This window comes from Mucilaginibacter sp. KACC 22773 (genome assembly GCF_028736215.1).
Taxonomy (GTDB): Bacteria; Bacteroidota; Bacteroidia; order Sphingobacteriales; family Sphingobacteriaceae; genus Mucilaginibacter.
Genome location: NZ_CP117883.1, coordinates 7,092,018 through 7,207,360, shown reverse-complemented (window position 1 = coordinate 7,207,360; position 115,343 = coordinate 7,092,018). Strand labels below are relative to the sequence as shown.

General features: G+C 43.3%; 75 protein-coding genes, 1 tRNA gene and 1 pseudogene (1 of these 77 only partly in view). 31 read left to right on the top strand and 46 right to left on the bottom strand.

What is annotated here, in order from left to right; all coding sequences use genetic code 11:
• Positions 1 to 114: 114 nt before the first annotated feature.
• The 4 genes from PQ469_RS29840 to PQ469_RS29825 all read left to right on the top strand — a co-directional run bounded on the left by PQ469_RS29840 (position 115) and on the right by PQ469_RS29825 (position 6,393).
• Complete coding sequence (locus PQ469_RS29840; RefSeq protein ID WP_274210919.1) at positions 115 to 3,279, top strand: efflux RND transporter permease subunit; 3,165 nt, start codon at positions 115 to 117, stop codon at positions 3,277 to 3,279.
• Complete coding sequence (locus PQ469_RS29835) at positions 3,279 to 4,739, top strand: TolC family protein (protein WP_274210918.1); 1,461 nt, start codon at positions 3,279 to 3,281, stop codon at positions 4,737 to 4,739. The genes PQ469_RS29840 and PQ469_RS29835 overlap by 1 nt, the downstream gene beginning before the upstream one ends.
• Positions 4,740 to 5,093: 354 nt before the next feature.
• Positions 5,094 to 5,405, top strand: a complete 312-nt coding sequence (locus PQ469_RS29830) for an IS110 family transposase (protein ID WP_274210917.1) — start codon at positions 5,094 to 5,096, stop codon at positions 5,403 to 5,405.
• Positions 5,371 to 6,393, top strand: a complete 1,023-nt coding sequence (locus tag PQ469_RS29825; protein ID WP_274210916.1) for a transposase — start codon at positions 5,371 to 5,373, stop codon at positions 6,391 to 6,393. Before PQ469_RS29830 ends, PQ469_RS29825 begins: the two co-directional genes overlap by 35 nt.
• Before the next feature lie 285 nt (positions 6,394 to 6,678).
• Here the strand turns inward: PQ469_RS29825 and PQ469_RS29820 are convergent, their stop codons facing one another.
• A complete protein-coding gene (locus tag PQ469_RS29820) occupies positions 6,679 to 7,662 on the bottom strand; it encodes a pyruvate dehydrogenase complex E1 component subunit beta (RefSeq protein WP_274210915.1) in 984 nt (327 codons plus the stop codon).
• A 141-nt stretch (positions 7,663 to 7,803) separates the two neighbouring features.
• Here PQ469_RS29820 and PQ469_RS29815 point away from each other — a divergent pair, with 141 nt between their 5' ends.
• Positions 7,804 to 9,693, top strand: a complete 1,890-nt coding sequence (locus tag PQ469_RS29815; RefSeq protein WP_274210914.1) for a DUF4153 domain-containing protein — start codon at positions 7,804 to 7,806, stop codon at positions 9,691 to 9,693.
• 12 nt (positions 9,694 to 9,705) lie between these two features.
• Here PQ469_RS29815 and PQ469_RS29810 read toward each other — a convergent pair whose 3' ends face one another.
• Together PQ469_RS29810 and PQ469_RS29805 are read right to left on the bottom strand one after the other, a co-directional pair.
• The gene (locus PQ469_RS29810) at positions 9,706 to 10,260 is read right to left on the bottom strand and encodes a hypothetical protein (RefSeq protein WP_274210913.1); all 555 of its coding nucleotides are present in this window, start codon (positions 10,258 to 10,260) and stop codon (positions 9,706 to 9,708) included.
• A 92-nt stretch (positions 10,261 to 10,352) separates the two neighbouring features.
• Complete coding sequence (locus tag PQ469_RS29805; RefSeq protein ID WP_274210912.1) at positions 10,353 to 11,066, bottom strand: hypothetical protein; 714 nt, start codon at positions 11,064 to 11,066, stop codon at positions 10,353 to 10,355.
• 129 nt (positions 11,067 to 11,195) lie between these two features.
• On the opposite strand from PQ469_RS29805, the gene PQ469_RS29800 reads away from it, so the two are divergent.
• The 3 genes from PQ469_RS29800 (at position 11,196) to PQ469_RS29790 (ending at position 13,394) form a co-directional block, all read left to right on the top strand.
• Positions 11,196 to 12,125 carry an NAD(P)-dependent oxidoreductase gene (locus PQ469_RS29800; protein WP_274210911.1) on the top strand — a complete coding sequence of 310 codons (930 nt, stop codon included), beginning with the start codon at positions 11,196 to 11,198 and terminating at the stop codon, positions 12,123 to 12,125.
• Positions 12,126 to 12,439: 314 nt separating this feature from the next.
• On the top strand, positions 12,440 to 12,913 hold the full coding sequence (gene greA, locus PQ469_RS29795) for a transcription elongation factor GreA (protein WP_090651442.1): 474 nt from the start codon (positions 12,440 to 12,442) through the stop codon (positions 12,911 to 12,913).
• A 91-nt stretch (positions 12,914 to 13,004) separates the two neighbouring features.
• Complete coding sequence (locus PQ469_RS29790; RefSeq protein WP_274210910.1) at positions 13,005 to 13,394, top strand: HIT family protein; 390 nt, start codon at positions 13,005 to 13,007, stop codon at positions 13,392 to 13,394.
• Positions 13,395 to 13,500: 106 nt separating this feature from the next.
• Here the strand turns inward: PQ469_RS29790 and PQ469_RS29785 are convergent, their stop codons facing one another.
• From PQ469_RS29785 to PQ469_RS29760, 6 genes are all read right to left on the bottom strand, one after another.
• Positions 13,501 to 14,328, bottom strand: a complete 828-nt coding sequence (locus tag PQ469_RS29785) for a universal stress protein (protein ID WP_274210908.1) — start codon at positions 14,326 to 14,328, stop codon at positions 13,501 to 13,503.
• Between the two features lie 121 nt (positions 14,329 to 14,449).
• Positions 14,450 to 14,902, bottom strand: coding sequence for a pyridoxamine 5'-phosphate oxidase family protein (locus PQ469_RS29780; RefSeq protein WP_274210907.1), 453 nt, complete (start codon positions 14,900 to 14,902; stop codon positions 14,450 to 14,452).
• 271 nt (positions 14,903 to 15,173) lie between these two features.
• The gene (locus PQ469_RS29775; RefSeq protein ID WP_274210906.1) at positions 15,174 to 16,061 is read right to left on the bottom strand and encodes an NmrA family NAD(P)-binding protein; all 888 of its coding nucleotides are present in this window, start codon (positions 16,059 to 16,061) and stop codon (positions 15,174 to 15,176) included.
• Between the two features lie 24 nt (positions 16,062 to 16,085).
• Positions 16,086 to 17,150, bottom strand: a complete 1,065-nt coding sequence (locus tag PQ469_RS29770) for an alkene reductase (RefSeq protein ID WP_274210904.1) — start codon at positions 17,148 to 17,150, stop codon at positions 16,086 to 16,088.
• 93 nt (positions 17,151 to 17,243) lie between these two features.
• Positions 17,244 to 18,233: a helix-turn-helix domain-containing protein gene (locus tag PQ469_RS29765; protein ID WP_274210903.1), complete on the bottom strand. Its 990-nt coding sequence runs from the start codon at positions 18,231 to 18,233 to the stop codon at positions 17,244 to 17,246.
• Positions 18,234 to 18,671: 438 nt separating this feature from the next.
• A complete protein-coding gene (locus tag PQ469_RS29760) occupies positions 18,672 to 21,881 on the bottom strand; it encodes a glycoside hydrolase family 2 TIM barrel-domain containing protein (protein ID WP_274210902.1) in 3,210 nt (1,069 codons plus the stop codon).
• 297 nt (positions 21,882 to 22,178) lie between these two features.
• Here PQ469_RS29760 and PQ469_RS29755 point away from each other — a divergent pair, with 297 nt between their 5' ends.
• Complete coding sequence (locus PQ469_RS29755; RefSeq protein ID WP_274210901.1) at positions 22,179 to 26,357, top strand: hybrid sensor histidine kinase/response regulator transcription factor; 4,179 nt, start codon at positions 22,179 to 22,181, stop codon at positions 26,355 to 26,357.
• 204 nt (positions 26,358 to 26,561) lie between these two features.
• Here PQ469_RS29755 and PQ469_RS29750 read toward each other — a convergent pair whose 3' ends face one another.
• The 6 genes from PQ469_RS29750 to PQ469_RS29725 form a co-directional block, all read right to left on the bottom strand.
• Entirely contained in the window at positions 26,562 to 27,164 is a 603-nt protein-coding gene (locus PQ469_RS29750) for an RICIN domain-containing protein (RefSeq protein ID WP_274210900.1), read from the bottom strand.
• Between the two features lie 11 nt (positions 27,165 to 27,175).
• Positions 27,176 to 28,162 (bottom strand): glycoside hydrolase family 76 protein, encoded by a 987-nt coding sequence (locus PQ469_RS29745; RefSeq protein ID WP_274210899.1) that lies wholly within the window; start codon positions 28,160 to 28,162, stop codon positions 27,176 to 27,178.
• Between the two features lie 371 nt (positions 28,163 to 28,533).
• Positions 28,534 to 29,511, bottom strand: coding sequence for a discoidin domain-containing protein (locus PQ469_RS29740; protein WP_274210898.1), 978 nt, complete (start codon positions 29,509 to 29,511; stop codon positions 28,534 to 28,536).
• A gap of 29 nt (positions 29,512 to 29,540) precedes the next feature.
• Positions 29,541 to 31,331 carry a RagB/SusD family nutrient uptake outer membrane protein gene (locus tag PQ469_RS29735; RefSeq protein ID WP_274210897.1) on the bottom strand — a complete coding sequence of 597 codons (1,791 nt, stop codon included), beginning with the start codon at positions 31,329 to 31,331 and terminating at the stop codon, positions 29,541 to 29,543.
• A 26-nt stretch (positions 31,332 to 31,357) separates the two neighbouring features.
• Positions 31,358 to 34,672, bottom strand: coding sequence for a TonB-dependent receptor (locus PQ469_RS29730; RefSeq protein ID WP_274210896.1), 3,315 nt, complete (start codon positions 34,670 to 34,672; stop codon positions 31,358 to 31,360).
• Positions 34,673 to 34,882: 210 nt separating this feature from the next.
• Positions 34,883 to 36,025: a FecR family protein gene (locus PQ469_RS29725; RefSeq protein WP_274210895.1), complete on the bottom strand. Its 1,143-nt coding sequence runs from the start codon at positions 36,023 to 36,025 to the stop codon at positions 34,883 to 34,885.
• A gap of 116 nt (positions 36,026 to 36,141) precedes the next feature.
• On the opposite strand from PQ469_RS29725, the gene PQ469_RS29720 reads away from it, so the two are divergent.
• Positions 36,142 to 36,720: a sigma-70 family RNA polymerase sigma factor gene (locus PQ469_RS29720; protein WP_274210894.1), complete on the top strand. Its 579-nt coding sequence runs from the start codon at positions 36,142 to 36,144 to the stop codon at positions 36,718 to 36,720.
• A 175-nt stretch (positions 36,721 to 36,895) separates the two neighbouring features.
• Here PQ469_RS29720 and PQ469_RS29715 read toward each other — a convergent pair whose 3' ends face one another.
• Positions 36,896 to 39,022, bottom strand: coding sequence for a GH92 family glycosyl hydrolase (locus PQ469_RS29715; RefSeq protein ID WP_274210893.1), 2,127 nt, complete (start codon positions 39,020 to 39,022; stop codon positions 36,896 to 36,898).
• A 727-nt stretch (positions 39,023 to 39,749) separates the two neighbouring features.
• On the opposite strand from PQ469_RS29715, the gene PQ469_RS29710 reads away from it, so the two are divergent.
• The 5 genes from PQ469_RS29710 (at position 39,750) to PQ469_RS29690 (ending at position 52,655) form a co-directional block, all read left to right on the top strand.
• Positions 39,750 to 41,591: an RHS repeat domain-containing protein gene (locus tag PQ469_RS29710; protein ID WP_274210892.1), complete on the top strand. Its 1,842-nt coding sequence runs from the start codon at positions 39,750 to 39,752 to the stop codon at positions 41,589 to 41,591.
• A 1,090-nt stretch (positions 41,592 to 42,681) separates the two neighbouring features.
• A complete protein-coding gene (locus tag PQ469_RS29705) occupies positions 42,682 to 43,017 on the top strand; it encodes a helix-turn-helix domain-containing protein (RefSeq protein ID WP_274210891.1) in 336 nt (111 codons plus the stop codon).
• Positions 42,998 to 44,248 (top strand): type II toxin-antitoxin system HipA family toxin, encoded by a 1,251-nt coding sequence (locus tag PQ469_RS29700; RefSeq protein WP_274210890.1) that lies wholly within the window; start codon positions 42,998 to 43,000, stop codon positions 44,246 to 44,248. Before PQ469_RS29705 ends, PQ469_RS29700 begins: the two co-directional genes overlap by 20 nt.
• Positions 44,249 to 44,646: 398 nt before the next feature.
• Positions 44,647 to 51,963 (top strand): IPT/TIG domain-containing protein, encoded by a 7,317-nt coding sequence (locus PQ469_RS29695; protein WP_274210889.1) that lies wholly within the window; start codon positions 44,647 to 44,649, stop codon positions 51,961 to 51,963.
• On the top strand, positions 51,960 to 52,655 hold the full coding sequence (locus tag PQ469_RS29690) for a hypothetical protein (protein WP_274210888.1): 696 nt from the start codon (positions 51,960 to 51,962) through the stop codon (positions 52,653 to 52,655). Before PQ469_RS29695 ends, PQ469_RS29690 begins: the two co-directional genes overlap by 4 nt.
• Positions 52,656 to 52,743: 88 nt before the next feature.
• Here PQ469_RS29690 and PQ469_RS29685 read toward each other — a convergent pair whose 3' ends face one another.
• The 13 genes from PQ469_RS29685 to PQ469_RS29625 all read right to left on the bottom strand — a co-directional run bounded on the left by PQ469_RS29685 (position 52,744) and on the right by PQ469_RS29625 (position 72,153).
• On the bottom strand, positions 52,744 to 53,961 hold the full coding sequence (locus PQ469_RS29685; RefSeq protein ID WP_274210887.1) for a site-specific integrase: 1,218 nt from the start codon (positions 53,959 to 53,961) through the stop codon (positions 52,744 to 52,746).
• 253 nt (positions 53,962 to 54,214) lie between these two features.
• A tRNA-Asp gene (locus PQ469_RS29680) sits at positions 54,215 to 54,288 on the bottom strand.
• A gap of 206 nt (positions 54,289 to 54,494) precedes the next feature.
• Positions 54,495 to 56,879, bottom strand: a complete 2,385-nt coding sequence (locus tag PQ469_RS29675) for a hypothetical protein (protein ID WP_274210886.1) — start codon at positions 56,877 to 56,879, stop codon at positions 54,495 to 54,497.
• 74 nt (positions 56,880 to 56,953) lie between these two features.
• Positions 56,954 to 58,126: a DUF4249 domain-containing protein gene (locus PQ469_RS29670; protein WP_274210885.1), complete on the bottom strand. Its 1,173-nt coding sequence runs from the start codon at positions 58,124 to 58,126 to the stop codon at positions 56,954 to 56,956.
• A gap of 17 nt (positions 58,127 to 58,143) precedes the next feature.
• Positions 58,144 to 59,316, bottom strand: coding sequence for a DUF4249 domain-containing protein (locus PQ469_RS29665; RefSeq protein WP_274210884.1), 1,173 nt, complete (start codon positions 59,314 to 59,316; stop codon positions 58,144 to 58,146).
• Positions 59,316 to 59,645: a hypothetical protein gene (locus PQ469_RS29660; RefSeq protein WP_274210883.1), complete on the bottom strand. Its 330-nt coding sequence runs from the start codon at positions 59,643 to 59,645 to the stop codon at positions 59,316 to 59,318. The genes PQ469_RS29665 and PQ469_RS29660 overlap by 1 nt, the downstream gene beginning before the upstream one ends.
• 41 nt (positions 59,646 to 59,686) lie before the next feature.
• Complete coding sequence (locus PQ469_RS29655; RefSeq protein ID WP_274210882.1) at positions 59,687 to 62,464, bottom strand: TonB-dependent receptor; 2,778 nt, start codon at positions 62,462 to 62,464, stop codon at positions 59,687 to 59,689.
• Between the two features lie 86 nt (positions 62,465 to 62,550).
• Positions 62,551 to 63,297, bottom strand: coding sequence for a hypothetical protein (locus tag PQ469_RS29650; protein ID WP_274210881.1), 747 nt, complete (start codon positions 63,295 to 63,297; stop codon positions 62,551 to 62,553).
• 902 nt (positions 63,298 to 64,199) lie between these two features.
• Positions 64,200 to 67,265, bottom strand: a complete 3,066-nt coding sequence (infB, locus tag PQ469_RS29645; protein WP_274210880.1) for a translation initiation factor IF-2 — start codon at positions 67,263 to 67,265, stop codon at positions 64,200 to 64,202.
• Positions 67,266 to 67,324: 59 nt separating this feature from the next.
• Positions 67,325 to 68,560, bottom strand: coding sequence for a transcription termination factor NusA (gene nusA / locus PQ469_RS29640; RefSeq protein ID WP_090651403.1), 1,236 nt, complete (start codon positions 68,558 to 68,560; stop codon positions 67,325 to 67,327).
• A 3-nt stretch (positions 68,561 to 68,563) separates the two neighbouring features.
• On the bottom strand, positions 68,564 to 69,028 hold the full coding sequence (gene rimP / locus PQ469_RS29635) for a ribosome assembly cofactor RimP (protein WP_274210879.1): 465 nt from the start codon (positions 69,026 to 69,028) through the stop codon (positions 68,564 to 68,566).
• Between the two features lie 126 nt (positions 69,029 to 69,154).
• Complete coding sequence (locus PQ469_RS29630) at positions 69,155 to 69,562, bottom strand: hypothetical protein (RefSeq protein WP_274210878.1); 408 nt, start codon at positions 69,560 to 69,562, stop codon at positions 69,155 to 69,157.
• A gap of 227 nt (positions 69,563 to 69,789) precedes the next feature.
• The gene (locus tag PQ469_RS29625) at positions 69,790 to 72,153 is read right to left on the bottom strand and encodes a prolyl oligopeptidase family serine peptidase (protein WP_274210877.1); all 2,364 of its coding nucleotides are present in this window, start codon (positions 72,151 to 72,153) and stop codon (positions 69,790 to 69,792) included.
• A gap of 87 nt (positions 72,154 to 72,240) precedes the next feature.
• Between PQ469_RS29625 and PQ469_RS29620 the strand changes: the two genes are divergently transcribed.
• Complete coding sequence (locus tag PQ469_RS29620; RefSeq protein ID WP_274210876.1) at positions 72,241 to 72,762, top strand: GNAT family N-acetyltransferase; 522 nt, start codon at positions 72,241 to 72,243, stop codon at positions 72,760 to 72,762.
• Here PQ469_RS29620 and PQ469_RS29615 read toward each other — a convergent pair.
• On the bottom strand, positions 72,759 to 74,096 hold the full coding sequence (locus PQ469_RS29615; RefSeq protein WP_274210875.1) for an FAD-dependent oxidoreductase: 1,338 nt from the start codon (positions 74,094 to 74,096) through the stop codon (positions 72,759 to 72,761). The genes PQ469_RS29620 and PQ469_RS29615 overlap by 4 nt on opposite strands.
• A gap of 89 nt (positions 74,097 to 74,185) precedes the next feature.
• Between PQ469_RS29615 and PQ469_RS29610 the strand changes: the two genes are divergently transcribed.
• Positions 74,186 to 74,716 carry a YfiT family bacillithiol transferase gene (locus PQ469_RS29610; RefSeq protein ID WP_274210874.1) on the top strand — a complete coding sequence of 177 codons (531 nt, stop codon included), beginning with the start codon at positions 74,186 to 74,188 and terminating at the stop codon, positions 74,714 to 74,716.
• A 147-nt stretch (positions 74,717 to 74,863) separates the two neighbouring features.
• Here PQ469_RS29610 and PQ469_RS29605 read toward each other — a convergent pair whose 3' ends face one another.
• The 4 genes from PQ469_RS29605 to PQ469_RS29590 all read right to left on the bottom strand — a co-directional run bounded on the left by PQ469_RS29605 (position 74,864) and on the right by PQ469_RS29590 (position 80,692).
• Positions 74,864 to 78,595 carry an ATP-binding protein gene (locus PQ469_RS29605; protein WP_274210873.1) on the bottom strand — a complete coding sequence of 1,244 codons (3,732 nt, stop codon included), beginning with the start codon at positions 78,593 to 78,595 and terminating at the stop codon, positions 74,864 to 74,866.
• A gap of 63 nt (positions 78,596 to 78,658) precedes the next feature.
• Entirely contained in the window at positions 78,659 to 79,543 is an 885-nt protein-coding gene (fabD, locus tag PQ469_RS29600) for an ACP S-malonyltransferase (RefSeq protein WP_274210872.1), read from the bottom strand.
• Between the two features lie 84 nt (positions 79,544 to 79,627).
• Positions 79,628 to 80,266: a GTP cyclohydrolase I FolE gene (folE, locus tag PQ469_RS29595; RefSeq protein WP_274210871.1), complete on the bottom strand. Its 639-nt coding sequence runs from the start codon at positions 80,264 to 80,266 to the stop codon at positions 79,628 to 79,630.
• Between the two features lie 9 nt (positions 80,267 to 80,275).
• Positions 80,276 to 80,692: a 6-pyruvoyl trahydropterin synthase family protein gene (locus PQ469_RS29590; RefSeq protein ID WP_090651629.1), complete on the bottom strand. Its 417-nt coding sequence runs from the start codon at positions 80,690 to 80,692 to the stop codon at positions 80,276 to 80,278.
• A gap of 97 nt (positions 80,693 to 80,789) precedes the next feature.
• On the opposite strand from PQ469_RS29590, the gene mqnB reads away from it, so the two are divergent.
• On the top strand, positions 80,790 to 81,410 hold the full coding sequence (gene mqnB / locus PQ469_RS29585) for a futalosine hydrolase (RefSeq protein ID WP_274210870.1): 621 nt from the start codon (positions 80,790 to 80,792) through the stop codon (positions 81,408 to 81,410).
• Between the two features lie 133 nt (positions 81,411 to 81,543).
• Positions 81,544 to 82,404 carry a menaquinone biosynthesis family protein gene (locus PQ469_RS29580; protein WP_274210869.1) on the top strand — a complete coding sequence of 287 codons (861 nt, stop codon included), beginning with the start codon at positions 81,544 to 81,546 and terminating at the stop codon, positions 82,402 to 82,404.
• A 114-nt stretch (positions 82,405 to 82,518) separates the two neighbouring features.
• Here PQ469_RS29580 and hflX read toward each other — a convergent pair whose 3' ends face one another.
• Positions 82,519 to 83,703 (bottom strand): GTPase HflX, encoded by a 1,185-nt coding sequence (gene hflX, locus PQ469_RS29575; RefSeq protein ID WP_090651391.1) that lies wholly within the window; start codon positions 83,701 to 83,703, stop codon positions 82,519 to 82,521.
• A 374-nt stretch (positions 83,704 to 84,077) separates the two neighbouring features.
• Here hflX and PQ469_RS29570 point away from each other — a divergent pair, with 374 nt between their 5' ends.
• The 6 genes from PQ469_RS29570 to PQ469_RS29545 all read left to right on the top strand — a co-directional run bounded on the left by PQ469_RS29570 (position 84,078) and on the right by PQ469_RS29545 (position 91,382).
• Complete coding sequence (locus tag PQ469_RS29570; RefSeq protein ID WP_274210868.1) at positions 84,078 to 86,012, top strand: DUF3857 domain-containing protein; 1,935 nt, start codon at positions 84,078 to 84,080, stop codon at positions 86,010 to 86,012.
• A gap of 7 nt (positions 86,013 to 86,019) precedes the next feature.
• Positions 86,020 to 87,957 carry a DUF3857 domain-containing transglutaminase family protein gene (locus PQ469_RS29565; RefSeq protein WP_274210867.1) on the top strand — a complete coding sequence of 646 codons (1,938 nt, stop codon included), beginning with the start codon at positions 86,020 to 86,022 and terminating at the stop codon, positions 87,955 to 87,957.
• Positions 87,958 to 87,968: 11 nt separating this feature from the next.
• On the top strand, positions 87,969 to 88,607 hold the full coding sequence (aat, locus tag PQ469_RS29560; RefSeq protein WP_274210866.1) for a leucyl/phenylalanyl-tRNA--protein transferase: 639 nt from the start codon (positions 87,969 to 87,971) through the stop codon (positions 88,605 to 88,607).
• A gap of 19 nt (positions 88,608 to 88,626) precedes the next feature.
• On the top strand, positions 88,627 to 89,208 hold the full coding sequence (gene ruvC / locus PQ469_RS29555) for a crossover junction endodeoxyribonuclease RuvC (RefSeq protein WP_274210865.1): 582 nt from the start codon (positions 88,627 to 88,629) through the stop codon (positions 89,206 to 89,208).
• A 256-nt stretch (positions 89,209 to 89,464) separates the two neighbouring features.
• Positions 89,465 to 89,878, top strand: coding sequence for a hypothetical protein (locus tag PQ469_RS29550; RefSeq protein ID WP_090651386.1), 414 nt, complete (start codon positions 89,465 to 89,467; stop codon positions 89,876 to 89,878).
• Positions 89,879 to 90,281: 403 nt separating this feature from the next.
• On the top strand, positions 90,282 to 91,382 hold the full coding sequence (locus PQ469_RS29545; RefSeq protein ID WP_274210864.1) for an SGNH/GDSL hydrolase family protein: 1,101 nt from the start codon (positions 90,282 to 90,284) through the stop codon (positions 91,380 to 91,382).
• 294 nt (positions 91,383 to 91,676) lie between these two features.
• On the opposite strand, the pseudogene PQ469_RS29540 reads toward PQ469_RS29545, so the two are convergent.
• From PQ469_RS29540 to PQ469_RS29525, 4 genes and pseudogenes are all read right to left on the bottom strand, one after another.
• Positions 91,677 to 92,330, bottom strand: a pseudogene (locus PQ469_RS29540) (phosphatidylserine decarboxylase family protein); the annotation flags it as partial.
• A 26-nt stretch (positions 92,331 to 92,356) separates the two neighbouring features.
• Positions 92,357 to 93,163 (bottom strand): phosphatidate cytidylyltransferase, encoded by an 807-nt coding sequence (locus tag PQ469_RS29535; RefSeq protein ID WP_274210863.1) that lies wholly within the window; start codon positions 93,161 to 93,163, stop codon positions 92,357 to 92,359.
• Entirely contained in the window at positions 93,160 to 93,372 is a 213-nt protein-coding gene (locus tag PQ469_RS29530) for a hypothetical protein (protein ID WP_090651382.1), read from the bottom strand. The genes PQ469_RS29535 and PQ469_RS29530 overlap by 4 nt, the downstream gene beginning before the upstream one ends.
• Positions 93,372 to 94,319, bottom strand: coding sequence for a CPBP family intramembrane glutamic endopeptidase (locus PQ469_RS29525; protein ID WP_274210862.1), 948 nt, complete (start codon positions 94,317 to 94,319; stop codon positions 93,372 to 93,374). Before PQ469_RS29525 ends, PQ469_RS29530 begins: the two co-directional genes overlap by 1 nt.
• Before the next feature lie 40 nt (positions 94,320 to 94,359).
• Here PQ469_RS29525 and dusB point away from each other — a divergent pair, with 40 nt between their 5' ends.
• Both dusB and apaG read left to right on the top strand, forming a co-directional pair.
• Positions 94,360 to 95,352: a tRNA dihydrouridine synthase DusB gene (gene dusB / locus PQ469_RS29520; protein WP_274210861.1), complete on the top strand. Its 993-nt coding sequence runs from the start codon at positions 94,360 to 94,362 to the stop codon at positions 95,350 to 95,352.
• Between the two features lie 48 nt (positions 95,353 to 95,400).
• On the top strand, positions 95,401 to 95,787 hold the full coding sequence (gene apaG / locus PQ469_RS29515; protein ID WP_274210860.1) for a Co2+/Mg2+ efflux protein ApaG: 387 nt from the start codon (positions 95,401 to 95,403) through the stop codon (positions 95,785 to 95,787).
• A gap of 142 nt (positions 95,788 to 95,929) precedes the next feature.
• Here the strand turns inward: apaG and PQ469_RS29510 are convergent, their stop codons facing one another.
• Positions 95,930 to 96,229 (bottom strand): hypothetical protein, encoded by a 300-nt coding sequence (locus PQ469_RS29510; RefSeq protein WP_274210859.1) that lies wholly within the window; start codon positions 96,227 to 96,229, stop codon positions 95,930 to 95,932.
• Positions 96,230 to 96,958: 729 nt separating this feature from the next.
• Between PQ469_RS29510 and PQ469_RS29505 the strand changes: the two genes are divergently transcribed.
• Positions 96,959 to 100,456 (top strand): RICIN domain-containing protein, encoded by a 3,498-nt coding sequence (locus PQ469_RS29505; protein ID WP_274210858.1) that lies wholly within the window; start codon positions 96,959 to 96,961, stop codon positions 100,454 to 100,456.
• Positions 100,446 to 101,144, top strand: a complete 699-nt coding sequence (locus tag PQ469_RS29500; protein WP_274210857.1) for a hypothetical protein — start codon at positions 100,446 to 100,448, stop codon at positions 101,142 to 101,144. The genes PQ469_RS29505 and PQ469_RS29500 overlap by 11 nt, the downstream gene beginning before the upstream one ends.
• A gap of 320 nt (positions 101,145 to 101,464) precedes the next feature.
• On the opposite strand, the gene PQ469_RS29495 is transcribed toward PQ469_RS29500, so the two are convergent.
• Together PQ469_RS29495 and ppsA are read right to left on the bottom strand one after the other, a co-directional pair.
• Complete coding sequence (locus PQ469_RS29495; protein WP_274210856.1) at positions 101,465 to 105,289, bottom strand: SIR2 family protein; 3,825 nt, start codon at positions 105,287 to 105,289, stop codon at positions 101,465 to 101,467.
• 756 nt (positions 105,290 to 106,045) lie between these two features.
• Positions 106,046 to 108,700, bottom strand: coding sequence for a phosphoenolpyruvate synthase (gene ppsA / locus PQ469_RS29490; protein WP_274210855.1), 2,655 nt, complete (start codon positions 108,698 to 108,700; stop codon positions 106,046 to 106,048).
• A 436-nt stretch (positions 108,701 to 109,136) separates the two neighbouring features.
• Here ppsA and PQ469_RS29485 point away from each other — a divergent pair, with 436 nt between their 5' ends.
• On the top strand, positions 109,137 to 109,514 hold the full coding sequence (locus PQ469_RS29485) for a DUF6249 domain-containing protein (protein ID WP_274210854.1): 378 nt from the start codon (positions 109,137 to 109,139) through the stop codon (positions 109,512 to 109,514).
• A gap of 73 nt (positions 109,515 to 109,587) precedes the next feature.
• Here PQ469_RS29485 and lnt read toward each other — a convergent pair whose 3' ends face one another.
• Genes lnt through rsmI form a run of 3 tightly spaced genes read right to left on the bottom strand, consistent with a single transcriptional unit; the run spans position 109,588 to position 112,522 of the window.
• On the bottom strand, positions 109,588 to 111,213 hold the full coding sequence (gene lnt / locus PQ469_RS29480; RefSeq protein ID WP_274210853.1) for an apolipoprotein N-acyltransferase: 1,626 nt from the start codon (positions 111,211 to 111,213) through the stop codon (positions 109,588 to 109,590).
• Positions 111,214 to 111,233: 20 nt separating this feature from the next.
• Positions 111,234 to 111,770 (bottom strand): DUF1572 domain-containing protein, encoded by a 537-nt coding sequence (locus tag PQ469_RS29475; protein ID WP_090653343.1) that lies wholly within the window; start codon positions 111,768 to 111,770, stop codon positions 111,234 to 111,236.
• Positions 111,771 to 111,772: 2 nt separating this feature from the next.
• The gene (gene rsmI, locus PQ469_RS29470; RefSeq protein ID WP_090653344.1) at positions 111,773 to 112,522 is read right to left on the bottom strand and encodes a 16S rRNA (cytidine(1402)-2'-O)-methyltransferase; all 750 of its coding nucleotides are present in this window, start codon (positions 112,520 to 112,522) and stop codon (positions 111,773 to 111,775) included.
• Between the two features lie 148 nt (positions 112,523 to 112,670).
• Between rsmI and serS the strand changes: the two genes are divergently transcribed.
• A complete protein-coding gene (serS, locus tag PQ469_RS29465) occupies positions 112,671 to 113,942 on the top strand; it encodes a serine--tRNA ligase (RefSeq protein WP_274210852.1) in 1,272 nt (423 codons plus the stop codon).
• Between the two features lie 78 nt (positions 113,943 to 114,020).
• Here serS and nadB read toward each other — a convergent pair whose 3' ends face one another.
• A protein-coding gene (gene nadB / locus PQ469_RS29460) for an L-aspartate oxidase (RefSeq protein ID WP_274210851.1) crosses the window boundary here: on the bottom strand, positions 114,021 to 115,343 show its 3' portion. Its footprint extends 270 nt past the window's final position; only the last 1,323 of its 1,593 coding nucleotides appear in the window; its start codon lies off the right edge, out of view — the gene reads right to left on this strand; it ends in the stop codon at positions 114,021 to 114,023.

Sequence of the window (115,343 nt, the reverse complement as noted above, 5' to 3'; positions counted from 1 at the left end):
GAAGTTTTATACGCGAAGCTTTAAGCCTGAAACTATGGCCATGGGCTTTTTTGACTCAAAACTTAAGACTTAGAACTCAAGACTTAGTTTATTGTATACAAACCCTCACTCGCTATGTTCGAAACATTTATAAAGCGACCGGTGCTGTCGCTTGTGATATCTTTAATAATTACCCTGCTGGGCGTGCTGGCATTAATTACTTTGCCGGTTACCCAGTTCCCTGATATTGTGCCCCCATCGGTAACCGTTACCGCCAACTATACCGGTGCGAACGCCGAGGTTTGCGCTAAGGCCGTGGCTACACCGCTTGAACGCGCCATTAACGGTGTGCCGGGCATGACTTATATGACCACCGTTTGCAGCAACGACGGGCTTACGGTGATACAGATTTATTTTAACGTTGGGGTCGATCCCGACCAGGCTGCGGTAAACGTACAAGGCCGTGTTGCCACTATTATTGACGAGATGCCCGAAGAGGTGATTAAAGCCGGGGTAACTACCGAAAAAGAGGTGAACAGTATGCTGATGTACCTGAACATCATCAGCGAAGACCCCGGCATGGACGAGAAATTCATCTACAACTTTACCGACATCAACGTACTGCAGGAACTTAAACGTATTGACGGCGTTGGCCGTGCCGAAATTATGGGTGCCAAAGAATACTCTATGCGGGTTTGGTTAAAGCCCGATAGGATGATGGCTTACAAGGTATCTACCGATGATGTAATTGATGCTATCCGCGCGCAAAACGTGGAAGCAGCGCCGGGTAAAACCGGGCAAAGCTCAGATAAATCGCCTCAAATGCTGCAATATGTTTTGCGCTATCCGGGCAAGTTTTTTGAACCCAAGCAATATGAAAACATTGTTATCCGCGCCGAAGAAGGCGGCTCTGTATTAAAACTGAAAGAAATTGCCGATGTTGAATTTGGCTCGCTTACCTACAGCATGGTATCCAATACCGATGGTAAGCCATCAGCATCTATCATGATAAAACAACGCCCTGGCTCAAACGCGCGGGATGTTATCAACAACATTAAAACCCGCATGGCCGAGCTTAAGAAAAGCTCGTTCCCGGCCGGTATGAGTTTTAATGTAAATTATGATGTATCCCGTTTTCTGGATGCTTCTATCCACGAAGTGTTGCGCACTTTGGTAGAGGCTTTTGTACTGGTATTTATTGTAGTGTTCATTTTCCTGCAGGATTTCCGGTCAACATTAATACCTGCTTTGGCTGTACCCGTGGCGCTAATTGGTTCGTTGTTTTTTATGCAGCTGCTGGGCTTTTCCATCAACCTGCTTACACTATTTGCGCTGGTACTGGCTATTGGTATTGTGGTTGATAACGCCATTGTGGTGGTTGAGGCCGTGCACGTAAAAATGACCGAAGAGCACATGAACGCTATGGATGCCACCATACAGGCCATGAAAGAGATCAGCGGGGCTATTGTAGCCATTACGCTGGTTATGTCGGCAGTATTTGTGCCGGTAGCGTTCATGTCGGGGCCGGTTGGGGTATTTTATCGCCAGTTTTCGCTTACGCTGGCCATCTCAATTGTGATATCAGGCGTGAATGCTTTAACACTTACCCCCGCACTTTGCGCCATTATGCTAAAGCATAACCCCGTGCCTAAAAAGAAAAGCCTAACCCAACGCTTTTTTACCGGCTTTAATAAACGCTATGATGGCCTGCAAAACAAGTACTCGGGCTTCATGACCTTCCTGTCGCCACGCAAAGGAATAACTATTGCCTTGCTGATGGGCTTTTTTGTGCTTACCTGGGGCACCAGCGCTATATTACCAACAGGCTTTATCCCTACCGAAGATCAGGGGATGATTTACGTAAACGTAACCACACCAGCCGGCGCAACAGTTGAGCGTACCGAGCAGGTTTTAAAAGAGATAGCAAGTAAAACCAAAAGCATCAAGGCAATTGAGTCGGTATCCACTTTATCGGGGTATAGCTTGGTAAACGAAATTGCGGGTGCATCCTACGGCATGGCCATGATTAATCTGAAACCATGGGATGAGCGCAAGGAATCGTTAGAAGATATTATTGCCACGCTGACAGCAAAAACCAAAAACATAGGCGATGCATCAATCCAGTATTTTCCGCCGCCAACGGTTCCGGGCTTTGGTAACTCCAGCGGTTTCGAGATCAGGGTGCTTGACCGTTCCGGCCAGGGCGATCTGCAAAAAGCCGCCAAAGTAACCAAGGATTTTGTAGATGCGCTAAATGCATCGCCCGAAATTTCGGGCGCGTTTACCAGTTTCGATCCCAACTTTCCGCAGTACATGATCTCTGTGGATCAGCAAACAGCGGCTCAAAAGGGAATTACGGTTGATAAAGCAATGTCCACCCTGCAAACCTTAATGGGTAGCTTTTACGCGTCCAACTTTATCCGCTTCGGGCAAATGTATAAAGTGATGGTGCAGGCCGCGCCCGAGTACCGCGCCCGGCCCGAGGACGTTTTAAACCTGCAGGTTAAAAACGACAAGGGCGAAATGGTGCCTTTTTCAACTTTTATTAAAATGGAAAAAGTTTTCGGCCCCGAGCAGCTTACCCGCTACAACATGTATACATCGGCCATGGTTACCGGCGATGCGGCTAAAGGTTTCAGCAGCGGCGATGCTAATGCCGCTATTGAACGCATAGCCAAACAAAAGCTACCCAAAGGCTATACCTTTGAATGGTCGGGGATGACGAGGGAACAGATCTTATCGGGCAACCAGGCTATTTACATTTTTATCATCTGCTTAATATTTGTTTACCTGTTGCTGGCCGCGCAGTACGAAAGTTTTTTGCTGCCGCTGCCGGTTATCTTATCATTACCTACAGGTATTTTCGGAGCGTTTTTCTTTTTAAAGATATGCGGATTAGAAAACAATATCTACGCCCAGGTAGCCCTGGTAATGCTGATAGGCTTGCTGGGTAAAAACGCCATCCTGATAGTAGAATTTGCCATCCAGCGGCAAAAAGAGGGACTACCGATAGTTAAAGCCGCTATTGAAGGCGCAGTATCCCGCTTACGGCCCATCCTGATGACGTCGCTGGCATTTATTGCCGGCTTAATTCCATTATGTATTGCCGATGGCGCAGGGGCAATGGGCAACCGGTCGATAGGTACTGCGGCGGCAGGAGGAATGCTGATGGGCACCCTCTTCGGTGTAATATTAATACCCGGCCTGTATGTAATATTTGCCGGATTAGCAGCGCGTAAACATAAAACGCCCGAAGAGCCGCTTACCGAAATGCGCCATGAAATGGAAATTGTTAACTAATGAAAAAGCTACCGATGCTAAAAAAAGCAAATTTATATATCCTGAATACCGCGTTTTTATTGATTTTAACGGCAGGCTGCAAAACGTATAAGCCAGTTACAGGTTCAGATGCGGCCGCTAATTTACCCGGAACCTTTGGCAGCAGCAATGATACTACAACCATAGCCGCCTTACCCATCAACCAGTTTTTTACCGATCAAAAACTCATCAGCCTTATTGATACCGCGCTAAAAGCCAGCCCGGATATCCTTACAGCGTTGCAGCGGGTAGAAGCGTCGCGCGCCAACCTCAGGTTTAGCGCGTCGAAATTATTGCCAACAGTTAACATCGCAGCCAATGTCGGGCTGGAAAAATATGGTGATTATACACAGAACGGCGTGGGTAATTACGATACCAATTTTTCGCAAAACATTAACGGCAACCAGCACATCCCCAACCCAACGCCCAATTATTTCCTGGGCTTTCAAAGCTCCTGGGAAGTTGACCTGTGGGGTAAATTAGGTAACCAAAAAAAGGCTGCCTTTGCCCGTTTCCTGGCCAGCCAAAGCGGGTATCGGCTAATTACAACCCAGCTTACGGCACAAATAGCCGGGCTGTATTACCAGTTGCTTGCGCTCGATGCAGAGTTGGCTATCATCAAAAAAAACATAGCACTGCAGGATAACGCGCTGGAAATAGTAAAAATTCAAAAACTGGGCGGCCGGGCTACCGAGCTTGCCGTACAACAATTTGAGGCCCAATTGGCGCGGACCAAAGGCCTGCAATACACAACCCTGCAGCAAATAACCGAAACCGAAAACCAGCTCAATTTTTTATCGGGTAGTTTTAAAGGAAAAATCACAAGGGATACGTCTATCATGAAAATCGCCTTGCCGGTAATTATTGGAGCGGGCGTGCCGTCACAGTTATTACTTAACCGTCCTGATATCCGCGCTGCCGAGCTGGAACTAACGGCCATGAATGCCGATATTAAAACGGCCAGGGCCAGCTTTTTCCCTACACTTACCTTAACGCCATACGCGGGCTATAACAGCTTTAACGCGGGTTTGCTATTTAACCCCGGCTCGTTTACCTATGGGTTGATTGGCGGGCTTACAGCGCCTGTATTCAACCGCAAGGGCATAAAGGCGGAATATGAACGTACCATCGCCGAAGAAAAGATAGCGGTTTATAATTACCAGAAAACTATCCTATCGGGTTTCCAGGAGGTTAATAATAACCTGAGTGGCATCAGCAATTACAAACAGGCCTTTGAATTTAAACAACGGGAGTTGCAAGCGCTCAATAACGCCCTATCGGTAGCCAATGATCTTTACCTGGTTGGCCGCGCCAATTACCTGGAGATTATTACAGCCCAACGCAGTGTACTGGATGCCGAACTGGAACTAACCAACATTAAGCGAAATATATTTCTAAGCTCGGTGAATTTGTACCAGGCGGTAGGTGGAGGGTGGCGGTAGGCTATTTAGCTGTGTAAATTGCGTTGAGGTGAAAAACTACTCTAACCAAGCTGCCCTCATAAAATATCCAATTTTCCTGTCATCCTTCGTACCCACCCATGACATGTTATAAATAACCCCTTTGTCATTCTGAGTGTTAAAATTTCGCGAAATTCTGAAGGTGAAATGACATACTTTTGTTAACGCTGTGCAGTGTGGCCGGTCGAGTTATAGTGCTTCGTGCCTGTGTCTGAGTATGGTTCCGAAGATAGAGTCTGAAGGTATGGTACGATCCTGTTTACAGTGATTTGTCCGATGGGTAGCCTGTTTTTCCTTATACTCCTTCGGGCACAGCTTATTTAAAACAAGCTTGATATGGAAAAAATGCGTACACATGCAGCCGGTATAGATATTGGCTCCCGTCATGTTTTCGTTGGCCTGGAAAGCGGCCCTGTCCGTAGCTTTGAAACCTTTACCGGCGATCTGGTAGCACTTAGTAAATATTTACTGGAGAACCGGGTAACTACAGTGGCGATGGAAGCTACAGGTGTTTACTGGTATGTACTTCATGATATCCTGTCAGATGCAGGGTTAGATGTGTGGCTGGTCGACGGCCGCCAAACCAAACAGTTGCCTGGGAAGAAAGACAGATGTGAAAGACTGCCAGTGGATCCAGCAGTTACATAGTTATGGTTTACTGAACCGTTGCTACGTTTCTGAGGGGCTGCTCAAGGAGCTACGTAGTTACCAGCGATTACGTGAAGACCACCTCCGGAGTGCCTCGATGCATATTCAGCATATGCAAAAGGCCCTGATCGAAATGAATATCCGTTTACCGGAAGTATTAAGTCAGATACATGGGGCCAGTGGAAAAGCCCTTATAACAGCAATCCTTTCCGGTGAAAGAGACCGTTATAAGCTGCTTGCTCTCTGCCACAAAAAAATCAAAGATAAAAAGAGCGAAGAAGTATTAAAGGCTTTGGAGGGCCATTACACGCCACATGGGCTTTTTGCCCTGGAGCAGGCTTATAAGGCATATCTTTTTTATCAAGGCCAGATCTTGGAGTGTGACCGGAAAATAGATAGCACCTTGCAACAGATTAATAAAGACAAACAACTACCGCCCGGTACAAATACCGGAAATAGAAAACCGATCAGGCACAATAAGCCCCAGGTTAAAGACCTTGGCGGGCATTTGCTGAAAATATTTGGTGGCCGGGATGCCACCAGGCTTCCCGGCTTTACAGATTATAACTGGTTACAGTTATATACAGAAATTGGAGCCGATTTAAGCCAGTGGTCGACGGAAAAACGGTTTGCCAATTGGCTTGGGGTATCTCCCGGTCAGAACCGTTCGGGCAAGAAAAACAAAAGTAAAAGCAAAGGAAAACCTACCGCCGGCCAGATATTCAAGGAAATGGCGTGCGGCTTGCTAAACAGCAAATACATTGGATGGGGAGCATTCGCCAGACGGTTAAGAGGAAGAAAAGGTCCGGCGATAGCCATCAAAGCAACTGCCAGAAAATTGGCTATTCAATATTGGCGTTTAATGGTTAAAGGGAGCGATTTTGTAGAAAAAGGCATAGAGGCATATGATAACATGCTTAAAGAGCAGAAGCAAAGGTATTTACAAAAGCTCGCTATCGAATTTAATGTGGACTTAGTACCTATATAATTCGATATGTCATGGGTAACGGAGTGAAGAACAATTTCTTGAACGAAGTGAAAAATTTGTTAACCGACATGCATCGCCGACGGAAAGTTCGCGAATAGATCCTTCACTACGTTCAGGATGACAATCCTCTTATTGAGGACGTTGCCGTTGCTGTCTTTTACGGTTGATTCTTCTATTGTGTATTTGTTTTAAAGCAAAAAAGCCCGATACAAATACCGGGCTTTTTGATATTATTTAAATTTTAAAAGCAACAAGAAAAATTCTGTCAATCCTTAAATCGTGTAATTACTTAGTAACGTACATTACCTCTTTAACGGCTTTAATAACCCTTTCAGGGTTTGGCAGATATTCCTGTATTAAAGTTGGCGCATAAGGCAACGGAACATCGCCACCCATAATACGCAGTATAGGCGCATCAAGGTAATCAAAAGCATCTTTTTGCACTTTAAAGGCAACCTCGGTAGCAATTGAACCCAAAGGCCAGCTTTCTTCAATAATTACCAAACGGTTTGTTTTTTTTACCGAATTGATCACAGTTTCGTAATCGATAGGGCGCACAGTACGTAAATCTATCACTTCGGCGTTGATACCTTCTTTTGCCAATTCGGCAGCGGCAGCAATAACTACTTTCATGATCTTACCGAAACCTACCAAAGTTACATCGGTACCTTCTGTTACCACTTTGGCTTTACCCAATGGGATATAGTACGTTTCTTCAGGAACTTCGCCTTTATCGCCATACATCAATTCCGATTCCATAAAAATAACCGGATCGGGATCCAATATTGCAGATTTTAATAAGCCTTTTGCATCGTAAGGGTTTGATGGAACAACAACCTTTAAACCCGGGCAGTTGGCATACCAGTTTTCGAAGCATTGTGAGTGCTGCGAACTAAGCATACCCGCATTACCGGTTGGGCCACGGAAAACGATTGGTACAGAAAACTGGCCACCGCTCATCGACATGATTTTGGCCGCACCATTGATGATCTGATCGATAGCCACTAACGAAAAGTTAAAGGTCATGAACTCGATGATCGGGCGTAAGCCATTCATAGCCGAACCGATGCCAATACCGGCAAAGCCTAATTCAGAGATGGGCGTATCAATAACGCGTTTAGCACCAAATTCATCCAGCATACCCTGGCTTACTTTGTAGGCACCATTATATTCGGCAACCTCTTCACCCATCAGGTATATATTTCCGTCGTTGCGCATTTCTTCGACCATAGCCTCACGTAGCGCTTCTCTGAATTGTATTTCTCTCATTATATTGTATAAAATGATGTTTTTTGCGACCGCAAATATAATCACTAATGTGTGAAATGCAATTGCTGCCCATGCAGTTTACATTTTTAGTACAGATATTTTACAAATTGTACTTACATTGCCTGTATAAACCCTGCCACAATGAAATTCCCATCCATAAAAACGCTGGCCGAAGGCTTTCTGTCCACCTTGAAGCGCTATCCCTTTGAATTATTTTTTGCCCTTATTGGCACCATAGCAGGCACTATCGAGGTGGAACTTCGCCATTTGAACCGGGTACATGAGGGGTGGCTGATGCGCGGGGTGATGACGGCCAACCTGGGTTTGCTGCTTAGCCTATCGGCAACGCTATTTACAAAAAGCCGGCAGTTTAGCAAACAAAATAAACTCATTATAAAAACCATAGCTGCGCTTTTTGCAGCCTCGCTCATTTTCATCATCGATCCTACCGCCCGCGAAGCTGATTATATCCGGTTTTTCCTGCTATCGCTTTCGTTTCATTTACTGGTTGCCTTTGCGGCATTTACGGGCAAGGGGCAAGTTAATGGGTTTTGGCAGTTTAATAAAACATTGTTTCTTCGTTTTTTAACGAGCGTATTGTATGGTGTGGTTTTGTTTTTAGGGATAGCTGCCGCCATTGCCGCTACTAACTTTTTATTCAACTTTAAGTTTGAGTGGGATACTTATGCCATACTTTGGGTTTGGATAGTGGGCTTGTTTACCACTACCTTTTTCCTGGCTGGCGTACCCGCCGATACGCGTGCGCTTAACGACGATTTGAGCTACCCCAAAGCATTGAAAATATTTACCCAGTTTGTATTGATCCCTCTATCAACCATATATGTGCTTATTTTATTAGCATACGAGATTAAGATCATCACACTTTGGAGCCTGCCAAAAGGCCTGGTATCAAATCTTATTTTAAGCTATGCGGTGTTTGGAGTGCTGTCATTGTTGCTGATATATCCCATTCGTGAACATGATGGCAATAGATGGATCAAAATTTATTCGCGCAGTTTTTATTTTTTGTTGATCCCCTTGTTGGGCCTCCTGTTTGTGGCAGTAGGCGCAAGAGTTTTCATGTATGGCATTACCGAATGGCGCTATTTTTTAATCGCGCTTGCCTGCTGGTTGTTGTTTATTTCCGTTTACTTTTTAGCTTTTAAAAAGCAGAATATAAAGCTTATCCCTATCTCTTTATGTATAGTAACCATTTTATCCGTGTACGGCCCGCAAAGCGCTTTTACGGTTAGTATGTATTCGCAAAAGCGAATTATAATTAAGTTTTTTGAAAAGCACAATGCGTTGAAAAACGGCAAATTCATCGCGGTTGATAGTACAAAGGTGAGCGAAAAAGACGGCAGTAAAGCTGTGGCATCTTTAAATTATTTCATTTATAAATACGATATCACACCCTTACAGCCGTATTTTAATAAAGATCTTACCGCATTGTCCGATTCGTTAGGTAGGTTGAAAAGCCGGGACTGGCGCACTTCGGGCGATTATGGGCGGAGAGAGTTAAGGGAAAGTAAGTATGAGTGGGCCCGACTTTCTCTTGGCCTCCACCATTTTGAAACCTGGTACAACGAGAATGATAACGCTATGACCTATTACTATACATTTAGCAAAAAAGAAAAAATAGTAGTTGTAATGGGCTATGATATAACACTCGTCGCCGATGAGTATGCTGATACCCTGACTAATAATTTCAACGGCATTCAAATTAAGCAAACACAACCGGCGAACGGGTCATTTACGTTAAAACTCAATAGCGAAACTTTTAATTTCAGACCTTTTGATGTTGCCCATAAATTGTTGGCAGATACAGCAACCCTTAATAAATATCACACGCCTACAGAGTCTGAATATTATAAAAATTACGATCTACCGGCTAAAGAGACTTTATTTACTAAAGAAACGACTACGTATAAAGTAGCCTTTCAGATCAACAGTATAAATTTTAATATTACAGGAAAAGAGAAACCAGCCGACATAAAAATATCGGGCACCTATTTAATCAAAATCAAGTAGGTGTCCATAGCATCAATTCACCTGTATTACTATCGGCAGCTCTTGCATTTCTTTAACCGATTTTGCCATCCGCTTAATAAACAAGTAATTGGTTGTACCGCCAATAACAGCGCCAACAACCGGCACCAACCTTTCGGCAGTGCGTACGCCCAGGTTGAGGATTATTTTTTCGGCTACGCTTTCCATCATGGTTTTGCTGAGGGCAATGCCGGTTTCTACTTTGAAAGATATAGCTACCAGTTTCATAAACTCATCGAACCCCATTTGGTAGCTGCCTCTGTTATGGTACATAATGGCCATAGTAACCCTGAATTGCTGGGTTATCAGGTTAAGCACATCAACAGGCATACCTATTACCATGGTTAAAACACCGCCGCTGCCCGATATGGCACCGCTGCCGGCAGCCATAATTGCGCACTGGTTTATAAATTTATCAAGGCCAAGTTTGTCGACGCCTTTTTTTACGTTCAATTGATCGATATGATCAAACACCTGCTTAAACCCATCGTGCGATAATTGTTCGGAATAGTGTTTTATATCGGTGCCTATTTGTTTTAATGATTTCATTTTTAATTGGTTTATTGCAAAAAGAGCAAGCCCTTGTAACATACTAAGCTATTCTCGTGCCAATTAATAAAGCGGGTAAATATGGCAGTAAGCTAACGGCTTTTTGCCACCGCACCCTTGTCATCCAAGGTTTCAATTACGGGTTGGTTTTGTTTGTTAATATATATCCTCAGCTTGGGCTTACCATTGGCATCGCTCAAAAATAAGCCCACATCGCCCCCTGCGTTTTTACCAACAAAAAGCCTTTCTTTGGTTACCCGGCCAGATGCGTTAAGCTTGTCAATTCCTGTTTTATATGCAACAGTATCATTTAATTTGTTCAGTGAATCAATATAAGCCAAAACCTTTGATGAAGGGAAATTATCGTACTTATCCCAAAGTTTCAGGCCATAGCTTCTTTGCAATTGCGGGCCATTGTTTTCCTGGCTATATTGAAGCTGCATAATCTGGTCGTTCTTATACTGATCGATGGAGTAGGTCATACTCGCGCTTTTTTTATCGCCATCATATACCAACCCGCCGCACTCATTGCCATCATCATTAAAAAATATCATGCCGGCGGGGCGGTCGCGTTTGGGCAGTTGTTTGCCCTCAATGGTGCCCGGGTGCTGGCTTTGGCGATTGCTTATGGCCATGCGTATTTTACCATCAGGCTCAACAATGTCAATCCGCTCGGCGGTTATTTGTTTAAAATGGGCTTGATTGCTCATCAGCCGTATAATAAAGCCAAAGCACACAATTATAGTTACCGTAAGTAGGGCCAGGTATAATTTTAATGTTTTTATTTGTTTAGGTAGATTTTCCATCGCTTCAGTAGGTTTAAAATTGCAATGTAAATATATTTAAAGCGTAAAAATGAGTAAAACCGTAAAATGCTACGCATTAATAACCTATGTGTTTGTAAATTCGCCTTTTATAAAAAAATTACTGACGAGTTGAAAAATAACATTCTTATTGTTGATGATGTACATCCCATATTTATGGAGCAGGCCGAAGCCAAGGGTTATACATGCGATTACAGGCCAATCATAAAAACCGAAGAAGCTTTACAAATTATAGGCAATTACGCGGGCCTGGTTATCCGCTCAAAATTCCAGGTAACCAAACAAGTTTTTGATTTGGCCACAAACCTGCAATTTGTGGCCCGCGCCGGCGCCGGTATGGATAATATTGACGAGGCCTACGCCGCCCAAAAAGGCATTAAACTCATCAACGCTCCCGAAGGCAACTCCGATGCTGTTGGCGAACATGCTATTGGCCTGCTGCTATCATTAATGAATAATTTTAACCGGGGTGATGCCGAGATCAGGAATGGCAAATGGGAGCGGGAGGGCAACCGCGGTTACGAACTGAAAGGAAAAACCGTAGGCATCATTGGCTATGGTCATATGGGGCATAGCTTTGCCCGTAAGCTTTCGGGTTTCCAGGTTGATGTAATTGCTTACGATAAGTATAAAACCGGCTTTAGCGACCGCTATGCGCGCGAAGTAAGCATGGAGCAGATAGTAAAGCTAAGCGATGTGCTAAGTATACACGTACCCCTTACATCAGAAACCAATGGGCTGATTGATGACGAATACCTGTTTCACTTTAAAAAGCCGATATTTTTTATCAATACATCGCGGGGAAAAACAGCAAAAGTAAGCAGTGTATTAAAAGCCATTAAAGAAGGTAAAATATTGGGAGCAGGATTGGATGTACTTGAAGTTGAAAAATTCCCTACCCTGGCCGAGCAGGCCTGGTACGACGAATTGCGCCAGAGCGGCAAAGTTATCCTTAGCCCCCACGTAGCCGGCTGGACGTTTGATTCGTACAGGAAGATAAGTGAAGTGATGGCGGAGAAGCTTCCGAATTTGAAAATTTGAGGATTTAAAAATTTGAAGATGATTGAATGAGGCTCGCTCCAAGGCCAGAGAAGTGGTTGATGGCTCATAGATCATGGCCGAACCCGCTTACTTTTTATCCATGAACAATCAACAATGATCCATGAACAGCCGAAGGCAAATAAATTTGCATATTAAAACTTAAATCACTTATCTTCGTTCAATACTAAACAAGACTATGTAGGCATGGCCCATATAGTCTTGTTTGTTTTTATAGTCGTTGCGTCCTTCTTAAAAAAGGGAGGGCGGTTTTTTTTGGACAACCAATAGGATAAATAATAATTAATTTACGTGTTATGGCAGAGGTATCATACTTTACCAAGGATGGTTTAGAAAAACTAAAAGAAGAATTACAAAGGTTAAAAACAACCGGCCGTGCGGATATATCAAAACAAATTGCCGAAGCGCGCGATAAAGGCGATTTATCGGAAAACGCGGAATACGATGCTGCTAAAGAGGCGCAAGGCCTGCATGAGGCCAAAATAGCCCAAATGCAGGAAACCCTGGCCAATGCCCGTTTATTGGATGAATCAAAACTGGATACATCAAAAGTGCTGGCGCTTTCTATCGTTAAAATTAAAAACCTTAAAAACGGTGCAACCATGAGCTATCAGCTGGTGGCCGAAAGTGAAGCTGATATGAAGGCTGGTAAAATATCGGTAGCATCACCCATAGCCAAAGGCCTTTTAGGCAAAAAAGTAGGCGAAAAAATTGAGATCACTGTACCGGCTGGTAAAATTGAATTTGAAATACTGGAAGTGAGTCGTTAGTTATTAGTTGATTAGGTTGGATTAGGTTGATTAAGTTAACCTTACTTAAACTTAATCAACCACTTACTTAATCAACTTAATCAACCTCAAAATGAACATCTTTTCGAAAATTATAGCAGGCGAGATCCCGGCGCACGTTGTTGCCGAGAGCAATGAGTTTTTGGCTTTTTTAGATATCAACCCGCTGGCCGAAGGGCATGTGCTGGTGATCCCGAAAAAAGAAGTTGATTACATTTTCGACCTGGATGACGAAACTTATACCGGTTTGCAAATATTTGCTAAAATTGTGGCTACAGCCATTAAAACAGCTATACCATGTAAAAAAGTAGGGGTGGCTGTTATCGGCCTCGAAGTACCGCACGCACACATCCATCTTATCCCCATGAACAGGGTTGACGACCTTAACTTTTCGAGGCCTAAATTAAGCTTCAGTGCCGAAGAATTGAGTGTTACAAAAGATAAGATCAAAGCAGCGTTTTAAATACTTGCCTGCATTGATTTAAAAAAAATAACGGGGTATTGCTTAAAGCAATACCTTTTTTATTTAATCCTGAAGGCAAAACCATTTGTGATTCCCCTGGCTTTGGTTAATACGGAAATATCAGCAATGGTATTGTAATATGCCCCGGCAGCGCTTCGGTCAAATAATCCCCGATGATCTCTTTAAAATGATAACGGTGGTTAACAAGCACCAGCACATCGTTATGCATTCCGTTAATTATAACATCAAGCGCCTTGTTAATGTCTTTTTCTTTAATGTTGTTAAAAGCAACCGGGAAACTACGTATATGGCTTCCAACCCGTTCGGTAAACAGTTGCTGTCCATAACTTTCCTCGATATCCGGAATTCCCTTGGCCGACAAATGCGCTACAGCTACGCTGGCCTGCATAGGCTCGGCCAGTTGAACAAGGTATTTTACAACGGCAGCGCGGCAATACCGTAAATCGGCCATATAAGTTATATGTTGTATGTTTTTTAATGTCCAGTTTTCGGGCACTATTAGCAACGGACACTGCACTTTATTTAATACGCTTTGGAGGTTTAATAAAGGTTGTCGCGGCCCATTTTGCAACATAGTACCGCTTCCGCTCACTATTAGCCAAATATCATTTTTGATTATCATAGCGGCCAATTGTGTAGCATCAAAATCGGCGATATCCATTGCTGATATTTCGGGATGGTAGTCTGCCGGTTCCTGGTTAAGCGCGTTTAACATTCGAGCTAAACGATCTCCGGCAATCAACGGTTGTTGAATACTGTGCCCGGCCAGCACTTTTGCGGAAACCATTGTATTAACCTCATAGGTATTGGCCACTAAAATATTGGCTTGCACCGCCCGGGCAATAGCGAAAGCCTGTTTTGATGCATGGGCGGCTGATGGAGAACCATCGTTAATTACGGTAATCGTTTTCATAGCGTAGGAGTTATAATTTTCAAGTGTAAATATCACAAACGCTTGTCACGGAAAACATGATTCCGGTCATCCTAAAAATTGCTTGTGATCATCAATCATATAGGCCATATTTAAGCAGGCCTCAGTTACCTTCAAACCGGCCGGTTTTTTTATCAAGATTGATCTTATAAATAATAAGTTCAACTTTGTCGCCCACATCGCTGTCGTTTTCGGTTATCCCATGCGAAGGATGATTAGCAGGATGATTGGCCATGGGCATTATGCGATGTATAATTCCCTGCATCAGGCGAGCCTTTTCGTCCATATCGGTTATTTCTTCAAAATGCCCCCAGGCAACAACGCTTTTCCAACTAAAGATGTTCTGTATGTCGTCAACTTCAAAACACACCTCAGGATTCTTTCGCATCATTTCAATCTTTTTACCATTTGCAGAATGGCTGTATATATACGGTGCGCTGTAAACATAATTTATCGGAACGATATAAGTCGTTCCATCGGCATGACAAGCGATACGGCCGGTAACCTGCTGTTTCAGCAAGCTTTCTATCTGTAAGTCTGTAAGTGCTCCCAACATAATTTTTATTTGTAACTATATGAAGTGATTAACAGCATCAAAACTAAGGTTGGCACCTTGGTTTAAAAATGACCGTTTTGTTATTAAAAAGTGACTCCTGTCACTATCGCTTGCCAAAACCGCAAAAACGCGTCCATTATTACCCCAGCTTCCCTCGCCGCTTTTTAGATCCCTTAGTTGTTTTTCATGTCGGTGGTATTTGGTTATTCCAAAACGTTTTAGAATCAATAAGCGGGACGCCACCTGGTGTGCAATCCCGCTTGCGGAGCTTTCAAGCCTGCTCGTACCGGCTTTTGAATTCTTCGGCAAATTGTTCCTGTTTAATCTTCCCTGTTACTTGTCTTCCTTTTTCAAAAAAGTCCTTCATGACAATACCTGCTTTTACCCCCTGGCCCAGTTCGGTAATAAGCCCGGCTAATTCAGGGGGCAGGCCTCCGGATAACATCCCTTGTTTTAATTGTTCATCCGGGATCTCGGTCCAGGTCAGCTCCGGTTTGCCTATCGCCTTGCCAAACAGGGTTGCGATCTTATTGCCTGTAGAGATATCGCTCACGACATATTTTACCTCAAAACCATTTCCTTTCGTCTGCAACTCGTCGGCTATAGCAGAAGAAAGATCATCAGAATGTGTGAGTGCCAATTCATCGTCACCGCTGTAATTGTTACCAAAGATGCCCCTGTTCTTGATCAGCGGGATGTCTCTGAAAAAGTTAACCAAGAAAAAGCCCGATCTTAGCACGGTTATGTTCACTCCGTTTAATTGACTTAATATCTGCTCTACGCGGTGCACCCCCTTTACCGGGCCTGTTCCTTCAGGCGCGTCAGCGCCAACACTACTTAGCATTACCACGCGCGGTACACTTGCGGCCTTAATCGCTTGCGCATTAGCGTGCCCAGCATCTGCGATATTCCGGATCATATTTATTGCTCCCATTGATGGTGGCATCATGGTATAAACCGCATCTGCCCCATTAAAAGCTTCGGTTAGGAAAGTAACATCGCTGATCGAGCCGATTGCTGCCTTAGCACCTAACTCCTCGATTTCATTTTTGCGATCTTCTTTCGTGCTGATAACGGTTACTTCATGTCCGGCTGCTACCAGCTTTTTCACTAATGGTTTGGCTACATTACCTAATGAGCCTGTTGTTGTAATTTTCATGATTGTGTGTTTTGTGGTAAATAATTAGTCTAATACGGGATAATCGGTGTAACCCTGTTCACCGGGCGTATAAAGGGTATTATAATCCGGCTCATTTAGGGAGGCGTTTTTTTCAATCCTCCTCATGAAGTCGGGGTTGGCCAAAAAGCTTCTGACGAAGGCGACCAGATCTGCCGTGCCGTCCTGTAATTTCGCTTCGGCCGTTTCTGCCGTAAAGCCATTACAATAAATGATGGTATTGTCAAAAGCCCCGCGGATGCTCCGATGGGTTTTTTCGGTGATGCCCGGATTATTGGAAATATGGAGGTAGGCAATGCCTGATCGATTCAGCTCACCCACCAGGTAAACATAAGTTTGATGTACTTCAGCCTCGTCATAAGCCGGCATATCGTTCGATGTTAAAAAGGGCGAAATGCGCAAGCCCACCTTATCGGCACCGATAGATGCCGCAATTTTTTGTACAATTTCCAGTACCAGGCGGCTGCGGTTTTCAATAGATCCGCCGTAGATATCTGTTCGGTTATTGATATGCGGGTTTAAAGATTGTTCCAGCAGGTACCCGTGAGCACCATGCAGTTCTATGCCGTCAAAGCCTGCAGCTATGGCGTTCCCGGCAGCTTTAATATGGTCTGCTACAATGCGGACTATGCCTTCTGCATTAAGTGCTGAAGGGGCCGAATATTCGTGCATCCCCGTCTCGGTGTAAATTTCGCCAGCCGCTTTGACGTCCGACAAACCAACCACCTGATATCCTTCCGGCAGGTTGGAGTTATGGGCAATCCTTCCGGTATGCATCAGTTGCAAAAATATCTTAGAGCCAGCTTCATGTACAGCGTTGGTAACCTGCCTCCAGCCTTCCACCTGGGCGTCTGTAAAAATGCCGGGAATGCGCGGATAACCCAAACCTTCGGGGCTTGGCGAGGTACCTTCGGTAATAATCAGCCCAGCGCCTGAACGCTGTTTGTAATAAGCGGCAATCATCGCATTGGGAACATTATTAATAGCCCGGCTCCTGGTCATGGGAGCCATTACCACATGGTTCTTTAATTGAAGTACGCCTTTGTTGTAAGGCATGAATAACTTTTTCATTTTGCGGTGTTTGTTGTTTACACAGCAAAATTGAACCTATTCAATAGCTAATAATAGCGCAAAAAGACACAAAATCAGTCCAATCCGGCAAAGTTATTTAGCCTGGGCGGAAAATCGTTTAGGCGTGAGGCCGTGGCATTTTTCAAACAAACGGCTGAAATGGCTGAGGTTGGAAAAGCCCAGTTCATAGCCCACTTCGGCAACCGAACGCTTACCTTGCTTTAACAGGAAGGCGGCTTCTTCCATCCGGGCACGCTGGTAATAATTGTAGATGGTATCGCCGAAGGTTTGTTTGAAAAGTTGTTTGAGTTTGGTTTCGCTCATGGCGGCAACTTGTGCCAGTTCGCTAAGAACGGGAGGTACGCTCAAGTCGTAAAGTATCTCGTTCCGGATATGTAATAGTCTTTCTGCGTCCGCACTATTAATGCTGTAATGGGCAGCCGTGCTTTCACGCAAAACCAATTGCCGAAAAAGCAGGTAAATTAATTCCTGCACCTTAATCTGCATATAAAAATGGCTCAGGTCATCCTGCGTATTAACCGCCGCCATATGTTTTAACAGGATCTTCGTTTCCGCAGTCATGCTTTCAAAGTACAGGAAAGAACTACCGCTGGTGGTGATGGTTTTCAGGGTAGCGTTTTGTTTAGTCAACCCTAAAAGCGCTTTCAAGTAAACTGGTTTAATAGCAATAACCACATAATGAACAGAGTGTCCGGCTGGAAAGCGAATGGCCGAACTCAGGTCATTAGAGGTTACCTGAATGGCCGCGTCTTCCCGTTCAGAGAAGCGTACCTGCTGATCGTTGTTAAAGGAGATTTCGAGCGAGTCTTCGTTACTATAAAAAAATATGGTGATCAGTTCGTTCCCCATACCGGATGAGTTACGCTTGATAACAAGGTCCTCCCGGAGAGTATAACGGTGCAAGGTAACCTTAAAGTCTGGTCCGAAAGTTAGTTTGCGAATATAACCCTCCCCTAATTTTTCGGGTATACGTAACAGATTGTTTTCCATTGCGACCCCAAGGTGATGGGCGAAATGCGTCATAAAATCAAAATCAGGTGTGGCAGAGAAACTGAAGATCATTCTGGTTGCATTATGGTTTGCTAAACAACATTGTAGTCAAAAACACGCCGGATACTTCAAAAGTAAAAATTAATAAACTCGCTTCAACCGGGCTTTTCCACATACCAGTTAATGATCTTGTCAATAGCAAGCGCATCAACCGGGTTATTCCATAAATATCTGACTGCGCAATAACAGAAGACGGGATATGTTATTTGCCGAATACCGACTTGCGATATTGTATTCCCCAATAAGCCATCGACGTTATATGTTTTAAACCTTTTTCCTAAAGTCAGCAGGCCCGTTCTCCACCGTAATAGGTTTTTATGTCACATACTTCAACTCACGTTAAGTTAATAGCACTGCGAAGGCCCTTGATAGCACCTGTAGCAAAGCGGGGAGCAAATGATGATATCTGCTCCCCGCTTTTGCGTTACTGTAAACTATTTAATCAGCATCTTATTTTTTACTGAATAACTGAATTTGGTAGCTAAAGCTGGAATCTTTTGCATATACCCTGTACTGTTCCAGCGGACGTGGACCACAGCCATATGAGCCAACGCCCAACGTTTTATGACTTACGCATAGTACTGTGCCTTTGCTTTTTGGCAAATCTATCTTGTACTCCACGTCTGTCATTTCTTCATCACTGTATGGCAGTGCGGTTACCTGGGACAACTCACCGGTTTGTTTAACGGCTATTCCGGTACCTTTAGCAGTGCTCACATTAGCCCACCTTACATCTTCATGGTTGCCACAATCCATCGGTTTTTCATATGGGGTTTGCTGCTGCGTTATGGTACTTAAGTAATGGCCAACATCAAACCCACTCTTCCTGTCGGCATAGTTTTCCATTGGGCCGCGGCCAAAATATTCAAATCGATCCAGGTTTTGTTTCAGGAAAAAACGCACACCCAACCTGGCCAGCACCAATTTAGGGTCGGCATTAAAGCTCACGTTGTTGTCAGCTTTAATTATGCCGATACCATTTATAGTATAGGTTACCTGGTGACGAACAATAAAATCATGTTTACCTGTTCCCGTAAGGTTTACCTTTATTTCAACCTGGCCGGCAGAAAGCCGGGTAACTTTTACCAGGTCAGTTTTCCAGCTGATCTCTTTCAGGCCATATTTAACCCAATCGTCATAAGCCCACATATCGTCCTTACGGTGAGGCGCACGCCACAGGTGCAACATAGGGCCGCCGTTATCCTGTAAAACATTTTCGCCGTCTTTCTCCATCTTCGAAAAAGTGCCTTTTTCCTTATCAAACTCCAGGCTAAAACCATCACCTTTTAACCTGATATTATTACCGGCATCTGATAAAGTTAGTTTACCTGTTGCAGGTTGTGTTTTAACAGCCGGGATACCTATAGGTAGTTCCAATTGCTGTGCCGCAACCTCAAATCCCTTTTTTGCCCACATTTTATCGGTAGTCAGGCTAAACGAAACCCTCAGGAAATATTCTGCTCCGGGTTTAGGTGTAACATTATAGGGAACCTTTACATCAAGCTCTTCACCCGGCTTAATCTCCTTAAGCGCTAAATGGCCCAACGATACAATTGTACCATTTTCAGTTACTTCCCATTTGGCGGTTAAGCCGTTCAGGTTAATAAACTGGTAGCGGTTTTTAATGGTAACCAAACCGTTCTTCAGATCTTTCGGATGAATGCTGATCCACTGGTACGCATGTTTTAACTCGGGATAGTGCGGTTTTAATGATCTATCCGAAAACACAACGCCTTTATGTATAAAATACTGATCATTCGGGTATTCGCCAAAACCTCCTCCAAAAGCAGTAATTGGGTGCTTCGGGTCCCGGTTGTTGTAGATACCCTGATCCTGCCATTCCCAAATAGCGCCCCCTAACAATTGCGGATATTTGTCAAACAAATCGTTATAAATATCAACTGAACCCATAGAATTGAACATAGCATGCGCATACTCGCACAAGTAAAATGGCTTGGTTAAGGTTTGATCATTTGCGTGCTTTTCCAGGTTCTCCACATCGGTATACATTTCGCTGTCCATATCGGCAGGGTTATTTTTACCAATACCAAAACCCTGGTAGTGCGTTGGACGCGTGTCGTCAATGCCTTTGATCACTTTCAGTATCGCCCTGAAATTTGAGCCGCCGCTACCGCATTCGTTACCTAACGACCAGATAATAACCGAAGGATGGTTTTTGAAATTCTCTACATTGGCAACGTTCCTATCAATCAGTGCGGCTTTTATCCTGGGCTCCTCATTAAATTCATCCCATGCACCATGACTTTCCAAATTGGCCTCGGCAACAAGGTAAATTCCGTACTGATCGCACAATTCATACCAACTTGGGTCGTCAGAATAGTGGCAGGTGCGCACGTGGTTACAATTGGCTTGTTTAATGAGCACAATATCCCTTATCATTTGCTCCTCGGTAACCGCATGGCCATCATTCGGCCAGTTTTCATGACGATTTACCCCCTTTAGTTTAATTGGCACTCCGTTAACCAGGAACAAGCGGCCCCTGATTTCAATATTCCTGAAACCGGTACGTGACGACATGGTTTCTACGGTGTTAACGCCGTCATTTATTTTCACAACGGTAGTGTAAAGCTTTGGCGTTTCGGCGGTCCATTTTTGCGGGTTGTTTACATGGAAACTGGCTTCAACCGTTACTTCCTCACCGGGCTTTAAAGCCGGGATAGTTTTTTTGGCGATTGCGCCCGGTACAGCCACGGTACCGTTGTATAAAGCAACGTCCAATAAACGAGCTTTAACCGGCGCAGTTCCGTAGTTTTTTATTTTGGCCGATACCAGTACATCGGCATCTTTATATTGTTTATCAAGATTGGTTTTTACAAAATAATCCCTGATATGTTCCTGCGGACTGCTCCACAGCGTTACATTCCTGAATATACCGCTTAAACGCCACATATCCTGATCTTCAAGGTAACTCCCTGTAGTAAAGCGGTAAACTTCAACAGCTAAAGTATTTTTCCCTGGTTTAACGTATTTAGTCAGATCAAATTCGGCGGCGTTACGGCTGTTTACACTATAGCCCACTTTTTTGCCGTTTACCCAAATAAAGAAACCGGCATCAACGCCATCGAAGGTTATAAAAATACGGCGGCCGTTCCATTCAGCGGGCACAGTAAAATCACGGCGGTAGCTGCCTACCGGGTTCCTTTCTTTGTAGGCAGTATATTTTACAGGCGGAGTGCTCATCACTCTAGGAAAATCTTTTTGGAAGATATAGGTATAGTTGCTGTAGTAAGGTGTACCGTACCCCTCTACCTGCCAGTTTGATGGTACTTTGATGTCTTTCCAGCCGGATACATCGTAGCCTGGTTTATAAAAATCGACAGGACGTTTTTGTGGCCAGTCAACCCAGTTAAATTTCCACAAACCGTTCAGGCTGCGGCTAAAAGAAGATGCATGCCTGTTTGCAGCCAATGCCTCTTTTAATGAACCATAGGGCATAAGCGTGGCATGGCTTGCCTCTTTGTTGATGCCAATATTTTCGGGGTCTTCTATCTCTTTTGGAACTGAGGCAGTATCTGATTTCGAAAGGCCATTATCCGGCTGCTGCTGAAAGCCTGAGCTTATTTTATAACTAAAAACAAACGCAACGATCAATAAAGCCGGGGCAAATTGTTTATTAAATGGAGATTGGTACATGGGCATTTATAATAGTTTAAATAGGTTAAGCTTTGTATATTGATTAAGGGCAAAGAAATATAAATTTCATGCTTCAAAATTGTCATTATATGCATATTTATTGTCACATGATACATTTCAGAGCGGATGCTTTCAATTATCCGGCATATAAAATCATTTTTGCGAATAGAATATTTCTGTACGTAAAAAACTGCTGCAAAGGCCGTAAATTCGGGTGATAACATAAAATCAATTATTATAACAGGCACCCTTTTGCCTGCCGAACAAAATGTACTTTGCATTAGCTGGTAAACTGAGTAATAAATGAATGTAAACAACCTGTTTTGGTTAAATAAGCATACGTGTGTAAAGGCCCTGTTACTTATTTTTTGCTATTGCCTGTTACTGCATAGGGCCTTTGGCCAGGCATACCCTTATAAATTCAATTATCTTACTGTTGATGAAGGCTTGTCACATACCGACGCCAACGATATTTTGCAGGATAAGCGGGGCTATATTTGGATTGCCACTCATTTCGGGCTCGACAGGTTTGACGGCTACACGGTTAAAAAGTTTTACAATGTCAACGAGCCCCTTAATAACTCCTTCAAAAACCGCATCAAGTGCCTATATGCCGAAGACAATGGCAATATATGGCTCGGCACCGAAGGGGGTATACAATGCTTTGACCCCAAAACAGAAAAGTACCTTGATTTCAGCGAGGCAAACAAGCAATACATCCCCACTTTTGATAAGATGTTTAAACCGGCCGGCAACCGGATATACGGCTTTATGGGCGATCGGATAAAACTGTATCAGATCAAAGACAATATTCTTACGGAGCAAAAGCTGAATTTGCCATCTGGGGTAGTATTTTCAGATATAACATGTGATAAAAACGGCCTTTTTTACCTAACCAGTAATAAAGGCCTTTGGACACTTGATAAAAACAATCATTTTAAAAATCTGCCAATAACAGCCCTGCCAGATCAGCAACTCCATTGTATTTATTTTGATAACCGGAACCATATTTTGTTAGGATCGGGCAATAAACTATTCCTGATAGGTATCGATGCAAAAAATTCCGCGCAGGTTAAAAGTTTAACTTTTGTTAAACAATACACTACGGTAAACAAAGACCAGATTTGGAATATTGCAGAAGCAGGCACTTCTGATTACTGGCTGAATACCGGCGCTGACCTGATCAGACTTGATGTTAACCTAAACCTGTTACAGGTAGTGAATAATAAAGGCCCGCAGCGAGGCTTAAACTCCAACTCGCTTAACAAAATATTTATCGACCGGAGCGAATGTTTGTGGATCTGTACTTTCGGCGGCGGCTTAAACTACTGCGATCTTCACGAAAAACTATTCTATACACTGCAACATAACGCCGAGGCTAAAAATTCACTGGCGGACAATCATATCCGGTCTGTACTGGCCGACGGCGACAGGCTGTGGATAGGCACTACATCCCACGGCCTCAACCTTTATAATTTAAAAACGCAAACATTTACTTATTACAATACTCACAACTCGCCCGTAAAATTAAAGAACGATGCGATAACAGCGCTGACGCTTGATAACGATCATAATTTATGGATAGGCAGCGCACGTGGCATCCAGGTTTTAAAGCACAATGGCACAACGCTTTGGCAACCCCGCTCCTCTGATAAATTCCCGGATTATGTGATAGATACCTTTACCAAAGATTATTATGGAAACATTTGGTTTGGTAACCACCGGGATAGGTGTGGGGTGGTGTGGAAAGATGAAAAAAACTATTACCATGTAAAATACTATGGTGTTGGCTTTTTTATTTTTGCTGATACCAATAAACCTCAATTACTTATATCCAGCACACAGGGCTTAAAACGCCTGCTGGTTGATAAACAAGGAAATATAACCCAAAGCTTTGGGTACAGGGCATCAGCAAAACCAAACTCATTAAGCTCAGATTATACTTACCCCATAGTTAAACAAGACGACAGCAACTATTGGATAGGCACCATCGGCGGTGGGCTCGATAAACTCACTATAAATACAGGCACCAACACATTTTCCATTAAAACCTATGCCGGTGACTATGGTATTTTTAATGATGTAGAAAGCATGGAAATTGACAATGCCGGAAACTTATGGATGGGCGGCAACGGGCTTGAGTGCTTTAACCCTACAACCGGCAAACTGATTAGGTATGATAAAAATGACGGATTGCAGGGCAACAGCTTTAAGGTAGGATCATCATATAAAGGTACCGACGGCAGGTTGTATTTCGGGGGTATAAACGGCCTCAATTATTTCTATCCAGACCAAATTAAACCTAACAGCATTGCCGCAAAACCTGTATTAACCGACATTTTAATTAATAATAAGAAACCAGACTTTGGAAAACCCGGTATATCACAGGATTTCATTCCCCAGGCTATCGGTTATTGCGATAAACTAACACTTAATTACCTGCAAAATAATTTCCAGATCTTTTTTTCGTCCATGCATTTTGCCAATCCTTTAAAATGCAGATATCGCTATAAATTAATCGGTTATGATAAAGACTGGAAATACACTGATGGAAAAACGCCCTCAGCCGCCTACAGCAACCTTGATTATAGCAGTTATCGCCTTATAGTTGAGGCCACCAATAATGACGGCATATGGAGCAAAAACCGGGTTGAAACAGATATCGCCATAACCCCACCCTGGTGGAAATCGGGCTTTGCAAATGTGATTTATATTTTGTTGATACTATCAGCCCTTGCCGGTATTTACATATACCAGGCCCGCTGGTACCGCCTTAAAAGGGAAATTGAAATTAACGCCATAAATGAAAAAAAACGGGAAGAAATGCACAAACAACGCGAAGAACTTTACCAGCAGCAACTAATGTTCTTCACCAATGTATCGCATGAGTTTCGTACGCCTTTAACCCTGATACTTGGGCCGCTTGAAAGTTTGATGGGCCAGAACAAAAACCCGGCATTGGATTATTCATATCAACTCATGTTCAGGAATGCTAAACGGCTTATCAACCTCATTAGCGAGCTCATGAACTTTAAGAAAGTGTCTGACAGCGTTATAAAGCTACAGGTGCAGCCGCTGATTGTGAACCAGTTTTGTAAGGATATGGCCTGGGAATTTCAGAATTTGTCGGTTAGCAAAAGCATCCGCTTTGAAATGACCGATCATACCGAAAACCAGGTATTACCCGTAACAGGCTATTTTGACGTACAGATATTAGAAAAAATCCTCTTCAACCTTTTAAATAACTCGTTTAAGTATACGAATAGCGGCGGCAAGGTATCGTTCGATATTTTTTTTGATATGGATAAATTCAAACCGGCTTTTAATACCGGCTTTGAGCTGTTGAATAAAGATCACCGGGCAAAAAAATACATCTATTTTCGTGTAGCCGATACCGGAATAGGTATCTCCGGTGAATCTATCACCCGCATTTTTGATCGTTATTACCGTATAAGCAAAAGTCATTTGGGCTCGGGCGTGGGTTTAGCGATGGTTAAAAGCCTTACTCAATTACATAAGGGAGATATTTACGTTTATAGCGAACGTTACAGGGGCACCGAAATCATTATTGGCATACCCTGGGGCGGTGAAAACTATAATGAGGCCGAAAAATCAGTTTCCAGCACCGAGGTGGAAACCCGACTTGAAGCGATAGATAACGCCATGGCGCTACCTTTACCCGAACAGGAAAATAATGATGAACGTTCTGTTTCAAAAATGAGAAAACGCATTTTATTAGTTGAAGATAACCAGGAACTGCGAACCTTTTTAAAAATGGCCTTTGAAAACTACTACGAAGTTTATGAAGCAGGGGATGGTAACTCGGCTGTTGAAATAGCAACCGAAAAGGTGCCGGATATGATCATCAGCGATGTAATGATGCCCGGCATGAATGGCATTGAACTTTGTAAACTTGTGAAAGAGAAGTTTGAAACAAGCCACATTCCTTTTATAATCCTATCGGCTAAGGATGCTTTAGATGCTAAAATTGAAGGCATGGAATCGGGTGCCGATTTTTATTTTGCCAAACCACTCAGTGTTGATCTTTTGTTGCTAACCGTTAATAATATTTTTGATCAAAGTGAAAAACTGAAACAACGTTACGTCAAGGACTATCTTTCGGAAGCAACAGAGCTTGTACATTTGGAAAAAGACAAGGAATTTTTTCAGAAGCTTATCGCATTGATAGAAAATAACATACAGGACCCCAACCTTGACGTCGACTTTTTATGCAAGCATTTATATTTAAGCCGAACCAAACTATATCAAAAAATCAAAAGCATTTCCGATCAATCAGTAGGTGATTTTATTCGCACTATACGGTTAAAGAAAGCCGTGCAGATTATGACACACGAAGATATTACCATGAACGAGGTAGCCGATAGGATAGGCTTGCAAAGTAATTCGAATTTTTCGAGGGCATTTAAAAAAGAATACGGTAAATCGCCAATGCAATTTATGCAATCATTAAAAAAAAGCTAAGCTGGTTTGTGGCCTGTTGCATTTACCTTATAAATTTTATTTATTGGCTAAAATAAACTAGATAATTGAAGCAAAACCAAAGGCTTTAGCCAAAATGCCGGTTGAGCATTGAGACCAAAGCCTGGAGTTATTATTTTATCATTGCTACAACGCCAACGGCAGCTACCCCCCGTCTTTTTAAAAGTAGCGTACCCGCAATAGATACTATTGCAGCTTCCAGCGCTGGGCAGCCCCACCATTCCAGCCCCACTGTACCAGTTTGTAGCCGTTTACCGATGAACTTGAATTATCAAGCACACCACTGCTTGCCTGGTTCCATATTTTGTAAGAGCCGTCAGATTGCTTATCAACCCACCAACGCTGATTGGTATTTCGGCTTGATGGATATTGAATAAGCTGCAAGCCGTTGGTAGTAGCTCCTCCCGGTACATCCAGGGCCATCCAGCTGTATTGGCTGATGATATTCCATGAACTATCTTCGTTTTGGGTAAAATTCCATTTTTGGCTAAGCCCGTTATTTAAGCCCCACAGCACAATACCCGTTCCGCTGCCACTCTGGCTGGCGTTATCAACAGCTATGCCATTTTGATTACTTACAATAAAATGTGTACCGGCAATATCGTCGGGTATTGTGGCCGGCGTATATTGTAGCCATGCTACTGCACTGGCAAACTTGCTTGTTGCCAAACTATTATCAACCGGCGTTTGCTGATCCCAACCGTTCCAGGTGATATTATAATCGGTACGGCGGTGGCTCCAGATGGAGGTGGCATTTTGTAGCATCCAGGCATGGTAAGTGCTCCACATGCGGTTATCTCTCACAAAGTGCCCCACCCCCGGGCAAATTCGTCGCCCCAGGTATTGAGGTAACTGGCGCTGTTGGTAATAATACCGTTGGTGGTCATGTTATTTTTAACATAATCAATAGTGCGTTTGGCATCGTTGTAATAATTTATGTTGCCGGTAATCTGATAAAGTAAATTGGCATAGTCAACAAATGTACCCTGGTTATAAACCGCCAAACCCTGGTTAACAACGTTATCACGATCTATACCTGTATATACCTGGCCTGTGGCTGAATTATATATGTGGTGCCATACCCAATCATAAATCTGTATAGCTTTATCCAGATATGCCTGCTCGTGAGTACTCTGATAAATATAACAAGCTACTTTCCCCAAACTGTTATTTGAAAGCGCCTCTTTACTTATCGACTCGCCGGCAGGTGTCATATCGGGTTGCTGCTCCCAAATGCCGCCTCCGTTATATTGTGTGTCCCAGCCACGGTTGTAGGCCATATTAAAACCATACTTGGCCTGGGTAAGAAAATTAGCGGTACCGGTAATTTGGTAGCCGCGTATCAGCGCAAGCGAAAACCAACCTATATCATCGTTCCAGCCGTCCCAGGTCCAGGGTGGAGGTGTATTTTGCAGCCAGGTGCTACACAGGTTATTTACTAATGTTTTATGTGCGGTGCTACCGGTACGTTCATAAGCGTCCTCGGCAACCAAAATATCTAACGATGCTACCCAGGTGCCATCAGCGGCGCCATCATTAATTGATTTTTTGTAATAAGTTTGTCCACCTGAGTTTACTAAAAATGCGCTGTTAAACGCATTAAAAGCTGCATCGGCATTGCCTGAGTTAGCCGAACTAAAATGAACCTCATGCTTTGAATCTGCTGTTGCTTGTTTTGCCTGCGGGGCTTCTGTTTTTTTACAGGCCGGGAACATGAGCATTACGCCCGCAGTAAGCGGGATTAGGCTCCGCATGACATTGCGGTTGTTTAAATGATCTTTCTTCATAAGATTGTTTTTATAGATTGTTTAAAATTGGATTGGTTATAATAGGGCATATGGGTTAAGGTATTTGGATATGGTGGCCTGGGCAGCTGTCTCGCCTATATTGCCTGCTTTATAGGGGGGGGTAATACTATTGTTTTTCTTAATTGCAGAAATCATTGCGATGAAAAATAATGGCAACAGCACAGCGCTACCTGGGTTTCCCAGGTAAAAAACATGTTTTTGATGTGGCGTTGTGCCTAAATTAAATTTCTGTTAACAAGCGCCACCCCTGGCATTTTTTGTTGTGGGCAGAAATGGGCTTTGTTACTAAACTTAAAACGGTAAACCCTATAGGTGGGCTATTTATTTTCCACCTATAGGGTTTCATTTTTTTAAAAGGCATTTAACTCCGCTATCTGGGTGTAAGATGCATTATAGGAAGAATTAACCGACACTTTAAAGTAACGGGCGTTTTTGAATCCGTTAGGCAAAAATTGCTTTTGCAGGTCCTTATTATTCAACAGATTAAATGTACCTGCGTCAACCCAGGCAACATTATCCAGGCTTACCTGTATATTAACCTCGTTGGGCTTACCGCCGCCATCGCCCTGCCTGCCTACAAATGACAGGCCGTGCAGCGTTTTAACCTCCTTCATATCAATAACTAAAAAATGGGGCGGCCCGGGCGATCCTCCCGACCACTGCGTGTGCCAAAAAGTGCCTGTATTGCCATCGAGCGCAAAAATTGCCCGGCCATTATTAGGTCCTTCGCCATTAGCCTCCTGCGAAGAAAAGCCAATGATGGCCCAGTTGGCGCGGTCATAATTGGGGTAATCGTTAAAATCGGGCTGGGCTTTCAGGATGTAATAGGTAGTACGCAGGGCCTCATTTACTTTTACAGTGGTATTGGTAATACTTACAGGTAAAATATAAGTTTTTAACGCATCCATTGCTCCCGCCCCACTGGTTTTTACGCTGATAGTTAGAGGAGTAGTTGTAACCATACCTTTAGGGATAATGGCAGATGTTGCAGATAGGGTGTAGCTATCGGCGGGTAACAGCGGGTAGTGTGTATTATTAACCATGTTAAAAGTATCTGCTTTGGTTTGTATTACCGCAAAACCAACGGGGATATCGCTGCCCGGGAAATCCTGCCCTCCAAAACCGGCGCCATAAATAAGCGCCTGGGCCGTATCTGTTATTTTAAAGATTTTAACTACCGGGCCATTTACCGCTTCGGGCATATATACACGGCTATAGCTTGCTACCGGCTGACTTGGCAATACTACATTATCCTTACAGCTCATTAAAAACATGCATTGTACAATACATGCCAGGCCAATGAATTTTAATATTTTTTTAGTTGTCATAACTTTTGTATTAAAAAATTAATGCGTTATTACCATCCGGGGTTTTGAACAATAAGCTTTGATCGGTCCATATCATATTGGCTTATCGGGAACCAATACGAAGCCGGTGCCCTGAAAAGATGCTTGCTGACAACTGTACGTTTATAAAAGTCGTCGCCATCTTTGTTCATGTTCATACCATGCATATCGCCCATAACCTGCGATGCTATTTTCCAACGGCGGATATCAAACCAGCGCAATGCTTCAAAGGCCAGTTCAACACGGCGCTCCTGCCAGATGCGGGCGCGCATATCTGCCTGGCTTGGAGGCAAAGGCAAGGATGCTGTGCCATATTGCGGCACCCCTGCTCTTTCCCTAATCAGGTTTAGGTATTTAACAATATCAGGGCTGCCGGGGCTAACTTCATTTAATGCCTCGGCATAGTTAAGGTAAACCTCGCCAAGCCTAAAGAGCGCCAGCGGACGCGCCTGTTGGGCGCCGTTACCACCAGAACCCGAATTGGTTTGGGTGCCTACATTTTTGCGTACCAGGTACCCCGTTTTTGTAAAATCAGTTGGGTGACCGTTTTTGCTATTTGGCCCGCTCACAAAAAAGCTGATTGGCGAGGCCGATTGCATATTACCACCTTGAAAAACGCTGTTATTATAGGTTACCGAAGCATAAAAACGGGGTTCGCGGTTTACATACATATTATAAATTTGTACGCCGTTAACCGTAGTATAGCCTGTTTCTGAATACAACGACGATTCCTGGATAGTTTTGCCATCGCTCATAAAATAGGCATCTACCTGCTCCTGCGTTACACCTATACCATCCCAGCCTCCGGCTTGCCTTGGCATGCAATGCGTATCCCAATTGGGCAGGCTATTGGCTTTCCGGTTAAATATTTGCTCCGAGTTCCACTGTTGTAAAAACACACCCTGGTATGATTTTACAGGGTTACCGCTAGGATCTTTATATAACTGATATAATCCCAGATCAATTACCGCTTTAGCGGCATCAGCCGCCTTTTTCCATTTTTGCACATCATAGCTTTGGTTAATAAATGGCTTGCCATCCGCAGTTTTAAATGAGGCATAATCTGTATTGCCGTTGTATAAGGGGCTGGCAGCGTATAATAACAGCCTTGCTTTTACGGCCAATGCCATACCAACCGTAGCACGCCCATATTGAACATCGCTTGCCTGCCCGTTATTTGAAGGTACAAGTGGCAGCACCGAAGCCGCTTTATCCAATTCGCTGCTTACATAATTTACACAATCATCATATGTACTACGGGGTAGCTGCATATCTGCGGCGCTGGCATCGGCAGGGATTTCCTTTTCGCCCACCAATACTACCGGGCCATACTGGCGCATCAACAGAAAGTAGTAATAGGCACGTAAAAATCTCGCTTCGGCTTTATACTGATCAATCAGTTGCTGTCCGTTCAGGGCCAGGATCTCGGCATTACCATCAATATGGTTAAGGAAATATGTAGCCGCCCTAATACCGCTGTAATAATAACCCCACCTGTCAAATATGGCGTTACTGGCGCCAATGTTACCAATATTAAGATCGTAAATAATATATTTTGACCATGTTACGTCAATTTCATCGGCATTGCCCATCCAGGGGTTTTGTGTCCACTGTTCTGATTGATCGTCTACATAGCTGTATATATTAGCCAGGTACTGCTCTGATGGTCCCTTTTTTTGAAACACTTGCTCGATGGTAACACGATCATTGGGCACCTGATCAAGATATTTTTTACAGCCACTGCTAAAAAGCAATACAACCGTTAACATTACAGCACTGTATTTTATGATAGTATTTTTCATAATTAATTATAATTGAATGATCACGATTATTTAAATGTGCATTTAATGCCCAGGTTATATGTTTTCAGTAAAGGATACTGTGCCCCTCTGCCGTCACCCAACTCTACATCCCAAAGCTTAAATCCACTTACAGTGAGCAAATTGTAGCCTATAAAATATAGGCTTAGGTTTGACATGCCCGTATGGCGCAGCCATTGTGAGCGGGCAAAATCGTAGCTTAACTGTAAGGTTTGCAGGCGCATAAAGGCGCCATTTTTTACCCACCAGGTACTATTTGCATAGTTCATATTATCGTTACCATAAGTAAGGCGTGGATAAAAAGGCCGCGGGTTAGTGCTGCCAGGTGTCCATCGGTCGGTGATTTGGGTAAGCAGGTTACCACGTTCGCCGCCCTGGCTAAACGGCTGCAGGCCGTCGCCATTTAGCGAAACATCTACATTACTGATACCTTTAAACCAGCCGGCAATAGCAAAGCCTTTATAACTAATGGTTGGCCCAAAGCCATAAACAATTTCAGGAATGCTGCCGTAACCTATCGGGCCCTGATCAAAATTATCTATCTTACCATCGCCGTTAAGGTCTTTATATTTAATATCACCTGCTTTGTTTGTTCCGGTTTGATAAGGGCTATTGGCTACGTCGGCATCGCTTTGAAAAAGACCAAGGTCGGTATATCCAAAACGCTGGCCCAGTTTACGACCTATCCGCTGCTGCCAGGGGTATGGCCAGGGTGCGTTGGCATCATTTATTACCTTTGCCCTGTTCCATGTAAAATTGCCCCGGAAACCTAATTGCCAGTCGGTATTTATCCGCTTATTAATGTCGAGCGTGGCGTCGATACCTCGATTATGTACTTCGCCAAGATTGGCATAAGGCAAAGTTCTGATACCGGTATAGGTTGGCACATCGCCGCGCTGGCGAAAAATACCTGTGCGGTTTTCCTGGAAAACATCGGCAGTTAAAGAAACGGCATTATCCAATATTTTAAGTTCAATGCCAAAATTTTGTTTTTTTGCCTTTTCCCAGGTAACACTTACTGCGTAATCGCCAATGTCAAGCCCGCTGATGTTTTGGTCTGTACCATTTTGACCGTAGGAGTAACCACCGTTACCGCCTCCTACTGTCGAGATGTAGGCAAAGCGTCGGCCGCCAATGTTACTATTACCCACCACACCATATGAATACCTGAGTTTCAAAAACTGAAAGGTACCGGCCAGCGGCTTAAAAAAAGACTCCTCTGATATTACCCAACCAAGGCCAAATGAAGGAAAAAATCCAAACCTGTGGTCGGGCGCAAAAGTTTCAGAACCATTGTAGCCAAAATTTGCTTCGGCCAGGTACTTATTATTGTAAGCGTAGGTTACACGCCCTGCAAGCCCCATATAACGATATGGTATCGAACTGATAAAATCGTTTGCAAAGGCATCCTCTTTATCCGATTGATTGTATAGTATCAGCCCCGAAACGGCATGTTTGCCAAATGTGTTGGTGTAATTAATTGCAGCCTCTGTATAAAACTGGCGCGTACCACCATTGCTTCTGGAATAACCAAGAAAACTTGTGCCGACAGATGTTTTATCGAGTAATAGCTTTCCATTGGCATCACGCCCGGTAGCCAGGTAGCCATCAACGGTTTTTGTACGGCTAATGATGTGCGTGTTGTAATTATCAAAAGAATACATAGCCGTAGCCGAAAGGCCCTTAAGGATAGTGCCTAAATCCTGGGTTACCCTGATATTGCTCCACAACTGGCTCCTGAATTCGTTTACATACCCACTTTGAGTAAGCAGGTTATAAGGGTTGAGCACATCGCCGGTTCGGATTTGCGAATGCAAACCGTTTGAATATACCGGTGGAATTACTATTGGCGGCATAATATAGGCCGAACTCCAGATGGCGTCAACAGAACTTCCGGGGTAATTACCATTGCTTATCCATCCCGAAGCGCCAAAATCTACTTTGGTTGATTTAGTTACATTCAATGTAAGGTTTGATGTAAAGTTATACCTGTCAAACTTAATGGCCGAGTTATAGTTGGCCAGTTGATCTGTTTTGTACAAGCCGTTTTCGTTGTAATAACCAACAGACAGATAATACTGCGCGTTTTCGGATCCTCCGTTGGCATTAACCCTGGCCCGACGGTTTTGGCCCGTTTTGTTAAACAAAATTTTAAACCAATCCACATTGGGATAAAGGTCGGGTTCGGTACCGTCGGCTGTCTTCTGGATACGATCGGCAGAATATTTAGGCAGGGCATCACCGGGGTTACTGCTTTTGTAAGCTTCGTTGGCCATTTGCATATAGGTAACGCCATCGGCAAACGAAGGTATTTTTGTAAATTCGGTAATTCCCTGGTCATATTGGGCATTTATGGTTGGTTTGCCTACTTTACCTTTTTTGGTTTGGATAAGGATAACACCGTTTGCGCCACGTACGCCGTATACAGCCGTTGCCGATGCATCCTTAAGGATGCTGAAACTGCCAATGTCTTCAGGATCTACGTTAGACAGTTCCCGCTCAACACCATCAACCAACACCAGGGGGCTGCTGCTTGTGAATGTAGATATGCCCCTGATGTAGATTTCGGCATTATCATATCCTGGCTGGCCGCTACGCTGCACGCCTATAACCCCGGCAACACGGCCGGCAATCAAATCGGATAGATTAGCAACAGGCTGCTTCAATTCTTCGGCCTTTATGGTGCTTATTGCACCAATCAGGCTTACTTTTTTTTGCTGTCCGTACCCTACCACTACTACATCGTTAAGGCCGGTTGACGTTTCTTTAAGGGTTACATTAATTTGTTTGGCATTATTAACAGGAACCTCCTGCGTGGCGTAACCTATAAATGTAAAAACAAGTGTGCCGCTTCCATCAGGCAGCCTAATAGTATAGGTACCATCTCCACGGGTTGAGGTAACCGTTGTACCGTCTTTCAGCTTTACAGTTACGCCTGGCAGCGCTAAACCTTTTTCATCAACAACCTTGCCGGTAACAGTTATGGGTAACACTTGGCTGCCGGCGCCCTGAGCGGGCATTTCGCCACTTGCTTTTCTTTTAACTACAATCATATTTTGAACAATCTCATAGCTTAAAGCCTGCTGCGAAAAGCATTGATCAAGCACTTTTATAAGCGGCTGATTTACGACAATTAAGCTAACAGGCCTGGCCTCTTTAAGCATCTGATTGTCGTACACAAACTCCACCCCGCTTTGGCGGTGCAGTTGTTTAAACACAGCCAGCAGAGAAGCATCCTTCACTTTCAGACTTATGTTTTGCGAATAGGTAGCGGCGCTTACCTGAAGCAATGCCGTTACCAATAAAACAAAGGAGAGTTTCATTATCAGCAAAAATTTTAATAGGATACGGGAATCCCTTTTGCACGGGAATGCAATCGAAAATTTATACATTTGGTTAAGGTTAGTAATTAATTGGTTGTAAGAAATAATCAGTTATTGATCCTTAATGCCGAAAGGTGTTTTGACCGGGAGTACTTCCACCTACTCCTGGTCTCTTTTTTTTAAGGATCGTTATGAAGCTTTATGTAATGGTTAATCCATAACGACTACCCTCCTTCCTTCCATTTTGAAATGAACAGATCCGGTTGCCTCAAGTGCCTTTAGCACCGCATCAATATTTTTATAGCGCGAAATAGTACCGCCAAAGTTGTTTTGGCTTGTTTTATTCTTAAAAACCACATCTACGTTGTACCAGCGGCCTATTTTCATCATAATGCTTTGAATGTTTTCATTGTCAAATACAAAAAAACCATCTTTCCAGGCTACTATATCGTCGGTATTAACCTGCATCACCTCAAAACCGCGGCTATGATAATTGTATACCCCTTGCTGGCCGGGGACCAGGTTTTGGCTTCCGGCAGATGAATGCAACTTAACCCTGCCCTGTAACAAAGTTGTTTTTACATCGACATCCTCCGGATAACCCGTCACGTTAAAATGAGTACCTAAAACCTGTACATCCATGCCGTTAACCGATACCTTAAATGGCATCGCCTTGTTTTTTTCAACTTCAAAATAAGCTTCGCCAACGAGCGTAACCCGGCGTTCTTTACCGGCAAATGCCACGGGATATTTTAAAGATGAGGCCGAATTTAGCCACACTTTTGTACCATCAGACAGCACCGTTTGAAATACCCCTCCGCGAGGTATGGTGAGTGAATTGCTATCGGTATTTTTATGTATTTTTTCGCTATTATTTGCATAATACGTTAAAACGCTGTCGTTTATTTTTTTTATAATAACTCCCGACACTCCCGCTATCTGGCCATTTTTGGCATCATGCAGCACAATAGACTTTCCATTGGCAAGAGTAAGATAAGCCTGGTTTTTACCCGGCCGAATGATGATAGCAATTTGATTTGGTGCTTTATCTTTTGTTAAATAATGAAATGAAAAAACACCGGTAATTATGGCAAAAAACACGGATGCGGCATACCATATCCAAGGTTGAAATATCAGCTTCTTTGTTGTCTGGTGATAGTCAATATCTGTGCTGGCTTTGATTTTTGACATAATCATTTCCTTTATCCGCCGCTCATCGCCAAGGGCGTTTTCCCATTCATTGTCCATGAGTTTTATTTCAGAATAGTAGCTTTCCAATTGCCTGATTTCTTCTTCAGAGCATTGGCCGGAAAGGAACTTTTTGTACAGTGAAATGAAATCCTGCTTCGACATTTTTTGGTTTATATAACTATAGTACGTTATTCGGCAAAAAACTCACACACATTATTTTTTTATTTTTTATTGTAGGTTTTTTAACATTTTATTCTTATTTTTAAGATGCCAATATAATGCTAAATACTTCAGAAACAGATATTAATCTATGGGATTCCGTACGAAAGGACGATAAGTTGGCATTCAATATATTATTTGATCGTTACTGGATAAGCTTGTATAAAACAGCTCATTATTATCTGGAAGACCAAGAAGCTTGTGCCGAGGCTGTTAACGATGTTTTTGTAAGCATCTGGAACCGCAGAAAAGAACTTGAGATTATTTCATTCTTTAATTTTATGCAAACTTCGGTGCGTTTTCAGATCTATAAACGCCGCAAAGCGGTAAAGCTTGAAATAGTTTTTAAAGATAATCTGACCACTGATAATTTCAGCCATACCAACGACGGCGAAATGAGGATCAGGCAAAAAGAAATTGACAACGAGCTAAGTTTGTACCTTGATAAACTTCCTAAAAGATGCCAGGAAATTTTCGAGTTAAGCAGATTTGAACACTTATCAAACCAGGAGATAGCCGGCCGGCTCAACATTTCCAAGCGTTCGGTAGAAAATCAATTGGCACTGGCATTGAAACATTTAAGGATGTGTTTTAAACATACCGTCCTTCTTTTGTTTATTATCAGAAACTTATTTTAAAACACTATAACTTTAAATAATATAAAAAAAAACCAATTGCTTTCACATACTTTTCAGATGTAAAAATGTAAGTCACACAGTTGCTCTAAAAATACTATGCATTGTCAAAATTCAATAAACCACCGTTTTAAATAAGAAACATTTTATTAATGATAATTTCGATTATCAAATGCCGTCAGCGGGTGGTTATTACTAGTTGGCCGCCTTGTTTCAGCTCATTGTCGGTTATAAAATAATCTTCAATTTTATGATCTGCGTAATTAAGGCTGCCGATTTTTTTACCTGTATTCTTTTTCAAAATGGTAAACATTTTATTGTTATCCAGTTTAAGTTCTACTTTATCAAAAAGAGGAACAGAGACGATATATTTGGGATCGGCAGGTGAAAACGGATAAAAACCCATAGCATTAAACACATACCAGGACGACATTTCACCCGCGTCATCCATACCGGCATAGGCTAATTTCTGTTTCCCCATATCATAAAAATGGTTCATGATGCTATCCAGCAATACCTGCGATTTTTCCTGTTTACCAACAAAATAGTACAGGAACGGGTAACTATGATCGGGCTGGTTACCCTGGCAATATTGCCCAATGAAACCCGAAATGTTGTAAACCTCATACCCTTTCCATGGAAGGGAAAACAACGAATCCAGCTTTTTTTCGAAGGCATTATTGTTCTTATATAATCCGATAAGTCCTTTTACATCGTGCGGGGCAAAAAAAGACGATTGCCATGCATTGGCTTCGCGGTACATGTATTCATAATATGGGTAATAAGGATCAAAGTTTTTAACCCATTCACCATTGGCCAGCCTACCCCTCATGAACCCTGTTGAGGCATCAAATACGTTTTTGTAATTGCCTGTGCGTTTCATTAACATGCGGAAACTACCTGTATCTTTCAATTCTTTTGCCAGCAAAGCGACGGCGTAATCATCATAAGCGTATTCAAGTGTTTTAGTGACCGCAGCTTTGGTTACAGTTTCGGTAACCGGCCGGGGTACATCAAGTTCGGCTATATAGCCCTTGATGTTGTATTCATCAACATACTTCCTGGTACCTTCAACAGTGGCATTTTTTAACATCATGGTGTACGCTGTTTTCACATCAAAACCTCTTATGCCCCTTAGGTACGAACCCGTTATAAACACAGATGCATGGTCGCCATGAAAAAATGTTGGCATAAAGCCGCTTTTTGCCCCTTTATCGATCAGTGATTGAATAACATCGGCCGTTACTTTGGGCGAGAGCAGGCCTAACAAGATAAGTTTGTTGCGATAATCGTCCCATAACGAGGGTTCTGTGTAGTAATTGAAGCCCTTGTTTACTACGTTGCCGCCTTGATCGGTAAAATCGCCATTAATATCGCTGCGTAAGGCCGGCCATAAAAATGAGCGGTATAAACACGAATAAAACAGCCCCTTTTGACGTTCGGTACCGCCTGTAACCGTAATTTTTGAGAGTAGCTTATTCCAGGTTTCAGCGGCATCCGCCCTTACCTGGTCAAAGCTTTTGCCCGGCATTTCCTTCTCCAGGTTCTCCTTTGCATTTTTCAAGCTTACAAACGAAAACCCGATCCGGATTTCAAGCGGTTTATTTTCGTTAAAAAAATTTACAACGGGCACTATTTTAGCATCTTTTCTTAACGAGTCGATCTTTTTAATCTTATGATTAGTAACAGCGTAGAAGTACATCTTTTCGCCGCATTGCTGGAAACCTGTAAACGCATTGCTACCATCCTGACTTATACTCCAGCTCCGTACCCTTTCATTGGCCATGGCCAGGTCGGCAATTAACTTTTTGCTTTCACCATGTTTAAAAGTATATTTATGGAATGCACAACGCAGGGTTGAGGTTAATTCGGCATTAATGCCATAACGCTTTAAATAAACCTGGTAATAACCGGGATGGGCCGATTCATTTTTATGATCATAGGCCGATTTATAATCGTCGGCTGCTATAACACCTGTAGCCGGCAGCAAAGGTATGTTACATAAATTCCAGTGACCTTTGCTGGTATGGGCAAACCCATATATCACCGTATCCTCATATTGATAGCCTGAGCCACTGTGAAACTGCGTAACCGGAGTTAACTGCACCATGGCATTGGGAAGCGATGACCCGGGAAACACCTCGGCCCCCCAAACGCGATGTGTAGGTGTAAAACCTGCATCCTTAGCATCCCACAAAGTAGCAGTACCCAACAACGGGTTTACATATTTAACAGGCGACTGCTGTGCATGGGTAACACATACCGAACACAAAGTTAAAATGATAAAAAGGATATGTTTCCTCATAGTTTATTACAGGCGTTATTTTCTGGCAGGTTAAAAATGTTCTAATCAATTTCTTTTGTTAAACGGGTAACGCCAGCTATATATGATAAAAACATATCATAGCTGGCCGGGTTTAAATACCGCTATGTGCTTTAAAATTTTTTGCCCAATATGCTGGCAGCCATATATTAGTTATGTTATTTGTCTGCTGTGTGATACAAATGAACCCATAATAGTTTCCAAAACAGTTGCAAAATCATACATTTTTATTGACATCGTGTACATTTATATCCAAACGGCGGATGCTGATAAAACTTCTGGCAGATTAGTGCTTATAAAAATGATATTTAAGTTTGTAAATTCAAACATCTGGCTGTTGCAAATGAGAAAAGTATCCTGACGTTTACATTTATAGATATACAACTTACCGGCATAAATGCCGCGCTTGGTACCCTACAAGGCTGTAAATAATTGATTTTATTTGATATGCTTTTTTGTGAGAAACCGCTTAAAAAGGGCTTAAATGCAGAAAAGAGGCCGTATCATAATTCAAATGATGCGGCTTTTTTATTTTACGGCAAATAAATTGATTTCAAGTAGTTTTTTACTGTTGATTTCGAACTAACGAACATTATTGATTGAGAACGAAAGAAAAGAAGCTCTTTAGGCTGCTTTTTTTCTTAGATTTCCAGGGAATGATTGGCAGCCTTATAATGCGGGGATAACGAATTCGGGCCATACTGTAAAAATGGCATATTTAGTCAACAACGTGAACACATTCAGCGGGGCGGATACGGCCGTAAGTACGCTTGCGGCGCTGTATCGTGCAACCATCAATGCCGATCAGAGTCGTACGCTCACCAGGGCCACAGGAACGGCAGCCAATTACCTGGCCGGACAACTGTATGTCACGGTAATCAGGGACGAAAATTGGAAAAGCGGTCGCGGCGGCACTACCGAGGAGTATAAAGATAACGAAGGACATGTGGTGCTGAAAAGAACATTTAATTATATCCCGGCACAAACCTCGCCGGTACTGCCGGCATCACTGCAAATGCTATCCACGTATTATGTATACGATAACCTGGGCAACCTGGCCTTTGTATTACCTCCCGGGGCAAGCCCGGATGCGGCAGGCCTGCCATCGGCAGCTGCGCTAAGTAATTTTTGTTACCAGTACCAGTATGACAGCCGTAACCGCCTGGTTCAAAAGAAGCTTCCCGGGAAAGACTGGGAGTATATGATATATAACAGCCTTGACAAGGTGGTTGCCACCCAGGATGGCAACCAGCGGCTAAATAACCAATGGATATTTACCAAGTATGATGCACTTGGCCGGGTGATGGTAACCGGCACATGGGTTACAGCCATAACCCGGCCGGCACTGCAACTACAGGTCACTCAGTTCACAGGCCCCTTATGGGAGACCCGAGCCACCGGGGGATACCCCTCCAATGTAAGCTGGCCGACGAATCCCTCAGGGACGTTGACGGTTAGTTATTATGATGATTATACCTTTGGCGATTTTGCTTCTTTCCCCACAGCATGGGATAGCAGGTCGGTATCAAGCACGCAAACCAAAGGGCTGCTTACCTGTGCCAAAACCTGGGTACTGGGCAGCACGGCAGTATTATACAAGGTATTTTATTATGATGACCTGGGCCGGCAGACTACGGCGTATGCCCAGCATTATCTTTACGGTACAACAGGAGCGGCATCATTAGGGAACTATGATAAGATATTCACCACTTATAACTTCGACAACCAGGCATCGGCTAATTACCGCTACCACTTCGTAGCTGGGGCGCAGGCATTAAGGGTAGATAACGCTTATTTTTACGACCACATGGGCCGCAAGCGGCAAACGTACACAGCCATCAATAATGCGGCCAGTGTGTTGCAAAGCCAGCTGGATTATAACGAGATCGGTCAGCTGATGATAAAACACCTGCATAGCGAGAATGGCGGCGCGTTTCTGCAATCGGCAACTTATAGTTATAATGAACGGGGATGGCTGCTGGGCTCCACCACGAATGGCAACCTCTTTAATATGAACCTGTACTATAACAAGCCGACAGATCTGAGTATTTACAGACCATCTTACAATGGTAATATCAGCGAGTTTGTTTACAGCAAAACATCGGCGGCAAACGTGGCTTTCAAATATAATTATGATCAGCTGAACCGGCTAACAAACGGCACCAGTACAGGAGGCAGTACATTGGGTGAACAAGTAAGCTACGACCTGATGGGCAATATTTCCGCCCTGACGCGCATAGGCCCAAATGCCGCTTCGCTGGTTTATACCTATTATAACAGCAATGGCAGCAACCAGCTGCAAACGGTAACCAACGGCGGTGCCGCCTTCCGTAGTTATGGCACGTATGACCCGAACGGGAATGCGCCCGGAAATGGCGGGATAACTGCACCGAAACAGATTAGCTATAATCTGTTGAACCTGCCGCAGACGGTGACGCAAAGCGGGGCGACGCTAGCCACGTATACCTATGATGCGACCGGCGATAAACTTGCTAACAAAGGGAGCGACGGCTATAAAGAACATTCAAGGTTTCTGAAATTCCGCAGCTAAAGAACTTGTAAGTTTTTGCTAATTAATGAATATGCCCCCCGGTTGTCCGTAATCTACCGCTGTTCGAATGTCTCCGACTTCGAACGGCTATGCTTGTAGTTTGTAACTACAGTTGGGTTAGATAAAAGTAATGTTGTAAAACAGACAGAGCCTGGCCGTGATGCCGGGCTTTGTCATTTAAGGAGCACTTGCAGTTTGTTTTTAGCGACGAAAGCATCCATAGTGGCAAACAGGTGTGAGCGTTCTTCCTGCGGTAGCTTTTCGATCAACTTTAAGCTGTTTAAAGCATCCTGATTTGTGTCCTGATATTCAGTATCTATTACCAGATAATCCAATGGTTCTCTAAAGCATCGGCCACCTTAGCGAATGTCTCAATCTTTCGCTACCGCAAGGTACTGTACTTGTGGCCCGCTGATAGGTAAACGCCATGCTAAGTTATAACCTGTAACTCCCGGATGTTCAATTTACATGTGGGAGTTTGTATTTTTAAACATAAGTGATCAATACGAATTCGTTGCTGTGCATTTCAGGACATATGGACAATGTTCAAGCAACAGATTATCCGCCGCAAGCCTCCCCAGAATAAAATGACCACCGCATGATTTTTAAAACTAAAATTTGTAATCCAGAAGCAAGACGGAAAAAAGACAGCGACCCAACGTGCAATTAGAACAACTAATATAGAAATACCAGTTTGATGGAATTATTAAATATCGCCGCAAATACTTACATTTGAGTTAAGAAATGTAGCAGATGTCAGTTGTTTTTAGATTGATTAAGAGGGCTTTCATTTTTTAAATGTCATTGACAAATAGACAATCAATTTTAGATAAAGCGTCATTCGTGGCGTCTTTTTTTTGAAGGAATATAAAGGGTTGAAAACCAGCTAATTTCAAATGAGGTTCGAGTCCCGTCCCAGGTTAGCCAGGTGTCGCAAAAATACAAACACGTCTCTAACCGCATCTCCACTATAAAAACTCTTCTTTAGTCGATCCGGTGCCATTTAGTCAAGGCTAATCTTTTCACTGTCTTTGCTATCATTCCAAAATATTATTCATGATGTATATTTTCTTCTTTTTTATTAACTTTGATGAAAATATTCACCATCATGGCTTTAAAAAAACACATCGTGTTTCCTAAACAACAACAGCTGTTAGAACTTTTCGGTGAAAATCTAAAGCTGGCCAGAAAGCGCAGAAAATTAACGAGTTTGCAGGTCGCTGAGCGAGCAGGCATTGATCGCGGAACTTTAAGGGAGGTCGAGCGGGGTAATCCGAGCGTTTCGTTAGGTGCATATTTCAATGTTCTAAGAGTTTATAACCTCCAGGATGAGATTTTAAAAATCGCTTCAGCCGACCCGATTGGGAGGAAATTACAGGATTTAGAGATTTTAACAACTTCTGGTCATGGCAGTAGGAAAAACTGATATTTGGGTATATGCCCACTGGCTAGGCATGCAAGCCCCAAAGTGCATCGGTGTCTTATCCGCTCAACAAGCTAAAGGTCGAAAGTCTTTTAGTTTTGAATATAACCGGGAGTGGATGGGGTCAGGTGAGCAGTTTTTATTAGACCCAGATATCGGATGGTACAGTGGTGGACAATTTCCCAATGGAAAGGAAAATTTCGGTGTCTTCACGGATTCTATGCCGGATACCTGGGGTAGAAAGTTAATGCAGCGCCGCGCTGTACAAAAAGCACGGGAGAACAGCAAAGCGACACCTGGCTTATATGAAATCGACTATTTATTAGGCGTTCATGATTTTACCCGGATGGGCGCACTAAGGTTTAAGCTTGACCCTGATGGTCCATTTTTGGATAACGACGAAAGTTCACCAACACCGCCATGGGCACATATTCGTGAACTTCAGCACAGTGCTGAAGTTTTCGAGGAGGATGCAGACGGCGATAATAAAAAGTGGTTAGATTTGCTCATCGCTCCGGGGTCATCTTTGGGTGGCGCAAGACCTAAGGCCAATATTCTGGATGGGGCTGGTCATTTGTGGATCGCAAAATTTCCATCCAAAAATGACACTACCGACAAAGCTGCCTGGGAATACTTGGCTCACAGGCTCGCGATTCAATGTAATATTGAAATGGCTGAATGCAAGCTTGAAATGGTTTACGGAAAATATCGAACATTTTTCACCAAAAGGTTTGATCGGCAAAAGTTAGAGCGCATTCATTTTGCCTCAGCCATGACCATGACCGGCAACCATGAAGAGTTAATCCGGGACCATACACCCAGCTACTTAGAAATCGCTGAGTTTATACAGTACTCGGGAATTAATGTCAAAGAAAACCTCTGGCAACTTTGGCGGAGAGTTGTTTTCAATCTGGCCATTTCCAACACAGATGATCATTTACGTAATCACGGTTTTATTTTAAATGGTAAGGGCTGGATACTATCACCGGCTTATGATCTAAATCCATCTACTGATAAATCTGGTTTGGGACTAAACATCGACATGGACAATAATGATCTGGATCTTGAATTGGTCAAAAGCGTCGGTCAATATTTTCAGCTTAAAAATGCTGAAATGGATAAAATTATCTCGGAAGTGAAGGAGGGGACGAAAAACTGGCGGGCACTAGCCGCCGAGATTGGCATTACAAGACAGGAACAAGAGCTGATGTCCCCTGCATTTGTACTAGTTTGATATTATACGTTGGCCTCAGAAACCTGCTCGAGTCTTAACAGCCTGCCTTTGTTGTGAGAAAACATTATGCCCTCATTCGCCGCAATCGTGAAGATCCACCACGCCGAAGTCAATCACCATACGAATTCGCTCAGATTATCAAAAAACTCACAAACATTGGGTCTCCTGCTTTTATCGGTTAAATTTATCTGTACGGCGACATGCGCTATACTGTTCAAGACTCCTGAAAAGTGGCGTAGCTTGGTTAAGCCCGACTGATAGCAGACGCATTTTTTTTTATGTCCTAAAATGGCTGTTTGTCTAAAATGCTAAATGTAGGAAGAGTTGTATTAACGTGTTTTTTTGATATATTTATGGTTTAAAACCATAAATAATAATTTATTTAAACCTAAGCCCTCTTGAAAAGATTTCTACTAACCTGCACATTATTTCTCGTTGCATGCACTGTATTTGCTGCGGCTCCGATCATAACTTCCTTTAGCCCTGTAAGCGGACGGGCTGGGACGTTGGTAACAATTAGCGGGTCAAATTTAGATAGCTCCACATCCGTCACTGTCGGGGGTGTAGCCGCCATTCCCATTTCCAACACGGGATCAAAATTGGTAGCAATGGTGATGCCGGGAGCAACAACCGGCCCTGTAGCTATTACCACATCGGGCGGTAGCACAACAGGGCCGGGAACATTCAAAGTCAATGCGGCAGCATATCCAAAATATCCCATCGGCGGTAAGCTTTCCGGGGCTGATGCGGTCAACTATGCCGAATTTGGCGACGCGGTATCGCTCAGTGCCGATGGAAGTACCGCAGCCATTGGAGGTTTTAATGATAATCAAATAGGTGGTGTTTGGATATTTGTAAGAAATGGCGCCACTTGGGTACAGCAAGGCAATAAAATAGTTCCGTCGGATTATACTGGCAATTCATACATCGGATCGGGCGTAGCGCTCAGCGCCGACGGAAATACGATGATCATGGGCGGAGACAGAGGTGCCTGGATATATTCAAGGAGTAACGGAATCTGGACACAGCAAACCAACAGACTTACCGGCAGCGACGCTGTTCCGAATAATGATATTTTCTTCGACAATATAATTGGCCGGGGCTATACCGTATCCATAAGTGCCGATGGCATGAACGTCTTGATAAGCAGTGCTGCCGATGCTAATCACCAGGGTGCGGCATGGGGCTACAGCAAAACCGGCACAACATGGACGCAGCAGGGAGGTAAAATTACTCCATCCGGTTCCACAGGCACAAAGGTTGCTTTTGGGTATTCAATTTCAATGAGTGCCGATGGGTTAACTGCTGTTATAGGTTCGCCCGGTGACGATAACTCTACGGGAGCCACCTATATATTCGCCCGCACAACGGGCAATTGGACACAGCAGGGAAATAAGATAATCGCAGCCGATCATGTCGGACCGTCGTCTCAGGGGGCATCGGTGGCCGTCACCGCAAATGGCAATATGATTGTGGTAGGCGGTCCGGGAAATGCTAATGGCACTGGTGCCACATGGGTATATACCCGCGCGGGAAACACATGGGCACAGCAGGCTAAATTAGTTAGTTCAGGAATAATCTCAGCCCAGTCTGATGGGTTACACCAGGGTTATTGTGTAGCAACAAACGCCGACGGAACTGTTTTACTACAAAGTAGTCCAAGTGAAAATGAGGCCGGGGCAGCCTGGGTATACACCCGAATCAACGCCTCCTGGACCCAAGTAGGCAAATTACCCGGATCAGGTGGCATTAGCCAGATTGGCCTGGCCCTTAGTGCGGATGGTAGCAACGCGCTTACAGGCGATATTGCCGACAATAATATTAAAGGCACCGTTTGCGCATTCTCAAATTTATCATTTCCTGTACCAACTACAGGTATTGCCTCAAACATAACAACAACAACGGCCACCATTAGCGGAACGGTTGATGATAATGGCGGTTCAACCGCTGTAAACATGGAATACAGCACTTCGGCAAATATGACCGGAAGCATTGCTGCGGCATTAACAACAGGTACCACACCCATTGCCGCCGGTTCGGGAAATTCAACCTTTACAAGCAAGCTTACCGGGTTATTACCCGGTACAACTTATTATTACCGTATAAACGGAACAAACGCAACCGGCGCAAACACCGGCGAGGTATTAAGTTTTTTAACGCTTACCCCTCCTGTTGTCAGCTCATTTGCGCCTTCGGCATCCGGCGTAGGCACAACTATTATTATAACCGGGGTAAACCTGGATAATGTTACTGCGGTTTCTATTGGCGGCGTTGCGGCGGCATCATTTGCCCGGGCATCTTCAACAACCGTTTATGCAACAGTTGGGGCAGGCGCAACGCCGGGCAATGTTACGGTAACAAATGGCTATGGCACGGGCTCGTTGGCTGGGTTTCAATTAGCCACCGCACCTAAAATATCCTATCCAACCAACCCTACTTATGACATTACCAAAAAAATTACGCCGTTACCGCCAACCAATGCCGGGGGAGCTGTGCCGTCTAAAGAGTATTTGCAGGTCACCACCCCGGCATATCAATACTTGAACGGCACTACGGCAGCCTTTTACACACCGGTATCAAGCACAATTGATGCGCTTGGTAACATATACGTTTCAGACGGATCTATAGTAAAAAAATTAAATCTTAACAACCAGGTAAGCATATATGCCAATTTCGTAAACAACGCTGTAAACTTCGATATGTATCCTGCCGGCCTGGCTGTGAGTCCAACGGGCAATATCTTTGTAGCCGACCAGGTAAATAACAGAATAATAAAAATAACTCCGCAAGTCAATCCATATGCCGAACCCTTTGCCGGGAGTGGCTCAAAAGGCTCAGTTAACGGAACTGGTACAGCGGCAAGCTTTAACAGCCCTGCTGGTTTGGTTTTTGATACAAAGGGTAACTTATATGTAGCCGAGCAGGGAAACAACCTTATCAGGAAAATCACCCCCGCAGGTTTGGTTAGTACATTTGCAGGAAGCGGTACAGCCGGAGCGGCAAATGGAACAGGAATTAACGCAAGCTTTAACGCGCCTACCGCGTTAACAATGGATGGCTCAGGTAATATTTACGTTGCCGATAAGGGGAACAACATGATCAGACAGATAACTCCTGCCGGCCTGGTAACTACGCTGGTTGGTAATGGCACAGCCGGGATGGCAGATGGCAAAGGTAATGCGGCAACTTTTAATGGCCCCGCAGGTGTAGCAGCCGACAGAAACGGGAATATATATGTGGCCGATGCTGCTAATTACCTGGTCAGGATGATCACCCCGGCAGGCATTGTAACCACTTTAGCAGGCAACGGAACAAGCCTTGCTTATGACAATACCGGTACAAAGGCAGGCTTTAAAAGGCCAGTTGGCGTTATGTGCGACCTACAGGGCAACCTGATAATAAGCGATAGCACCAATGTCAGGAAAATGGTCATTACGGGCTATACATCCACCCCCGCTATGCCTCCGGGTCTAATCCTTAATACGGCTAACGGCACCATATCTGGCACGCCCACCGCTATAACTAACGGCTCGTACACCATAAAAGCAGTTAATGTTAACGGCACAGGAACAACCACAATTAAAATAACTACAGTTATTCCACCAGTGCCTCCCGGCATACAGGCCTTTACCCCTTATATATGTAAGTCAGGCACAAAAATCACTATAACAGGTATCAATGTTCTTGGCGCTACCGGAGTAACCATAGGAGGTATCCCGGCTTCTTCATTCACTGTAGTTTCGGCATCAACCATTACCGCAGAAGTGCCTCCGGGCGCAACCTCTGGCAGCATCGTTGTCAGCAATCAGTATGGTAGTACGGCTGTTAAAGGCCTGGTTATAAGCAACCCGCCTAAAATAGCATATAGTACCAGTACAAGCTACCCGGTTGGTACGGCAATTAAACCTATAATTGTAAAAAACAGCGGTGGCGCGGTTCCCAACAATATTTACCTGCAAGCAACTACCCTTGCGGGCAGCGGGCAACCCGGCCTGGCAAACGGAACAGACACAACTTCAAGTTTCAATTTCCCTATAAGTACAGTGGCCGATGCCCTTGGAAATGTTTATGTAACCGAGGGAAATAATAACCTTATTCGCAAAATTACCCCGGCGGGTATTGTAAGCACCTTTGCCGGCAGCGGGGAGATTGGAAATACAGACGGCGACGGCACGGCTGCAAGTTTTAATTATCCGTACCGCTTAGCAGTAGATGCTGCTAATAATTTATATGTTTCTGATGGTCGCGACAATGGTTTAATTCGTAAGATAACACCGGCTGGTGTGGTAACCACGTTAGCCAGGGGTGTTAAGGGCGCCGGACTAACCGTTGCCGCCGACGGCACTGTGTTTGTTGCGAATGAAAGAAACTCTTCAATAGTAAGGGTAACCACTACCGGAGCAGTATCCCGGTATGCCGGCGATGTTGTAGATGGATCAGCAAACGGATCAATATATGGTTCTTCAACACCCCCTTCATTTTATTCCCCAACCGGCGTAGCCATCGACCCATCGGGGAACTTGTACGTCTCAGACGCGGATAATTTCAAAATCAGGAAAATAAGCTCTGCAGGTATTGTCAGTGATCTGGCCGGCAGTACCAACGGTTACGCCGACGGAACAGGTGCTGCTGCAAAATTTTCCGGGCTTAATGCTATAGCGATAGATGGTATTGGTAACTTGTATATTGCCGACGGGGCAAATAACGCCATACGCAGGGTAACCCCGACGGGTGTGGTAACAACATTGGTGGGCAATAGCATAAAAGGTTCAATAAATGGCATAGGCAATGCGATAGCGGTTGATTACCCGCAGGATATTTCAATAGATGCGCTCGGGAATATATATATGGCGGATCTCCATGCATACAAAATCCGTAAAATCACAACAACCGGTTATAGTGTTACTCCCAATTTACCTGCCGGGCTTAGTATAGATGGTACCGGCGCAATAACTGGCGTGCCTACAGTGATAACTCCTGAAACCACTTATACCGTTACAGCTTATAACCTTTCGGGCGGTAGCAGTACTACTATAAATTTTTCAACAGGGGCTGCAAAGGTCCCTCCCGCAATAACGTCATTCAGCCCGGCATCCGGGCCTATAGGAACCGTAGTAACTATCAACGGCGCCAATTTAAATTACCCGACAGTTAAAATAGGGAATGTTAATGCACTGGTGGTATCAAATACAGGTACAGAATTAAAGTGTATGGTAATGCCCGGTGCTGAAACAGGCGGGCTATCAGTTAATACTACAGCTGGCCTTGCTAATAGTTCAGGTAATTTTACAGTGACGACTACACCCTACCCCGCCGTTCAGCAAGGTAAAAAACTCACAAGCACCAATGGTTCAGTTGGAAAGGCTGTTGCTATAAGTGCCGACGGCAACACCATATTGGCTGCGCTTATGCCATTCAATAATTCTTACGGAGCGGTATTTTTTACCCGTAATAATGGTATTTGGACAGAACAAAAAGTTGGGTTGACCGGATTAGATCAGGCTGGCCCAATACCTTATTCAGCAATAGGGAATAGTGTTGCGTTGAGTGCAGATGGCAATACTGCCGCAATCGGGGCATCTCAATATTCTCTAAATGCTAACAGTAGTCAATCTGACGGTGCAATATGGGTATTCGTAAAAGTTAACGGAGTTTGGAAGCAACAGGGTTTAAGATTATCTGGCGCTGGCTATGCGGGCGTAGCCCAGCAAGGATCGTCGATAGCTATTAGCGCCGATGGTAATACTATTATTGAAGGTGCCCCAAATGATGACAATGACTTGGGGGCTGCCTGGATATTTTCCCGTACCAATGGTATTTGGACACAACAAGGCACCAAATTAGTTGGTACCGGTAGTGTGGGGGCATCCCAACAGGGATATGCCGTAAATATAAGCGCCGATGGTAATACTGCCATAGTTGGTGGTACTTATGACAATAACACAACAGGTGCGGCATGGATATTTACGAAAACCGCAGATAACTGGGTGCAACAAGGGACTAAGCTTATAAAAGCTGGCACCGGTCAGGGTTCAAGCGTTGCCTTAAGCGCCGACGGCAATACAGCTATTGTTGGTGAAACCGGCGGGGCAAACATTTTTGTGAGGACGGGTACTACATGGAACCTGCAAGGGGCCGAATTAATAGGGACAGGATTTTACAGCATTGTGTATCAAGGGCGTTCAGTAGCTCTAAGTGCAGATGGCAATACAGCCACTATGGCCGGATTAACATCCGGATATACGGTTGATGCAAACCAAAGTCTGCTATGGGTATTTACACGCACCGGCAATACATGGAAATCAGCAACCACCCTTGGTGGCAACGACTTTGTAAACCCTAACGACAACACGGACAACAATTTTTTCACGGCGATAACACCTGATGGCAAAACAGCCGTAATGAATACAGACTTTCAGGGTGCCTTGTGGGTATTTGTTGCCGCTACCCCGGCATCTGCTACAACACGAGCGGCCACTGCTGTTGGAGGTACCACCGCAACATTAAACGGAGTTGTTAATGATGGGGGACAAAGGACTACGGTCACCATTGAATATGGCACTTCTCCAACCCTGGCAGGGGCAAAAACAGCGACGTTAACAACCGGGGTAAGCCCTATTTTACCTGCAACCGGCAACGTGAGTTTCACAAGTAACTTAACAAACCTTATACAAGGAACAACGTATTATTTCAGAATAAAATGTATAAGCGGAAGCACGACTTTATCTGGCGATATACTTAGTTTCACTACGATACCATCACCACCAACAATTACTTCTTTTACACCACCAAGTACAATAACAGGCACCGAAATAACTATAACAGGCACAAACTTTATAACGGTAACCGATGTAAGTTTCGGCGGCACGCCGGCAACCTCGTTCAACGTTGTATCACCAACCATGATCACGGCAATAGTTGGCGAGGGAACTTCGGGCAAAGTGGCAGTGACAACAACGGGAGGCACAGCTACCCTTGCAGGCTTTAACTGGGTGTTTACGTTGCCTGCAAATAATTTTACCATCACCGCCAACAGCGCCAGTTGCCGAGGTTCGGCAAACGGATCAATAACAATAGCTGCCGCACAACAATTAAATTACACCGTTACGCTCACCGGGGGCAACATGAACAAAGCCTATTCATTCACCGATGTTGCAACCATTAGTAATCTGGCAGCAGGAACTTACAATTTATGCTTTAAGGTTGCCGGCCAAAGTTCCTATTCGCAGTGCTTCGATATAGTGATAACCGAACCTAAGGACCTCGCCATGTATGCCGCGATAAACAAAAATGCAAGTAATATTACCCTTACGCTAGATGGAGCAAGCACGTATTACATCACACTTAACGGTACAACCGTTACCACCACCCAAAACATTATAACGCTGGCGCTTAACAAAGGAAGTAACGATATCGCTATCTCCTCTGATAAGCCTTGCCAGGGCTCGCTTGAAAAAAAATTCACCTTTGCTGATGATTTTTCGGTTTTTCCAAATCCGTTTAATACTACGCTTAATATCAATGTAGGAACCGACAATTTAGCTAAGGCAACATTGCAGTTATATAACATCATGGGAACCAAAGTTTACAGCCAGCAGTTTTCCAATATATCTGGTATCATATCTATAAATCCGGGCAACCTTGTACAGGGAACATATATGCTCAAACTATTAACAGGTCAAACTGAAAAAATGATAAAAGTTGTAAAACAATGAACAAATATATTGCCATCCTATCAACTGCCGGTATAATCCTGATCACAGCCTGCAGTAAAAAAAAAGACACCAAAGTTGTTCCTGATCCAGTTAAGGCAACGCTAACCTTTCCGGATAAAAACTCTGCTTGCACAACAGGAACGCAAATTTCAGATACGCAAAGCAGCATAACCTTTACATGGAATAGCTCGGCAAATACTGATAGTTATGAACTTAACATTAAAAATCTCATTACAGGCGTTACCAGTACACAAACAACTACCGCCAACCATTTACCAATAAACTTACTTCGTAATACACCTTACTCGTGGTTTGTTATATCTAAATCAACCAACTCAACCGCTACAGCGCAAAGTGACACCTGGAAATTTTACAATGCCGGCGCGGGAACGTCTTCCCATCCTCCTTTTCCCGCCGACAACCTTTCCCCTTCCTTTGGTCAAGCAATATCCGCAACAACCGGAACCATAAATCTGACCTGGACTTCAAGCGACCCAGACAACGATATTGCTACATATGATGTTTATTTCGGCACATCCAGCAATCCGGGAGCATACAAAAGCTCCATCACAAACAAGTTTTCAAATGGTGTTGTCGTAAAATCAGGTACAACCTATTACTGGAAAGTTATAACGAAAGATAGTCAAGGCAATACATCCGACTCGGGGACCTACCACTTTACCGTAAATTGAGCTTGATTTTAAAATAAAAAGGCAAGCGGCCGAAAAGCGTGCTTGCCTTTGCTATAGTAGATGTAAAACCCGATAGTCGATGCAAGAGTTAACCGACGGATAACTTTTTTCTTAACTGCTGCATATCAGAACTAATCTTATGATCCATTACTTTAGCATAGATTTGTGTAGTCTTAATGCTGGTATGCCCCATCATCTTTGCAACGCTTTCAATAGGCACCCCATTATTTAGCGTCACGGTTGTAGCAAAGGTGTGTCGTGCAATATGAAAGGTCAAAGGCTTTTTAATTTTGCATAGATCTGCTATCTCTTTAAGATAAGCATTTATTTTCTGGTTACTCATTATGGGAAGCAAAGCATCTTTGACAATGCATTGCGGGTGATCTTTGTATGCTTGAATTATCGACAAAGCTACCGGCAAGACTGGTATTCTTGAAAGTGTATCTGTTTTTTGTCTGCTGGTATAGATCCATAAGTTACCATCGACACCATTAACCAATTCAGAACGTTTTAGTTTATGGACATCAACATACGCGAGGCCAGTATAGCAACAGAATACAAACATGTCTCTAACTACATTCAGCCTTTCGACGCTGAATTTCTTTTTTCTTAATTGATTCAATTCCTCTTTAGTCAACACTTCTCTGTGTACGGCTTTTTGCTTAGGCTTATAGTTCACATAAGGGTCTACTGCCAGCCAACCGTTGCCTAAGCAAATCCGAACTATCTTGCCAAGGTTCTTAATGTATTTGATTGCTGAGTTGTTACCGCATTTACGTACGCTTCGCATATAATATTCAAAATCGTTTAAAAAAGCAAAATTGATCTTGGTTACCGGGATATCTGAAATATTATATTCCAACTGCATAAAATTCTTGGTGTGCATTAAACATGTTTCATAACGTTGCAACGTGCTTTTCTCGAATTCCTGTCCCACGAGGCTTTTCATTTTTTGATTGTGATCAGTAAACACGGTCAATAATGTACGCGCTTTTTCATCCTTACCCACAAAACGATTTTTAAGCGTTTCCACTGTGAGTATCTCATCGGCTTCTGACATTTTGCGATGAAGTTCAAAAATCTTAAATTGAATATCATCGAGATAAGCATTTAATGTTCTTGAATCGGCTTTTGATCCTGTGGCTCTACCGCTTGCCGTATCCCATCTCGCAGGATCACATTTTCTGCTAATAGCGAGTTCGGTTCGTTGGCCATCAACTGTAATACGTAAATAGATTGGCATCTCCCCGGCTTTGTAATTTTTGGGCTTTCTCAGGGAAAAAAGCAAAGAAACTGTAGTTCTCATGACTTTTGATTAATTAAAAGTGAAACAAATTTGATTAATTAATCACTTGGAATCAAGATGTTCAATGAATGAACATGCTGTATGTCAAATGCTTGCGCTAAAATTCGGGAGTTCTTTGAGCCGACTTGAAATGACTCCCGAATTACTCACATATCCAATGGAAAAAGCTGAATAATTTGGTATGCCCTGAAAATGAAAAACCCCTCAGATGATGTCATCTGAGGGGTTTTTACTGTTTTCATTACTGAATTTGCGGAATGGACGGGACTCGAACCCGCGACCTCCTGCGTGACAGGCAGGCATTCTAACCAGCTGAACTACCACTCCGTTTGGGTCTGCAAATATACGCACCATTTTGGTTTACACAAGTGGTTTTTTAAAAAACCTTGCTTTAATCTCTTTTATTAGCGGCCTCAACTGTTTTTCAATGTTAACCTCGGTCTTTGCACCCGTCATAACTATCTCAATATCAAAGAAAAAAAAGAACGATAGGGTTGGCCATCTCTTTAATAATTTTCTTAAAATTTATTTTTTTATTTAACTTCAAAACTAAAATACTGGGCGCCTGCGTTGCCTTCTTCGCTAATTCCCTGCACCGATACGACGTATTTTCCCTTCTGATCCGACGTGTAAAACGATACCAGGCCTTTGCCCGCAGCATTTGTGTTTACATCTGGCGACCAAAACAACAAGCTTCTGAAATCAGGTACCCGACTATCGGCGGCTTTTTGGGTATCATAAACCGGCGAATAAAACTCTCGTTTTAACTGCAAGCCTTCATAATCCAAAACTACTGCGTGTGGGTCTATTTCAACGCCGCCAAGGTCGCCTTTGTACGTGGTAAAGCTAAACACGCCCTCATTAACGGTTGGGCCATAAAAGTATCTGTCCCTTATTACTTCAAGCTTTCTTACCTTCAAGGGGTCAATTGCCATTACCTTATCTATATTAAATACCGGCACATCATCCAGTAAAACAATAGGGTCGCCGTCTAAAAAACCTTTTTCGTTCAATACTTTAATGTGGTACCTACCCTTGGAGCGCACTATATTGTCTTCTCTCACATACTCGCGCAACACTTCTTCCATTGTGGTAAATCGGGTGTAGTTATCCAGCAGGTAGGTTTTATAAGGCTGCGCAAAAAAACCGGCACTATCTACACCCGGATCATAAAACCGTTTGATTTTATTAAGGGCATATATATTTTGTACCTGCATGCCCAGGCTGTGCTGCTCTAAGGCCTTTTGTAAATCGGCAGACAAGGCTAATTGGGGCGTGATACGTTTACTGTATTGCTCCGAAAAGGGGCTCAAAACATCAATCCGGTAGGTTGAATCTTTTTCGGGATTGGTTTGGGCAACTACCTCACCGGGGCCAAATAACTGCTTGGTATTAAACACAAGGCGACCCAATGAATCACTCCTGGATGCATATAATTGTACCCTTTTGCCCGGCACACTCAAATATGCTACTATATCCTTTGCCGGAGCGCCCGTTAGTGTGTTGGTTATTTTCGCGCTTATCAGATGGTCATTATACTCCGGCAAAAAATTAAATGCCGACGACCCGCCATTTAGAATATTATTCCATTGGAACCTGCGCCAGCCTTGCGACAGCATCAGGTTATCCATAGCGGCATCAGCTTCGGCGTTTTGGTTTTTGATGTAATAACCTGCCGATTCTATATTGCCCCTCAAGTCCGATCTTAGCCACAGATAGTTAAATATATCATCAGCATCCATTTGCTGCAACGAATCGACCCGGTAAACCGAAAGTGATAAATTAGCCAACACAGCAGCCCCGTTTGCCCTTTTAGTGCCCACATTAATATTTACTTTTTTTCGCGTAGCGTATTGAGACTGGTCGGCAGCCGCATCTATTTGCAGTAACTGTTTAGGACGCTTAAAATAAAGACGCTCACACACCGGCTGCCTGGCGCTATTAAAAATAGTTATATGCGATATGCCTTCGCCCAGTTTGCTTTTATCGATGCTAAATGTAGCCACACCCGAATTAAGCGAAGAACTTAAAGCAGCTTTAACCAATTGCCTTGTATGCGCAAAAAGAAACACCTGATTGTCGCCGCTATTGCAGTTTACGGTAACATCTAAATTGGCTCCATTATCTTTTAGCTGCATTACATAGCCCCGGTTGTTGACCACGGGTAGTTCTTTAATAATCTTATTACCCTGGCTTGTTTTAATAATAGCCTTGTAGCTGTTGTTTGCCGCGGGTGTAAATGTAAAACTGCCAATACCAAACTTTAATGGCTCAAAGCGTACCACCGTATCGCTGTGCTGGTCAATTACAGCCCCCCGGTATATTGCAAGTCCGTTGCCATTGGGCGCAGCAACTTTAAAGGCTACCTTACTGTTTAAACCGCCCACAAGACTGCCCCCTTCAGGGAAAAATTGCACATCGTAAACTGGCGCCGTTTCTTTGGCAGAAGCATCAGGCGACTTCAACGGATTTATAATGGTGATGTTTTTTTCAAAATAATAATCGGGATTAAAATTTTTCATCCAATTGGTATATGCGCGCAAGGTATAGTTGCCATTACTTACCGATACGGGTATGTATAACGAGCCGCTGCCTGTGCCATAATTCACAGCTATTTTAGCTTGCATTATGCCGTTATGGCCATTATCTATTACGTCAACATAAACTACCTTGCTCAGGTTCAAGAGCTGATGAAAAGAGGCATCAACACTATATATTTTAAACCAAATAATTTCGCCCGGCAGGTACACGCTTTTATCGGTATGCACATATATCTTTTCCTGTATGTTGCGCTGCCGGTATTGGTTAAAGCTGCTTTTTACCTGCTCAATTACCTGAGCAAAGCCCGTTGTTTGTGCAAGCAATAAAACCAAAACCGACGAAACTATAGTCTTAGTGACTCCGTTATGTTTTCCCATAGCTAAAAGCTGGTTTGTTTAACAATTATGTGATCTGCCTTACTTGGCTGTTGTTTTAGTGTTTTATTTGTGCGTTATGGCTTCCAAAATGGCGGAGGTAATGATTTACCCCTTATCCGGCAATCCGTACATTCGATAGTTGAATACGTGTAACCAATTAATACATTCATTTCTATAATGGCCGAAATTGGAATGCCATTTCCGTCAATTATAAATTGCTGTACTTCGTGCTGCATATTTTTCGGATTATATATACGCGCAGTATCTGCCTCACAGTTATATGGATAAACAGGATACCACGCTGTCGGCAACTGGCTGTTGTCAATAAAAATGCGCTTCCGCTGAACATTTGTGATGGTTATAAATCCGATAACAGGGTCGGCAGGGTCAGATATGCTATGGATATTCCCTTGCAGTTGCGATGGCTGGGCATCAAAGATACTTCCCAGTTGCTCGGTGTTTTTTCGGATGTTTTCCCAAAACTCATAACACTCTTTTGTTAAAGCATATTGCCTCAATAAAATAGAGTACCGCACTGAAATTTTCTCGGCGGTAGAAGGTATCGTTGTTACCGGTGCCTGGAATATAACATCTGATGTTAGCTTGGCTGATGATGCTATTACTGTATTACTTGATATATCGCCCGTATAGCAATAGTATGCGGCTTCATTCTCTTTTCTGCTCCTTACTTCTTTGGTTACCGGGTCTACAAGGAACCCTGATACGTATTTGGCATGAAATTTCCAGACCTCTGTGTAATCCCAGCGATAATAGCGTGTACTGTTTGTTGCATCATGGGTATTAACATATACATTCAAATTATTGCCCTTCGGTATAAAACCGATGCTATCAATAGGCGGTGTTTTTTTTACTGCTGTATAGTCTGAAGCATATTCCTTGCCATCGCCCGAAATATGCAGCCTGTATTTTTTTGACTGATCAAGCGTTAATGGCGCCGCCGAAGCATATTTTCCGTCCTGTCCGGGTATCGGCTGCAATTCTGCTATGGACGCTCCGGCTGCATCCTGAATAGTTACCGTGTAACCGGCCAGGCCGGATGTTTTAACATCATCGCCAAGGTTCACAGTTTGGCTTAGCTTAATAACTGTTATACTATCGCCAACATCAATTACCCCCTCTACCACCAGATAATGGTTGGGGCTGCTTATAACCGATGGATTATACGGCTTTTTACACCCTCCGGCTATTCCACAAACTATCGCCAAAAACCATATATATTTTTTCATAATCATTTTCTCGTCAATTATTTCCAAAATGGGGGAGCTGTTACCTGCCCTCGTACCCTACAATCTGTACATTCTACTGTTGATGCTGTATATCCAATAACATGAAACCCATCCTTGCTTATTGTCGAAATTGGTATTAACCCACCATTTACAATTTGATTTTGAACATCATTAGCTCCGTTATGCGGGTTGGCAAACAAAACAGAATCTATTTGACAGAAAGCATCCACCTGCGGTTGCCAGGTTAATGGCAAATCGTTGTTTGATATAAATATTCGTTTGGTTTGCACATTCGTTACGCTTAAATAACCAACAACCGGCTCTGCCGGATTGGTTACATTATGAATATTTCCTTTTATCTCTGACGGCTGAGGATCAAATATGCTTCCTAATTGTTCGCTGTTTTTCTTAATGTTTTCCCAAAATGCATACCCTTCTTTGGTTAGCGCATACTGTTTTAATAAAATGCTATATCTTATTCCAAGCTTCTCTGAATTGGATTGTATTAATGTAACCGGATTCTGTGATATAACATCCTGAAGCAGCTTTGACGATGATGCCAGTACAATATTACTCGACTTATCTCCCGCATAGCAATAATAAATCTGTTCATCGTTTCCCCTAAACACAACCTCGCCGTTTTTTACTATCAATCCCGAATTAAACCTGGCGTGAAAGCGCCATGTTTCTTCATAGGCCCAACGGTAATATCGGGTGTTATTGGTGACATCATGAGTGTTCGAGTTTATTTGCAAGCCTTTCTCTGTTATTTTATATGTAATGCTATCAATTGGCGGGGTTGCTTTTACAGCCACATAATCGGATAAATATTTATTACCTGATGCGGTGATATGCAGGCGGTACTTTTTAGTATTATCCAGGTTTAAGCCAACGGCAATATATTTACCCGGATTAGACATTGAAGCTTGCAAGGGATAGATGGCACCACCGTCGGCCTCGACAGTTACCGTTGCATTTGATAATAGTGTTGACGACGGCGTTTCGGATAGGTTCACCGTTTTACTTAATGTAATAACTGTTGAGTCGGCGCCGCTGTTTATTACCCCTTCAACAACAAGGTAACTATTAGGCGCCAAAATTGCTGGCGGGTTATAGGGTTTTCTGCACCCGGCAACTATACAGCCCAGTATTACAATAATACACCATATGTCTTTGTTTTTTTTCATCATTATAATATCCAAAAATCAGGAGCAACTGATGTCCTATGTGCCCGGCAGCCTGTGCAGCAAATGACAAAAGCGTTGTAACCAATAACGCCACCGGCATGTTGCGGCCTTATAACGGCATCTGTCGGGTTTAATTTCCCTTTTTGACAAACAGCCCCGGACGCGTTCAGGCCGTCATTATTGAAGCGGTAACCCCCCTTTCCACACAGGCCACTACCGGGCATATTGCACCCTGCTTTAACCTTATTTAACATACAAACTATACCCCCTACACTTTCAACTGATAAATGCGCATTGGCGTTATGACAGGCCTGCGTAACTGCTGTAAGCATTATCAAATAAACCATATAATTGGCCCCCTACACATATTTGGTTAAAACCTGATGTTATAATTGATAAACGGAATTGGCCTTGCAAAAATGGATAGTTTATACCCGGTTATTATACCCCCCTGCTCGGTAAAATAAGTGGAATAGGCATTTTGCCTGCCGGTTAAATTATACACACCTATGGTGAATGAGTTGTGTGTTCGCTGATGCACTTTGTGATTCCCCTCAATGTTCATTGAAAAGTCCGAACGGAAGTAATCTGGTATCCGGTACTGGTTCCTGTCTGAATAATATACCCGCTCCGATCCGCCGTACTCATATTTGGCTACCGGCAATGTAATAGGTCTGCCTGTGCTATAAGTAACATTTAACGATACGCTAAACCTGTGCGAAAAGCGGTAATTGCCGATAAAGTTAAACGCGTGTGGCTTATCAAAGTTGGCCGGATAGTACGTGCCGCCATTAATCAACTCTCCTTCATTAGGATTGGTTTGCCTTAAAAAAGTGCGCGAGTAGGTATAGGTTATCCAGCCATTAGCCTTGCCTGTAGTTTTCTTTAGCAAAAATTCAATGCCGTAAGCCTTGCCTTCGGTACCCAATACATCATTTTCAATGTGGTGGTTCAACACCAGGTTGGCCCCGCTGCGGTAATCCAGGTAGTCCCTTAGCCTTTTGTAATAAATTTCAACAGATGTCTCGATGGTGTTTGCCTTCATGTTATGGTAAAGGCCAAGCGATACCTGATCGCCATATTGTGGCTTAATATTAGGATCGCTCAGTTGCCACACATCAGTAGGGGCAATGGCGGTTGTGTTTGACAATAAATGAATGTATTGCCTTAACGTGTTGTAACCTCCTTTTAAAGAAGTATTGTCGCCCAATTGGTACCTTGCCGAAAGCCGAATCTCCGGTCCCGAATATGTTTTAATGAACTTCCCGCTGCTATAATTTGTACTATCGAGCAGGTTTGAGGTTGTTTTTGGCAAATTAGGGGCGTAATTATAAACCATTTGGGGGCCCAGGAAATTATAAATGGAATACCTGATGCCTCCGCTTACCGAAAAGTCTTCGGTAAAATCATACTTGTCGCCCAGGTATAAGGCGCTTTCCAAAGCCTGCTGTGCCGGGATAACATCAGGTGCTACCAATGATTTGGGGCTATTTGGCTGAAAATTTCCGGGATGTAGCTTATAAAAAATAGATGTTAAACCAAAATCAATGGTGTTTTTACGGTTAAAGTAATAAACAAAATCAGCTTTAAAATTGGTTTGGTTGATGTCGAAATTAAGCTTATAAGCGTTAACCGGGTTATCATAGCTGGCAATATCATATTGATACCTGTCTATACCTGCTCCAATTACACTAAACAGCTTATCGTTAAAATTATGCTTCCATTTAATGTTGGCGTTGCGGTTGCTGTATCCGTATGATGTATCGCTGTTTAGTTTAAATTTATCTTTACTCAGATACGTAGTTACATAAATATTATTTTTCTCGTTTATCTGGTGGCTAATGTCGAGGTTTAAATCGTAAAAGGATGCCTGGCTGTGTTTATAAGCATCGGGCAGCAATTTCAACAGCCAATCAGAGTAGGTAGTGCGGCCGCCGAATGAAAACGAGGTTTTATCTTTAATGATAGGCCCCTCCACATTAAGCCTGCTGGTTATTAAACCAATGCCTGCCGAACCGGTAAACTTCTTTTTATTGCCTTCGCGATTGGTAACATCCAGCACCGACGATAGGCGCCCGCCAAATTTTTCCGGGATACTGCTTTTATAAAGTTCAATATCTTTAACAATGTCGGGGTTAAATGACGAGAAAAATCCGAAAAAATGAGATGGGTTATAAATTGTAGCATCATTCATTAAAATAAGGTTCTGATCGGCCGATCCGCCACGCACATTGAAGCCTGTTGTGGCTTCGCCCACCGATTGTACTCCCGGCAGCGTTAATATCACCCTTAAAACGTCGGCCTCGCCAAATACCGTTGGCACCTGTTTAATGCTCTTAATATCCAGCCTGTTTACGCCCAATTGTACATTGCGTACATTGGCCACCTTCTCGGCCGATATTTTTACTTCCTTCAGGCTGGTAATTTGCTCTTTCATTTCGATGATTAGCTTTCCGTCAGAATAAAGCACAATTTGCCTGCGCGTATCGCGCATCCCAAGTCCACGGATACTTAAAATTTGACGCCCTTTAGGCAGGCTGATGGTAAAATAGCCAAACTGATCTGTTGCAACCCCTGTTTTGGTATTAGTAACAAAAATGCTCCCCCCAATTACCGCCTCGCCAGATTTGCTGTCGCGAACGTAGCCAGATAGCGTTGCGTTACCGGAGCCAATAGTGTTCGTTTTATTACCTATTTCATATAATTTGTTTTCGGTTGTCGCTTCCGGAATAACCTTTTCTTTCTGATCGGTAAATTCTGCTACGGTTGTGGTCACATTGTTTTTTACCGCCTGGGTGCCGGGTTTAACTCCAAAAAAGCCGGCGGCAAGCGATGGTTGTATTTCGCGTCCTTTGGTTAAAAACACCTGGCGATCAGCTGTTATAGCGTAACGAAAAGCAGTATTTTTGAATGCGGCATCCAGCACTGCTTCAACCGGTTTATTATCTAACTTAATTGTTACCTTTAAACTATCAAATAGTGAGGGCTCATAGTAAAAGTGATACCCTGTTTGGGCTTCAACATCGGCAACAAGTTGCCCGATAGTAGCCTGCTGAAAGTTTACACTTATTGTTTTAACCGCAGTTTGCTGGGCATTACCAACCTTCATCAGGATCAAAAACCAAAAACTTAGAAAGTAAATTTTTTTCATTCGCATATTTATTTTTCGCAATGCCCTTTATCTGGTGAAGGTTTAACAGCTGTTTTTGGGTTGATACAATATTTTATAAAGCTTACTTATTTTGATAACTGATCATACTGCGCGGCAATCAAATACATTGCCTTTTCCGGGTTATCCTTAAACTTAATTTTATTGGCCTTTATATATTGCTGCAGTTCTTTCTTCTTATCCTTCAATACATTCAGGAAAGCACCTTGCCCTCCAATACTATAATAATTGCTGCCCTTTTTTAAATAGTAATGCTTTTTAGCTTCTGTAAAAAAGGTTTCGAGTGTGGTTTGCGTTGATATGCTTTGAATGCTTTTTGTCCATTTAACTAACACCTGCAGGTTGCCGCCATATATCTCTTCATACAAACCGCTGCTTATTGATGACGCCACATTTGTTGAATCGACCGCAACGTATACAAAGTGATGGTTATGCAAATCAAAACTTTGGATCCTGGAGTTTAATAAGGAGTATTTAGAAAAGCCATTATACAACAAAGTTACCACCAGGTCTTTGTTGATATCGTACATCATTGGCACATTGGCATAATATATCCCATCGTAATTGACCGTGCCGGGTTTAAACTCGTTTATATCCAAGAAAAAAGCGTTCCCTTTTATTAGTGGATCATAATACTCGTACTCGGGGCCGTTATAAAGGCGGGACATTTGACCTATTGAAGTATTGTAAGCGCCAACTACGTGGCCAATGGCTATTTTTTGCATGGCACTGTCGTCCGTTGCCGTTTGTCCGAAGGCGTGGCTGCTTAAATAAGTGAAGGCGATAAAAAAGCACAGAGCCGGTTTGTTTATCATTTAGGTTTTATAAAGATGAAATGTACATTACTTTTAATTAATAATCAAACCGCTCACCCTAAAAGGCCTGTTACATTAATAATGTATTGATTATGTTACAATTGCAAATACAACAATATATTACGGAAGTATTAAACTGATTGAAACAAGGCTTGTTAAATATTTATATATCCCGCGATAGATGACGCCGCCGGTTGTACCCGACAGGTATTTCAATATAGGTTACTTTATTGTTTTGTAACTTAAAGCACCATGCAAACCTCCGCGATTTACAATTTTTTTCTCCGGGTATAGCATTAGGATCTGCGCAGTTTGTCAATTGATAAGTTTTAACACTTGTTGCAGGTTTCTTTATCAAAGAACTGTTATAATAATGCTTTACCAAACCTTCGTTAATCGCGGTATTTGGATTGGGCTTGTGCTGATTTGGCGTGCTGTTGTTTTGGAGGCAAGCAAAGAACATACACATGGATAAAAATCCGGTACATACCGCAAAGCTGCTTAGTTTTCTTTGCATAAAGGCTTTTAGTAAGATTAAGTTTTTTTGGTTGGCTAAAAGTATACACCAATATTTATGGGTACAAATAATAATATGGAACGTTTGTTAAACAATAGGGGGGCATTTGTTAAAAGGGGGGGGATTGGGGCATGCGTCCTGCCGAAAGTGCTCTTCAGGCACTGACGTATCATCTGCTTCCTTGTTCGCCGGCCTAAGGTTAGCCGCACGGGGTCTTCCTGCTTCGGGTGCTCCCCCCCGACACCATCGCCCTGGGTTAACGCCTCCCACTATCAAAGATCATTCGGATTTTATCCTTTGTTTGAACCCACACCAGGCGAACAAATAAAAAAAAGGGCCGATCTGTTGAAGATTGGCCCTTGTATTTTTTAGGAGACTAATGTTATTACAGCTTCCGTTTAACCTCTACGTTTTCGTAAGCTTCAACAATGTCGCCTACTTCAATATTGTTGAAGTTTTGGATGTTCAAACCGCACTCGTAACCAGTCAATACTTCTTTCACATCGTCTTTAAAGCGTTTCAGTGAAGCAAGCTCGCCAGTGTAGATAACCACGCCATCACGAACGATACGGATTTTGCTGTTACGGTTAATTTTACCATCCAGCACCATACAACCTGCAATGGTACCCACCTTGCTGATCTTGAAGGTTTCCCGGATCTCCACATTCGCAACAATCTTCTCTTCAAAGGTTGGTGCCAGCATGCCTTCCATCGCCGCCTTAATTTCGTTAATGGCATCGTAGATGATAGAGTATAGCCTGATATCAATCTGCTCAGCCTCGGCCAGCTTACGGGCACTTCCCGAAGGACGAACCTGGAAACCAATGATAATAGCATCTGACGCAGAAGCCAGCAATACGTCAGATTCAGAGATCTGACCCACCGCTTTTGATATGATGTTAACCTGTATCTGCTCGGTAGATAGTTTCAGCAACGAATCTGATAACGCCTCGATAGATCCATCCACGTCGCCCTTAACAATAATGTTAAGCTCCTTAAAGTTACCAACTGCCAAACGGCGGCCAATTTCATCAAGTGTAATATGTTTCTGCGTACGTAAACCTTGTTCGCGTTGTAATTGTAAACGCTTGTTGGCAATTTCACGTGCTTCAACTTCACTTTCCAATACGTTGAATTTATCGCCCGCTGTTGGCGCGCCCTGCATACCCAATACCTGTACCGGTGTTGATGGGCCGGCAGATTCAACCCTTTGACCACGCTCATTGGTTAATGCCTTAACACGACCGCTGTAGCAACCGGCCAAAATAGGATCACCTACTTTTAAACGGCCTGCCTGTACCAATATAGTGGTTACAATACCTCGGCCTTTATCTAACGCCGCCTCAATAACAGTACCTACGGCACGTTTATTAGGGTTTGCTTTTAATTCAAGCAATTCGGCTTCAAGCAATACTTTCTCTAACAGTAATTCGATATTTAAGCCTGTTTTGGCCGATATCTCTTGTGTTTGGTATTTACCACCCCACTCTTCAACCAAAATATTCATGGCCGATAATTGCTCGCGGATTTTATCCGAGTTGGCTCCGGGTCTGTCAATTTTGTTGAAAGCAAAGATGATTGGTGCACCTGCAGCCTGCGCGTGGTTTATGGCCTCGCGGGTTTGCGGCATCACGCTATCATCAGCAGCAATTACAATAATTACAATATCTGTTACCTGTGCACCCCTTGCACGCATGGCGGTAAACGCCTCGTGACCCGGTGTATCCAGGAATGTTATTTTTCCTTTATTATCCGGCAAAGTAACCTCATAGGCACCAATGTGCTGGGTAATACCCCCGGCTTCGCCGCCTATTACGTTTGTTTTGCGGATAAAATCCAACAATGATGTTTTACCATGATCCACGTGACCCATGATGGTTACAATTGGCGCACGGGGAACTAAATCTGCCGGATCATCGGGTTGATCAAGGTTGGCCTCTTCATCCTGTGGCTTCACAAATTCAACCTGGTAGCCAAACTCATCGGCCACAATGGTTAATGTTTCTGCATCAAGCCTTTGGTTGATAGATACGAACATGCCCAGGCTCATACAGGTAGATATAATCTGGGTTACGGATACATCCATCATCAACGCAAGCTCATTGGCAGTTACAAACTCGGTAACCTTTAATACTTTCGATTGCAATTCCTGCTCCATTGCCAATTCGTCGGCGCTGGCGGCAACGTCATCACGTTTTTGACGGCGGAATTTGGCCCGCTGTGCAAACTTACCTGATTTACCTGCACCGCTTAAGCGTGCGAGTGTCGCTTTAATCTGGTCTTGTATATCTTTTTCTGAAGGTTCTTCCTTAGGACCGGTATTTTGCGGCGCATTATTACGGTTGCCTCTGAAATCGGGGCGGTTTCCACCGCCACCTCCTTGCTGAGGGCCTCCGTTTCCTGGCGCACCATTACCCCGATTCCTGAAATCCGGACGGTTGGGGTTAATAGTACCGCCACCCGATGGGGTATGCGGAGGATGACTGCCTCCACCGCCTTGTTGGCTTTGCGGATGGTTGCCACCGCCACCTTGCTGCGGATTGCCCTGACTATCTTTACGTTTCCTTTTGCGCTTATGATCGGCGCTGTTTGAATTTGATGAAGATGCTATAGGATTACGCTTTGGAGCATTAACCGGCAATTGTATTTTACCGATAATATTAGGCCCAGTAAGGCGTTCGGCCTTGGCCCGTATTACGTCATCATCCCCATCTGCAGGTGCTTCGGCCGGGGTTTCAACAACAGGGGCTTGCACTGCAGGCGGTTTTGGAGCCTCTACTTTAGGCTCTTCTGCCTTTGGCGTTTCAACAACCGGTGGTTTGGGTGCTTCTACCTTAGGGGTTTCTGCAACAACCGGCTTTGGTGCTTCCACAACTGGCTCTGGTTTTGGCGCTTCTACTTTCGGCACTTCAGCAACAACCGGTTTAGGCGCTTCCACAACTGGTTCTGGTTTAGGCGCTTCTGCTACAACCGGCTTGTCGGCAACAGGCTGCGGCTTCGCATTCAGATTATTAAGGTCAATTTTTCCAATTACCTTAACTCCGGGCAATACATCGCTGCGCTCCTCGGTTTTCACCGGGGCAGCAGGAGCAGCAGGCTCAACCGGTTTCGGTTTTTCGGCCTGCGGCGCAGTATATTGGCCGGCATTTTTGATCAGTATTTCTTCGTTTTCAAAATCGCGCGAACGGCGGTTTTCAACCGGTCTTTCAGGCAGCGGTGCAGTTTCCTCTTTCCTTATCTTACCGATACTGATCTGCTTGGCTTCCTCTTTAATACTTTTATCAAAGGCAAATTCCTTCAACAACGCATTGTACATGTCGCCATTTAGCTGGGCCATGGGGTGCTTATCAACCTTATAGCCTTTAGTCGCCAAAAAATCGACAATGGTACCCATACCAATGTTGAGCTCTTTTACCGCCTTAATTAATTTTATTGATTTGTCTTCTGACATTTATTATATTTTCTCTGCTAATTATCGCAAAAATACGATTTTAATTTTGGTTATTATGCTTATTCAAACTCAGCATTCAATATTGATAGCACTTCTTTTACCGTTTCTTCTTCCAGATCGGTACGTTTTACCAACTCGCCAACAGTTAAAGCCAATACCGATTTTGCTGTATCTAAGCCAATACGCTTAAATTCATCAATAATCCAGCTATCAATTTCATCTGAGAACTCTTCGATATCCACATCCTCATCATGTTCATCAGCCTCACGGTAAACATCTATTTCATAGCCGGTTAATTTACCAGCCAGTTTAATATTATGACCACCACGGCCGATAGCTAAAGAAACCTGGTCGGGCTTTAAGTATACTGCTGCTGTTTTTTTCTCGTCATCTAATTTAATAGATGTGATTTTGGCTGGCGACAATGCACGTTGAATATAAAGCTGAATATTGTTGGTGAAGTTAATCACATCAATATTTTCATTTTTTAATTCGCGAACGATACCATGTATACGTGAACCCTTCATACCTACGCAGGCACCAACCGGGTCAATACGATCATCATATGATTCTACGGCAACCTTGGCCCTTTCGCCCGGCTCACGCACAATTTTTTTAATGGTGATCAATCCGTCGAAAATCTCGGGTACTTCAAGCTCAAACAAACGCTGTAAAAACTCTGGTGCTGTACGCGAAATGATGATCTTAGGGTTGCTGTTCAGCATATCTACCTTATGAACAACCGCTTTTACGCTATCACCTTTTTTAAAGTAGTCGGCCGGTATCTGCTCTGTTTTTGGTAGCAACAATTCGTTACCTTCATCATCCAATACCAAAGTTTCTTTTTTCCAAACCTGGTAAACTTCGCCTGTAACAATTTCGCCCACACGATCTTTGTATTTTTTAAAGATCTCGTCTTTTTCCAGTTCCAGAATTTTTGAAACCAGTGTTTGGCGTGCCGCTAAAATAGCACGGCGGCCAAAGCTTTCCAGGGTAATTTGCTCAATTTGCTCGTCGCCAACTTCCAGGTCCGGATCAAACAATTTGGCCTCGGCCAGTTCAACTTCCAGGTCATCGTCTTCGCTAAACCCATCTTCCATAACCTTACGGGTGCGCCAAATCTCTAAGTCACCGTTATCGGTATTAACAATTACGTCGCAATTTTCATCTGTGCCGTATTTTTTCCTGATCATGCTTCTGAAAACGTCTTCCAAAACGCTCATCATGGTTGGGCGGTCAATGTTCTTGAAATCTTTAAATTCCTGAAAAGAATCAATTAAATTAATATTGCTCATTTTCTACTTGAATGATATTAAAACTTTTGTTTCTGTTATTTTATCTAATGGGATAACGCTTTCAACAGTTTCGGCCTTTTTCCCTTTTTCTTTTATTTTTTCTTCAATTATAATGGCGTCTTCGGTTAATGCCGATAAAACACCCTCTCGTTTTACGCCATCGGCCATTTTGATACCCAATGTGCGCCCAACATTCTTGGCATATTGCCTTGCCGATGAAAGCGGAAAATCAATCCCCGGCGACGATACTTCCAGGTTGTAGGCTGTTTCAATTACGTTTTCTTCCTCTAAATGGAAGCCCACATGCCTGCTTACCGCCACGCAATCGTCAATACCTACACCGTCATCGCCATCAAGCAAAACAATAAGCTTTCCGTTTGAGTGCATTTTAACATCAACCAAAAACAAATTCGGCTTATCGGCTATTTTTTCTTCTACCAGTTCCCTTACTCTTTTTTCAATGTTCATTACCCGCCCGTTTTTTGATTGATAATTTTTAATTGATAAAATAAAAGAGGGGGCTATTTGCCCCCTCTTTTATTAATTGACTGCAAATATAATCAAATTTATTAATTTTTCAACTATCAAATAGGGTTATTGCTTAAAAATCAAATCTGTATAGTGCAAGCTGCCCAGTTTGTTTTTTCCTAATATAAAATCCGAGGCCTTGCTATTGGCATCAAATTTATAGTAGCGTACAAAATAAGTTTGCTGCGCGATAAAAGGGGTGTCGGGCGTAAAAACCACCACGCTATCTGTAACCACATACTTGCCCGGCTGTATGGGCTGATAGTTTTTTAGCTCGGCATCTATCGGCATTTTAAATACCGGCACCAGGCTTTGCCAGTTGCCACCGGATGAGTCGCGGTTGATATCCTGGACTATCAATAGGTCGAGGCCTGTTATTTTGAGGGAGTGCTTATCGGGGGTAAGGTTAATTTTAACGTTGTTGACTTTGGGTTGATTGGATGAGCAGCCGGTGAAAAACAGGGTTAGAGCCAAGAATACTATATAAACAAAGAAGTTGTTCACTGTGATAACCTTCTTCGATATTATGGAAGAAGAACAAAGTTTAAATATAAAACTGTCATCCTGAGGAACGAAGGATCTGCGAACTTTGCTATCGGTCATGCATGTCGGCAAAGGATAGTCGACAGATCCTTCGTTCCTCAGGATGACAAGAATAGGAAATAAATTGGTGATGCTCGACTTATTGATGTGCCGTCCCATTATTTCTTCAACGTTTGTTCAAATAATTTATAAATCCGTTTATACTCATCCGTCCAGCTGCTGGGCTGTTCAAAGGCGTGGTCTTCTACGGGGTACGATGCCAGCTCCCAATTTTCTTTGTGTAACTCAATTAATCTCTGGGTTAGCCTGATTATATCCTGGTAATTCACATTCTGATCTATCATACCGTGCAACATCAATAAATTGCCTTTTAAGCCATTGGCAAAGTATATAGGCGAGCTTTTTCGATAAGCTGTTTCATCTGTAAAAGGTTCATTTAAAATATTGGAGGTATACTCATGATTATAATGCGCCCAATCTGTAACCGAGCGGATAGCACCGCCCGCCGCGAAAACATCGGGCTCGGTAAACATGCCCATCAGCGTAATAAACCCGCCGTATGATCCGCCGTATAAGCCAACGTGTTTGGGGTTTACGCCATATTTATCAACCAGGTACTTTACGCCATCAACCTGGTCGGATAGGTCTTTGCCCCCCATATGCCGGTAAATACCTGTGCGCCAGTCGCGGCCGTAACCCGCGCTTGCCGTATAATCAATATCAATCACAGTATAACCATTATCGGCCAGCATATTGTTAAACATAAACTCGCGGAAGTAATAGCTCCAGGAATAAGTTACATTTTGCAGGTATCCTGCGCCATGCACAAAAACCACAGCCGGTTTGGCGGGGTCGGCCTTTTTGGGTAGGTAAAGGCGTGCGTAAACATCGCTGCCATAACGGTTCTTAAAGGTGATAATTTCCGGGGCGCGCCATTGGTATGATTCGTATTCTTTGCTTATGGATTTGGTAACCTGCACCGCCCTGGCACCGGGCTTATTGGCCTGCACATATAGTTCCCATGGTTTGTTGGAATAGGAGTAGCGGATAGCCAGCCACTTTTCGTCGGGCGATAGTGTTACGTCGTTGCCGCCCTTCATGCCGGTTATTTTTGTTGGCGTCCCGCCATCAACCGGCAGACTATAAAAATCCGTCAACCCGGGATGATCGATATTGGCGGTGAAGTAAAACCTTTTTTTATCGTTGGATAACTGCAAGGTTTGCACTTCCCATTTGCCACTGGTAATTTGCTTTTTTACGCCGCTATTAACATCAATTACGTAGATGTGGGAGTAACCGCTGGCCTCGCTCTGAAAATAAAAATGATCATTGTCGATAAACCCAACATTCCCTGTCGCCGAGTTTTCAATTCCGGGACCACCAATCCAGGCTTCATCGCGCTGGCGGTCAAGCAGGCTAAGCTTGCCGGTGGCGGCGTCCAATCGCATAATCCAACGGTCTTTATTATCCTGGGCCGATATTACAACAACTGCATGGGCGCTGTTCTCGCTCCATAACACGCCTTCTATGGTTACCAGCCTGTCGGCATTTGCCTTTTTATAAGCTTCCTGTTCTTTAGGATAATCTTTTAAATAATCGGGCTGGTCTTTAATTCCTGGGATATCGGCCGTGCTGATGCGATAAACAGAATCGCGCTGACGGTCATAAATAAAAGTTTCGGATGTTGATGATGGACGGCCTACTTTTGAACGATTGGGAATATCCTCCGTGAACCCCGATTCGGTTACATAATTAGGAACGATGGCGCTTTTAACGTCATCGGCCTGCTTTGTAAGCCGGTAAGTAACAAAGCGTTCATCGGGGCTTATTTTAACCCGCCCAACCCGTTTTGTTCCAAAAACCAGTTCCTTCAATCGCTTCGGCGCCAACTCTGCACTTTCAGTTGAGTCTTGTTTTTTCTCTTTCCTCTCAACTTTAATAATATCAAACAATTCCAGTTGCTGCCCTTTAAGCCATTTTTCTTCTTCGTTAAGTTCGTCGTTGCCCTTTTTACTTTTTGATTTAACAAAATTAGTTAGCTGCTCCAACCCATTCCCATTAAGCTTCACGGAGAACAGGTTACTGCCTTGCGAAAATATGATGTGGCTTTCATCGCCGTTAAAAACCGGCGCACTTTCCCCCTCCTCGGTATGGGTAAGCTGCGTTATTTTGCCCGTTTTGAGATCTTCTAAAAACAAATCTCCGTTTTTTTCAAAAACTTTTTGAGTGCGCTTTTTATTCCAATTACCATTTTCTGCCGGTAAACCGCGCTTATTGGCAATGCTTACTTTTTGCGGTGCCGCACTGGCAGGCGTAGCGGCAAACAATTCATCAGGCCCGGTTTTATCTGCATTCCAGGTAAAAAGGATTTTTTTGCTGTCATCGCTCCAGTGAATGTTTGATGGGGATACGCCTATCCATTTTGGATCGCGCATAATTTTTTCAATGGTAAGGGTATCCAGCTTTTGGGCAAAAGCACCGGCAGTATTGGCCAGCAATAGCAGCGTAAATATTTTTTTCATGAGTCAGTCTTATTTCGCGCAACTAATACGCGATGCAATTTAACAGTTTGGCTTTGCTTTGCTAATTTTAGGCGTTTATTGTTACAAATGGAAATTAAAGGCGACGGTTTTATTTTACGGAAGTTGCGGTTGGCCGATGCTAAATCGTTACAAAAACATGCCGATAACCCAAGGGTTTTTGATGCCCTTCTTGATCGCTTTCCATCGCCATACAAGCTTACGGATGCCTTTGATTTTATAGGGCTTGCAATGGCCGACAAAGTGCAAACTAAGTTTGCGATTGTTATTAACCACGAAGTTGCAGGCGTAATTGGCATTGATTTAAGGGTCGATATTTATCGAAAATCCGCATTAATTGGATATTGGCTGGGTCAGGAACATTGGGGAAAAGGCATAATGCACAAAGCTGTTAAACAGGTTGTTGATTACGGCTTTGCCAAACTTGATATTGTAAGGCTACAGGCGGGCGTATTAGGCAACAATCCAAAATCAATGCGGGTATTGGAAAAAGCGGGTTTCGTAAAAGAAGCTATCTGTAAAAATGCCATTATTAAAAACGGCCTTATTTTAGACGAGCATTTATACGCTATACTTAAGCCTTCCGTTTAATTTACAAACCTACCCGATAAATCCACCGTTCGGGCAAAAGGGTTTAAAAACTGGTTAACCAGTATAGCAAACTCCCGGCGGGTTATTGGCCGGTTAACATCAAAATCCGTTTGGAATTTATATTGGCTTTTCCAGGCCTTGGCCATGGAGATGTGCAGGGTTTTAGGATCAGTTAGCGTTATCTCGCTTATAAGCGACAGCGTGTTTTCTACTGTAAATTTTTGCGTGGGTTTTTCCCTGTTGAACCATAAAAATGTACGGGTATAAATATCATTTAATACCGGTTCAATCTCGGCCGTATTAACAGTCGAATCGGGCATAAACAGTACATCAGTTTTATTACTATCCTGTTTTTGCACTCCCTTTAATAAACCGGTTGCCCCAATCTGCTGCACCGCCCTAAAATAACGATCGTTTTGGCTCACATCGGCAAAAGGAAGCAGGTAGCTTTTAAAATCCAGTAGTTCGCCCTGCACAGTGCGTGCGTTTAATTTGTGGGTAGTAGTTTTAAAAAACGCACAAAATGCTGCTGCTGCTCCGGCACCCTGGCCCAGCATAAGCTGGTTGGGCAGATATTGAATGTCATCCTCGGGGAAAAACGAACTCGTTATCAACAGGTTCTCCGCGCCCGGCGCTACAACAGCGCCTAATGGAATACAATATACCGGCGGTTGCGGGTAACTGTTTGATGTGTTCTTTTTATCATCACTACGGCCCTTATAACCATCGCCTGTCGCGATGCTGGTACGATAGGCGGTAGACTGGTAGCTATTGGCCATTAAATCCGCTGGCTTAAAATTGAGATTCAGTTTTTGGGCTATTGCGGCATTGGGTGTAGCGTCAATAATCACCCTTGTTTTTATTTGTTGCGATTTTGAATCCTGGCTAACGGTTACCACCCAACCATCCCCGTCTTTTTTTACCGAGTTAACAACAGTATTTAATTTTATAGTGAGATTTTTAACCGTATCGGCCATTTTTTTTATAATGGCAGCACCTGTGTATGGCTCTAAGCGCAGTGGGGCATTATACGCGGTATCATATCCAGGTGTTTTTTTGTAAAATATCATTACCCATTTCCGGAATTCGCCCCAGATGCCGGACGGCAGATTTTGCCCGCCGCCGATGGTCGCCATTGTTTGAGCTTGCATTGAAGAGCATAATTGCGGGCCTGCTTCAATTAATACTGTTTTAATTTTGCTGCGGGCACCCTGTATTGCGGCTGACGTGCCGGCTGGACCTCCGCCGATTACCAAAATATCGGTTTTAATGGTTTGGGCGTATGTAAACGGGCATTTTAAAAGCAGCAATACTAAAAACAATTTTTTTATCATCGGTTGAAATAACACGTACAGAACGCTAATTTAGGCTAAAGCTTGCTGTACTATAAAATTATACTTAATTTAATTTTTTTTATAGACATATGACAGACCAACAAATGAGGTTCCCGATAGGGAAGTTTGCACCACCGGCATCCTATACCGACGAAAACATTCGCGAATGGATAGACGACCTGCGCACCCTGCCCGGTAAATTGCGTAACGCAATAGCCGGTTTAAACTACCAGGAACTGGATACCCCTTACCGTACCGGCGGCTGGACATTGAGGCAAGTGATCCATCACCTGGCCGACAGCCACATGAATTCAATCACCCGGTTTAAGCTGGCGCTTACCGAAAACAACCCGGTTATAAAACCATACGAAGAAGCCGACTGGGCTTTACTCCCCGATTATCGCCTGCCGGTAGAATCATCATTAAAAATGTTAGAAGGCATACACATCCACATGGTTGCCTTATTTGAAAGTTTTACCGAAAACGAGTGGCAGCGTTCTTTTGTACATCCGGCATCCGGCGATACTGTTTCGCTTAAAAAAGGGTTGGCATTATACTCATGGCACAGCAAACACCATTTAGCCCATATTACAGAGACAGTGAAGAAATTTATTAAGTAGGTCAAAGGCGAAAGGGTAAAGGCGAAAGGTGAAAAGTAAAAGGGTTTTAGTAGTTAACTGACGGGGGCCTCTTTTTCCTATCAAAAGGCCCTGGCTTCCACATTCGCCGCAAAAAAACCTTTTACTTTTCACCTTTTGCCTTTCACCTTAAACAGATGGAAAGCTTAGGTAAAAAGTAGTGCCGATACCAATGGTTGTTTCAAACCATATTTTGCCGTTGGCATTCTCAATTGAATTTTTCACAAAGGCAAGCCCAAGGCCCGTTCCGGAGCTTTTGGTGGTAAAATTGGGTTCGAATATCTTTTCGCGCATATTTTCGGGAATCCCGTTGCCATTATCTTTTATGGTAAGCAGTACATTTTTGCTGGTAATTAGGTAATTGATATCTATTAGCCCTTTCCTATCCGGCGGAGTGGCCTCTATGGCATTTTTTAATAAATTATTAAAACAACGCAGCAACTGATCCTTATCGGCATTAATCATAAAGGGGGGGGCCGGCGGCTGATACATGATATGCATATTGTCCATTTGCTTAAATATGGTAACCGCCTGGTTAAGCATTTCAAAAACATTTAATTGTTCGATACGGGTATCGGGCATTTTGGCAAAAGCTGAAAACTCAGATGCGATTGAGGATAAACTTTCTATTTGTTCGACAAACGATTTGCTGAAGCGCTCGAATTTTTGATCGAATTTAGGGTCCTTGTCGCGCCACGATTTATCAAGCAGTTGCAAACCTAATTTTAGCGGGGTTAACGGATTTTTAATTTCGTGAGCTACCTGTTTAGCCATTTCGCGCCAGGCGCTTTCACGCTCAGACTGTGCCAGCCTGTTCGCACTATTTTCAAGGGCCGATATCATTTTATTGTACTCTTTAACCAATGCCCCAATTTCATCATTTCGCTGCCATTTTATCGGTTCGTTTTTTTTGCCATATATGGTTTTGCTCAACGTTTCCTGTATGAAGCTTAACGGCGTGGTAATTTGCCTTGCAATAATAATAGCAAATAAACCAATAGCTATAAACACCAGCGTATAAACGTTTATCATCACGTTCAGCAGCGCTGTTATACGTTCTTTATAATCTGCCTCGTTCGAAAAATAAGGCAATTGGATATAGGCTATTATTCTTCCGGAGCTTGTAATGGGCGCATAAGCGGCTTTATAGCTCAATTCGCCTATCCGCTCATCATTTACAAATTCTGTTTTTTGCAGGCGGCTTAAATAGATAAAGGCACGGGAGTTCATTTTTTTTGCCACCAGGCCGGCTTCGTACATTTTGGGCTGTGTTGTCACCAGCGGTATGCCGTTTATATCAAACAAAACCAGGTCGGTTGAATAGGTTTTGGCCATTATGTCAAAATCAACCTGGCTTTTTTCGTTTACATTGTATATGTACTTGTTTAACGCTCCCGTTTGAAAAGCCTCGGCGATACGGGTTATTTTATTACGGATTTGTTTATCCTGCTGGCTTTGATATTGGCTCCCTATTGATACAAAAGTGATAAAACCAACCGCTATCAGCGTAACAACAACCGCAAAAATCATTACAAACTGTATGCGCGTTTTATAAAGTACCTTATCAAAATTGATCCGGAAATTCCAGCGGATTTTGTCATCCTTGATGCTTAAAATTCTTACGCGTACCCATGCACCCCTGACAATAATAATAATTGCGCTGAATACCAGCAAAGCCATAAAAAAGAAGGTGATGGACGTTACCCCATTATAAAGCGGGTTTGTTTCCTTACTTGCTACAACTATGTTACGTTTGTTGGGCTTATAAATAAGGTGTTCGTATTTTGTAAAGGTGTTGTACCATTCGGGGTTGTTTGTCCTGGTGGTTTTTATAATATATTTTTTTAATACCCCTTTAAAATCGGGATTATTAAGCGTATAAACATAAGTGCCCCGCTGGCTTTGCAGGCGATTATCGTAATAATACGCGTACGAATAGTCTTTAAATTCATCTTCGGATTGCAGCGACCCATCTATCAATAAATCGGGGAAGGCACCTAACGATTGAAGGGGTTTTGAGGTAAACTCAATAGCCAGGGTGCCCAATTGTTTGTTCCTGCTTTTTATGGGAAGTATCGCAAAGTAGCTCTGAAGCCCAAACGATGCCGTTCCCCGGTAAAAATAAGATGTTGGCACAACCTTATAGGAGTTATATACAACCTGATCTTTGAAGCTGGTTATCGGAACATCATCTTCAACAAGGGGCTGGTCGTTAGCATCATATTCGTGTATTTTAACTACATACTTTGATAAGTACCCGTCAAAATATAATTTCTGAAAACGGGTTAGCAGGTACTCGGTATTATGTACATTTTCCTTAAAATAGCGCACAATGGCTGTATCAATAAGAATCCGTTTCTCTGTTTTTATAAAAGTATTTTCGGCATCATGATCAACCGGGTCTTCTAACCGGTGTACCAGTTTTTTGCGCACAACCTCTTCTTTAATACTTTCAAAATGGTTTAACTTAATGGCCGATATTAATGAGCATATTAAAAGTACGCCCAAAAAGGAGGTTGTGGTAAGTTTGCTTCTGTGGTATATAAAACCAAACGCCCTTATCAATACCAGCATCATCCACAACAGGTAAAACAGGCTAAAGCCATAATACCGGGCAAAAACAGCCGTGCTGATAGCAACACCTGCTATTAGTAGTAATAACTGGTGCACCCGCGGCACCCCCAGCCTAAGGCATATAAAAAGAACAACGTCATCAACAAGATAAAAAATAAGAAAACTAAAGCATAACATTAAAACGCCCAGCACACTAAACGATGACAAGCCCAGCACATTATTTACATTAAAGTTAATGCCCGAGTTGATAACAAGGTCTGAAAACAATCTTAACAACGATGTGGATATCGCGATAAGCAAAAGAATGCAACCAACTACAATAAAATAGCCGACAGCGTTTGTATATACCGCCGTAAACAATCTGCGGCGCTGCAGGTATATAAATACAACAAACCAAAAAAAGCAAAGCAGGTTAATACATAAATCGCCAAAAGACGGGTACAAAATGCCCGAATTGAAAATTTGGGGGTCAAAAAGCTTTAGCATGCCGCTAAAATCGGGCAGGTGGTAATATAAATTAACAAAACGGAACAGCATTATAAAAAATGCCAGGAATATCACCGACAACCAGGCGTAACCCTTTGCCGCCACATGGCAACAAATATTATGGATTAATATACAAAGCGTCAGAATGGTTAAAATCCAAAAAGCGGCCTCGTAGTATATAAACGCATAATTAACACTGTTGGCTTTTTGCTTTACCGAAAAAAGATAATCGTTATTAATGCTGTGTACATCATAGGCGTCTTTATCGCCCAAATCGGCAAGTTCAATATTATCGCTGGTAATTAGGTCTTTAGCAAAAGTGTTTTGAAGATACTGGTTGGTAAAGGTGTAATTGTTTTTCACCGGGATGAAAAATATTACAGAAAAATCACCATCGGTTTTCCTTATCGCTTCATAATACCCGTTTGGTTGCTTAATAAACGAATTGCCTTCCTTTATATTCCAAAGGCTATCCGGCAAAACTTTAATACCACTCCAAAAACTCAGATGGTTTTTATAGGTCGTTATAAACCAGGTGTTCTTTTTTGCGGTAAAGGTTTCTATTCCGTTAATTGCTTCCTGATCATTATCTGTGAGGATTTTAAATTTGTTAAACTGTGCCTTATCACTTAGCTGTTTATCAATATAAGCCTCTTTTTTGTGCAAATTATCCTCAAGTTCCCGCGCAGTTTGGTCAAGGTTATTTACCGGCGTATATGTTTTTTGGATAAAAATGGCCGTAAACAACAATCCGATACCTATCAGGGTAAGCAACAAGCGTATTTTTCCGGAGGTTGTCAAATTACTATCAGATATTACACGTTAAAAACAAAAGGCACTATAATAGTGCCTTTTTAATTATTATTAAGCTAAAACAGCGCTTTGGGTAGGTATTGCCCTGTCAAGCTTTTTTACCAGCCCTTGCAATACGTTGCCAGGGCCAACTTCGGTAAATGAGGTGGCCCCATCTTCCAGCATGTGCTTAACGGTTTGCGTCCACCTTACTGCACCGGTAAGCTGGGCAATTAAATTTTGTTTGATGAGTGCCGGATCTGTATATGGCTTAGCATCAATATTTTGATAGACAGGGCAAACCGGCGCCTTAATTTCGGTAGCTACAATTGCCGCTTCCAGCTCAACCCTTGCCGATTCCATTAACGGCGAATGGAAAGCGCCCCCAACTTTAAGTATCAGTGCCCTTTTTGCGCCGGCAGCAAGCAGTTTCTCACAAGCCTCGTCAATGCCGGCAATAGTTCCCGATATTACCAGTTGGCCCGGGCAATTATAATTTGCGGTTACTACTACGTTACTTACCTGGCGGCATACATCCTCAACAGTAAAGTCATCCAGCCCTAAAATAGCGGCCATAGTTGATGGCTGTATTTCGCAGGCTTTTTGCATGGCGTTGGCACGCGCGGCAACTAAACGCAAACCATCTTCAAATGATAAGGCACCTGCAGCAACAAGGGCCGAAAACTCGCCTAAGGAGTGCCCGGCAACCATATCCGGTTTAAATTCATCGCCCAAAACGGTAGCTAAAACTACCGAGTGTAAAAATATAGCAGGCTGGGTAACGTTGGTTTGCACCAAATCTTCGGCCGTGCCATCAAACATTACATCTGTAATCCGGAAACCCAATATTTCATTTGCTTTTTCAAATAACTCATGTGCTTTTTCAGACTGCTCGTAAAGATCTTTACCCATACCCGGGAATTGGGCACCCTGCCCTGGAAAAATATATGCTTTCATTGCTTTGGTTTATTGGTTGATTGAGTTGATTAAGTGAGTGGTTTTTATTTTTTTAACTACTCACCTAATTAACCATTCACTTAATCAACTTAGTTTCGAACTTATTAAATTTAAAAACTCTGTGCGGGTTTTTTCTTTCAAAAACTCACCGGTAAAGGCCGATGTGGTGGTAACCGAGTTTTGTTTTTGCACACCACGCATACTCATGCACAGGTGGCGGCACTCAATAACAATACCTACTCCAACCGGGTTAAGCGTTTCCTGTATACAATCGCGAATCTCGTTGGTTAAGCGCTCCTGCACCTGCAGCCTGCGGGCAAAGGCATCAACTACGCGCGGTATTTTGCTTAGCCCAACCACATAGCCATTAGGAATATAGGCAATATGCGCCTTTCCAAAAAAAGGCAGCATATGGTGCTCACACATAGAGTACACTTCAATATCTTTTACAATTACCATCTGGCTGTATTCCTCTTTAAACATAGCCGAATTCAGGATGCTTTTAGCATCCAGATCATAGCCATGAGTTAAAAACAACATCGCCTTGGCTATGCGTTCTGGTGTTTTTAACAGGCCTTCCCTTTGGGGGTTTTCTCCAATCTGCTTTAAAACATCAAGATAATGGCCCGATAGGTTTTCAATTAGTTGCGGATTGTACCGGTCTATTTTGGTGTAACCGTCAATATCATCATCGCGGTCGGGGATGTGGTTTTTATCAATCATTTTATCCGGTTATCCGCCAAAATACTCCGCGGAATTATTTTCAGTTTCATATAATTTTACCGAGTGTAAAAACACTCCCTCATAAGCCTCAATAGGCGCCTTAAGCTGATTAAAAATCTCGATGCAAAGCAATTCCGTCGACGCCATTTTACCCGCCATGAATTCAACATCCAAATTGATGTTTTTATGATCAAGCTTTTCTATAACATGCTCGTTAATAATAACCTTAAGCTCTTTCAAATCCATCAGATAGCCGGTGGCGTGGGTAATTTCGCCCTTAACCGTTACAAATAAATTGTAATTATGACCATGCCAGTTGGGGTTGGCGCATTTGCCAAATACCTCATTGTTTTTTTCAGCGCTCCATTCCTCACGGTACATCCGGTGAGCGGCATTAAAATGTTCTTTGCGCGTTATATGTATCATCATAATAATAAGTGGGTGCAAATATACAAAACAAAAACAGGCCAGTTGTTTTATATTCGTGGTCAAAAATCTGTAAATTAAACGTACAAAAAGCAATATGCTTATATTAATTGTTGCCGCAACGGCGCCCGAAGTTGAACCCTTAGTCAAATACTTCGGTAACAAAATAGATGTATTGATAACCGGCGCAGGCATGGTACCCACTGCCTTTGCCCTGGGGCGTCAATTTACCCATGCTAAATATGACCTGGTAATAAATTTGGGCATTGCAGGCAGCTTCGACAGGAACATTGAACCCGGTTTTTTGGTTGAAGTAACCGAAGATACTTTTGCCGAAACCGGTGCGGAAGACGACGAGCGGTTTATACCGATGAACGTTTTGGGCTTTGGCGAGGTAACCTATAAACCAACAACCACATTAGATGAGGTTGAAAGTAGTTTTTATTTGAAAAAAGGCCGGGCCATTACGGTAAATACCGTTCATGGAAATGATGCATCTATTAAAAAAGTGCAGGAGCGGTTAACCCCCCAATTGGAGAGTATGGAAGGCGCGGCGTTCTTTTATGCCTGCCAGCAGGTTAATGCGCGTTGTATCCAAATCAGGGCTGTGTCAAATTATGTTGAAAAACGCAACCGGGATAACTGGCAGATAGGGTTAGCTATAAAAAATCTGAATACCTTTGCCATTGATCTGATTGACGCGATCATCAAGCTTTAATTGCGTCGAGGTTTTACGTTTGACGTGGTACGTTATACGTAGGGCTTCAAAAACGCAAACAGGGGTTTTACGTTTGACTTTATACGTTATACGTGCCCCTTTTTAACGTATAACGTAACACTTACAACTTACCATGAAACTAACCCTCGGCTTTTCGCCCTGCCCCAATGATACTTTTATTTTTGATGCCCTTATTCACCATAAAATTGACACCGAAGGCCTGGTGTTTGAGGTTTTTTATGATGATGTAGAAACTCTGAACCAAAAAGCTTTCCGCGGCGAATTGGATGTTACCAAACTTAGCTACCATGCGTTTGCTTACGTGGCCGATAAATATGTACTGCTTGACTCGGGCAGCGCCCTGGGCTTTGGCGTGGGACCAATGCTGATCTGCAAATCAGATCCGGAAAAACTACTTTCGCAACTCGAAACCGGCAACCCCAACCTCAAAATAGGCATCCCCGGCAAGTATACCACCGCCAATTTCTTGTTAGGCAACGCTTTCCCTAAGGCTACTAACAAGGCAGAGCTTGTTTTTTCGGATATCGAAAACGCTGTACTGGAAGGCCGGGTTGATATTGGCCTCATCATCCACGAAAACCGCTTCACCTACCAGGATAAAGGCCTAAAAAGGATTATCGACCTGGGCGATCATTGGGAGAAACAAACCGGCTGCGCTATCCCGCTTGGTGGCATCGTTGCCAATCGTAACCTGCCGGCAGCTATTCAGCATAAATTAAACAGGGTGTTGCGTAAATCAGTTGAGTTTGCCTTTGCCAACCCTAAATCGGGACTGGAGTTTATCCGCTCGCACGCCCAGGAAATGAGTGAAGAGGTCATGTACAAACACATTGATTTGTATGTAAATAAATATTCTGTAGAATTGGGAGAGGAGGGAAGGAAAGCGATAAAGCTGCTTTTTAACACTGCCCAGAAAAAACACATTATCCCCCAAATAAACGAGGAAATATTTCTAAGCCCCCTAACCCCCTGAAGGGGGAACCATCGTTTAAAATAAAACGGCCCTTCTTGCATCAGAGGGGCCGTTTTATTTAGTGACATAGTGAATCAAAAATTCCTCCCTCAGGGGGTTAGGGGGCTTCGCCGTTTAATACAACAAATGATCATACGGGTACCTTTCGGTATGTATCGCTTTCACTTCCTCATAAAGCAAATTCCTGAACTCATCTACATTCTCTCTTTTGGTGGCCGATATAAATATGGCCGGGCTGTTGTTTTTGGCCATCCAGCTGTGTTTAAAATCGTCAAGCGTTAAGGGTTCTTCCTGCTGCTCTATCTGGTGATCTTCCGGTTTAAAGGCGTCTATTTTATTAAATACCGTTATCATCCGTTTATCAATAGCGCCAATATCTTTCAGGGTCTCGTTAACGGTACGTATCTGATCCTCAAAGTTAGGGTGCGAAATATCTACCACGTGCACCAGAATATCTGCTTCGCGCACTTCATCCAGTGTCGATTTAAAACACTCTACCAGTTGGTGAGGTAGTTTGCGGATAAAACCAACCGTGTCTGACAACAGGAAAGGCACGTTCTCCAACACCACTTTCCTCACAGTTGTATCTAAAGTGGCAAACAGTTTGTTTTCGGCAAACACTTCCGATTTGGATACCATATTCATGATGGTTGATTTGCCAACGTTTGTATAACCTACCAGCGCGGCACGCACCATCTGGCTCCGGTTTTTGCGCTGGGTTTCGTTTTGCTTGTCTATTTGTTTCAGCCTGTCTTTCAATAAGGCTATCTTGTTCAAAATCAAACGCCTGTCGGTCTCAATTTGCGATTCACCCGGTCCGCGCATACCAATACCACCCTTCTGGCGCTCAAGGTGGGTCCACAAACGGGTAAGGCGGGGCAGCAAATATTGTAGTTGAGCAAGCTCCACCTGGGTTTTAGCCTGCGCTGTTTGCGCGCGATTTGCAAAAATATCAAGGATAAGGTTATTCCTGTCAAGTATCTTTACCTGCAGCTCGTTTTCAATATTGCGCAATTGCGATGGCGACAGCTCATCGTCAAACACCACCATATCAATTTCTTCTTCAATAACAAAAGCCTTTATATCTTCCAGCTTACCACTGCCCACAAAAGTCGCCCTGTCGGGCCGCTGTAGTTTTTGGGTGAAATGAGTTATTGTTTCGCCGCCTGCTGTAGCAACTAAAAACTCCAGTTCCTCTAAATATTCTTTCTCCTGTTCGTCGGTTACGTGGGGTGTCATTACGCCAACCAAAACAGCTTTTTCCTGCTTCACAGCAGTATCGTAAAATTTTTGCTTCATTAACTATGGTATATCAATCACGGTGCCAATTTACTAATATAGCACAAACGGGCTTATTTAACGCCAAAATAGCACATACAAAGGAAATTGGCTGTCATTACTAATAAAATATGTTTTACAAAAAACGCAGGACAAACGCATCTAACAGGGTTAACATAACTTAACACATTTCAGATATTGTTTTTACAATTGTCTCATAATCAATATTTTGTGGTTTTAACATGGTTAACACTAAACTGGTCGCCGTTAACTATTTAGTCCGCTTGCCCCGAAAAACACTTTGCTGCATTACAAACAAGTAAATAAATTGTTTTATTTATTTTAACAAGAATCATTTTCCTATTATTATATTCGTCTGATTAAACCTTATTGACATGAAGAAATTCTTTTCCCTCCTATTGCTGGGATCTTTAGCAATTACCGCAAACGCACAAACTACTGCCCCTGTGCCAACAGCTCAATCATTCGGTAAAGTTGATAAAGCCGATCTGGAAATGACCAAATGCGATTTTGAGCCCGATGCCAATGCCGAAATCCTTTTTGATAAAGGCGATACCTATTTTGACACGCAATACAATATCAACACCGACAGGCACAAGCGCATCAAAATATTTAACGATAACGGCAAGGATGAGGCAAACATCCGTATAAAATACTATAGCGCCAATCGTTCGCAATATATAACCGGGCTACAGGCGCAAACCATTAATTTAACCAATGGCGCCATTGAAATTATTAAGGTAGATAAAAAACAGATCTTCACCGAAGCCGTAGATAAGTACTACTCGGCGCTGGTTTTCTCGTTTCCAAATGTAAAACCAGGCTGTATTATCGAATATAAATACAGGTTAACCAGCGCTTCTGTGAGCGATTTTCCCGATTGGTATTTTCAAAGCGATCTGCCTACGCGGTATAGCGAGTTAGATACTAATATCCCGGATATTTTAACCTATAAGAGGCTGCCAAATTTGCATTCGCCATACGTAGTTGATAAAACAAGTTCGTCAAATACCCATACCGAAGCGATGGCCAATATTCCATCGTTAAAAGATGAACCCTATATGGATGCCCGTAATGATAATTCTGAGCGGATCCTTTTCCAGTTGTTAAGTATCCGCATACCCGGGTATTTTATGCCAAACTTCCAGGATTCATGGAAAAAAGTGGGTGAAAACAGGATGAATAACAAGGATTTTGGCGGTCAGCTGAACAGGAAACTTGCCGGCGAAGAATTAATTATCAACAAGGCCAAGGCCCTTAAAACCAATGATGAAAAAATTGCCTATGTTTTTAACGAGGTTAAAAACATCATGAAGTGGAATGATAGTTATGACATTAGCAGTACCGACGGAACCCCGAAGGCCTGGGAGAAAAAAGTGGGTAACTCTGCCGAAATAAACATAATACTTTATCACTTACTAAAAAAATCGGGGTTGACTGTTTATCCTATGATGGTAAGCACACGCACAAACGGGCGGATAAACCCAAGCTACCCGAGTGTTTATCAGTTCAACAGCATGATAGCTTATATCCCTGTTGATAGCGCTAAATATTATGCGCTTGATGCCACCAGTAAATACAACCTTTACAATAAGGTGCCCGATAACTTTTTAAACTCGTTTGGTTTTTATATTGATGACACAAACAAGATATATGATCTTTCGTTTTTACAGGAACCGGAGCCAGTACGCCAGGTTGTTTTATTGAATGCCGAAATTAAGCCCGATGGCAAAATGAGCGGCAGCGCCGATATCAGCAGCTTCAGCTACAATAAAATAAGGTATACTAAAAAGTTTAAAACCGACGGCGAAAAAAAATATAACGACTATTTACGCGAGGACAACAACAACCTTAAAATATCGGAACTTACGTTCGAGAATATGGACATCGACACGTTGCCGCTGCGTCAAAAGCTCAGCTTCAATCTTGACCTTACCGGTAGCGATGATAATTATATCTACTTTAACTCAAACCTGTTTACCGGCCTTAAAACAAACCCGTTTTTGGCCGAAAACCGCTTTACTGATATTGATTTTGGCTACCGCGACAACTACGCCATCACCGGCATTTTTAAAATTCCGGCAGGATATAAAATTGATGCAATGCCCAAAAGCATCAGCATGGCTATACCCGATGGAACTGTAGTTTTTAAGCGCCTGGTTGCCGAACAAGAAGGTTCAATAATGGTACGCTTTAGCATCGATCATAAAAAGTCGATGTATTTTAAAGAGAATTACCCCGAGTTCCGTGAGTTTTGTAAAAAAATGTACGATATGCTTAACGAGCAAATTGTACTCAAAAAAGGCTAATAAAATTATGTTTATTAAACATTACACCAGGCTGCTGCTTACCACAGCAGCCTTATGTGCGCTGTATACCACGGGTTATAGCCAGGATAAAAATATACCTAAAAATCTTTATATCGCAGCAACGATACCCGATTCGTTGAAGGAGGACGCAAATTCGGTTGTGCGGTACAGCATGGAAGATGATAATATTGTTGGCCCCGGCAGAGCTTATGAACATTTCCATAAAATTGTTACCGTTTTAAACGAAAAAGGAAATGATGAAGCTGAAATCGGGCTGCATTATAATAAAAAATACACTATAGTAAACTCATTTGAGATGCGTGTTTATGGTGCCGACGGAACATTAATAAAAAAATACCACAAAAGTGATATGTATGATAGGTTGACCGTTGATAATGAAACGATGGTAACCGATGATAGGTCGCTTAGTATTGGACATACTATCGCAGTCTATCCTACAACAATTGAGTATATTTATGATTTAGATGTCAGGAGTCTCATTGATCTTGGTGCTTGGGTCTATCAGGATTATGAGCAAGCTGTTGAAAATGCATACTACCATATTTCCATTAACAGCAATGCTGGATTTAGATATATTAACAAAAACACCAATGTCCGTCCGCAAAAAAACACTATTGATAAAATTGACAGCTATTCCTGGAAAATTAATAACCTAAAGGCTTTTAAACCAGAGGAAGGGTCAGAATCATGGAGGGTGTTACCCAAAGTATCCTTTGCGGCTAATGATTTTGAATATTATGGGGTTCCCGGAAACATCAGCTCCTGGCAAAACTATGGAAAATGGCAACAGTCTTTAAACGCAGACGTATGCAGCCTCAGCCCGAAGCGGGTTCAGGAAATACAGGCAATGACTGCAGATATTAAAACAGACAAGGAAAAAGTAAGATTTCTATACAATTACTTGCAAAAAAATGTTAGATATGTTGGGATACAGCTTGGCATAGGAGGATTGAAGCCCTTCCCTGCCAGTTTTGTTGATGAAAAAAAATACGGCGATTGCAAAGGACTATCAAACTATATGTGTGCGATGCTTAAAGCGGTCAACATTCCTGCATATTACGCCAAAGTAAGGGCAGGAACAAATGAGGAGCCATATAATCCTACATTTCCTAATGATTTATCAAATCACATCATCGTTTGCGTTCCATTTAAGAATGACACAACGTGGTTGGAATGTACCAGCCAAACACAATCGTTTGGCAAGTTAGGCAAGTTTACAGAAAACAGAAATGCCTTAATAATTACGGATGATGGCGGAAAATTGGTTAACACCCCCAAAAGTATTGCTATTGATAATCAGCTTAATGCCGAAGCTCATATTGTATTGGATGCTGATGGTGGATCCAAGGCGCATCTAAAAATTTTAACAACCGGCGATTATCGTGATGATTATATTGGCATAGAAGCTTTGAAAACGGATGAACAAAAGCAAGTAATTATAAGAATGCTTAATATGAAACAACCCTCCGAATTAATCTTCAAGCCATCGATAGATAGCAATGGCATTAAAGAGGTAAATATTGATTTGGGTTACGATAAGTTTTGCGACATAACCTCTGGCGATAAACATTTTTATAAGCCCCGTATATTTGATCTGTGGCAAGCAACATTGCCTGTTGAAGAAAAAAGAAAAAACGATTATTATTTTGATGTGCCGGTGTTAAAAACATGTGTTACTACTATCGATCTCCCGGCAGGCTTTGAAGTTGAAACTTTACCTGCCAGCCAAAGTCTCAAATTCAGCTATGGTACTTACGATGTAAAATACACATACGATGCCGCTAAAAATCAGGTGGTAAACACCACAAAATTCAACTTAACCAACCAGGTAATCCCTGCAGCCAAATACAACGAAATGCAGGTATATTTTGACGCCATCGCCAAAGCGCAAAATAAAAAACTGGTGATACGCCGCAAAGCTTAAATTTGCGCCTGATGATATTCAGGCTTGATGAACGTTTACTTTTTCCTGAGCCCGATCTGGCCGAACCAGACGGGCTTTTGGCTGTAGGCGGCGATTTATCAACTCAAAGGCTGTTACTCGCTTATCAAAATGGCATTTTCCCCTGGTACAGCGACGATTCGCCTATCCTGTGGTATTCGCCGCATGAGCGCTTTGTACTGTATCCCGATGAATTAAAAATTTCCAAATCAATGCGCCAGGTGTTGCGCTCCAACCGGTTCGGGGTTACAACCAATACCTGCTTCGCCGATATTATAAAAGCCTGCTCGGCGGCACCACGCGAAGGGCAGGACGGCACCTGGATTACCGATGACATGCAGGCCGCATACATCAAAATGAATGCTGAAGGTTACGCCCATTCTGTTGAAGTATGGGAGCAAGGCCAATTGGTTGGAGGGCTTTACGGCGTTTGGGTTGGCGATGTTTTTTGTGGCGAAAGCATGTTTAGCAAAGTAAGTAACGCATCAAAAACAGCATTAATATACCTGTGCCAAACCAATAAATTTAAACTAATAGACTGCCAGGTGCATACCAACCACCTGGAATCAATGGGGGCGCGCATGATACCACGGGAGCAATATATAGCCATTTTGCACAATAGTTTGCTTTGATTGGTTACCTTTGAGGGGAATGCAACAGGCCAGCACAAAAGAGCGAATTATTTTAGGAATCGACCCCGGAACCGCCGTTATGGGTTATGGCCTGGTGAAAGAAACCGGCCCCAGGATAGAGCTTATTGCCCTTGGTGTGGTAAAGATGGAAAAGCTTGACGACCACATGATCAAGCTACAGCGCATATTTGAAAAAACCGTTGCACTTATTGATAATTATAATCCCGACTGCCTGGCTATCGAAGCGCCGTTTTATGGTAAAAACATCCAGGTAATGCTTAAACTGGGCCGCGCGCAGGGCGTGGCTATTGCGGCGGCACTATCGCGCAATTTAGATATTACCGAATACGCCCCGCGCAAAATAAAACAGTCCATAACCGGCAACGGAAATGCCACTAAAGAGCAGGTTGCGGCCATGCTGCAAAACTTGTTAAAGTTTAAAGAAACGCCCGATTTTTTAGATGCTACGGATGGCCTGGCCGTTGCTGTTTGTCATTCCTTTCAAAGGATGGGCGCCGCCAGTAAATCGGCTTCGGGCAGCAAAAAATCATATTCGGGCTGGGATACCTTTGTGAAGGACAATGCAAAAAGGATAGTTTAAATCCGGCTCCGCAAAATCATTTTAAAAACCAATAAGCCTGCGGTAACATTTTCTGTTTCCTGCCGTATAAGCCGCAATGACAAACGCAGACCGCTTTCGGAATTAAGAAATTTAACCCCAAAGAAACCCCGTGTCTGTCAGCCTATTAAATTCGCAACAAATTGTTCTTTTTTGCATTATTTTATTACAAAAAGCAATAAATTGTTGACAAAGTGCACTTTAACAATTACTTTTAAGTCCCCTTAATTGATTGATCATGATCCGAGTACGGTCTAAAAATGTGCTATTGGTTGCTCCCGATACTTTTTCGGTTGAGTTGTTGCCGAATAATAAACAATTTAAGCATATTTCGTCAACAAGTCATATTTTTCCGTCCATTCACGAGCAAAAACCCAACCTGGTAATTTTTGATTACGATCATCTAAACGCCGACATAGAAAAGATATTGCGTCGCTTACAATCAAACCCCGCTTACAATAAAATAAAGATTTGCTGTTACAAGCAAAAGGAACACACCAAGGTTGATAGCCTTTTAAAAGTGCTCGGCGTTGATTACATTTTTTATCCCGAAGATTTCAAAAAAGCCGAAAAAGCCAAGGGCATTGCAAATGCTTTTGCCAATATTTTCGATGCTCCGGTGATGCCCCTGCTGGTAAAGGCCTCGAGTTAAAATAAGTTGTAACATACATACACATTATTCGCATTTAAATAAATTGCCATTGCCCCGGCGTGGCAACCTCGTCGCCTGCTTAATGGATTTGCACAGTTCGCGATTGCCGCGCTTCACTCGCAATGATATGATTGTTGTGAGCATCTAAAGCCAACACGTCATCCCCAATTTTTCAGAGTTTACCTGGTGAGTACTCGCAATGACATAATGTAGTTGTCATTTTCCGCTTCATAATTATCGGTATGTTTTTCCCAAAAAAATTTCTTGTCTTCGGCGGATATCAAAACTTCCAAGCCTTGCGGTTTTTTCCTCCTGGTATTATTATAACCTTTTATGCTAATAAATTCACCAATATTGTATTTCATCAAAATATGACCAATATTGCCTGTTCAATACAACCTTTATGAAAATAAGATTTGCAATAGCTTTTATTTTGTTGGTACTGGCCTGCGGCGAAAGCTATGGGTATACAAAACTAACAGATACCATTTTTGCGGCGCAGTTAAAACCTATCGGGCGTACCGTAATCAACAAGCAGCATCAATTAGAATTGATTACGTCCGCAGCACATTTTGGTTTTAGCTTTAAGGGGACTGAATGCGCGGTATATGCCACAATTGCCGTAGCCGGTCAGCATAATTACCTGCAATATGAGGTGGATGGTGTTTACCAAAAAAGGGTAAGGATTGATGGCGGTGTAACCGTGCCGGTTATGATAAAGGCGGATGGCCCCGGTAAACACCGTGTTTGGATATATAAAGCAACGGAAGCCCATACAGGAGCCATCATCATATCAAAAATAGCAGCGCCCGGCATAAAAAGCCTGGCCATACCCAAACTTCCGTTAATTGAGTTTATAGGTAACAGCATTACCTGCGGCGCGGCTGCCGATGATTCGGAAATTCCATGCGGTACCGGCGAATACCACGACCATCACAATGCCTATATGGCTTACGGGCCCAGGGTAAGCCGGGCTTTAAATGCCAATTTTGTTTTGGCCAGCGTAAGTGGTATTGGCATTTATCGTACGTGGAACAGGAATGGCCCTTCAATGCCCCAGGTGTATGAAAATGCTGATTTCCAGGTTAACAATCCACAAAAATGGAACTTTAATACATACAGCCCCAAAATTGTGAGTATTGCTTTAGGAACCAATGACATGAGCAAAGGCGACGGCAGCCCCAGGGCCGCTTTTGATACCCTGCAGTTTGTGGCCGATTATGTAAAATTCGTGCAGCTGGTAAAATCCAAATATCCCAAAGCGCAGATTGCTTTGCTAAGCAGCCCCATGATACGGGATACATCGAACACCATTTTACAGCATTGCCTTATCAGCATAAAAAAGCAAATAGATACTATTTACCCCAATGACAAACCGGTGGCTACATTCTTTTTTAAGCCGATGGATGCACACGGTTGTTCCGGCCATCCAAGTGTGGCCGATCATCAAATACTGGCCGAAGAGCTTAAGCCATTTTTTGAAGGGTTGTTGAAAGCGGATTGACAGGCACAAAAAAGGGGAGGTCACCAATATGACATCCCCTTTTTTATATTTTAAACCCGGTTACTACGCGTCGCCTTTCGGCTTAGCCGGCGCTTTCTTTGCCGGTGTGGCTTTTTTTGTGGGTGCTGCCTTCTTTGCCGGTTTTGCGGGTTCTTCAACTTCGGGATGGTCAATAACCAAAGGCAACTCCTGCTGATGGCCTTCGTTGGTTATTTCGGCAGGTTCATCATCAAAACTTTCGGGCCTGTTTATTTTTGCCTGTTGTTCTTCGGCAACCGCGGCTAAACCGGTTGGCAGCTCGGCCAGGATGGTACGGCCGCCTTTTACAACGTCGCCAATATTTACCAAAATATTTGATCCTAAAGGCAGGAAAACATCAACCCTTGATCCAAACTTGATAAAACCAAACTGCTGCCCTTGCTCTACAATATCACCCTCTTTTACATACCATACAATACGGCGGGCCAAAGCACCTGCTATTTGCCTGAACAAAACCGATACACCTTCGCTGTTTTGAACACAGATGGTAGTACGCTCGTTTTCTGTTGACGATTTGGGATGCCAGGCCACCAGGTATTTACCTTTGTGGTATTTAAAATAGCTTACCACACCCGCAATGGGGTTACGGTTTACGTGCACATTAACCGGCGACATAAATACCGATAGCTGGATGCGCTTATCTTTTAAAAATTCGGTTTCTTCGGTTTCTTCAATCACCACTACTTTTCCATCGGCTGGGCAAAGTACAGTAGTTTCGTCGGTGCTGATGTCAAAAAACGGGCTGCGAAAAAACTGCACGATAACCAGGAAAAAAAATCCCGATAAGATGTAAATAAACCATTTAAGCGCATGTTCCTGCGGAAAATAAAACTGCACCACCGCGTTAAGTACAAAAATAAAAAGTACTGTTATGGCTAATGAGGTGTATCCTTCTTTATGAAAAGTCATATTATAGATGATTTATTACAAAGCTACTAATTTGAAATGAAGTATAAGTATGCATAAACAATAGGGGCGGCCATTAATAATCCGTCGAACCTATCCAGCAGGCCCCCGTGGCCAGGCAAAATGCCGCCGCTATCTTTTACGTTGATGCTGCGTTTAAACATCGATTCAACCAAATCGCCCAGGGTGCCAAAGCACGAAATAAGGATAGCTATGGTAACCCATTGTTTCCAGGTAAGTTCGGTATAAAAGTGGGCCAGTATTAAAGCGGCAACTGCGCTGATGATGATGCCGCCAATTAAGCCTTCGTAAGTTTTTTTAGGCGAGTGGCGTTCAAACAGCTTGGTTTTACCCATTTTGCTGCCCACCAGGTAAGCCCCGGTATCGTTGCTCCACAAAATAATGAGGAAGGCCAGCGGGATATGGAAGTTAAAAACAGCGCCCGCGCCCATAAATGCCATAGCGTGAAAAAACATGAACGGCACTACTGCGAATATGATCCCCAGAAAAGTAAAGGCGATATTGGTGAACGGTGCCGGCGTTTTTTTATATAATTCCTGTATAAAAATGGCGCTGAAAGTAAGGGGGAGTAAAAATATTAACCGCCAGGCCGGGAAGTAGAAGTTGGCCGCAACCAGTAAAAAAAACAATGCGCCGTTGATAATACCGGTTTCGCGGCTGGCCGTCATGCCGCCCTCCCTTACCAGTTTATAAAACTCGAACATGCAAAAGCCGGAGAGTACAAGATAAAACCCACTGAAAACGTATGGCCCCAACAGGTTTGAGGCAATCATCACTATAATAAAAAAGAAGCCGGTGATGGCGCGTAATTTCATAAACTAATTTGATTGAGGATCATGATCTCGATAGCCTTACTAAAATCCTCCTGGTGAATGTAAACTTCAATATCGCCGAAGGCACGGTGCGATGAATCTTGTTTGTTTAATAAAACGGTATCGATATGGTGGCGGATAAGTACTTGCTTAACAATCTCTGATTGATAAAAATTGGATGAACTAAAAATTTTGACCCAGTTTTTTTCCATTAATTACTCAGCGCCGGTTTTTTTTGCATCGATACATTTCTATATATAAAAAGCAAAAATAATACAATTATCAAGCTAAAAGTATAGGCCCATAAATTAAATACATGCTGATCATCGGGATTAAGCTTAACTATTTTTTGATTATACAGGTATGTAATAACCACCGCCGAGCCGTTATTTAAAAAATGGCCCCAAACGCCCGTCCAGATGCTGCCGCTATACGTTACAAAATAGCCGAATATGGCGCCCAGGAACACCCTTGGCAAAAAAGTAAAAAACTCCATGTGAAAAGCGCTGAACAGGATGGCGGTTATCCAGATGGCGGCATGTTTGTTTTTGGTAAGGCGCACAAAAATGGTTTGGATAACGCCGCGGAACAGAAACTCTTCGGCAATGGCGGTAAGCAAGCCAACAACAAATACCGCCCACAGCATGCTCCAGATATTTTTCATGCTGAGCATAGCCTCAGTTGCTTTCTGGGCCGATTGCTCGGCAGCGCGCATCCACTCTTCCAGTCCTTTTAACGATGCGGGTAAAACCAGCCTTTGGTTAATATTGGTTAAAGCCTCCATTATAGGGTTTGAAAACAGCATGATGGTAAATATCAGCAGCAAAAAAACCGGGGTGAAATTAAAGGAGGGCTTCAAATAATCGCGCGTATCGTTCATGATTAATCGGGCAAAAATAACCGGAGCCAGGAATAATGGGATAGTTGTACTTACTATTTGCAATATCCACAATGCCGAACTAAGATGGGGGTTGCCGGTATTAAATGCAAAGGTATCGGTAAGGGTTTTCATCCCAAAAACAGACATGATAACCCCCGCTGCTATCGCCGAAAAAACGATTACCAAGCCAATAGTTATCCCGGTGATGCTTAAAAACTGTACGAAGGGACTAACGATATTTGTTTGCGGAGTGTACTGTTTTATAGGTTCTTGTATCATTTGGGGTAATTTTCGTATTTTTGCAGGGCTAAAGATAAGCATGTCTGTACAAATAGGAAATATTGATTTAGGGGAGTTCCCGCTGTTACTGGCACCGATGGAAGACGTGAGCGATCCTCCCTTCCGTTACGTGTGCAAGCAAAACGGCGCGGATATGATGTACACCGAGTTCATCTCGAGCGAAGGCCTCATCCGCGATGCGGCAAAAAGCCGCCAGAAACTGGACATTTTTGAGTACGAAAGGCCCATTGGCATCCAGATCTTCGGCAGCGATATCGACCATATGCGCGAGGCCACCGAAATTGCATCCCTTGCCGGGCCCGACCTGATGGATATTAACTACGGCTGCCCGGTAAAACAGGTAGCCTGCCGCGGCGCCGGCGCCAGTCTATTGCAGGATATTGATAAAATGGTAGCCATGACCAAAGCGGTTGTTGAAGCTACCCACCTGCCCGTAACCGTAAAAACCCGTTTAGGTTGGGATGATAATACCAAAAACGTATACGAAGTGGCCGAACGCCTGCAGGATGTGGGCATAAAAGCCCTTACCATTCACGGCCGTACCCGTGCGCAGATGTATAAAGGCGTTGCCGATTGGTCGCTGATAAGGGATATCAAGAAAAACCCGCGTATAAAAATCCCCATTTTCGGCAATGGCGACATCGATTCGCCCGAAAAAGCGGCCGACTGGCGTATGGAATTTGGGGTAGACGGTATGATGATTGGCCGCGCAGCCATTGGTTACCCCTGGATTTTCAGGGAGATAAAACATTTTTTTAATACCGGCGAGCACTTAGATAAACCAACCATTACCGAACGCATTGCAGCCTGCTCAACCCACCTGCAAAAATCTATAGAGTGGAAAGGCCCTAAAACCGGTATTTTTGAAATGCGCAGGCACTATTCAAACTACTTTAAAGGTATCGATCACTTTAAAGAATTCCGCATGAGGCTGGTAACGGCAGGCAATTTAGAGGAGGTGCAACAGATACTGGCCGAGATTGACGAAAAATATGCCATAGAAATGGCTTAATATTTGTTCGCTTTCATTATATTTGAATTTAAACGAGACAATATCCTCATGGTTACCACTATTACAGAAGGTGTTAAGGTTTCCATAGAAACCATATATCAGCCCGAGTATTCTAACCCGGCTAATGATCATTTTATGTTTGCCTATAAGGTGAGCATCGAGAATATGAGCAATTATGCTATCCAGCTAATTAGCCGCCACTGGTATATTTTTGATTCCAACGGCGCCAAGCGCGAAGTGGAAGGCGAAGGTGTGGTAGGCCAGCAACCGGTGATAGAACCCGGCCATGCGCACGAATACGTTTCGGGCTGCAACCTTAAAACCGATATGGGCAGCATGAAAGGCGAATACCAGATGACCCGCCTGATAGATAACGCCAGCTTTAATGTGCAAATCCCCGAATTTTATTTGATTGCACCGTATAGGATGAATTAAAGAGTCAAGAGATTAGAATCAAGAATTAAGACAAAAAATATAAAGCCTGGATAAGTGATTGTCCGGGCTTTTTTGTGGGGAAGATGAAAAATCAAATGCTACCCAATGATGGCCTGAGTGAGTAAAACAGCTCAAGCTCAAATCACCCCCGCAATTGGATTGTTCTGATTAAAAATTCAAAGTCCAAAGCCTTACCACTTCTGTCTTTAAAATCAGATTCAGAAAGTTCAACGAAGCCCCGGTGTTTAAGCCATCTGTTCAGAATATAAAACCACTCTTCTTCCCCGCGCTCGTAAAGGTTTACAATATCGTCGGTATGTAGCAGGACTAAATCATGTGCCCTTAAAAACTTCTGTGCATGACTATAAACAAAGACAATACTTTTTTCTTCATAACCTAAGTTCAGGTAAAAGTCAATAAAATCCTGCTGGCTTTTAGCCATTCTGTCTTTTGGATTACTTTTGATTTTCACCTTCCATTTCCTGTGACTTTTAAAAAGTATAAAAAAGAAATAAAGAATGCCGGACACCAATACAATTGCGAAAAAACTCAGGATAAAAAATAACCGGTGTGCCATCATAAACAATTGAGTTGTAAATTTAAATTATACAGATAATTGGAGGAAAAGGTACAAAATAATCACACGGTTTTAAGCGCGGATCTTGTATTAGGCCTGAGTGATTTTGCGACAGGTTTGGATAGTTGGGGATATTAGACTCGGAGTCCTGAAAGAGTGAAATATCCTGCCCCCGAGGGTTGTTTTAAAGCGGCAGCATATACCCCCTCTCATCCGCTGTAAGGAATAGCAACGAATACCGGCCCCGCGCATTGTGCCCAATGTCAATAAAGAATAGAGGTCGATTTAATGTCGACCACCGGATAAACAATTTCGAATCAAAGGAAAATTTTCGGTGTTGGATATTCGAAATTCAGTGTTCGATATTGTTTTTCATAGCTGCCTTTCTTAACAATTGTAGCCCGACCCGACCAAAGGAGGGTTACGCCATAATTATTGTGTCGCCTAAATAGTTTGGTAGTCTTCTTCTGTCCCTCATCCAATTGCTATGCGCTTAATCTCCTGGTTTCCCGGTGATCGATTTAGCAACTTAAAACTACAAGGTAGTTCACCCTTTTATTCGTAATGCGGTCTAATACATACAAAAAAAGTATCGTGAAAATTAAACCCGCTGTTTTTAAGTTGGATAGACTGTACAAATTGGGCCTGTCTGCTTTGACCATAATGGCTTCTTCGTATGTTTCGGCTCAAACCACCAGTGCAAGTAACTACTTTGTTGCCCAACCCGTTCCGGATAGGACGGTGATATTTGGAGTTGCGGATGCGGGCGTTTCTAAACCCATTACGTTTGGATTAGATTTGGCCTGGCTCAGCGAAGAAAACGTGAGGCGGGGAGTAGCCTTTATGGGTGCGGATAGGGTGCGCCTGGTGCGGTCCTCCTTTACGCCAACTTCCGCATTGGTAAATGGCGACCTTGCGCCCGCGGAACTCACCACACTTAATAAACGAATAAATATAATTAATACCTGGCTGGGCCCAAATACCAAAGTGGTGTTAAATGACGACAACCCCACGGTTGATCCCTCGTTTGCTGGCAATGCCACTAATTGGGCGCAACTAATAGATGTAACTACCCGTCGGCACCAGGATGCCGGACACACCGTAGTTACCGTCTCGCCATTTAATGAGCCCGATAACCCATCGAGCACACAAGGTTCGGTTACCGATTTTTTTAATATTGCCGGCTTGCTGAAAGCTAATCCCCGTTTTGCCAACATTCGTATCAGCGGGGGCAACACGCTGAATGACGATCAGGCCTTAACCTGGTACATCCCTTTAAAAGACAGGTTAGATGAAGGAAATACGCACCAGCTTGCCGGTAGTTTTGATAACTATGCCTCTTTTCAGCAAACCGTGCGAGCTAACTCCCATTATGCCACTAATGATGAGTTGCACAATGTTATGGAAGCGATGGTTGGTGCTGAATATGGTATGCAGGCCGGTATCTGGTGGGGCACAGCCGAGCTGGCCCGCGGCGAGTTTGTAAAAGCCAGCGACGGCGTTCGGCTCGGATATGCCGAACACCGCCCCAACTGGACAGCTGCATCGGTTTACCGGAACCCCGATGGCAAGGTACAGGCCTTCGCCGGCATGTCTGAACGGCAGGGCGTTACCACCACCTATCGGTTTGTATCAAAAGACAGGGACGTGTACTACAATGGTTATGGCCCGCAACGGGAATACACCATGGTAATGCCCGGCGGCGCTGCCGGCAGTTACCAGAATGGACAAACCAATGCCGAAAGGGTGGTAAATGTAACCTGGGGCGAGGATACTCAGCCCGTTATCAGCGGACGTTACGTACTGGTGAACCGCAATAGCGGTAAAGTACTGCAGGTTGCGGGGGGCGGTACCGCAGCAGGTACAAATCTTGTGCAGGGAACCAATACCGGGGCCGCTTATCAGCAATGGGATGTAACCCCGGTTGATTCAAGAATAGGGGGCGACTTTAGCTACTTTAGCTTTATTAATGTAAACAGCAGTAAAGCGGCAGACCTCTTTAATTTTTCGCTGGACAATGGTGCTACCATCGACGCATGGGACGATAATAAAAACGCCGCCCAGCAATGGTACCTGGAATATACCCAGGATGGCTGGTTTTATATCCGCAGCCGTTACAGTGCAAAATGTATTGATGTATTTAATGGCAGCACCGCAGATGGGGCAAACATCTGCCAATGGGATAAAAATGGGGGAACCAACCAGCAATGGCGTCTTCTGCCTGTTGGTGCAGCGGTGGAATTTGTTGCGCCGGCTACACCCACCAATCTGGTTTCCAAGGCAAATGCCGAATCTGTACTGTTGAGCTGGACTGCCAGCCCCGACAAAGACGTGGCCGGGTATAACATTTATCGTTCAGCAACGACGGGGGGTACCTATACTACCATCGCACGCAACATAACCTCAACCTCTTTTGTAGATAATACCACCACCATAAACGGAACATACTTTTATAAAATAAAAGCGGTAGATAAATCCCTGAATTTTTCGGCTTATTCAACTGAGGTTTCGGCTGCTACAACGGGAGCTAAAAATCTTGTTGTTCAACTCCAATTCGAAGGGAATACCCGCGATAGCTCAATAAATTTAAACCACGGGGCATCGTATGGCGATGTTTCATTCGTTGCGGGTAAGATTGGTAAACAGGCAATTGCGCTCAACGGTACAAATACTTTTGTACAACTGCCGGCAACTTTGGCAAATCAGCAAAGTATTACCATTGCCGCGTGGGTTTATTGGAACGGAGGGGCTGCCTGGCAACGCATCTTCGATTTTGGGAACGACCAGGATCAATATCTGTTTTTAACCCCAAATGGCGGGGCGGGACTACGTTTTGCCATTAAGAACGGCGGGGCCGAGCAAGGTTTAGAAGCAGCGGCACTGCCTTCGGGGAAGTGGAGCCATGTGGCTGTAACCTTAGATACGGCCGGTGCAACCATATATGTTAATGGCGAAAAAGTGGCTTCCTCTGCTGCTATCACCATACGGCCGTTGGATTTTAAACCCATACTGAACTACATAGGCCGCAGTCAATACCCCGATCCATTGTTTAACGGTAATATCGACGATTTCAGGGTGTACAACTACGCTTTATCGGCAAGCGAAATTACCCAGCTGACAGGAGGCCTCCAAACCATTACGTTTAACACCATTCCCCGGAAAAAAGCGGGCGACGCCGATTTTGATGCCGGCGCGACAGCAAGCTCGGGCTTGCCGGTAAGTTATTCCAGCAGCGATACCAACGTTGCAACTATTGTTAATGGGAAAATACATGTAGCCGGCCCGGGAACAAGTATAATTACCGCATCGCAGCAGGGCAATAATATTTATACCGCGGCAACCCCTGTTAACCAAGCCTTAACGGTAGCGCTGCCGGTAACCAACTTTAGCATATCGGTAACCAGCGCCACCTGTAAAGGGAAAAATAATGGGTCGATAAATATCAAAGCGGCCGAATCTTTAAATTATACCGCCACTATTACCGGAAATAGCGTAAGCACGCCCTATCAGTTTACAGATTCCCTGCAGGTGCAAAATTTAGCGGCCGGCAGTTATGCTGTTTGTATAACAATAGCCGGAAAAACGGACAATCTGCAATGTGACAACGTAGTAGTAACCGAGCCGAAAGATTTGTCGGTTTATTCAACCGTAAACACAAGTGCCAATAGTGTAAGTTTAAATTTGCAGGGCGGCGCCAGCTACAATATAAACCTAAACGGTATGTTGTACGCCACAACAGAAAGCCTGGTAACCCTGTCCCTTTCAAAAGGAATGAATAAGCTTACCGTTACTACCGATAAGGAATGCCAGGGAATTATACAAAAAGACATCATCGTAGCTAATAAGGCGCTGGTTTATCCCAACCCTTTTGAAAGTACGTTAAACCTCAGTATTGGCAATGATGTTGTTAACAAGGCCGCTGTGCAAATCTGTAGCGTAAAAACCGGGCAGGTGCTTTATGCTAAGCAATATTCCAATCAATCGGGCATCATTTCTTTAGATCTGTCCAGTCTTGCGAAGGGCGTGTATATCCTAAAGCTGTCATTAGATAATTCCGAAACGCTATATAAAATAATAAAAAATGAAAAGTAGATTATTAATAACCGTATTGTTTTTAATAGCGACGGCGGGCTGCGGGAAAAAGAGCGCCCCTGCGCCCGTCCCGGATTTTACGCCAGGCAAAGCAACATTAACGCTTCCCAAACAAAATGAGGCCTGCACAAGCGGAACAATTATTTCTGCAACCCAAAGTTCTGTTTTGTTTACATGGGCTGCTTCAAACAATGCCGATAGTTATGATTTAAACCTCAAAAACCTTTTAACGGGGCTTACCACATCGCAAACTGCAAGCACTACACAACTGCAAATAACCCTATTCAGAAACACGCCATATTCGTGGTATATCGTATCAAAATCAAGCAAATCGGCAACTACGGTACAGAGCGATACCTGGAAATTTTATAATGCCGGTGCGGGCACCGTATCGTATGCCCCTTACCCGGCGGATGTTGTTGCGCCCGCTATCGGCCAAAATGTTGCGGCCCCGACCGGTACGGTTAACCTGAGCTGGAAAGGCAGTTCTGTTGGCAGTAATATTACCGGCTATGATGTATATTTCGGTACAAGTACATCACCAGCGGTTTTAAAAAACAACGTTATAGATAATTTCTATAATAATGTTAGTGTACTATCGGGACTACAATATTATTGGAAAATTGTAACCAAAGATGCCAATGGTAATACTTCCGATTCAGGCTTATTCCAGTTTAAAGTGAACTAAGTTTTGTAACCGTTGATACTCAACACTACCGCAAGGCATACTTTTCGGGGATGTATGAGGCATATAGCCTGTGGTAAACCAAACAACGGGAAGAATGGGGAGCTGGTTTTTAGCAGCAAAGTGTACTGTACAGGTGACACACCCTGACACACCCTGGTACGGGGTGGAACGCCCTGGTACACCCTGGTACGGGGTGGTACACCACTGGTGGTTAATATTTTTAAGTAAAACGAAGCGTTCTGGTTGTTACCACAGGTTAGCAGCAAATCCGCTGCCAGGCGTTCGGACAGCGGGGGATCGCTATAAAAGGATTCACAGGCCTATGCATCGATGATTTTTTTAAATCTTGAAATCATCATTAGCTGTTGGGTACTATTATACCTGGTCGTCTTGGCTTGCTGAACCCAGAAGTCGATCGCTTTGTGTTTAACATCCCATTCTTTCAGAACAAAGGCAATTATTACCAATTTCTCTTCGATGTAAGCGATGTCTGCGTTAACTAACATGACGGTACTGTATTTTTCAAGGATCTGTAAAAAATAAGGTGTGAAAACCCTTAGACGTTCATTTCTTTTCTTATCTGCTATCCAACTTGATAGGTAACTGAGGCTTGCTTCCACACCGGGTTCGTGCTGGAAAAGTACTTTGTTCAGTATGATTCCCACAATTACAGGATCCACTTTTCCAAAGCTTATATCTTTGCTAACTTCACTTAAAGACCACACGACGGGTTTTTGTTCATCGCTTAGCAGGCCTTTGGCTAATGAATCATATTCACGCTGGGTATTGAAAAGTTTATGTGCCAATTCCCGGAGCATGTTATAATCAGATTCCGAACGCAATTTATTGGCTTCGGCTATCAAAAAAATTACGATGTCTTCCAATACCTCTGCAAAAGAGAAGAATACTCGGTCTTCATTGATAACAGGTTCGAGCAAGAGTAAAGTATCCTTCGCCTTCCGATACAATTCTTTAATTTCCTCACTTGACCATTGTATTCCTTTCTTGTTGACCGAGTTTCTGGTTATTTTGGATATGGTGATGCTTTCGATTCCGCCTGATATCTTATTTTTTTCTATGCCAGTGTACCAAAGTGAGTGATGTTTTAATATCGCAGATTTAATTCGATTGACCACTTGCCTATCCTGATGAATAAAGAACAGTATAATATGCCATACGCGGGTGTTTTTGACTGTAGTATAGTCCTCCTGCCGTAATTTTTCCTTGATAGCTTCTATTTGATGGGCATTGAGCAGGCTATAAGTGTTGCCCAAAGCGAAGAGGTTGGAATCAATATTACCATGTAATCCATTGATCAGGCTGTCTGTTTCAGGCCTAAAAAAACGGCTTATCGCTTCGCTGCTTCTAATCACTTTAAAGTGCTGGTTGAAATTCAGGTGATACAGGTAATCAATGGCCGTCGTTTCTTTGCCTTTAATGATACTTTGAAAGCAGTCCTTTACAACATCAAGGATAAGTTCCTTACTTTTTATAAATTTTATTCCTTTAGTGAAAAATGGAATTTCTGCGTCATGGCGATCTGAAAATGCATGATTGTTGCGAACAGCATTTTTCCATGCCAGCTTAAAGCCGGCTTCCCAAACATCGGGTTCAACCGCAACGAGTAATTCAGACAGGATATAAAAAGCATGACTGGTCATATGAGCAGGCGCTGTTCGCAAGGCGTGGAACAGGTTGCTGCATATTAAGGGCAATTCGCCGTTCAACATATCACTGTATGCATAATCCTGCCCGACTCTTTTCAGGAAATCATCACTGCCATATTGCAAACTATAATATAGGAACGCAAAGGGATATTGCTCAAATCCTATTTTGAAAACCGGGTACCAGTCAATGTGCGATTGGAAATTGATCCTGTCAATTGACAATTGAGTGCCTGATTCCGCTAAAAGTGCAAGATACTGGATGGCCATTTCCTTTTGGGTAAACGTTATCCATTGTGAGGAGTTCCCGGTAGAGAAGCGGCCTTTTCCATATGGTTGGATCTTTTCAGGCTTGGAAGCGAGTTCCTTCTGCAGGTATCTGAAATTTTTACTCAGGTTCCTAAATCCATTACTTTCGTAATGTGCGATGAGATTATCCAGTTTCTTGTCACGCTGCCAGCTAAGAGATAGTTTAAAGTAGGCAATTAATTCAGTGGCGTACATTTTTTCCTCGCCGGAAAAATCGTCTGTAAGCGCAATATAGTCAGTTAACAACAGTCCCGCAGCTCCAGGGTCAAAAATAGAAAGAAATCCCGCCTTTTTAATTACATCTCTTTTAACAGGCTGCCAGGATTCCAGTTGATCCCGGAGAAGATCAAACTGAAGGTTGTAAGCGCTTTGCAAAATTTGATCGTATATCGCGAAATCATCTGATGGCAGCCCTGGATTTTTTAGTGCCTTCCATCGATCCAAAAGTGTTCTGGTTAACTGTGCCGTGGATGGATAGCTCAGCATAGTGTTGATGGTTTCGTCGTCAAGGATGTTTGCGATCGGAACAAAATAATCCTTTACGGCATAAAGTATTAGGAGGCAGATAGATTCGCAATGATCCGGTGCTGTTTCCTTAGTTTTTTTGAGGAGATTAGGGGTCGCCTGGATCAGCCTGTGCTGGCTGTTGGTGTAAGCATGATTAACATCGGGAAGAAAAATATGCGTACTTATCCTATCAAGTTTAACAAGCATGTTCTCAACTTCCGTTTGCGGGATTATTTTCACTGGTGTTTGGATATAAAGTTCCCTCCATGTGGTTATCCGGTCCTGTTCACTGGAAAGATCTTTAAGTGGGACATGTGGTGTAATACCGTTGTCATCACCCAGATATTCTAGGAAAAGACGGAGCGCTTCCCCTATGCCAACGGCTTCGCTTTTTCCGGAAATTATTTTTAAAACATCCGGGTTTCGGATTGGAACCCGGATAATGCTATGGTTTTCATAAAACAGCTGTTTGTCAGGTGCATCTTCATGGGTGCCAATATCAATCAGGTAGATCTTGTAATCCGGTTCATCAGTGCTTTTTGCTACCTGCTTATAAAGGATGTCCCGGACCCAGCTTATCCATGCCAGAAAATTAGGATCCACGCCGGAAAACCCAATTAGACAAAATGATTCCTGTAAAAGCGATATCCGCATAAGCTGGGTGAATGCTTCATGTTTACTAGGATAATTTTCATAATCATCACCGGATATCACGTACTGCATTTTAAAATCGCCGTCAAACTCAAAGCGGTTACTGCTTTTTTCCTCTATAGAGCGCAGCGAGCCGTGCAGTTTTACAATGTTGCGGTTGCGCCTTAGCTTCAAACCTGCCGCATAGGTGATAATCCGATAATTATTATTCAGGGAGGTCTCCAGATTCCTCACCTGTTGTTCTTTCTCATCCTTGTGGTCACGTAATCTCCCAAGGCGGTTATGCAAATCAAACAATCTTTGTCTGCGGTTAGTTTCTGCTTGCTCGTCCGGTTTAAGGTCGATATCTGCATGGCTAGTTGGTTTAAGATCGGCATCCGCATACGGTGAAGCCAGTCGTTCTAATTGGTCGATCTCCTTTCTGCAGGCTGTCTCTTCCTCCAGGATTTGGGTTATTTCTCCTTCAGTTAATTTTATTTTGCCAAGGAGATCTTCCGCGATAGAAGGGTCGATGCAACAATCCAGTAGTTCATCATAATTGGTAGTGTATATATTATTCCAAGGCAACTGGATAACCGTTCTGTGAAGTGCGAGCTTTTCATAGGGTAATTCCTGCCTTTCATTTTTGGTAACGAGGTACTGTTTCCCGTTCAACTTCTCAATAAAAGGAGTTCTTTCTTCAATATATGTTGCAATGGCTTCAGTATACCCCACCTTTTTGATGAATTCAGATACTATATTTAAATATCCTTTAGCACGGAGTATTTCGGAAACTTTCTGTTTATTGAAAGCGGTTTTCGTCATCCGGGTGCGTTTAACGGCATGCCTTAAATGCTCCCGGAAGGCACTGGAAATCTCTTCGGAATATAATTCCTCTACCAAGTCAAATAATAGTTCATCCCAGGTTGGGAACTTTGTGCTGACATTTTTGCTGAAACCCGAACCAACCAATAAGGACATCTGGTTTGATGATAACTTTTTCCGAAGTGTTTTAAGGTGTTTTTCGTAATTCATAGCTAAAGTTTGCCCAAAATGCTCATGTTTGAAAGAAAGCACGATGGTTGGCAATTTCTGTGGAATTTATAATAAAAATTTCTTACTTAATTATTCTTCTACAAAGGGATCAAAATTGACGTAAAGCCGGTTTTTCGGAAGTACGGGGAACTGACCTTGATGATTGTCTCTGAAGCTTCGTTATCCAAAATGACCATAAAGTTGGGGTCAATAGGTTACCGCAATACCTAACGGAAGTTGGCTCTGCCCTTGTTGGTGTTTCTCATCCTTTCCTCGCTTTGTTGGAGTTGTCTGCAAAAAATTCGTTACCCGTTATGGTGTCACAGAAAACCGAGCCGGTGAGCCACTCCGTTAGGAGTAAAATGTCGATAGAATAATTAAGCGCCCTTCCTTTTTCGTGCCGTAGGTACGCAACTGGCCACCAAAATTGGCCAATTTATCAATCCTCATTTGATATGAAATGTTCAATGGGGACGTACCTACGGCACGTAAATCTATTTTTGATCCATTTCTACCGACATTCAACCCCGGAGGGGTTTTTCCTAAAAGACAAGTATACACAGTAGTCCAAACTAAGGGAGTTGAAAAAACACCCCAATACCTACGTAGACAACCCAACAACAGCTTTGTAAAGCACTAAGCCTTCCCTTTCCTTTTTCCGCGTAAGGGATAGCAACGAATACCGGCCCCGCGCTTAATGCCTGCGGGCGTATAAGTGTATAGCCCGACCCGACCAAAGGAGGGGTACGCCATAATTCATAGTATTTCTACATATCCGTCTGTTCCGTTCACCCGGATGCGCTGCCCGTCTTTAATCAGCCGGGTAGCATGTTCTACCCCGACAACTGCCGGCAGGCCGTATTCGCGGGCTATAACTGCGCCATGGGTCATCAGTCCGCCAACTTCGGTTACCAGGCCTTTGATGGATACAAACAAGGGTGTCCAGCTGGGGTCGGTAAATGTGGTGACTAATATATCGCCATCTTCCAGGCTGGCGTTTTCCATTTTTAAAATGACACGTGCCCGGCCTTCTATAAGCCCCGACGAAACAGCCAGGCCGGCAATGGCCCCGGCCGGGAGGTGCTCCTTTTTGTATTTACCTGCACCTATCTCGCCATCGGATGTGATAACCCGTGGTGGGTTTAGTTTCTCATTTAGTTTGTGCTCGTCTTTTCGTTGGTTAATCAGTTCATAATCCAGTTTACCGCTGCGTACCACTTCGTGGAATTCCTGAAAACTGAGGTAGTAGATATCTTCTTTGTTGTTGATAACCCCGGCCTCCACCAGTTTTTCGGCTTCCCGCAGTAAGGCCTGCTTATAAACAAAGGAGCGGCTGATTATGCCATATTTTGGATATTCGCGATAACCGGCGAAATTGCGGAGCAGGCTGATCATTTGTTTTGTTTCATCGGCTTTTTGTTCGCCATGCGGCAATTGCCTTAGCCTGCTTAATAATTCTTCTTCTTTTTTCAAAGCCGCTTGCTGCCCCTGCTCAAACTTACGTTTACCGGCGCCGGGCCCAAAGTTTTTGATGTTACCAAGGATCATGGGGATAAGCATACCTGGGGTTTCGCTCCAGCGGGTTTTGGTAATGTCTATTTCGCCGGCGCAGCGCATTCCATATTTGTTAAGGTAAGCATAAATAGCATCCCGGGCTTCTTTTCCGCCCTCAACCTCAACCAGGCCGCCTAAAAAGTTATCATCCTTTACCTGTTGTAAATATTCAATCACTTTGTGATAAGGCCTTATCACATCGGCTACGTTCAATAACTCCAGGCCCATTTCTGATGTAATATTATTGGGAGCAGACTGAGCAAGCGTATCTGCCGCGTTTTTTTCGCCCAGCCATTTTTTTATGTTTTCATTAATCCACGATGATGCATCTACAGAAGCCATAATTGCGCTCATGTTTTGCGGTACGAATAAGTTTTTCTTTGATTGCTGACCATCTTCCAGGATAAAATCAAATAAGCCGGCCCCCGATTTTGTTTGGATGTTATCTTTTAACTCGTTTACCGATAGCTGGTTGCTTTTGATTAAATCAACAACGATAGCCGGATCGTTTTTGATTTGCGCCTGGATATCTGCGAACGATTTACCGGCACTGCTTTTAACACGAGGCTGTTTTTCTTTGTTGTTTTGTGCCGGTTTTATAAAATCTCCCCGTTCTACAATGGTTACAACAGCATCTTTTATGAGCGGATCGTGTTCGCCCATGGCATCTATTATCGCTTTTCGGCCAAGGGGCGTGCTTAGGTTGTCCGTAATATCAACAAACAATCTTCCGCCGGCTTTAAACATTGGCCTAAAAGCAGTTAACTGCCATAACGATAATCCCAATGGTTTCATCGCATCGGTCATCATTTGTTGATGGCCGACAGATATATAAACACGGTTTCCCGGTTCACTGTTTTCGGGGATTGGGTACAGGGTAGTAATTGGCCTGCTTTGTACAATATAAAATGTATTGTTGGTTAAACACCATTCGATGTCCTGCGGGCCGCCAAAATGTTCTTCTATCTTTCTGCCGATGCGTTCCAGCCGTAAAATTTGCCTGTCTGTTAACACCTGCCTGTTCTGACTTTTCGGCTCAATCTCCTGTTCCCGGGTGCCGCCTCCTTTTACGGCGACAACGGCCAGCTTTTTGGCAGATATTTTTTTGCCGATGATACGGCTATTGCTCACTTTGTAATTATCGGCATTTACCAGGCCCGATACCAGGGCCTCGCCAAGCCCGAAGCCGGCATCAACAGACAACACCTTCCTGTTACCGGTGACAGGATCGGCAGTAAACAAAATCCCCGCCGCCTGCGGGAAAACCATTTGCTGAACAACAACCGCCAGCTGCACTTTACGATGATTGAATCCGTTTTGGATGCGGTAAATTGCTGCCCTATCGGTAAACAGCGAGGCCCAGCATTTGCTGATATGTTTCAGGATGGCATCCCTGCCAATAATGTTTAAATAGGTGTCCTGCTGGCCTGCAAATGATGCTGTGGGCAGGTCTTCGGCTGTAGCGCTTGATCGTACAGCAAAGGCATCCTGTTCATCAAACTTTGCCAGGTGCCCCGTAATAGCGTGTGCTATATCCCCTGCAATAGCCACCCCCTCTATAACCCCGCGAATCTTCGAGCAGACGGTGCTGATACTTTCCCTTTCATCTGCCTTAAAGCCTGCTAATTCATCCAGCAGGCTGTTCAGCTCGGGGTTATTCTCCGTAATTTGTTTATACACTTCGGTGGTAACACAAAAACCCCCGGGCACCCGGATCCCCTCAATCCGGCATAGTTCGCCCAGGTTGGCGCCTTTGCCGCCTGCAACCATGGTCATTGATCTGTCTATCTCCTGGAAACTGAGCACATATTTGGGTGCTTTGTTTATTGAAATGATGTTGCTTTCTGGTATCAGCATAATGTATATTTTGAGATATGCACCCAAAAATATAAGGGATCAGCTATCAAAAAGCTGTTTTTTGACTATATTTTTTTTCTCGCAATAATCATTTAAACAGGGCGTTATCCTTACAAACAAGGGCACCGGAAATCCCAGCGGTGCCAACAGATAAAGCCAGAATATTACTGCACATTCCTGCCTCTGACTAAAATTATTTGGAAGAGTTGTTCCAGATTTGTCCGTTTTATATAGTCAATGCTTAAATGATTCATTCACAAGTAATACACCCGTCTCGCGGGACTCTTTTGGCTATTGCAAAAGAGCGGGCACTTATTTTCAATTATTTTTTGCGGTACCTGTAACCTGCTTCAAAACCATGTTGTCACAGCATACAAATACACCAGTTAGGGTGATTGAAAAAAGAACTTTATTAACTTATTAAAACATAAATAAAATGGACACCGGGAATTTAGGAATATTAGCAGGCATTATTATTACCACAGGCTTTTTTGCCATGATATTTGCCATAGTTTACTTACACAAACGCGAGCGCATGGCGATGATAGAACGGGGCATGGACCCGCGTGCATACAAACCGCAATCGGCACCTTACCAAAACTTAAAATGGGGCCTGTTGCTTGTTGGGGCTGGTGTAGGATTGTTTTTGGCCTTTGTTTTAGACCACACGATGTTCCGCAGTATATCTGACGATGACGTAGCTGCTCTTTACTTTTCACTGATAGCCATATTTGGCGGTGGCGGCTTATTCATGTCATACCGGATAGAAAAAAAGGAAGTGTTGGATAAGGAAGACGCAAGGGCGGAGAAATAATTGTACTTGAGTCAAATGAACAAAAAAGGCCTTTCTGTTAATCAGGAAGGCCTTTTTTGTAATGATAAATATTTTAAGTTATTACAGGCTTCTTTTTAACCCAAGGTTTTATGATGATAAACAGGATGATTAAAACGGCCATCCCGCTGCCGGCCATGGGTAGGTAATCGCCGTGCATCACATAAAAAGTAAGGTCGGAATTCAGGTTAATGTCTTGTTTTATGGCGGTTTTGGTCCACCATTTGGTTTGCTGCACCACATCGCCCCGCTGGTTAATAAAAGCCGAGATTCCTGTATTTGCCGACTGGGCTATCCACCTGCGGGTTTCAATGGCGCGCAATTTGGCATAGTCCAGGTGCTGGTCTTTGCCTGATGTGTTTTCCCACCAGCCATCGTTAGTAATGATAGCAATAAATTGTGCTCCCTTTTTTACCGAGCGTGCAATATATCCCCCAAAAATAGATTCATAACAGATAACCGGATCGACACCTATGCCGCTTTGCGAATAAAAAACATCGGCATCTGCCTGGCTGCCGTAGGCCCCGGTTGCGCCGCCAAGGTGTTCAAAAACAGGCTTTAAAAACGATAATGCCTTACCAAACGGCAATGATTCGGCCCCCGGAACCAGCCGCGATTTATGGTAAAATTGAACTTTGTCGCCATTTTCGATATTTAACGCGGTACTAAAACTATCTGCAAAAACGCCGGGTTGCTGTGTTGGGCTTGCGGTGGCTGTTTTGCGGGTGTTGTATAGTTTGTACGTTTCGGCCCCGGTTACCAGGTTGCCGTTTTTATAGTTGCGCAAAAAGGAATGCGCCTGCCTGTAGTAAGGATTTTGCTGTATCCGGTCTTCATCTATATAATCGGGGATGGCCGTTTCGGGCCATAAAATAAATTCGGTATTGGGCTGCGCTATGCCCTTCGAAAGGTTGACCATAATGTCAATCTGGGTGGCCGTTGGGATAGTTCCTTCCTTTTCATACGGATCGATATTGGGCTGAACAGCAACAATATTTGATGGATTGCTTTGCTCTGTGTAGTTATAATAAGTATATAACGAAAAACCCATGGGCAAAACAATGGCCAGCACAAACCCGCTGGTAAGCTTTAGCCTTAACTGTTTGGTTTGTGCTTCGCGCAGGCCAACGTAAATTAAAAAGGCCAGGATATTTACCACCCAAATCCAAACAGAGCCCCCATAAACTCCGGTGTACTCGTACCATTGAATCCATTGATGACTAACGGCAAATCCATTACCCAGGGTCATCCACGGGAAATTAAGGTCCCAGCTTTGATGCAGGTATTCGTATCCTATCCAAAGGCAAACCAGGCCGGCTAAGCCCCAGCTACGGCCGGTTAATAATCGTAAACGATAATATAGCCAGCAGGCAGTAGCCATAAGCAGTGGCCCTAATGAATAGGGGATCAGCGTAACCGGGATGGCTGCCACGTTGCCAACTTGTTTTAAGGCATTGTATACCCAATAAACAGATCCTACATTCCAAACAAAAAAGCCAATGAATGCAGTATTAAAAATCTGCTTTCCTTTTTTTGCAGATGTAGATTGGATGATGTTCTCCATTGCCAGCAGCATGGGCACAAAGCCAATAAAAAGCAGGAAAGTTGTATAAGGTGTCGGCGGCCAGGCTATCCACAAAAATAAACCGGAAAGTATGGCTAAGGGAATATTTTTTTTCATTAATAAGGGTAAAAGGGGATCTATTTAAAGGTGTCGCCGGGGTTTGCAAATTTATCAGCGTTATATTTATCGGATTTTCCTTTTGGAATAGATAGCGATTGCCATTTTGATCCTGTTATCATTTTGCCTATAAAAACAATCTGGCCGATATGATAGGGGTAATGGGCCAGTTGCCTGTTTATTGCATCTTCAATACGGTGTGGCTCGTTCCGGATTTTTACTGTTTTTTCCCAATCTTCGGCAGTTAGCGAGTTTAACGCGTTAAACAAACAATCCCAGCCCTGGTCCCAGGCGGCCATGATCTGTTCACGGGTATTAATGGTTTCTTCAAATTCTGTATCACGGTTTCGCCATTCTTTCTCACCATCGGCGATCAAAAAATTGGTCCATCGCGACAGCATATTCCCGGATAGGTGCTTGATAATAACGGCAATACTATTACTTTCGGCATTAAACTGCCAAAACAAATCGGCATCATTTAATTGGGCAAATGTTTTTTCGCCCAACTTTTTGTAATAGGCAAACTGTGTAATGGCACTCTTCAAATAAATATCCATGGCTATTCGTCGTCGTTATCGTCGTCTTTGTACTTGTTCTTTGTCGGCTTCGGTTCGGCACCGGCCACACACATTACAAACTCACCTTTTAGCGGATGTGTTTCAAAATATAATTTTACTTCGGCAACAGTTCCACGCACGGTTTCTTCGAACATTTTAGTGAGCTCGCGCGATACCGAAATGAGCCTGTCGGCACCAAAATACAAGGCCATTTCGTCCAGCGTTTTCAATAAACGGTGCGGCGACTCATATAGTATGATAGTACGCTCTTCTGTAGCCAAAAACTTATAGCGGGTCTGGCGTCCTTTTTTCAACGGCAAAAAACCCTCAAAACAAAACTTATCCGTAGGGAACCCCGAATTTACCAGCGCCGGCACAAATGCAGTAGCGCCGGGCAGGCATTCCACATCCAAATTGAATTTCAAAGCCTCGCGCACCAGGAAAAAGCCCGGATCGGATATCGCCGGCGTACCGGCATCAGATATCAGCGCGATGTTTTTCCCTTGCAGCAAAAACTTAATGATCTCGTTCGACGATTGGTGCTCATTATGCTGATGGTGTGCAAACACCTTCTGATGAATATCAAAGTGTTTTAACAGCGGTGCCGATGTACGTGTATCCTCGGCCAAAATCAGGTCAACTTCCTTCAGCACGCGAAGCGCCCGAAGCGTGATGTCTTCTAAATTACCTATTGGTGTAGGAACTAAATATAATTTGCCTGTTTGGTTCATGGTTAATAGTTCATTGTTCATAGCCTATTCGTGCATAGGCCATTGTTAGATTGTCGTAAATCAGCCATGAACTATGAACCATATGCCATGAACTTAAATTCACAAAACAGCCATGAACTATGAACCATAAACTATGAACTAATTATATCTTTGCCTAAAAAATAAAATAATGCTGCAAGTTAGTTATATCCGGGATAACCGGGAACAGGTTTTGGAACGTTTGGCTGTAAAAAATTTTAAACAGCCCGAACTGGTTGATGAGTTGATAGGGTTAGATGACAAACGTCGCTCCACCCAAACCAGTATGGATAACGTTTCGGCCGAGGCCAATGCAGCATCAAAACAAATTGGCGACCTGATGCGTGTCGGCAAAAAAGCCGAAGCAGAAGAGATTAAAGCCAAAACCGGTGCCTGGAAAGAAGACATCAAAAAATTTGGCGATCAACTGGCCGCAACCGAAGAGGAGCTTTACCAAAAACTGGTATTACTCCCAAACCTGCCGCATAGTTCGGTTCCCAAAGGCTTAACGCCTGAAGAAAACGAAATTGTTTTAGAGAATGGTGCAAAGCCGGAATTGCCCGCCAATGCCCAGCCACATTGGGAACTGGCTGCAAAATATAACCTGATTGATTTTGAATTGGGTGTTAAAATAACCGGCGCCGGTTTCCCGGTTTATAAAAATAAGGGTGCCAAACTGCAAAGGGCGCTCATCAATTATTTTATCGACGAAGCCGAAAAAGCAGGTTACGGCGAAGTGAGTGTACCGCTGATGGTTAATAAGGACTCTGGTTTTGGCACCGGTCAGCTTCCCGATAAAGAAGGACAGATGTATTTTGTAAATGAGGACGAGCTATACCTGATACCTACTGCCGAGGTACCTATCACCAACATCTTCCGCGACGTAATATTAAAGGGGGATGATTTGCCCGTTAAGCATTGCGGGCATACGCCATGTTTCCGTCGCGAGGCGGGCTCTTATGGCGCGCATGTGCGCGGGCTAAACCGCCTGCACCAGTTTGATAAGGTAGAGATTGTACAGGTGGTACACCCGGATAAATCATACGAAACATTGGAGCTAATGAGTGCCCATGTACAGGGATTGCTACAAAATCTGGGCTTACCATACCGCGTGCTGCGCTTATGTGGTGGCGATATGGGCTTTGCATCGGCTTTAACTTATGACATGGAAACCTGGAGCGCGGCACAACAACGCTGGTTGGAAGTATCATCCGTATCAAACTTCGAAACATTCCAGAGCAACAGGCTGAAACTCCGTTTCCGCAATTCCGAAGGCAAAACACAATTAGCACACACCTTAAATGGAAGCGCGCTGGCTTTGCCACGTATTGTTGCTACTTTATTAGAGAATAACCAAACTGAAAAAGGGATTAAAATACCAGAGGTATTGGTACCTTACACTAAGTTTGAATGGATTAATTAAGTCCGGGACAAGAAAGATTATATTATTTTAAGCGAACTTAGGTTCGCTTAAAATAATATTCGCAACAAAGTCTATTTTCTAAAACACCGTATCTTTAACTTCCTCCGCATGAACCGGGTAATCTGTAGTATAATGCAACCCACGGCTTTCTTTCCTTAACATAGCCGATTTTACTACAATGAATGATACCTGTATCAGGTTACGCAGTTCGCATAACTTTACGGATAGTTTAGTTTTTTTGTAGAACGATTCTGTTTCTTCATACAATAAACCTAAACGGCGCATGGCACGTTCCAGCCTAAAATCGGAGCGGACGATACCCACGTAGTCGTTCATCAACTTTTGCATTTCGCGTACATTGTGGGTTACCAGGATATCTTCATTTGATAGTTGTACGCCATGCTCGTCCCAGTCAGGGATATTGTCAGGTATTACATTTTTTTCAAATTTATCAACAGCATCTTCATAAATACGGTGTGCAAATACCAAAGCTTCTAATAACGAATTGGATGCCAAACGGTTGGCGCCATGCAGCCCGGTTGATGAGCATTCGCCGCAGGCATATAACCTTAATATAGATGACTGCCCAACATGATTAACCATAATACCCCCACACATATAATGGCAGGCCGGCGCAACGGGTATCATATCCTTGGTCATATCTATCCCAATTTCCAGGCATTTGGCATATATATTAGGGAAATGATTTAAGATATCTTTTTTGCTGCGATGACGGATATCCAGGTACACAAAATCTTCGCCCGATTTTTTGATCTCGGCATCAATAGCTCTTGCTGTTATATCCCTTGGTGCCAATGATTTACGCGGATCGTACTCCTGCATAAACTCTTCACCGTTGGTACGTTTTAATACACCGCCAAAACCACGCACTGCTTCGGATATCAGGAATGATGGGTATTCTCCGGGGTTATATAAAGCGGTTGGGTGAAACTGGATAAACTCCATATTCCTTACTTTACCCTTAGCCCGGTAAACCATGGCAATACCGTCACCGGTAGCGATGGTAGGGTTTGTGGTGATAGAGTAGATATGGCCGGCACCACCCGATGCCATTACGGTTACTTTCGACAGGATCTTTTCCACAACATTGCTTTCGGTGTTGAAAGCGTAAATACCGTAACACGTAATATCGGTACTCGATTTACCTACCAATTCGCCCAAATGGTGTTGGGTAATCAGGTCTACAGCAAAATAATGTGTCAGGATCTCGATATTCGGATTTTTGTGGATCTCTTCTAATAACGACCGTTCAATTTCCAGCCCGGTTACATCCTTGTAATGCAGTACCCTGAATTCGGAGTGGCCGCCCTCTTTTGCCAGGTCGTAAAAGCCTTCGTTGGTCTTGTCAAAATTGGTTCCGTAATCAATAATTTCGTTAAT

Bases quoted from the DNA above. Each gene is read 5' to 3' on its own strand.
- PQ469_RS29820 (WP_274210915.1), bottom strand. From the start codon at position 7,662: ATGAGAGAAATACAATTCAGAGAAGCGCTACGTGAGGCTATGGTCGAA.
- PQ469_RS29705 (WP_274210891.1), top strand. From the start codon at position 42,682: ATGAAAATATTCACCATCATGGCTTTAAAAAAACACATCGTGTTTCCT.
- PQ469_RS29565 (WP_274210867.1), top strand. From the start codon at position 86,020: ATGTTTATTAAACATTACACCAGGCTGCTGCTTACCACAGCAGCCTTA.
- aat (WP_274210866.1), top strand. From the start codon at position 87,969: ATGATATTCAGGCTTGATGAACGTTTACTTTTTCCTGAGCCCGATCTG.
- PQ469_RS29775 (WP_274210906.1), bottom strand. From the start codon at position 16,061: ATGAAAATTACAACAACAGGCTCATTAGGTAATGTAGCCAAACCATTA.
- PQ469_RS29740 (WP_274210898.1), bottom strand. From the start codon at position 29,511: ATGACAACTAAAAAAATATTAAAATTCATTGGCCTGGCATGTATTGTA.
- PQ469_RS29710 (WP_274210892.1), top strand. From the start codon at position 39,750: ATGGCATATTTAGTCAACAACGTGAACACATTCAGCGGGGCGGATACG.
- apaG (WP_274210860.1), top strand. From the start codon at position 95,401: ATGGTTACCACTATTACAGAAGGTGTTAAGGTTTCCATAGAAACCATA.
- serS (WP_274210852.1), top strand. From the start codon at position 112,671: ATGCTGCAAGTTAGTTATATCCGGGATAACCGGGAACAGGTTTTGGAA.
- PQ469_RS29525 (WP_274210862.1), bottom strand. From the start codon at position 94,319: ATGATACAAGAACCTATAAAACAGTACACTCCGCAAACAAATATCGTT.
- PQ469_RS29760 (WP_274210902.1), bottom strand. From the start codon at position 21,881: ATGCCCATGTACCAATCTCCATTTAATAAACAATTTGCCCCGGCTTTA.
- PQ469_RS29615 (WP_274210875.1), bottom strand. From the start codon at position 74,096: ATGATAAAAAAATTGTTTTTAGTATTGCTGCTTTTAAAATGCCCGTTT.
- PQ469_RS29650 (WP_274210881.1), bottom strand. From the start codon at position 63,297: ATGATAAACAAACCGGCTCTGTGCTTTTTTATCGCCTTCACTTATTTA.
- PQ469_RS29665 (WP_274210884.1), bottom strand. From the start codon at position 59,316: ATGATGAAAAAAAACAAAGACATATGGTGTATTATTGTAATACTGGGC.
- PQ469_RS29830 (WP_274210917.1), top strand. From the start codon at position 5,094: ATGGAAAAAATGCGTACACATGCAGCCGGTATAGATATTGGCTCCCGT.
- ruvC (WP_274210865.1), top strand. From the start codon at position 88,627: ATGCAACAGGCCAGCACAAAAGAGCGAATTATTTTAGGAATCGACCCC.
- PQ469_RS29655 (WP_274210882.1), bottom strand. From the start codon at position 62,464: ATGAAAAAAATTTACTTTCTAAGTTTTTGGTTTTTGATCCTGATGAAG.
- PQ469_RS29715 (WP_274210893.1), bottom strand. From the start codon at position 39,022: ATGAGGAAACATATCCTTTTTATCATTTTAACTTTGTGTTCGGTATGT.
- PQ469_RS29790 (WP_274210910.1), top strand. From the start codon at position 13,005: ATGAACATCTTTTCGAAAATTATAGCAGGCGAGATCCCGGCGCACGTT.
- PQ469_RS29570 (WP_274210868.1), top strand. From the start codon at position 84,078: ATGAAGAAATTCTTTTCCCTCCTATTGCTGGGATCTTTAGCAATTACC.
- PQ469_RS29485 (WP_274210854.1), top strand. From the start codon at position 109,137: ATGGACACCGGGAATTTAGGAATATTAGCAGGCATTATTATTACCACA.
- PQ469_RS29580 (WP_274210869.1), top strand. From the start codon at position 81,544: ATGAAACTAACCCTCGGCTTTTCGCCCTGCCCCAATGATACTTTTATT.
- infB (WP_274210880.1), bottom strand. From the start codon at position 67,265: ATGTCAGAAGACAAATCAATAAAATTAATTAAGGCGGTAAAAGAGCTC.
- mqnB (WP_274210870.1), top strand. From the start codon at position 80,790: ATGCTTATATTAATTGTTGCCGCAACGGCGCCCGAAGTTGAACCCTTA.
- ppsA (WP_274210855.1), bottom strand. From the start codon at position 108,700: ATGCTGATACCAGAAAGCAACATCATTTCAATAAACAAAGCACCCAAA.
- hflX (WP_090651391.1), bottom strand. From the start codon at position 83,703: ATGAAGCAAAAATTTTACGATACTGCTGTGAAGCAGGAAAAAGCTGTT.
- PQ469_RS29730 (WP_274210896.1), bottom strand. From the start codon at position 34,672: ATGAAACTCTCCTTTGTTTTATTGGTAACGGCATTGCTTCAGGTAAGC.
- PQ469_RS29815 (WP_274210914.1), top strand. From the start codon at position 7,804: ATGAAATTCCCATCCATAAAAACGCTGGCCGAAGGCTTTCTGTCCACC.
- PQ469_RS29755 (WP_274210901.1), top strand. From the start codon at position 22,179: ATGAATGTAAACAACCTGTTTTGGTTAAATAAGCATACGTGTGTAAAG.
- PQ469_RS29805 (WP_274210912.1), bottom strand. From the start codon at position 11,066: ATGGAAAATCTACCTAAACAAATAAAAACATTAAAATTATACCTGGCC.
- PQ469_RS29535 (WP_274210863.1), bottom strand. From the start codon at position 93,163: ATGAAATTACGCGCCATCACCGGCTTCTTTTTTATTATAGTGATGATT.
- PQ469_RS29500 (WP_274210857.1), top strand. From the start codon at position 100,446: ATGAAAAGTAGATTATTAATAACCGTATTGTTTTTAATAGCGACGGCG.
- PQ469_RS29700 (WP_274210890.1), top strand. From the start codon at position 42,998: ATGGCAGTAGGAAAAACTGATATTTGGGTATATGCCCACTGGCTAGGC.
- rsmI (WP_090653344.1), bottom strand. From the start codon at position 112,522: ATGAACAATGAACTATTAACCATGAACCAAACAGGCAAATTATATTTA.
- PQ469_RS29685 (WP_274210887.1), bottom strand. From the start codon at position 53,961: ATGAGAACTACAGTTTCTTTGCTTTTTTCCCTGAGAAAGCCCAAAAAT.
- PQ469_RS29750 (WP_274210900.1), bottom strand. From the start codon at position 27,164: ATGTGGAGCACTTACCATGCCTGGATGCTACAAAATGCCACCTCCATC.
- folE (WP_274210871.1), bottom strand. From the start codon at position 80,266: ATGATTGATAAAAACCACATCCCCGACCGCGATGATGATATTGACGGT.
- PQ469_RS29660 (WP_274210883.1), bottom strand. From the start codon at position 59,645: ATGCTTACAGCAGTTACGCAGGCCTGTCATAACGCCAATGCGCATTTA.
- PQ469_RS29690 (WP_274210888.1), top strand. From the start codon at position 51,960: ATGAACAAATATATTGCCATCCTATCAACTGCCGGTATAATCCTGATC.
- PQ469_RS29735 (WP_274210897.1), bottom strand. From the start codon at position 31,331: ATGAAAAATACTATCATAAAATACAGTGCTGTAATGTTAACGGTTGTA.
- PQ469_RS29625 (WP_274210877.1), bottom strand. From the start codon at position 72,153: ATGAAAAAAATATTTACGCTGCTATTGCTGGCCAATACTGCCGGTGCT.
- dusB (WP_274210861.1), top strand. From the start codon at position 94,360: ATGTCTGTACAAATAGGAAATATTGATTTAGGGGAGTTCCCGCTGTTA.
- PQ469_RS29475 (WP_090653343.1), bottom strand. From the start codon at position 111,770: ATGGATATTTATTTGAAGAGTGCCATTACACAGTTTGCCTATTACAAA.
- fabD (WP_274210872.1), bottom strand. From the start codon at position 79,543: ATGAAAGCATATATTTTTCCAGGGCAGGGTGCCCAATTCCCGGGTATG.
- PQ469_RS29670 (WP_274210885.1), bottom strand. From the start codon at position 58,126: ATGAAAAAATATATATGGTTTTTGGCGATAGTTTGTGGAATAGCCGGA.
- nusA (WP_090651403.1), bottom strand. From the start codon at position 68,560: ATGAGCAATATTAATTTAATTGATTCTTTTCAGGAATTTAAAGATTTC.
- PQ469_RS29810 (WP_274210913.1), bottom strand. From the start codon at position 10,260: ATGAAATCATTAAAACAAATAGGCACCGATATAAAACACTATTCCGAA.
- PQ469_RS29780 (WP_274210907.1), bottom strand. From the start codon at position 14,902: ATGTTGGGAGCACTTACAGACTTACAGATAGAAAGCTTGCTGAAACAG.
- PQ469_RS29840 (WP_274210919.1), top strand. From the start codon at position 115: ATGTTCGAAACATTTATAAAGCGACCGGTGCTGTCGCTTGTGATATCT.
- PQ469_RS29545 (WP_274210864.1), top strand. From the start codon at position 90,282: ATGAAAATAAGATTTGCAATAGCTTTTATTTTGTTGGTACTGGCCTGC.
- PQ469_RS29610 (WP_274210874.1), top strand. From the start codon at position 74,186: ATGACAGACCAACAAATGAGGTTCCCGATAGGGAAGTTTGCACCACCG.
- rimP (WP_274210879.1), bottom strand. From the start codon at position 69,028: ATGAACATTGAAAAAAGAGTAAGGGAACTGGTAGAAGAAAAAATAGCC.
- PQ469_RS29590 (WP_090651629.1), bottom strand. From the start codon at position 80,692: ATGATACATATAACGCGCAAAGAACATTTTAATGCCGCTCACCGGATG.
- PQ469_RS29550 (WP_090651386.1), top strand. From the start codon at position 89,465: ATGATCCGAGTACGGTCTAAAAATGTGCTATTGGTTGCTCCCGATACT.
- PQ469_RS29510 (WP_274210859.1), bottom strand. From the start codon at position 96,229: ATGGCTAAAAGCCAGCAGGATTTTATTGACTTTTACCTGAACTTAGGT.
- PQ469_RS29530 (WP_090651382.1), bottom strand. From the start codon at position 93,372: ATGGAAAAAAACTGGGTCAAAATTTTTAGTTCATCCAATTTTTATCAA.
- PQ469_RS29765 (WP_274210903.1), bottom strand. From the start codon at position 18,233: ATGATCTTCAGTTTCTCTGCCACACCTGATTTTGATTTTATGACGCAT.
- PQ469_RS29745 (WP_274210899.1), bottom strand. From the start codon at position 28,162: ATGAAGAAAGATCATTTAAACAACCGCAATGTCATGCGGAGCCTAATC.
- PQ469_RS29785 (WP_274210908.1), bottom strand. From the start codon at position 14,328: ATGAAAACGATTACCGTAATTAACGATGGTTCTCCATCAGCCGCCCAT.
- lnt (WP_274210853.1), bottom strand. From the start codon at position 111,213: ATGAAAAAAAATATTCCCTTAGCCATACTTTCCGGTTTATTTTTGTGG.
- PQ469_RS29835 (WP_274210918.1), top strand. From the start codon at position 3,279: ATGAAAAAGCTACCGATGCTAAAAAAAGCAAATTTATATATCCTGAAT.
- PQ469_RS29770 (WP_274210904.1), bottom strand. From the start codon at position 17,150: ATGAAAAAGTTATTCATGCCTTACAACAAAGGCGTACTTCAATTAAAG.
- PQ469_RS29675 (WP_274210886.1), bottom strand. From the start codon at position 56,879: ATGGGAAAACATAACGGAGTCACTAAGACTATAGTTTCGTCGGTTTTG.
- PQ469_RS29495 (WP_274210856.1), bottom strand. From the start codon at position 105,289: ATGAATTACGAAAAACACCTTAAAACACTTCGGAAAAAGTTATCATCA.
- PQ469_RS29725 (WP_274210895.1), bottom strand. From the start codon at position 36,025: ATGTCGAAGCAGGATTTCATTTCACTGTACAAAAAGTTCCTTTCCGGC.
- greA (WP_090651442.1), top strand. From the start codon at position 12,440: ATGGCAGAGGTATCATACTTTACCAAGGATGGTTTAGAAAAACTAAAA.
- PQ469_RS29720 (WP_274210894.1), top strand. From the start codon at position 36,142: ATGCTAAATACTTCAGAAACAGATATTAATCTATGGGATTCCGTACGA.
- PQ469_RS29620 (WP_274210876.1), top strand. From the start codon at position 72,241: ATGGAAATTAAAGGCGACGGTTTTATTTTACGGAAGTTGCGGTTGGCC.